Source organism: Nanchangia anserum (genome assembly GCF_015240065.1).
Taxonomy (GTDB): domain Bacteria; phylum Actinomycetota; class Actinomycetes; order Actinomycetales; family Actinomycetaceae; genus Nanchangia; species Nanchangia anserum.
Genome location: NZ_CP060506.1, coordinates 1,150,405 through 1,264,323, shown reverse-complemented (window position 1 = coordinate 1,264,323; position 113,919 = coordinate 1,150,405). Strand labels below are relative to the sequence as shown.

At 67.6% G+C, this 113,919-nt stretch carries 102 protein-coding genes, 3 tRNA genes and 11 pseudogenes (2 of these 116 cut by a window edge); 79 read left to right on the top strand and 37 right to left on the bottom strand.

Annotation, left to right across the window (positions count from 1 at the left end; all coding sequences use genetic code 11):
* The 6 genes from H8R18_RS05895 to H8R18_RS05870 form a co-directional block, all read left to right on the top strand.
* Positions 1-544 carry the end of a threonine/serine exporter family protein gene (locus H8R18_RS05895; protein WP_227712769.1) on the top strand. 1,043 nt of this gene lie to the left of the window's left edge, so only the last 544 of its 1,587 coding nucleotides appear in the window; its start codon lies beyond the left edge, outside the window; it ends in the stop codon at positions 542-544.
* Between the two features lie 109 nt (positions 545-653).
* Entirely contained in the window at positions 654-2,132 is a 1,479-nt protein-coding gene (locus tag H8R18_RS05890; protein ID WP_191071145.1) for an amino acid permease, read from the top strand.
* Between the two features lie 134 nt (positions 2,133-2,266).
* Positions 2,267-3,250, top strand: a complete 984-nt coding sequence (locus H8R18_RS05885; protein ID WP_191071144.1) for an ABC transporter permease — start codon at positions 2,267-2,269, stop codon at positions 3,248-3,250.
* Between the two features lie 12 nt (positions 3,251-3,262).
* The gene (locus H8R18_RS05880) at positions 3,263-4,210 is read left to right on the top strand and encodes an ABC transporter permease (protein ID WP_191071143.1); all 948 of its coding nucleotides are present in this window, start codon (positions 3,263-3,265) and stop codon (positions 4,208-4,210) included.
* A complete protein-coding gene (locus tag H8R18_RS05875) occupies positions 4,207-6,375 on the top strand; it encodes an ABC transporter ATP-binding protein (protein WP_191071142.1) in 2,169 nt (722 codons plus the stop codon). The genes H8R18_RS05880 and H8R18_RS05875 overlap by 4 nt, the downstream gene beginning before the upstream one ends.
* A gap of 106 nt (positions 6,376-6,481) precedes the next feature.
* Positions 6,482-8,182, top strand: a complete 1,701-nt coding sequence (locus H8R18_RS05870; RefSeq protein ID WP_227712768.1) for an ABC transporter family substrate-binding protein — start codon at positions 6,482-6,484, stop codon at positions 8,180-8,182.
* A gap of 63 nt (positions 8,183-8,245) precedes the next feature.
* Here the strand turns inward: H8R18_RS05870 and H8R18_RS05865 are convergent, their stop codons facing one another.
* Together H8R18_RS05865 and H8R18_RS05860 are read right to left on the bottom strand one after the other, a co-directional pair.
* A complete protein-coding gene (locus tag H8R18_RS05865; protein ID WP_191071140.1) occupies positions 8,246-8,845 on the bottom strand; it encodes a hypothetical protein in 600 nt (199 codons plus the stop codon).
* Positions 8,842-10,902, bottom strand: coding sequence for a M3 family metallopeptidase (locus H8R18_RS05860; protein ID WP_191071139.1), 2,061 nt, complete (start codon positions 10,900-10,902; stop codon positions 8,842-8,844). The genes H8R18_RS05865 and H8R18_RS05860 overlap by 4 nt, the downstream gene beginning before the upstream one ends.
* Positions 10,903-11,028: 126 nt before the next feature.
* Between H8R18_RS05860 and H8R18_RS05855 the strand changes: the two genes are divergently transcribed.
* From H8R18_RS05855 to H8R18_RS05845, 3 genes are read left to right on the top strand one after another with little or no spacing between them, the layout of a single operon-like run.
* Complete coding sequence (locus tag H8R18_RS05855) at positions 11,029-11,436, top strand: TOBE domain-containing protein (RefSeq protein ID WP_191071138.1); 408 nt, start codon at positions 11,029-11,031, stop codon at positions 11,434-11,436.
* Positions 11,433-12,194 carry a molybdate ABC transporter substrate-binding protein gene (modA, locus tag H8R18_RS05850; protein WP_191071137.1) on the top strand — a complete coding sequence of 254 codons (762 nt, stop codon included), beginning with the start codon at positions 11,433-11,435 and terminating at the stop codon, positions 12,192-12,194. Before H8R18_RS05855 ends, modA begins: the two co-directional genes overlap by 4 nt.
* Positions 12,191-13,747, top strand: a complete 1,557-nt coding sequence (locus H8R18_RS05845; protein WP_191071136.1) for an ABC transporter permease — start codon at positions 12,191-12,193, stop codon at positions 13,745-13,747. The genes modA and H8R18_RS05845 overlap by 4 nt, the downstream gene beginning before the upstream one ends.
* On the opposite strand, the gene moaC is transcribed toward H8R18_RS05845, so the two are convergent.
* Genes moaC through H8R18_RS05830 form a run of 3 tightly spaced genes read right to left on the bottom strand, consistent with a single transcriptional unit; the run spans position 13,686 to position 16,171 of the window.
* Entirely contained in the window at positions 13,686-14,129 is a 444-nt protein-coding gene (gene moaC / locus H8R18_RS05840; RefSeq protein ID WP_191071957.1) for a cyclic pyranopterin monophosphate synthase MoaC, read from the bottom strand. The genes H8R18_RS05845 and moaC overlap by 62 nt on opposite strands.
* A 48-nt stretch (positions 14,130-14,177) precedes the next feature.
* Positions 14,178-15,464 (bottom strand): molybdopterin molybdotransferase MoeA, encoded by a 1,287-nt coding sequence (locus H8R18_RS05835; RefSeq protein ID WP_191071135.1) that lies wholly within the window; start codon positions 15,462-15,464, stop codon positions 14,178-14,180.
* Complete coding sequence (locus H8R18_RS05830) at positions 15,461-16,171, bottom strand: HesA/MoeB/ThiF family protein (protein ID WP_191071134.1); 711 nt, start codon at positions 16,169-16,171, stop codon at positions 15,461-15,463. Before H8R18_RS05830 ends, H8R18_RS05835 begins: the two co-directional genes overlap by 4 nt.
* Before the next feature lie 27 nt (positions 16,172-16,198).
* Between H8R18_RS05830 and H8R18_RS05825 the strand changes: the two genes are divergently transcribed.
* A complete protein-coding gene (locus H8R18_RS05825; RefSeq protein ID WP_191071133.1) occupies positions 16,199-16,606 on the top strand; it encodes a molybdenum cofactor biosynthesis protein MoaE in 408 nt (135 codons plus the stop codon).
* Here H8R18_RS05825 and H8R18_RS05820 read toward each other — a convergent pair.
* A complete protein-coding gene (locus H8R18_RS05820; RefSeq protein WP_191071132.1) occupies positions 16,603-16,839 on the bottom strand; it encodes a MoaD/ThiS family protein in 237 nt (78 codons plus the stop codon). The two genes, H8R18_RS05825 and H8R18_RS05820, sit on opposite strands and share 4 nt — an antisense overlap.
* Before the next feature lies 1 nt (position 16,840).
* A complete protein-coding gene (gene moaA / locus H8R18_RS05815) occupies positions 16,841-17,818 on the bottom strand; it encodes a GTP 3',8-cyclase MoaA (RefSeq protein ID WP_191071131.1) in 978 nt (325 codons plus the stop codon).
* Between the two features lie 72 nt (positions 17,819-17,890).
* Between moaA and mobA the strand changes: the two genes are divergently transcribed.
* The 7 genes and pseudogenes from mobA (at position 17,891) to H8R18_RS05780 (ending at position 27,228) form a co-directional block, all read left to right on the top strand.
* Positions 17,891-18,511, top strand: coding sequence for a molybdenum cofactor guanylyltransferase (gene mobA / locus H8R18_RS05810; protein ID WP_191071130.1), 621 nt, complete (start codon positions 17,891-17,893; stop codon positions 18,509-18,511).
* Positions 18,512-18,683: 172 nt separating this feature from the next.
* Positions 18,684-19,997: a nitrate/nitrite transporter gene (locus H8R18_RS05805; RefSeq protein WP_191071129.1), complete on the top strand. Its 1,314-nt coding sequence runs from the start codon at positions 18,684-18,686 to the stop codon at positions 19,995-19,997.
* 15 nt (positions 19,998-20,012) lie between these two features.
* A pseudogene (locus H8R18_RS05800) lies at positions 20,013-23,694 on the top strand (nitrate reductase subunit alpha).
* On the top strand, positions 23,691-25,277 hold the full coding sequence (narH, locus tag H8R18_RS05795) for a nitrate reductase subunit beta (protein WP_191071127.1): 1,587 nt from the start codon (positions 23,691-23,693) through the stop codon (positions 25,275-25,277). Before H8R18_RS05800 ends, narH begins: the two are co-directional and overlap by 4 nt.
* Positions 25,274-25,891 (top strand): nitrate reductase molybdenum cofactor assembly chaperone, encoded by a 618-nt coding sequence (gene narJ / locus H8R18_RS05790; RefSeq protein ID WP_194189192.1) that lies wholly within the window; start codon positions 25,274-25,276, stop codon positions 25,889-25,891. Before narH ends, narJ begins: the two co-directional genes overlap by 4 nt.
* 2 nt (positions 25,892-25,893) lie before the next feature.
* Positions 25,894-26,684, top strand: a pseudogene (gene narI, locus H8R18_RS05785) (respiratory nitrate reductase subunit gamma).
* On the top strand, positions 26,671-27,228 hold the full coding sequence (locus H8R18_RS05780; RefSeq protein ID WP_191071124.1) for a molybdopterin-binding protein: 558 nt from the start codon (positions 26,671-26,673) through the stop codon (positions 27,226-27,228). The pseudogene narI and the gene H8R18_RS05780 overlap by 14 nt, the downstream one beginning before the upstream one ends.
* Before the next feature lie 59 nt (positions 27,229-27,287).
* Here the strand turns inward: H8R18_RS05780 and H8R18_RS05775 are convergent, their stop codons facing one another.
* Positions 27,288-28,865 carry an aminopeptidase P family protein gene (locus tag H8R18_RS05775; RefSeq protein WP_191071123.1) on the bottom strand — a complete coding sequence of 526 codons (1,578 nt, stop codon included), beginning with the start codon at positions 28,863-28,865 and terminating at the stop codon, positions 27,288-27,290.
* A gap of 91 nt (positions 28,866-28,956) precedes the next feature.
* On the opposite strand from H8R18_RS05775, the gene H8R18_RS05770 reads away from it, so the two are divergent.
* A complete protein-coding gene (locus H8R18_RS05770; RefSeq protein WP_191071122.1) occupies positions 28,957-29,820 on the top strand; it encodes a PHP domain-containing protein in 864 nt (287 codons plus the stop codon).
* Here H8R18_RS05770 and H8R18_RS05765 read toward each other — a convergent pair.
* On the bottom strand, positions 29,817-31,145 hold the full coding sequence (locus H8R18_RS05765; protein ID WP_191071121.1) for an APC family permease: 1,329 nt from the start codon (positions 31,143-31,145) through the stop codon (positions 29,817-29,819). The genes H8R18_RS05770 and H8R18_RS05765 overlap by 4 nt on opposite strands.
* Before the next feature lie 136 nt (positions 31,146-31,281).
* On the opposite strand from H8R18_RS05765, the gene H8R18_RS05760 reads away from it, so the two are divergent.
* Positions 31,282-32,847 (top strand): UDP-N-acetylmuramoyl-L-alanyl-D-glutamate--2,6-diaminopimelate ligase, encoded by a 1,566-nt coding sequence (locus H8R18_RS05760; RefSeq protein WP_191071120.1) that lies wholly within the window; start codon positions 31,282-31,284, stop codon positions 32,845-32,847.
* A gap of 6 nt (positions 32,848-32,853) precedes the next feature.
* Here the strand turns inward: H8R18_RS05760 and H8R18_RS05755 are convergent, their stop codons facing one another.
* Complete coding sequence (locus H8R18_RS05755) at positions 32,854-33,492, bottom strand: GNAT family N-acetyltransferase (protein ID WP_191071119.1); 639 nt, start codon at positions 33,490-33,492, stop codon at positions 32,854-32,856.
* 18 nt (positions 33,493-33,510) lie between these two features.
* Positions 33,511-33,584, bottom strand: a tRNA-Ile gene (locus H8R18_RS05750).
* 104 nt (positions 33,585-33,688) lie between these two features.
* Here H8R18_RS05750 and H8R18_RS05745 point away from each other — a divergent pair.
* Both H8R18_RS05745 and H8R18_RS05740 read left to right on the top strand, forming a co-directional pair.
* The gene (locus tag H8R18_RS05745; protein ID WP_191071118.1) at positions 33,689-34,189 is read left to right on the top strand and encodes a hypothetical protein; all 501 of its coding nucleotides are present in this window, start codon (positions 33,689-33,691) and stop codon (positions 34,187-34,189) included.
* An 86-nt stretch (positions 34,190-34,275) separates the two neighbouring features.
* Positions 34,276-34,350: transfer RNA gene (locus H8R18_RS05740), tRNA-Asn, on the top strand.
* A gap of 56 nt (positions 34,351-34,406) precedes the next feature.
* On the opposite strand, the gene H8R18_RS05735 is transcribed toward H8R18_RS05740, so the two are convergent.
* The gene (locus H8R18_RS05735; protein ID WP_191071117.1) at positions 34,407-35,459 is read right to left on the bottom strand and encodes a hypothetical protein; all 1,053 of its coding nucleotides are present in this window, start codon (positions 35,457-35,459) and stop codon (positions 34,407-34,409) included.
* A gap of 111 nt (positions 35,460-35,570) precedes the next feature.
* Here H8R18_RS05735 and H8R18_RS05730 point away from each other — a divergent pair, with 111 nt between their 5' ends.
* The 8 genes and pseudogenes from H8R18_RS05730 (at position 35,571) to H8R18_RS05695 (ending at position 42,919) form a co-directional block, all read left to right on the top strand.
* Positions 35,571-35,966, top strand: a complete 396-nt coding sequence (locus tag H8R18_RS05730; protein WP_194189191.1) for a ribosome maturation factor RimP — start codon at positions 35,571-35,573, stop codon at positions 35,964-35,966.
* Between the two features lie 23 nt (positions 35,967-35,989).
* Positions 35,990-36,973 carry a transcription termination factor NusA gene (gene nusA, locus H8R18_RS05725; RefSeq protein WP_191071115.1) on the top strand — a complete coding sequence of 328 codons (984 nt, stop codon included), beginning with the start codon at positions 35,990-35,992 and terminating at the stop codon, positions 36,971-36,973.
* Between the two features lie 71 nt (positions 36,974-37,044).
* Complete coding sequence (locus tag H8R18_RS05720; RefSeq protein WP_191071114.1) at positions 37,045-37,440, top strand: YlxR family protein; 396 nt, start codon at positions 37,045-37,047, stop codon at positions 37,438-37,440.
* A 57-nt stretch (positions 37,441-37,497) separates the two neighbouring features.
* On the top strand, positions 37,498-40,350 hold the full coding sequence (infB, locus tag H8R18_RS05715; protein ID WP_191071113.1) for a translation initiation factor IF-2: 2,853 nt from the start codon (positions 37,498-37,500) through the stop codon (positions 40,348-40,350).
* A 69-nt stretch (positions 40,351-40,419) separates the two neighbouring features.
* Positions 40,420-40,881 carry a 30S ribosome-binding factor RbfA gene (gene rbfA, locus H8R18_RS05710; protein ID WP_191071112.1) on the top strand — a complete coding sequence of 154 codons (462 nt, stop codon included), beginning with the start codon at positions 40,420-40,422 and terminating at the stop codon, positions 40,879-40,881.
* Complete coding sequence (gene truB, locus H8R18_RS05705) at positions 40,878-41,609, top strand: tRNA pseudouridine(55) synthase TruB (RefSeq protein ID WP_194189190.1); 732 nt, start codon at positions 40,878-40,880, stop codon at positions 41,607-41,609. The genes rbfA and truB overlap by 4 nt, the downstream gene beginning before the upstream one ends.
* Positions 41,537-42,082, top strand: coding sequence for a hypothetical protein (locus H8R18_RS09985; RefSeq protein WP_227712902.1), 546 nt, complete (start codon positions 41,537-41,539; stop codon positions 42,080-42,082). Before truB ends, H8R18_RS09985 begins: the two co-directional genes overlap by 73 nt.
* Positions 41,968-42,919 (top strand): annotated as a pseudogene (locus H8R18_RS05695) (bifunctional riboflavin kinase/FAD synthetase). Before H8R18_RS09985 ends, H8R18_RS05695 begins: the two are co-directional and overlap by 115 nt.
* Here the strand turns inward: H8R18_RS05695 and H8R18_RS05690 are convergent.
* The 6 genes from H8R18_RS05690 to H8R18_RS05665 form a co-directional block, all read right to left on the bottom strand.
* Entirely contained in the window at positions 42,916-43,185 is a 270-nt protein-coding gene (locus tag H8R18_RS05690; protein ID WP_194189188.1) for a hypothetical protein, read from the bottom strand. The pseudogene H8R18_RS05695 and the gene H8R18_RS05690 overlap by 4 nt on opposite strands.
* Before the next feature lie 373 nt (positions 43,186-43,558).
* On the bottom strand, positions 43,559-44,113 hold the full coding sequence (locus tag H8R18_RS05685) for an MFS transporter (protein WP_194189187.1): 555 nt from the start codon (positions 44,111-44,113) through the stop codon (positions 43,559-43,561).
* 89 nt (positions 44,114-44,202) lie between these two features.
* Complete coding sequence (gene rsgA / locus H8R18_RS05680; protein WP_191071108.1) at positions 44,203-45,261, bottom strand: ribosome small subunit-dependent GTPase A; 1,059 nt, start codon at positions 45,259-45,261, stop codon at positions 44,203-44,205.
* A gap of 8 nt (positions 45,262-45,269) precedes the next feature.
* Positions 45,270-46,025 carry an ABC transporter gene (locus H8R18_RS05675; protein ID WP_191071107.1) on the bottom strand — a complete coding sequence of 252 codons (756 nt, stop codon included), beginning with the start codon at positions 46,023-46,025 and terminating at the stop codon, positions 45,270-45,272.
* On the bottom strand, positions 46,025-46,780 hold the full coding sequence (locus H8R18_RS05670; RefSeq protein ID WP_227712766.1) for an ABC transporter permease: 756 nt from the start codon (positions 46,778-46,780) through the stop codon (positions 46,025-46,027). The genes H8R18_RS05675 and H8R18_RS05670 overlap by 1 nt, the downstream gene beginning before the upstream one ends.
* Positions 46,777-47,745: an ABC transporter ATP-binding protein gene (locus H8R18_RS05665; RefSeq protein WP_191071106.1), complete on the bottom strand. Its 969-nt coding sequence runs from the start codon at positions 47,743-47,745 to the stop codon at positions 46,777-46,779. Before H8R18_RS05665 ends, H8R18_RS05670 begins: the two co-directional genes overlap by 4 nt.
* 149 nt (positions 47,746-47,894) lie before the next feature.
* On the opposite strand from H8R18_RS05665, the gene H8R18_RS05660 reads away from it, so the two are divergent.
* Positions 47,895-48,491 (top strand): DapH/DapD/GlmU-related protein, encoded by a 597-nt coding sequence (locus tag H8R18_RS05660; RefSeq protein ID WP_191071105.1) that lies wholly within the window; start codon positions 47,895-47,897, stop codon positions 48,489-48,491.
* Here H8R18_RS05660 and H8R18_RS05655 read toward each other — a convergent pair.
* Complete coding sequence (locus H8R18_RS05655; protein ID WP_191071104.1) at positions 48,488-49,510, bottom strand: zinc-binding dehydrogenase; 1,023 nt, start codon at positions 49,508-49,510, stop codon at positions 48,488-48,490. The two genes, H8R18_RS05660 and H8R18_RS05655, sit on opposite strands and share 4 nt — an antisense overlap.
* A 23-nt stretch (positions 49,511-49,533) precedes the next feature.
* On the bottom strand, positions 49,534-50,259 hold the full coding sequence (locus H8R18_RS05650; protein ID WP_223875094.1) for a cupin domain-containing carboxymuconolactone decarboxylase family protein: 726 nt from the start codon (positions 50,257-50,259) through the stop codon (positions 49,534-49,536).
* Between the two features lie 89 nt (positions 50,260-50,348).
* On the opposite strand from H8R18_RS05650, the gene H8R18_RS09980 reads away from it, so the two are divergent.
* The gene (locus H8R18_RS09980; RefSeq protein WP_191071103.1) at positions 50,349-50,798 is read left to right on the top strand and encodes a MerR family transcriptional regulator; all 450 of its coding nucleotides are present in this window, start codon (positions 50,349-50,351) and stop codon (positions 50,796-50,798) included.
* Between the two features lie 18 nt (positions 50,799-50,816).
* Here H8R18_RS09980 and H8R18_RS05640 read toward each other — a convergent pair whose 3' ends face one another.
* The 3 genes from H8R18_RS05640 to proC form a co-directional block, all read right to left on the bottom strand.
* Positions 50,817-52,709, bottom strand: a complete 1,893-nt coding sequence (locus H8R18_RS05640; protein ID WP_191071102.1) for an AMP-dependent synthetase/ligase — start codon at positions 52,707-52,709, stop codon at positions 50,817-50,819.
* Between the two features lie 25 nt (positions 52,710-52,734).
* The gene (gene valS, locus H8R18_RS05635) at positions 52,735-55,422 is read right to left on the bottom strand and encodes a valine--tRNA ligase (protein WP_194189186.1); all 2,688 of its coding nucleotides are present in this window, start codon (positions 55,420-55,422) and stop codon (positions 52,735-52,737) included.
* 85 nt (positions 55,423-55,507) lie between these two features.
* Positions 55,508-56,338, bottom strand: coding sequence for a pyrroline-5-carboxylate reductase (gene proC, locus H8R18_RS05630; RefSeq protein ID WP_191071100.1), 831 nt, complete (start codon positions 56,336-56,338; stop codon positions 55,508-55,510).
* Between the two features lie 133 nt (positions 56,339-56,471).
* Here proC and H8R18_RS05625 point away from each other — a divergent pair, with 133 nt between their 5' ends.
* Positions 56,472-57,242, top strand: a complete 771-nt coding sequence (locus H8R18_RS05625) for an SDR family oxidoreductase (protein ID WP_191071099.1) — start codon at positions 56,472-56,474, stop codon at positions 57,240-57,242.
* Positions 57,243-57,499: 257 nt separating this feature from the next.
* Positions 57,500-60,729: pseudogene (gene ileS / locus H8R18_RS05620) on the top strand (isoleucine--tRNA ligase).
* A gap of 86 nt (positions 60,730-60,815) precedes the next feature.
* Here ileS and H8R18_RS05615 read toward each other — a convergent pair.
* From H8R18_RS05615 to tpx, 7 genes are all read right to left on the bottom strand, one after another.
* Positions 60,816-62,549 carry a hypothetical protein gene (locus tag H8R18_RS05615; RefSeq protein WP_191071097.1) on the bottom strand — a complete coding sequence of 578 codons (1,734 nt, stop codon included), beginning with the start codon at positions 62,547-62,549 and terminating at the stop codon, positions 60,816-60,818.
* A gap of 10 nt (positions 62,550-62,559) precedes the next feature.
* Positions 62,560-63,606 (bottom strand): LacI family DNA-binding transcriptional regulator, encoded by a 1,047-nt coding sequence (locus H8R18_RS05610; RefSeq protein ID WP_191071096.1) that lies wholly within the window; start codon positions 63,604-63,606, stop codon positions 62,560-62,562.
* On the bottom strand, positions 63,570-64,259 hold the full coding sequence (locus tag H8R18_RS05605) for a YesL family protein (protein WP_191071095.1): 690 nt from the start codon (positions 64,257-64,259) through the stop codon (positions 63,570-63,572). Before H8R18_RS05605 ends, H8R18_RS05610 begins: the two co-directional genes overlap by 37 nt.
* Positions 64,256-65,161, bottom strand: coding sequence for a carbohydrate ABC transporter permease (locus H8R18_RS05600; RefSeq protein WP_191071094.1), 906 nt, complete (start codon positions 65,159-65,161; stop codon positions 64,256-64,258). Before H8R18_RS05600 ends, H8R18_RS05605 begins: the two co-directional genes overlap by 4 nt.
* A 9-nt stretch (positions 65,162-65,170) precedes the next feature.
* Positions 65,171-66,103, bottom strand: coding sequence for an ABC transporter permease (locus H8R18_RS05595; protein ID WP_191071093.1), 933 nt, complete (start codon positions 66,101-66,103; stop codon positions 65,171-65,173).
* Positions 66,103-67,710, bottom strand: a complete 1,608-nt coding sequence (locus H8R18_RS05590) for an extracellular solute-binding protein (protein WP_191071092.1) — start codon at positions 67,708-67,710, stop codon at positions 66,103-66,105. The genes H8R18_RS05595 and H8R18_RS05590 overlap by 1 nt, the downstream gene beginning before the upstream one ends.
* A gap of 158 nt (positions 67,711-67,868) precedes the next feature.
* The gene (gene tpx, locus H8R18_RS05585) at positions 67,869-68,366 is read right to left on the bottom strand and encodes a thiol peroxidase (RefSeq protein ID WP_191071091.1); all 498 of its coding nucleotides are present in this window, start codon (positions 68,364-68,366) and stop codon (positions 67,869-67,871) included.
* Positions 68,367-68,503: 137 nt separating this feature from the next.
* Here tpx and H8R18_RS05580 point away from each other — a divergent pair, with 137 nt between their 5' ends.
* From H8R18_RS05580 to H8R18_RS05540, 9 genes and pseudogenes are all read left to right on the top strand, one after another.
* The gene (locus H8R18_RS05580) at positions 68,504-70,117 is read left to right on the top strand and encodes a bifunctional folylpolyglutamate synthase/dihydrofolate synthase (RefSeq protein WP_191071090.1); all 1,614 of its coding nucleotides are present in this window, start codon (positions 68,504-68,506) and stop codon (positions 70,115-70,117) included.
* Entirely contained in the window at positions 70,114-70,638 is a 525-nt protein-coding gene (locus H8R18_RS05575; RefSeq protein ID WP_191071089.1) for an RNase H family protein, read from the top strand. The genes H8R18_RS05580 and H8R18_RS05575 overlap by 4 nt, the downstream gene beginning before the upstream one ends.
* A 91-nt stretch (positions 70,639-70,729) precedes the next feature.
* Complete coding sequence (locus H8R18_RS05570; protein ID WP_191071088.1) at positions 70,730-71,434, top strand: HPr family phosphocarrier protein; 705 nt, start codon at positions 70,730-70,732, stop codon at positions 71,432-71,434.
* Between the two features lie 13 nt (positions 71,435-71,447).
* Positions 71,448-71,897, top strand: a complete 450-nt coding sequence (gene ndk, locus H8R18_RS05565; RefSeq protein ID WP_191071087.1) for a nucleoside-diphosphate kinase — start codon at positions 71,448-71,450, stop codon at positions 71,895-71,897.
* Between the two features lie 21 nt (positions 71,898-71,918).
* Positions 71,919-75,433 (top strand): annotated as a pseudogene (gene smc, locus H8R18_RS09975) (chromosome segregation protein SMC); the annotation flags it as partial.
* A gap of 63 nt (positions 75,434-75,496) precedes the next feature.
* The gene (locus H8R18_RS05555) at positions 75,497-75,850 is read left to right on the top strand and encodes a hypothetical protein (RefSeq protein WP_191071085.1); all 354 of its coding nucleotides are present in this window, start codon (positions 75,497-75,499) and stop codon (positions 75,848-75,850) included.
* 54 nt (positions 75,851-75,904) lie between these two features.
* Entirely contained in the window at positions 75,905-77,110 is a 1,206-nt protein-coding gene (gene ftsY / locus H8R18_RS05550; protein WP_191071084.1) for a signal recognition particle-docking protein FtsY, read from the top strand.
* 33 nt (positions 77,111-77,143) lie between these two features.
* Positions 77,144-78,708, top strand: a pseudogene (ffh, locus tag H8R18_RS05545) (signal recognition particle protein).
* A 1-nt stretch (position 78,709) separates the two neighbouring features.
* Positions 78,710-79,819 (top strand): amidohydrolase family protein, encoded by a 1,110-nt coding sequence (locus tag H8R18_RS05540; RefSeq protein ID WP_191071082.1) that lies wholly within the window; start codon positions 78,710-78,712, stop codon positions 79,817-79,819.
* A 19-nt stretch (positions 79,820-79,838) separates the two neighbouring features.
* On the opposite strand, the gene H8R18_RS05535 is transcribed toward H8R18_RS05540, so the two are convergent.
* Positions 79,839-80,705 (bottom strand): inositol monophosphatase family protein, encoded by an 867-nt coding sequence (locus H8R18_RS05535; protein ID WP_191071081.1) that lies wholly within the window; start codon positions 80,703-80,705, stop codon positions 79,839-79,841.
* 209 nt (positions 80,706-80,914) lie between these two features.
* Here H8R18_RS05535 and rpsP point away from each other — a divergent pair, with 209 nt between their 5' ends.
* The 13 genes and pseudogenes from rpsP to H8R18_RS05470 all read left to right on the top strand — a co-directional run bounded on the left by rpsP (position 80,915) and on the right by H8R18_RS05470 (position 90,663).
* Positions 80,915-81,376, top strand: coding sequence for a 30S ribosomal protein S16 (gene rpsP / locus H8R18_RS05530; RefSeq protein WP_191071080.1), 462 nt, complete (start codon positions 80,915-80,917; stop codon positions 81,374-81,376).
* Positions 81,377-81,616 carry an RNA-binding protein gene (locus tag H8R18_RS05525; protein ID WP_191071079.1) on the top strand — a complete coding sequence of 80 codons (240 nt, stop codon included), beginning with the start codon at positions 81,377-81,379 and terminating at the stop codon, positions 81,614-81,616.
* 82 nt (positions 81,617-81,698) lie between these two features.
* Positions 81,699-82,364 (top strand): HAD family hydrolase, encoded by a 666-nt coding sequence (locus H8R18_RS05520; protein WP_191071078.1) that lies wholly within the window; start codon positions 81,699-81,701, stop codon positions 82,362-82,364.
* Positions 82,361-82,870: a ribosome maturation factor RimM gene (gene rimM, locus H8R18_RS05515; protein ID WP_191071077.1), complete on the top strand. Its 510-nt coding sequence runs from the start codon at positions 82,361-82,363 to the stop codon at positions 82,868-82,870. Before H8R18_RS05520 ends, rimM begins: the two co-directional genes overlap by 4 nt.
* Complete coding sequence (gene trmD / locus H8R18_RS05510) at positions 82,870-84,294, top strand: tRNA (guanosine(37)-N1)-methyltransferase TrmD (RefSeq protein ID WP_191071076.1); 1,425 nt, start codon at positions 82,870-82,872, stop codon at positions 84,292-84,294. The genes rimM and trmD overlap by 1 nt, the downstream gene beginning before the upstream one ends.
* Before the next feature lie 76 nt (positions 84,295-84,370).
* A complete protein-coding gene (gene rplS / locus H8R18_RS05505; protein ID WP_191071075.1) occupies positions 84,371-84,724 on the top strand; it encodes a 50S ribosomal protein L19 in 354 nt (117 codons plus the stop codon).
* Between the two features lie 72 nt (positions 84,725-84,796).
* Positions 84,797-85,543 carry a signal peptidase I gene (gene lepB, locus H8R18_RS05500; protein WP_191071074.1) on the top strand — a complete coding sequence of 249 codons (747 nt, stop codon included), beginning with the start codon at positions 84,797-84,799 and terminating at the stop codon, positions 85,541-85,543.
* Positions 85,540-86,226: a ribonuclease HII gene (locus H8R18_RS05495; protein WP_191071073.1), complete on the top strand. Its 687-nt coding sequence runs from the start codon at positions 85,540-85,542 to the stop codon at positions 86,224-86,226. The genes lepB and H8R18_RS05495 overlap by 4 nt, the downstream gene beginning before the upstream one ends.
* A 3-nt stretch (positions 86,227-86,229) precedes the next feature.
* Positions 86,230-86,529 carry a DUF2469 domain-containing protein gene (locus H8R18_RS05490; protein WP_191071072.1) on the top strand — a complete coding sequence of 100 codons (300 nt, stop codon included), beginning with the start codon at positions 86,230-86,232 and terminating at the stop codon, positions 86,527-86,529.
* Positions 86,530-86,626: 97 nt separating this feature from the next.
* A pseudogene (locus H8R18_RS05485) lies at positions 86,627-86,854 on the top strand (YraN family protein); the annotation flags it as partial.
* Positions 86,855-87,008: 154 nt separating this feature from the next.
* Positions 87,009-88,556: a YifB family Mg chelatase-like AAA ATPase gene (locus H8R18_RS05480; RefSeq protein WP_191071070.1), complete on the top strand. Its 1,548-nt coding sequence runs from the start codon at positions 87,009-87,011 to the stop codon at positions 88,554-88,556.
* A complete protein-coding gene (dprA, locus tag H8R18_RS05475; protein ID WP_191071069.1) occupies positions 88,543-89,736 on the top strand; it encodes a DNA-processing protein DprA in 1,194 nt (397 codons plus the stop codon). Before H8R18_RS05480 ends, dprA begins: the two co-directional genes overlap by 14 nt.
* Before the next feature lie 3 nt (positions 89,737-89,739).
* Positions 89,740-90,663, top strand: a complete 924-nt coding sequence (locus tag H8R18_RS05470) for a tyrosine recombinase XerC (protein WP_276529463.1) — start codon at positions 89,740-89,742, stop codon at positions 90,661-90,663.
* Here H8R18_RS05470 and H8R18_RS05465 read toward each other — a convergent pair.
* Positions 90,660-91,217, bottom strand: a complete 558-nt coding sequence (locus tag H8R18_RS05465; protein ID WP_223875093.1) for a murein hydrolase activator EnvC family protein — start codon at positions 91,215-91,217, stop codon at positions 90,660-90,662. The genes H8R18_RS05470 and H8R18_RS05465 overlap by 4 nt on opposite strands.
* Before the next feature lie 294 nt (positions 91,218-91,511).
* Between H8R18_RS05465 and rpsB the strand changes: the two genes are divergently transcribed.
* The 4 genes from rpsB to frr all read left to right on the top strand — a co-directional run bounded on the left by rpsB (position 91,512) and on the right by frr (position 94,613).
* Entirely contained in the window at positions 91,512-92,351 is an 840-nt protein-coding gene (gene rpsB, locus H8R18_RS05460; RefSeq protein WP_191071068.1) for a 30S ribosomal protein S2, read from the top strand.
* A gap of 29 nt (positions 92,352-92,380) precedes the next feature.
* Complete coding sequence (gene tsf, locus H8R18_RS05455) at positions 92,381-93,223, top strand: translation elongation factor Ts (RefSeq protein ID WP_191071067.1); 843 nt, start codon at positions 92,381-92,383, stop codon at positions 93,221-93,223.
* 94 nt (positions 93,224-93,317) lie between these two features.
* A complete protein-coding gene (gene pyrH / locus H8R18_RS05450) occupies positions 93,318-94,052 on the top strand; it encodes a UMP kinase (RefSeq protein ID WP_191071066.1) in 735 nt (244 codons plus the stop codon).
* Positions 94,053-94,055: 3 nt separating this feature from the next.
* On the top strand, positions 94,056-94,613 hold the full coding sequence (gene frr, locus H8R18_RS05445) for a ribosome recycling factor (RefSeq protein ID WP_191071065.1): 558 nt from the start codon (positions 94,056-94,058) through the stop codon (positions 94,611-94,613).
* Positions 94,614-94,628: 15 nt separating this feature from the next.
* Here frr and H8R18_RS09780 read toward each other — a convergent pair whose 3' ends face one another.
* Positions 94,629-94,769 carry a hypothetical protein gene (locus tag H8R18_RS09780; protein WP_338089189.1) on the bottom strand — a complete coding sequence of 47 codons (141 nt, stop codon included), beginning with the start codon at positions 94,767-94,769 and terminating at the stop codon, positions 94,629-94,631.
* 185 nt (positions 94,770-94,954) lie between these two features.
* On the opposite strand from H8R18_RS09780, the gene H8R18_RS09775 reads away from it, so the two are divergent.
* The 8 genes and pseudogenes from H8R18_RS09775 to def all read left to right on the top strand — a co-directional run bounded on the left by H8R18_RS09775 (position 94,955) and on the right by def (position 103,312).
* Positions 94,955-95,515, top strand: coding sequence for a phosphatidate cytidylyltransferase (locus H8R18_RS09775; RefSeq protein ID WP_338089188.1), 561 nt, complete (start codon positions 94,955-94,957; stop codon positions 95,513-95,515).
* A gap of 3 nt (positions 95,516-95,518) precedes the next feature.
* The gene (gene rlmN / locus H8R18_RS05435; protein WP_191071064.1) at positions 95,519-96,706 is read left to right on the top strand and encodes a dual-specificity RNA methyltransferase RlmN; all 1,188 of its coding nucleotides are present in this window, start codon (positions 95,519-95,521) and stop codon (positions 96,704-96,706) included.
* Positions 96,703-97,257, top strand: coding sequence for a DivIVA domain-containing protein (locus H8R18_RS05430; protein ID WP_191071063.1), 555 nt, complete (start codon positions 96,703-96,705; stop codon positions 97,255-97,257). The genes rlmN and H8R18_RS05430 overlap by 4 nt, the downstream gene beginning before the upstream one ends.
* Positions 97,254-98,456, top strand: coding sequence for a 1-deoxy-D-xylulose-5-phosphate reductoisomerase (gene dxr / locus H8R18_RS05425; protein WP_191071062.1), 1,203 nt, complete (start codon positions 97,254-97,256; stop codon positions 98,454-98,456). Before H8R18_RS05430 ends, dxr begins: the two co-directional genes overlap by 4 nt.
* Before the next feature lie 3 nt (positions 98,457-98,459).
* Positions 98,460-99,764 (top strand): M50 family metallopeptidase, encoded by a 1,305-nt coding sequence (locus tag H8R18_RS05420; RefSeq protein ID WP_191071061.1) that lies wholly within the window; start codon positions 98,460-98,462, stop codon positions 99,762-99,764.
* Between the two features lie 63 nt (positions 99,765-99,827).
* Complete coding sequence (gene ispG / locus H8R18_RS05415; RefSeq protein WP_191071951.1) at positions 99,828-100,976, top strand: flavodoxin-dependent (E)-4-hydroxy-3-methylbut-2-enyl-diphosphate synthase; 1,149 nt, start codon at positions 99,828-99,830, stop codon at positions 100,974-100,976.
* Positions 100,977-101,023: 47 nt separating this feature from the next.
* Positions 101,024-102,815 (top strand): annotated as a pseudogene (locus H8R18_RS05410) (proline--tRNA ligase).
* A 3-nt stretch (positions 102,816-102,818) separates the two neighbouring features.
* Positions 102,819-103,312 (top strand): annotated as a pseudogene (gene def, locus H8R18_RS05405) (peptide deformylase).
* 30 nt (positions 103,313-103,342) lie between these two features.
* Here the strand turns inward: def and H8R18_RS05400 are convergent.
* Complete coding sequence (locus H8R18_RS05400; protein WP_191071058.1) at positions 103,343-104,245, bottom strand: hypothetical protein; 903 nt, start codon at positions 104,243-104,245, stop codon at positions 103,343-103,345.
* Between the two features lie 77 nt (positions 104,246-104,322).
* On the opposite strand from H8R18_RS05400, the gene H8R18_RS05395 reads away from it, so the two are divergent.
* The 3 genes from H8R18_RS05395 (at position 104,323) to H8R18_RS09970 (ending at position 106,103) form a co-directional block, all read left to right on the top strand.
* Positions 104,323-104,481 (top strand): hypothetical protein, encoded by a 159-nt coding sequence (locus H8R18_RS05395; RefSeq protein WP_191071057.1) that lies wholly within the window; start codon positions 104,323-104,325, stop codon positions 104,479-104,481.
* A gap of 265 nt (positions 104,482-104,746) precedes the next feature.
* Entirely contained in the window at positions 104,747-105,280 is a 534-nt protein-coding gene (locus H8R18_RS05390; RefSeq protein WP_223875092.1) for an ArsR/SmtB family transcription factor, read from the top strand.
* Between the two features lie 442 nt (positions 105,281-105,722).
* Positions 105,723-106,103, top strand: coding sequence for a M23 family metallopeptidase (locus H8R18_RS09970; RefSeq protein ID WP_191071056.1), 381 nt, complete (start codon positions 105,723-105,725; stop codon positions 106,101-106,103).
* Between the two features lie 61 nt (positions 106,104-106,164).
* On the opposite strand, the gene H8R18_RS10065 is transcribed toward H8R18_RS09970, so the two are convergent.
* Positions 106,165-106,293, bottom strand: a complete 129-nt coding sequence (locus tag H8R18_RS10065) for a hypothetical protein (RefSeq protein ID WP_476703740.1) — start codon at positions 106,291-106,293, stop codon at positions 106,165-106,167.
* Positions 106,294-106,309: 16 nt separating this feature from the next.
* On the opposite strand from H8R18_RS10065, the gene H8R18_RS10060 reads away from it, so the two are divergent.
* Complete coding sequence (locus tag H8R18_RS10060) at positions 106,310-106,588, top strand: hypothetical protein (RefSeq protein ID WP_227712763.1); 279 nt, start codon at positions 106,310-106,312, stop codon at positions 106,586-106,588.
* A gap of 378 nt (positions 106,589-106,966) precedes the next feature.
* Positions 106,967-107,149, top strand: a pseudogene (locus H8R18_RS09240) (hypothetical protein); the annotation flags it as partial.
* A gap of 232 nt (positions 107,150-107,381) precedes the next feature.
* Here H8R18_RS09240 and H8R18_RS05370 read toward each other — a convergent pair.
* Positions 107,382-108,296: an Abi family protein gene (locus H8R18_RS05370; protein WP_223875090.1), complete on the bottom strand. Its 915-nt coding sequence runs from the start codon at positions 108,294-108,296 to the stop codon at positions 107,382-107,384.
* Positions 108,297-108,630: 334 nt separating this feature from the next.
* On the opposite strand from H8R18_RS05370, the gene H8R18_RS05365 reads away from it, so the two are divergent.
* Entirely contained in the window at positions 108,631-109,128 is a 498-nt protein-coding gene (locus tag H8R18_RS05365; protein ID WP_191071054.1) for a DUF3145 domain-containing protein, read from the top strand.
* Complete coding sequence (locus H8R18_RS05360) at positions 109,128-109,451, top strand: hypothetical protein (RefSeq protein ID WP_191071053.1); 324 nt, start codon at positions 109,128-109,130, stop codon at positions 109,449-109,451. Before H8R18_RS05365 ends, H8R18_RS05360 begins: the two co-directional genes overlap by 1 nt.
* A gap of 104 nt (positions 109,452-109,555) precedes the next feature.
* Here H8R18_RS05360 and aceE read toward each other — a convergent pair.
* Positions 109,556-112,305, bottom strand: a pseudogene (gene aceE / locus H8R18_RS05355) (pyruvate dehydrogenase (acetyl-transferring), homodimeric type).
* Positions 112,306-112,483: 178 nt separating this feature from the next.
* On the opposite strand from aceE, the gene H8R18_RS05350 reads away from it, so the two are divergent.
* From H8R18_RS05350 to H8R18_RS05335, 5 genes are all read left to right on the top strand, one after another.
* Positions 112,484-112,915, top strand: a complete 432-nt coding sequence (locus tag H8R18_RS05350; protein WP_191071051.1) for a DUF3052 domain-containing protein — start codon at positions 112,484-112,486, stop codon at positions 112,913-112,915.
* 9 nt (positions 112,916-112,924) lie between these two features.
* Positions 112,925-112,997: transfer RNA gene (locus tag H8R18_RS05345), tRNA-Val, on the top strand.
* A gap of 39 nt (positions 112,998-113,036) precedes the next feature.
* Positions 113,037-113,570 (top strand): Nif3-like dinuclear metal center hexameric protein, encoded by a 534-nt coding sequence (locus H8R18_RS09770; RefSeq protein WP_338089187.1) that lies wholly within the window; start codon positions 113,037-113,039, stop codon positions 113,568-113,570.
* Positions 113,554-113,886 (top strand): Nif3-like dinuclear metal center hexameric protein, encoded by a 333-nt coding sequence (locus tag H8R18_RS09765; RefSeq protein ID WP_338089186.1) that lies wholly within the window; start codon positions 113,554-113,556, stop codon positions 113,884-113,886. The genes H8R18_RS09770 and H8R18_RS09765 overlap by 17 nt, the downstream gene beginning before the upstream one ends.
* Positions 113,886-113,919, top strand: partial view of a zinc ribbon domain-containing protein gene (locus tag H8R18_RS05335; RefSeq protein ID WP_191071049.1) — the 5' end (the start) only. The gene runs 701 nt beyond the window's last position; the window shows 34 of its 735 coding nt (coding positions 1-34); it begins with the start codon at positions 113,886-113,888; its stop codon lies off the right edge, out of view. Before H8R18_RS09765 ends, H8R18_RS05335 begins: the two co-directional genes overlap by 1 nt.

Sequence of the window (113,919 nt, the reverse complement as noted above, 5' to 3'; positions counted from 1 at the left end):
CAACTGGGTCGTCGACCCGCCCGAATCGGCCCCGATCGACAATCCGTGGTTGTTCCTCGTGCGCATGGTGTGCTCCTTCGTCGCGGCCTTCGGCTTCGCCATGCTGTTCAACTCCGAGGTCAAGCTGTGCTTCTGGGCCGCGCTCATCTGCGCGATCGTCAACCCCATTCGCTTCTTCGTCGTTGAGGAGGGCATGCTGTGGCAGTTTGCCGTCGGCGTCGAGGCCCTGCTCATCGGCCTGGCCGCCGACGCGATCTCGCGGATCTCGGGATTCCGCTATTCGCGGGTGTCGCTGTCGGTGCCGGCTTCGGTCATCATGATTCCGGGCGTGCCGCTCTACGCCGCACTGACCCACATGAATCAGGGCGCCTACACCCAGGCCATCAGCTCGCTCGTCGAGGTGCTCCTCGTCGTGCTCGCCATCGGCATCGGGCTCGCGATCGCGCGTATGCTCACCGATCCCGGCTGGCGCACCGAGGCGGGGCTGCGCCGCGCCGTCAACCTCGAGCAGGTCGACGCGCCCGCCGAGTTCTTCATGCGCTAGCACATCCCGCTTGGCGAGGGGCCGTGGTGATCGCCGCGGCCCCTCACTCGTCGTTAGGGGGCGGCGGGCGCGGTAGCATGAGCCGATACGTTCGACAGAAAGGCCGGCGATGAGCGACACGACGAACACTCAGCTCCAGCGCTCGCTACAGGCGCGCCACCTCAACATGATCGCCATCGGCGGCGCGATCGGCACCGGCCTGTTCGTCGCCTCGGGCCAGACGATCTCGACGGCCGGCCCGGGCGGGGCGCTGGCCGCCTATGCCCTCATCGGCGTCATGGTGTTTCTCCTCATGCAGTCGCTGGGCGAAATGACGACGTACATGCCCGTGGCCGGCTCGTTCGAGGAATACGGCACGCGGTTCATCTCGGCGTCCTTCGGCTTCGCGCTGGGGTGGAACTACTGGTACAACTGGGCGATCACCGTGGCCGCCGAACTCGCGGCGGCCGCCCTGGTCATGCGCTACTGGCTGCCCGACGTGCCCGGGTGGGTGTGGTCGGCGCTGTTCTTGGCGATCCTGTTCGCGATCAACGCGCTGTCGGCGCGTGCCTATGGCGAGGGTGAATTCTGGTTCGCCTCGATCAAGGTGCTCACCGTCCTCGTCTTCCTCGTCCTCGGCGTCCTCGTCATCGTCGGCATCATCCGCTCCTCGGGCGAGGCCATCAGCTACGACCCATCGGCTCCCTTCGCGAACTGGATGCGCGGAGACGCCCCGTTCGTCAACGGTCTCTTCGGGATGGTCTCGGTGTTTATGGTCGCCGGATTCTCGTTCCAAGGCACCGAGCTGGTCGGCGTCGCGGCGGGGGAGGCCCACGATCCCGAGAAGGCCCTGCCGCGCGCCATCCGGACGATCTTCTGGCGAATCCTGCTGTTCTACATCGGCGCCATCGTCGTCATCGGCTTCCTCATTCCCTACACCTCGCCCGAGCTGCTCAACCCGAACGAGGACGTCTCGGTCTCGCCGTTCACGCTCGTGCTGAAGAACGCCGGAATTCTGGCTGCCGCGTCGGTGATGAACGCCGTCATCTTGACCTCGGTGCTCTCGGCCGGTAACTCCGGCCTCTACGCCTCCACCCGCATGCTCTACGCCCTGGCGAAGTCGGGCAAGGCTCCAGCGATGTTCGCGCGCACGAACAAGCACGGGGTGCCGATGCGCGCCCTCATTGCGACGACGGTCATCGGCGCGGCGTGCTTCCTGTCCTCGCTCGTCGGCGACGGCGCCGCCTACACGTGGCTGGTCTCGGCCTCGGGTCTGGCGGGCTTCATCACGTGGATCGGCATCGCGTGGTCGCACTATCGGTTCCGCCGCGCGTTCATCGCCCAGGGCCGCGACATCGCCGAGCTGCCCTATCGGGCCTCGTTCTATCCGGCCGGGCCGATCATCGCCATCATCATGTGCATGATCGTCATCGTTGGCCAGGCCCAGGGATTCATCACCGGCGAGGACACGAACCCGCTCGCGTTGCTGTCGTCCTTCATCGGGCTGCCGCTCTTTATCGCCGTGTGGGCAGGCCACAAACTCGTCACGAAGTCCCCGCGTGTGGACGCCCGCCACGCCGATCTCAGCCGCCACCGCGACGACGCCTGAGCCCGTGGAAAGGTGAAGATCACGCGTGCGACCAGGCGTGGGATCGGGTCAGAACGTGAGATCACGCGCGCGCGTGAAACGGACGTGCCTTAGAGTATGCACAATAACTAACCCATCTGCGGGAGGACCAGCGCATGCTCGTCTACCTGATTCGCCGGCTGCTGAACTATTGCATCCTGCTCATCATCGCCATCACGCTCGCCTACGTCATCGCGTCGGTGGCACTCAACCCGTTGGCGATCTTCGACTGGACAAATCCCAGCATCGATCGCGCGTCGGTTCTGCGAACCCTGTCCAACTACAACATCAATCCCGAGGACCCGGTGTTTACCCGGTTCGCCAACTGGTTGGGCAACATCGTCACCTCGTGGGATTGGGGGAAGACGCCGAAGGGTGCCTCGATTAACGAGGAAGTCTCGGTCCGCATTTGGGTGTCGATTCGCCTCATCATCATCGGTACCTTCCTCGGCATGGCTGGCGGCGTGGCGCTGGGCGCGTGGAGCGCCGTGCGCAAGGGCACGCTCACCGATAAGTCGATCTCGGTGCTGGCCCTCATCTTCATCTCGACCCCGCCGATGGTGTTGGCCGTCGTCCTCCAGATTCTCGCGGTGAAGTTCAACCTGGCGACGAACACGAACTTCTTCGAGTTCATCGGCGAGACGGGCAACATGGGATCGTATCCCGGTGCCGCCCTCGTCGACCGCCTCCAGCACCTGCTGCTGCCGACATTGTCGTTGTCGCTCATGAACATCGCGACGTACTCGCGCTACCAGCGCAACCTCATGTTGGACACGCTGGGTGCCGACTACGTGCGCACCGCGCGCGCGAAGGGTCTGCGCAAGGGCAAGGCCGTCTCTAAGCACGCCCTGCGCAACGCGATGATTCCCATGGTCACGTACTTCGCGTTCGCGGTCGCCACCGTCTTCCTGGGCGCGGCCATCACCGAGCAGCTGTTTGGCTGGCACGGACTCGGCGTGTACGGCGTTCAGTCGATCACTGGCCAAGACATCAACGGCACGGTGTGTGTCGTCGCGTTCTCGGGCGTGTGCGTCCTCGCCGGCGCCCTGCTCTCGGACATCCTTGTCGCTGCCGTCGACCCGCGCGTGCGCACGAACTAGGAGGGAAAGCCCATGCCTGCTTTGACGACTCCCGCCGAAACGCCCATGCCCGACGACGCGCCGCTGGACAACATCACCTCGGCTCAGTCGACGACGTCGCTCACCCGCACGCAGCTGGTGCTGCGACGCACCTTCCGCACGACGGGTGCCAAGGTCGGCACGGTCGGCCTCCTCCTCATCGTCGCCTTCGCCATCTTTGGACCGCTCATTAGCCCGTGGTCGTATTCGGACGTCGACAACGCGTCGTTCATGATGCCGCCCTCGGCCGAGCACTGGTTGGGGACGACCCAGGGTGGGCGTGACATCTTCGCGATGGCGGTCGAGGGGCTGCGCAAGTCCCTGCTCATCGGTTTCTGCGTCGCCGCCTTGCAGACGTTCCTCGCCGCGGTGATCGGGGCCTCGGCCGCCTACTTCGGCAACGCGGTCTCGAAGGTCATCTTGTGGATCATCGACCTGCTGCTCGTCATCCCGTCCTTCCTCATGATCGCCATCATCACCCAGCGCGCGGGCTCGGCGAAGGGCTCGGTGCCCGTCTTCATCCTGCTGCTGGCCGCGTTCGGGTGGATGCTGTCGGCCCGCGTCGTGCGCGCCATGACGTCCTCGGTGGCCTCGCTCGACTACGTCAATGCCGCCCGCTTCATGTCGGTGCCCTCGCGTGCGATCATCTTCCGCCACATCCTGCCCAACATCTCGTCCTACCTCATCATCGACTTCACCCTGGGGCTGGCCGCGGCCGTCCTGTCCGAGACGTCGCTGTCGTTCTTCGGTTTTGGTGTCCAGCCCCCGCAGACGTCGCTGGGCACGATGATCTCGGAAGGCTCGAAGATGGCGACGACCTTCCCGTGGGTGTTCCTCGCCCCGGCGGTGCTCCTCGTCCTGACCCTGCTGTTCGTCAACTTCGTTGGTGACGCCGTGCGCGACGCCCTCGATCCCTCGTCTAATGCTGGAGGCCAGGCATGACCAGCTCAACCGTCAAGAAGCTGTCGGATTCGGATCCGGTGCCCACCGCGAGTGCGGGGATCCCGGCACTCGAGATCACCGACCTCAACGTCCGCTTCCCCTCCGAGGACGGCGTCGTCCACGCCGTGCGCGGGGTCTCGCTGTCGGTGAACTCGGGCGAGGTCCTCGGCATCGTCGGCGAATCGGGATCGGGCAAGTCCGTGACCTCGATGTCCGTCATGGGCCTGCACGACGCCTCGGCCCGCCTCAGCGGGTCCATTCGCCTCCACGGCACCGAGCTGCTGGGACGCTCGGACCGGTGGATGTCGAAGGTGCGCGGCAAGAAGCTCGCCATGGTGTTCCAGGACCCGCTCTCGGCGCTGAACCCCGTGTTCACCATCGGCGACCAGATCATCGAGGCGCTCCAGATCCACGACCGCAAGCTGAGCGATAGTGCCGCGCGTGAACGCGCCCTCGAGCTGCTCACGGCCGTCGGCATCCCCAACCCGGACGTGCGCATCAAGAACTTCCCGCACGAGTTCTCGGGCGGCATGCGCCAGCGCGTCATGATCGCCATGGCGATCGCGAACAACCCCGACGTCATCATCGCCGACGAACCGACGACGGCCCTCGACGTGACGATTCAGGCCCAGATCCTCGACCTGCTGCGCTACGCCCAGCGCGAGACCGGGGCCGCGGTCATCATCATCACCCACGACCTCGGCGTCGTCGCGGGCCTGGCCGACAAAGTCGCCGTCATGTACGCCGGACGCATCGTCGAGTCGGGCACGGTCGAAGACATCTTCTACCGCCCCGCGATGCCCTACACGATCGGGCTGCTGGGCTCACTGCCGCGCCCCGACGTCGACACGGACGAACCGCTGGCCACGGTCGAGGGCAACCCGCCGTCGCTGCTCAACCTGCCGGGCGGGTGCCCGTTCGCGCCGCGCTGCCCACTGGCGGGGGATGAGTGCCGCGAGGCCGAGCCGGCACTCGAGCGGCTCGCCGCGGGTGACGCCAGCAGCGAGGGGGGCAGCCAGGCCTTTGGCGCGCCCTCGCGCCGCGGGCACCGGGCCGCGTGCATCCACGCCCAGGACATCCTCGCCAACAAGCGCACGTACGCCGACATCTATCCGCTGCCCGAATCAGTCGCCCATCGCAGGCGTCGCGATGAGGACGCTGAGCCGATCCTCGAGCTCACGGAACTGACGAAGACGTACCCGCTCATGAAGGGGGCCGTCTTCAAGCGCCGCGTCGGGACGGTTCACGCCGTCAACCGCATCGACCTACAAATCCGCCCCGGCGAGACGCTGGGTCTCGTTGGCGAATCCGGGTGCGGCAAGACGACGACGCTCATGTCGATCCTCGGCCTCACTGCCCCTGAGCACGGCCGCGTCGTCGTCTTCGGTCGCGACACGGCGAGCCTGAATCGGCGCGGGCGCAAGGAGGTTCGCAAGAATCTCCAGGTCGTCTTCCAAGATCCGATGGCCTCGCTGGATCCGCGCATGCCCATCTCGGACATTCTGACCGAGCCCCTCATCTACAACGGGTATTCGAAGGCGCAGGCGAAGAAGCGCGTCGGTGACCTCATGGAACTCGTCGGTCTGGAGCCCTCCCACGCCAACCGCTATCCCCGCCATTTCTCGGGCGGGCAGAAGCAGCGCATCGGGATCGCTCGCGCGCTCGCGCTGGAGCCGAAGCTCCTCGTCCTCGACGAGCCGGTCTCGGCCCTTGACGTCTCCATTCAGGCCGGCGTCCTCAACCTGCTCGAGCGCCTGCAAGTCGAGCTGGGGCTGTCCTACCTGTTCGTGGCCCACGACCTGTCGGTGATCCGCCACATCGCCGACCGCGTCGCCGTCATGTACCTGGGGCGCATCGTCGAGATCGGCGACGTGACGAGCGTCTACGATCACCCGCGCCACCCCTACACCCAGGCGCTGCTATCGGCCATTCCCGTTCCCGATCCCGAGAAGGAACGCTCGCGCGAGCGCATCCTCCTGCACGGGGACCTGCCCTCGCCGGCGAACCTGCCGACGGGATGCCCGTTCCGCACGCGCTGCCCGCTGCGCCCGAGCCTGTCCGAGGCCGATCAGCGCCGCTGCGACGGCGAGGAACCGGTGTTGACCGCTCAGGGCGGTGACCACGACGCGGCCTGTCATTTTGCCCGATCTCTACAGGTCTTTTAACGGCCTATGTAAGATCGTCTACAAGCGATGGATGACCCGGGTGCCACGTCCATCTCGCAAATGGGTCTCGGCCCAGGCACCCACCCCACACACAAGGAGGAAGACAGTGCGATTGAAGAGGATTAGCGCTGCTTGCGCCGCCCTCACCGTCTCGGCTGCCCTGGCACTCACCGGCTGCTCCGGCGACAGCAAGGGGTCCGGTTCGGGCGGTAACGGTGGCTCCGATCAGGCCAAGACCACCGACATCAATCCCCAGGACCGCGACAAGCTCAAGCAGGGGGGGACGTTACGCGTCGCCATCACCCAGCTGCCGACCAACTGGAACATCCTGGCGGTCGACGGTAACCAGGTCGATAACTCCGACATCTTCTATTGGACCGGAGTCAACACCCTCGAGTCCAACGACAAGGGTGAGGTGTCGCCGAACAAGAACTACCTGACCGGGTGGGACGTCGAAGAGGCCAAGGATGGCCAGCCGCAGAAGGTGACGCTGCACATCAACCCCAAGGCGAAGTGGAACATGGGGCGCCAGATCGACTGGCAGGACTACCAGTCGCTGTGGAAGGCCTGCAACGGCGAGAACAAGGCGTTCACGCCGGCCTCGACCGACGGCTTTGACAAGATCACCTCGATCGAGAAGGGCGAGACCGACCAGGACGTCGTCATCACCTACAAGTCGACTCAGCCGGACTGGCAGGCGCCCATCTCGCAGCTGTACCCGCGCGAGATGACCTCGGATCCCAACATGTTCAACTCGGGCATGACCGAGCCGAACAACGACTACCTGGCCGGCCCCTTCATCTTCGACAAGATCGACAAGGCCCAGCGCGTGGCGACGATCGTGCCGAACCCCAAGTGGTGGGGCGACAAGCCGATGCTCGACTCCGTGTCGTTCCGTGAACTCGAGGACTCCGCGTCCTCGCAGGCGTTCGCGAACTCCGAGATCGACGTCGCCACCTTCATCAACTCCGATGGCTACAACCAGGCGAAGAACCGCGCGGACGGTGAGATCCGCGCCGCCGGCTCGCTGCAGTGGCGCCACGTCACCATCAACTCGCAGGCCCGCAACCTCGGCGACGAGAAGGTCCGCCAGGCGATCACCCGCGGCATCAACCGCGAAGCGGTTGCCAAGTCCGACCTCGCCGGCCTGCCGGTCGCGAACACGCCCGAGCAGGTCATGCTCGGCAACCACTTCTTCATGCCCGGCCAGGAGGGCTACGCCGACAACGGCGAGAAGTGGAGCTACGACGCCGAGGCCGCCGGCAAGCTGCTGGACGAGGCCGGGTGGAAGCTGCCCGAGGGCAAGAAGATCCGCGAGAAGGACGGCCAGCCGCTGAGCATCGACTACATGATGCTCAAGGACGTTCCCACCTCGGAAAACGAAGGCAAGCTCATTCAGGCCGACCTGGCGAAGATCGGCATCGACGTCAAGATGGTCACGAAGGCCCAGGACGAGTTCCCGAAGTTCCTCATCGACGGTGACTTCGGTCTGACGACGTTCACGTGGCAGGGCACGATCTTCCCGATGAATAACATTGGCCAGATCTACGGTTCCGACTCTGAGTCCAACTACGCGCGGCTCAACAACACGAAGCTCGACGAGCTGCGTGACCAGGCCGACGCCGAGATGGATCACGCCAAGCGCGTGGACCTGACCAATGAGATCGACGCGATGATCTGGGAAGAGGGACACACCATCCCGCTGTACCGGCGCATCGGCTACGTCGGGGTTCCCAAGAATCTGGCGAACTACGGCTCGTTCGGTCTGGAGAGCATTGTTCCCGAAAATGTCGGCTACGTGAAGTAGTCAGACACACTGAGACGGGGCGGCCTCACGCATGTGGGGCCGCCCCGTTTGTGTCTGATCGCGCTAGATGAGGACAGTGAGGGCGACGTAGCAGGCGACGACGGCAACGACGCCGATGGTGCGGACGTTGGGGCGGGTGACGACGCCGGTCGTGGCGGAGTTGTCGCGCGGTCCCGCGGCCAGCACGTCGTCGCGGTAGTCCTCGATGACGCGTGCGCCCTGAGCAGGGTCGGCGCTCAGCCGCAGGGGATCGGCCTCGTAGTCGCGGTAGCTCGGGGCGGCCTCGCCGATGCGGGTCGGGCGCGGCCCCAGACCGATCCACAGCGCGGACGGGGTGGGGCAGGCGCTGACCGCGATGTCTTTGTGCGGCATGTGGATGCGCAGGCCGAAGCGGCGCGAGCACCCGCGCACGTCTTGCCACGCGACGTCGTGGATCAGCCAGGCGTTGACGATGCGCAGCCGCTCGCGCGTGAGTTCCGCCCGCGACGACGCCCACAACAGCCAGCAGGCGGTGACGAGGAGAACCGGCAGGGCCGGTTCGCGCCACCATTTCTGCCACGGATACGACGCGGCTTCCCACCCCAGCAGGATGATGACGGCAACGGCGAGGACTCCGACGCCGACGCGCCCGCCTAGGCGACGTAGGACGACGCGGTCCTTCACGATCGGGTGCCCTCAAGGCCGCGCCGGTGTGCGACGGCGGCGGGGTCGGGGTCACGCCCGGTGACCGAGCGGTAGGCGGCCAGGGGATCGTCGGAGTGGCCCGGGGCGAGCACGCCGTGGCGCAGCGCCTCGCCGACGGCCCGGTTGAGCCCCTGATCGATGCCGGCCGAAGGTCCCTCGCTGATCCAGTTCTCCATGTCGGCAACCATGAGTTCGGCCCACATGTAGGACCAGTAGGCGGCCGCGTAGCCGCCACCAAACGTGTGGGCGAAGTAGGTCGTCGCGTAGCGCGGCGGAATAAGCGGGTGGGCGACGCCGCACCGCTCGGCTGCGGCCGCCTCGAACTCCTCGACCCCGGCGGCGTCGGGCAGCTCGCTGGCGGAGTGAGAATGCCAGTCGAGGTCGATGAGGGCCGAGGCGAGATACTCCAACGTGGCGAAGCCCTGACCGAAGGTGCGCGAGGCCGTGATCTCGTCGACGACCTCGCGCGGGGCCGGCAGCCCCGTCTCGTGGTGGCGCAGGAAGCGGGCGAGCACCTGCGGGTGGTAGGCCCACATCTCGTTGAGTTGGGAGGGGAATTCGACGAAGTCGCGCGGGACGGACGTGCCCGCGTGCGAGGGGTAGCGAGAGGCGGCAAACAGCCCGTGGAGGGCGTGGCCGAACTCGTGGAAGCACGTGATGACGTCGTCCCAGCTGAGCAGCGCCGGCTCGCCGGGGGCCGGCTTCGTGAAGTTGCACGTATTGGCGACGACCGGCAGGTCGCCGGTGAGCCCGTTGGCACCGACGAGCTCGTGCATCCACGCCCCGCCGGCCTTGTGCTCGGACGTGAAATAGTCGCCGAGGAACAGGCCCAGCAGCGAACCGTCCTCGTTGTGAACCTCCCACGCGCGCACGTCCTCGCTCCACGCGCGAATGTCGGGGCGAGGGGTGAACGTGATGCCGTACAGGCGCGTGGCTGCGTAGAAGACGCCGTCAACGATGACGCGCTCGAGGTCGAGGTAGGGCCTCAGGTCCTCGGAGGAGAAGGTAAACGTCTTTGCGCGCAGTTTCTCTTCAAAGTAGGTCCAGTCGCCGGCGGCCAGGCGGTAGTCCTCGCCTTCCTCGGCGCGCGCGAGCTCGGCCAGGCGTTCCTCCTCACCGGCCACGGCCCGCTGGGTGCGCCGGGCGAGGTCGCGCAGCATGTCGCGCACGGCATCGGCGGAGGGGGCGACGGCATCGTCGACGGCGTAGTCGGCAAAGGAGTCGAACCCGAGCAGCCGCGCCCGCTCGTCGCGCAGCGTGACGAGCTCGGCGACGAGGCCGCGCGTGTCGACGTCGCCGCTGCCATTCGCGCGCGCGAGGCTGGCGCGCATGAGGCCGTGGCGGTGCGTGGGCGAGGCCAGGGACGCCAGCAGGGGATGGGACGTGTAGTTCGTGAGTGGCACCCGCACCTCGCCGTCGACGAGCGTCGCACCCGCGGCCGCCAGCTCGGGGGTGAGGGCATCGACGCCGGTCATGCGGTAGGCGCCGGCGGTGCGCGCGTCCACACAGGCCTTGCCGAACGCCTGCTCGATGGCGCCGATGCGCTGATCGATGTCGTGGAGGCGCTCGTGGGCGGCGGCGTCGAGGTCGATACCTTCGCGCCGGAAGGACGCCAGGTAGTCGTCGAGGACGAAGGCAGCCTCGGGATCGCGCTCGGCGTCGACGCTCTCGCGCAGGGCGAGCAGTCGGCGATAGAGGCCGCGGTGGGTCGCGAACGCGTGCGCGTGGTCGACGGCATCGGCCGTGATGTCGGCCTCGGCGCGGTCCCACTCCTCGCCGCCGACGGCCGAAACGAGGGTGAAGAAGACCGCCTCGGCCCGCTCGAGTTCCGCCCCGGCCAGCTCCAGGGCGTCGAGGGTGTTGGCGAGCGTCGGCGCCTCGGGCGAGGCGGCGATCTCGTCCCAGCGGGTGCGCTCGAGGCGCATTCCTTCGCGCAGGGCCTCCAGACACAGCTGTGGCGTTGCGCCATCGAAATCGGGCATCGAGACGGGCAGGGACGAGGGAGCCAGCAGGTCGGCGGCACACGTGAGCGTCATGGTGCCAGTCTAAGCGGGCCGCCACGACGGCAACAGTCGCGCCGGCGCCGGCGTAAGCGTGCAGGGGAGAGACGCAGGAGCGGCGAAAAATGCAAGAATTATCCGAAGATGCGTTAGCGTGGCGCCATGCCCTCACACAAAGTCTCGACGCTCGCCCGTCTCCTTTCCGTCTCGACCGACACCGTGCGTCGCTGGATCGACGACGGACACATCGAGCTCGACCCCACCGTGCCCGGCCCCCAACACGTCGACGGTGCCTCCGTCGTGCGGTTCCTCACGGAGAGGCCCGAGCTGCACGCGGGCTCGCTCGGGCGCCAAAGCCACTCGATGCGCAACCACATGCCCGGCCTCGTCATCGACATCGTCTCCGACACCGTCATGAGTCAGGTCGTCCTCCAGTGCGGGCCATTTCGCATCGTGTCCCTGGTATCGACCGAGGCCGTCACCGAGCTGGGCCTGTCCGTTGGCTCGGTCGCGATTGCCCAGGTCAAGGCGACGAACGTGTCGCTGGCCGTGTCCCCGTCGCGCGCATGAGAAGCCGAGTGGTGCGCGCGCTCGCCGCGCTCGCGTGCGTCGCCGGCCTCGCCGCCTGCCAGTCCCAGGGCAGCGAGAGCGCGAATGAGCGAGACGCACGCGTCATCGTCTTTGCCGCGGCGAGCCTGAGCGAAGCCTTTCCCGACCTCTCCGACACGCTGGTCGACGCCGACGTCGCGTACAACTTCGACGGGTCTTCGGGACTGCTCGACCAGCTGGCAGGCGGTGCCCGCGCAGACGTCCTCGCGACGGCCGACGAGGCGACGATGACGCGGGCCATCGACGCCGGCATCGTCACCGAGGCCCACCCATATGCAACCAACCAGCTCGTCCTCGCCGTCCCCGCGGGCAACCCCGCGGGCATCACCGGCCTCGACTCCTCCCTCGACGGCGCCGCGCTCGTCATCTGCGCCGCCGACGTCCCCTGTGGCGCCGCGACGCAGCGGCTCGCCCAGGCTCGCGGCGTGACTCTTAAGCCCGTCTCGGAGGAGCAGCGCGTCAGCGACGTGCGCGGCAAAGTCGCCTCGGGCGAGGCCGACGCCGGCATCATCTACGCCACCGACGCCCGCGCCGACACCGAACACATCGACGTCGTCGACATCGGGGAGGACGCGGCCGGCGTCAACACGTACATGATCGGCGTCACCGCTGACGCGCGACACCCGCAGGCCGCGCGGGCCTTCGTCGCCGCGGTCAGGTCCGAGGTAGGTCAGCGGCTGCTGCGCGAGCGCTACGGCTTCGGGGCACCCCCGCAATGACGACCGCGACAAAGCCGCCCGCGGCGGCTTACGCTCCCGCCGCGGTGGCGCTGGCCTTCCTCCTCGTCCCGTTCCTCGCCCTGGCCTGGCGCATCGACTGGCCGCAGCTGCCCGCGCTGGTGGCCGCCCCGGCCAGCCGCGACGCCCTGTGGCTGTCGGTGTGGACGTGCACGGTCTCGACGCTCATCTGCCTCATCTTTGGCGTCCCGCTCGCCCTCATCCTCGCCCGCTCGCGCACGGGAGCGGCTAGCCACGTCGTCCGCGTCCTCGTCACCGTTCCCATGGTGCTTCCCCCGGTCGTCGCCGGCGTCGCCCTTCTCATCACGTGGGGCCGGCGCGGTCTGCTCGGTCGCCACCTCGAGGTGTGGGGAATCGAGATCGGCTTCACCACCCTGGCCGTCATCCTCGCCCAGGTCTTCGTCGCGTTGCCCTTCGCTGTCACCTCGCTCGAGGCCGCCCTGCGCGCCCGCGGCTTCGCCCTCGAGGCCGCCGCCGCCCGCCTCGGTGCTTCACCCATCCGCATCGCCGCGACGATCACGGCGCCGCTTGCGGCACCGGCCATCGCCACCGCAGCCGCGCTCGCCTTCGCCCGCTGCCTCGGCGAATTCGGGGCCACGATCGCGTTCGCCGGCTCGCTCCAGGGCGTCACCCGCACCCTGCCGCTCGAGATCTACCTCCAACGCGAAACCGACACCGATCGCGCCCTGGCACTGGCGGCCGTCCTCATTGCTCTCGCGGTCGTTCTCGTCGGCGGCACCCAGTGGGCGAGCGCGCGGTGGTATCGCCGGCTCACGGAGGGGGGAGAGCCCGCCGACGAGCGCGCCGGCGAGGCAGCAGAGGTGCCCGTGCGGGGCGGCGAGGCGGGACCGCCCGTGCGGGTGCGCGCCGTCGTCCCCGAGCGCGGGGTGAGCATCGACGTCGAGTTTCCCGCAGCCCGGACCACGGCTGTCATCGGTCCGAACGGCGCCGGCAAATCGACGCTCCTCCACGTCGCCGCCGGCGAGGTGGAGGGGGAACTGCGCGGGCGCGTCGCCGTCCTCGACCAGCATCCCGCCCTGTTCCCGCACATGAGCGTCCTCGACAACGTCGCGTTTGCCCGACGCGTGCGTGGGGACGCGCCCGAGGCGGCGCGGGGCAGGGCCGAGGAGGAGCTGGCGCGGCTCGGGATCGCCCACCTGCGGCATCGCCGCCCGGCGACGCTCTCGGGCGGGCAGGCCCAACGCGTCGCCCTGGCGCGTGCCCTCGTCACCGACCCGGTGGTGGCGCTCCTCGACGAGCCGACCGCGGCGCTCGATGCTGACGCCGCCGCCGATTTTCGCACCCTCGTCGCGCGGCGCCTGGCCGGGGCCACTGTCGTCTTCGTCACCCACGATCTCGCCGACGTCGCCGAGCTCGACGCCCACGTCGTCGCCCTGCGCGAGGGCGAGCTGGCGTGGGAGGGGGAGTGGGACGACCTCGCCGAGTCGGCCGACCCGATCGTTCGGCGTCAGCTCACGCGTTATGCGCTGTCTCACGCCGCCACTCGCCGCTGCGGCCCCCGGCCTTGTAGGTGATGCGGGCATCGCTCAGGCTGACACCGCGGTCGACACCCTTGACCATGTCGACGAGTGCGAGCGCGGCCACGGTGACGGCCGTGAGGGCCTCCATCTCGATACCCGTCCGATCCGCCGTCTTGACCCGGGAGGTGATGCGCACGCCCGCATCCATCAGCTCGAGGTCGACCGCGCAGAAATGCACGCCGATCGGGTGGGCCAGCGGCAGCAGCTCCGGCGTGCGCTTCGCCCCGGCGATGCCGGCGATCCGGGCGACGGCGAGCGCGTCGCCCTTCGGCACGCCGTCGTCGCGCAGCGCCGCCATGATCGGGGCGGAGCAGGCGACGATGGCCTCGGCGTGGGCCTCGCGGATGGTCGGGGTCTTCGCCGTCACGTCGACCATGCGGGCGTGGCCGGCCGAATCCAGGTGAGTAAGTTCCACGGGAGCCTCCTATACGACGATGACGTCAATGATGGACCAGGCCGCGACGTCGGTGACGTCTTCGGCGATGACGGCCAGCCCCGTCGCCTCGTGCAAAGAGGCGACGAAGTGCGAACGCGATCCCAGGCGGTGTGTCGGGCGCGCGATCGGCGTGTTGCCGGCCTGGCGGGGCCAGGTGACGTGAACGGGCACGAACTGGCGCTTTCCGGCGGGACTGCGCCACCCCGACGACGTCGTCGCGGCCACCGTGACCGCCTGCGCCGCATCGCCGCGCCCGGTCAGCGCCGCCAGCACGGGGCGGACGAAGACGTGGAACGAGACGAAGACCGAGACGGGATTTCCCGGCAGCGCGCACAGCAGCGCCGAGTTGTCGCCCGCACGCACCCGCCCGAAGCCCTGCGGCTTCCCCGGTTGCATGGCGACCTGATTGAAGCGCAGGTCGATGGTGTCGGCGGCAGCTTTGACGACGTCGTAGGCGCCCGCGCTCACCCCGCCCGAGGTGACGATGAGGTCGACGTCGGCGCACATGCGCGCGAGGGTGGCCGCGAACTCCTCGGCGTCGTCGCCGCTGTGGGTGACGGTCACTACGTCGGCGTCGGCACGTTCGAGCAAGGCTCGCAGCAGCACCGAGTTCGAGTCGGGGATTTGCGCGAGGTCGAGGTCGTTACCCGCGCTCACGAGTTCGTCGCCCGTCGAGACGACGCCCACGCGCACGCGCGGGCGCACCTTCAGGCGGGCATAGCCGACCGAGGCCGCCGACGATAACGCGGCCGGGCTGAGTATCTCGCCGCGGCGGATGATGACGTCGCCGACGCGGCAGTCTTCCCCCGCGTGGCGCACGTTCGCGCCGGCACGGGGCACGCGCAGGATCGTCACCTCGTCTGGCAGGGCGACGATGCCGGCGGGGGTCGTCGTGTCTTCGACCTTGACGACGGTGTCGGCGCCCTCGGGCACGCGTGCGCCCGTCATGATGCGCCACGCCTGACCCGGCTCGCAGCGGTAGACCGCATTGTCACCAGCGGCGATGTCGCCCGCAACCGGCAGGGTGATTGGCGTAGTCGGCTCGCTGGAATCGGCACCGGGGACGGCCTCGGTGGCGGGATCGAGGTCGCCCAGGTCCGCGGCCCGCAGCGCGAAGCCGTCCATCGCCGAGTTGGTGAAAGGCGGGACCGCATGGCGGGCGACGACGTCGTCGGCGAGGACGCAGCCGAGCGCATCGGCGACGTCGACCTCAACGGGCTCGAGCGCGGTGATCCCGGCCAGCAGGTCGGCAACGTAGGCTTCAACGGGAATCATGCGTGCTCCTTCGGCATAAACGCGACGACATTCCACTTTCCCGCCGCCGCATCAACGATGAGGAGGCGCCCGATGAGCGGGGTACCGGCACCTGTGATGAGTTTGACGACCTCGGTCGCCATGAGCGATCCGGCCTGCCCACACACCCCGCCGAGCACGCCCACGGTGCGCGAGGACGGCGTCGAGCCCGGCGGCGGGGGATCGGGGTAGAGGTGGCGCAGGGTGCGCCCCTGGGCAAAGACCGAGACCTGGAACGACATCCCGACGAGGGTCCCCCACACGTGGGGGATCTCGAGGGTGGTGCAGCAGTCGCTGAGCAGGTATTTCGACGAAAACGAATCCGTCGCGTCGACGACGACGTCGTAGCCGCGCGCGACGTCGCCCGCGTTATCCAGTGTCATGCCCGGCTCGACGCGCACGGCGATCTGCGAATTGAGCGCGCGCACCGTGCGCGCCGCCGAGACCGATTTGGCCTCGCCCAGGCGCGATTCGGGGTGGATAACCTGGCGCTGGAGATTCGACGGTTCCAGCCGATCGGGATCGGAAATCCCGATGGTGCCGACGCCGGCGGCGGCCAGGTAGGCGAGCACCGGGGAGCCCAGTCCTCCCGCGCCGACGACGAGGACGCGCGCGACGCGCAGCCGGGCGATTCCAGCCTCACCAATTCCGTCGACGCGTGCCGTCATCACGTCTCGCTGAGCGACCATCACTGTCCTCTCTTACCATGTGACCTTATGCCCCGCATCACCACCGGCATCACCGATGAGCCTCTGCCCGACCCCGATGAGCTCGCGCCCGAATGCGGCGCGCGCGTCGAGTTTCGCGGCGTCGTCCGCCGCCTCGACGAGGGCCGCGACGTCACCCACATTGTCTACGACGCGCACCCCGATGCCGCCGACTTCTTGGCCGAGGTCGTCGCGAACGCCGTCGGCGACGCCGAGGTCACCGACGTAACGGTGCTCCACCGCATCGGCCACCTGGCGATCGGTGATGTGGCCCTGCTCGTCGTCGTCGACGCGCCCCACCGCGGCCCCGCCTTCGCGCTGGCACCGGCGCTGGTCGACGCCCTCAAGGCCGGGGTGCCCATCTGGAAGGACCAGCACTTCGCCGACGGCACGCACGCGTGGTCGGCACTGCCCTAGCCGCCGGCGAAGGGCGGCAGGACGTCGATGATCGCGGCTGCTCCCGCCGGGGTTGTGGCATCGACGCGCTCGCCGTCGCGCAGGTACGACGAGACCTCGAGGACGCCCAGGAGCTCGGGCGTCGCCTCGCGCGCCGCGGCTTGCGCGACCGTGAGACCCGGGGCCGGGGTGACCTCGCGGCGGTCGAGGCCCGCGGCCTGCGCGGCACCGGCGAAATAGCGGACGGTGATCATCTCAACCTCCAATAGCGGACAGGGAATAGGCGCGCCCCGGCGTCGGCAGCCACGGATGTCCCGCGGGCTTGTTCCACGTCGCCTCGCGCCACAGCCGCTTCACCTCGTCGTCCCTGCCCGCGCGCAGCGCCTCGGACACGTCGACGTGGAGGGGCGAAAATAGGCACGGGTAGACGCGCCCGGTTGCCGAGACGCGGGTGCGCGAGCACGAGTGGCAAAACGGTGACGACATCGAGGCGATGATCCCGACCGTGCCGCCGGGAACATCGTAGGTCCTCGCCGGGGCATGGGGATCGTCGCCCGCTCGCGGGCTCAGATCCACATGGGCCGACAATGCGGACAAGATCTCGTCGCCGGTGGGGCCGGGTGTCTCTGCCAGCGGCCCGAACGGCATGAGCTCGATGGCCCGCCACTGCCAGCCGCGCGCGAGACAGTAGTCAACGAGGGAGGGGATTTCGGCGAGGCTGGTCGAGTCGACGATGACGGTGTTGACCTTGACGGGACCGAGCGATGAGGCAGCGACGGCGTCGAGGCCGGCCATGACGTCAGCGAGGCGGCGACGTCGACTCAGCGCGGCGAACCGGTCGGGATCGAGCGTGTCGAGCGAGATGTTGATCCGCCCCAGCCCGGCGGCGAGGAGGTCGTCGAGGCGCGAATCCAGGCCGATGGCGTTCGTCGTCAGCGCGATGCGACGCGGGAGCCCGGCGCGGTCGAACTCGGCGGCGGCCGCGGCGATGAGATCAGCCAGGTCGGGGCGCAGCAGCGGCTCGCCCCCGGTGAAGCGGACGTCGTGAATTCCCACCTCTAAGCCGATGCTCACGAGGCGAGCGACGTCGTCGGCGCGCAGCAGATCCGAGCGTGCGGCCCACGAGCGGGCGTCCTCGGGCAGGCAGTAGGCGCAGCGCAGATTGCAGCGGTCGGTCACGGAAATGCGCAGATCGCGCGCCGTTCTGCCAGACTGATCGACGAGGGCGTCCATCCCACCTCCTCACGTGCGCTACACAGCCTAGCGGCGCCGCGGTAGGTACGCGCGAGCGCAGAAAGGACTCCGATGCACGAGCACGCGATCATCCTCGCCGGGGGCAGCGGCGAACGCCTGGGCGGCGTCGACAAGGCGGCAATCCGCTACCGCGACCACAGGCTCCTCGATCGCCTCCTCGCCGCGTTGAGTGGGATCGATACCGTCGTCGTCGCCCCGCCCCACGTTGACGTTCCCGCGGGCGTGCGGTGGACGCTCGAGGAGCCGCCGGGTGGGGGACCGGCCGCCGGCATCGTCTGGGGCCTGGCCGCGGCGGGTCTCCTCGACGACCCGGTCGGGTGCGTCGGCGTCTTCAGCGTCGATTCCCCGATCGCCCCCGACATCGCCGCAGACCTCTTCGCCGTTGCCCGCTCACACCCTCACGTCGGCGCCGTCGCGTGTTCACCGTCGGGTCAGCGCCACCACCTGCTCGCCGTCTACCCCGCGCCCGCCCTCGTCGCCGCCGTGCGCGCTCTCGCCGCGCAGCACCCGCCGGCGACCCCGTGGTACGCGGGCGTGCGCGACCTCGCGGCACGCCGGTTGACCTCGGGTATCGCCGTCGAGGAGGTCGGCTACAGCGACGCCGACATGCGCGACATCGACACCCCGGCCGATGCTGCCGCCTGGGGTGCGCACGTGCCCGAGTCCTATTAGGCAATGCGGGAGTGAGATAAAGGTCCTAGAAGCCGGTCGAGACGTTCGACCCAGCGCGACAAAAAGTCCCGATAAATGGCGCATGTGCGACAGGGGGAGCGGTAGTGAGCACGCATGCGGGGGCAGCCATAGCCTGAGCGAAGAATGTTGTTCCTCGCTACTCGGAGTGGTTATGGCTGTCACCCAACGCAAGGGAACCCTCGTCAATTGGGATCCCGAAAACCCTGACACGTGGTCGGCAACACTCGCCTGGAAAACCCTGGCGATCTCGACCTATTCGCTGACCCTCGCGTTTTGCGTGTGGTTCCTCGTCTCGGCGCTCGCCCCACGCCTCAACGACGTCGGCTTCGACCTGACGAAGGGGCAGCTGTACTGGCTGACGTCGATGCCCGGCCTTTCCTGCGGCTTCTTGCGACTGATCTACATGTTCATGCCGGCGACGATCGGCACCCGCAAGCTCGTCGGGATCTCGTCGCTGCTCTACATCATTCCCATGCTCGGGTGGTTCTTCGCCGTCCAAAACCCCGACACCCCCTACTGGTGGCTGCTGTGCCTGGCGTTCCTGTGCGGCATCGGCGGCGGCTCGTTCTCGGGCTACATGCCCTCGACGGGCTTCTTCTTCCCCAAGCGGCTCTCGGGCACGGCACTGGGCATCCAGGCGGGCATCGGTAACCTCGGCATGTCGATCATCCAGTTGGCCAGCCCGCTGCTCATGGGCTTCGGATTGTTGGGAATGACGTGGGTGGCCCCGGCGCGCGTCGAGGGCGGCGACCTCTACATCGTCAATCCCGCAATCTTCTTCATCCCGTGGTGCCTGCTCGCGGCCGTGCTCGCCTTCACCCAGCTCAAGGACGTTCCCGTCAAGGCCTCGGTGCGCGAGCAGCTCGACATCTTCTCCAACCCCGACACGTGGCTCATGACGCTCATGTACGTCATGACCTTCGGGACGTTCTCGGGATTCGCCGCCCAGTTCGGCCTCATGATTAACAACAATTTCGGCGAGTCCTCGCCCCTCAAGCTCGCCGTCGCCGGGGCCTCCTACGCGTTCTTGGCCCCGCTCATCGGCTCGCTCGTGCGCGTCGCGTGGGGACCACTGTGCGATAAGTACACCGGCGGGCTGTGGACGTTCGTCTCGGGCGTCGGCCAGGCCGTCTGCTTCGCGATCGCCGGCTACTTCACCCTGGCCCCAGAGGGCATGGGAGCATTCTGGGGCTTCCTCGTGGCGATGCTCGCGATGTTCTTCTTCACGGGGCTGGGCAACGCCGGCACCTTCAAGCAGATGCCGATGATTATGCCCAAGCGCCAGGCCGGCGGTGCCATCGGCTTCACCGCCGCGGTCGCCTCGTTCGGGCCGTTCTTCGTCGGAATTGCCCTCTCATCGATGTCGGCGACGGCGTGGCTGTGGTGCTGCGCGGCGTTCTGCGTCGTCGGGTCGTGTGTGTGTTGGTTCTGCTACGCGCGCCCGGGCGCGCCCGCACGCGGATAAGGAAAGGAAGGGACGATGGGACTGTATTCCTTCGGCGCAGCGTTGCGCCGCGCGAGCGCGTCCGAGGACGCCCGGGCGATGTTCGCCACGGGCGGGCGTGACGCCGACGCGTTCTACCGTCAACGGTGGAGCTTCGACAAGGTCGTCCGCTCGACCCACGGGGTCAACTGCACGGGCTCGTGCTCGTGGAAGGTCTATGTCAAGGACGGGATTATCGTCTGGGAAACCCAGGAGACGGATTACCCGACGACGGGGCCCGACCTGCCCGAATACGAGCCGCGCGGGTGCCCGCGAGGCGCGGCGTTTAGCTGGTACGAGTATTCACCCACGCGCGTGCGCTACCCCTACGTGCGCACCCAGCTGCTCGAGGCGTGGCGCGAGGCCAAGAAGATCCACCCCGATCCCGTCGAGGCCTGGCAAGCCATCCAGGCCGACCCGCAGAAGCGCGCGTCCTACGTGAGCGCTCGCGGGCGCGGGGGCATGGTGCGGGCCTCGTGGGAGGAAGCCACCGAGATCGTCGCCGCGGCCAACGTCGCGACGATCAAGGAATACGGCCCCGACCGCATCGCCGGATTCTCGGTGATCCCCGCGATGTCGATGGTCTCCTACGGCGCCGGGGCCCGCTTCATCGAGCTCATGGGCGGGGTCATGCTGTCGTTCTACGACTGGTACGCCGACCTGCCCGTCGCTTCGCCGCAGGTCTTCGGCGATCAGACGGATGTTCCCGAGGCCGGCGACTGGTACAACGCCGACTACCTCATCATGTGGGGCTCGAACGTGCCGCTCACGCGCACGCCCGATGCCCACTTCATGACCGAGGCACGCTACCACGGTCAGAAGGTCGTCGCCGTCAGCCCCGACTTCGCCGACAACACGAAGTTCGCCGACGAGTGGGTGCGCCCGCACCCGGGCACCGACGGCGCCGTGGCCTTCGCTATGGGCCACGTCATCCTCAGCGAATTCCACGTTGGTAAGCGCGAGGAGTTCTTCCTCGACTACATGCGCCGCTACACGGATTCGCCGTTCCTCATCGAGCTCGAGCGCGGCGACGAGGGCCTCGTGCCCGGCAAGTTCGTCACGGCCGCCGATGTTCCCACCGCTACCGGCGATCAGCCGAATCCGTCATTCCGTCCCGTCGTCATGGAGGCGAACGGGCGCGTCGTCGACCCGGGTGGCACGCTGGCCGATCGTTACGGCGAGGCCGGCGCGGGCAAGTGGAACCTCACCCTCGACGGCGTCGATCCCGTCCTGTCCCTCATGGACACCGCTGAGTGGTCGAGCACGGAGGTGTGCCTGCCCCGTTTCGACCTGCCCGCGGGCGAGGGAACCGGGGCGTCGGTCGGCGCAGGGATTATCCGCCGCGGCGTGCCCGTGCGCCGGGTCGGCGACAAGCTCGTGACGACGGTCTACGACCTCGTCCTCGCCAATTACGGCGTCAAGCGCGACGGGCTGGCGGGGGAGTGGCCGGAGTCCTACGAGGACGCCTCCCAGCCGGGGACGCCTGCGTGGGCCGAAGAGCACTCGGGTGTTCCCGCCGCCCAGACCGCGCGGATCGGTCGCGAGTTCGCCCGTTCCTCGATCGATTCGGGCGGGCGCTCGATGATCATCATGGGGGCCGGCGTCAACCACTACTTCCACGCCGACACCATCTACCGGACCTTCCTCGCGTTGACGACGTTCTGCGCGACCCAGGGGAAGAACGGCGGCGGCTGGGCCCACTACGTCGGGCAGGAGAAGCTGCGCCCGCAGACGGGCTGGGCACAGTACGCCTTCGCCCTCGACTGGCATCGTCCCGCGCGGCAGATGATCTCGACGGGATTTTGGTACCTGCTCACCGATCAGTGGCGCTACGACCGCGTCAACGTCGAGCACATGATCTCGCCTCTGGCGCAATCGTCCGGGCGGCGCGAGGCCCCGGTGGATTCGCTCGTCGAGGCCAGCCAGCGCGGGTGGATGCCGAGCTATCCGACGTTCGACCGGTCGAATCTTGACCTGGCCGAGACGGCGCACGCGCAGGGGAAGTCCGCCGCTGACTACATCGCCGGCGAGCTCGAGGCCGGTCGCCTGGCCTTCGCCTGCACCGACCCGGACAATCCCCGCAACTTCCCGCGCGTGCTGTTCAACTGGCGCACGAACCTGCTGGGATCCTCGGCGAAGGGCACCGAGTTCTTCTTGCGCCACATGCTCGGCGTCGACTCCGATGTCTCGGCCGAGAGCTGGCGCCCGAGGAGCGCCCGGCCTCGATGACGTGGCGCGAGGAAGGGGCGCGCGGCAAGCTCGACCTCATGGTGTGCGCGGACTTCCGCAACACCTCGACGACGCTGCACTCCGACATCGTGTTGCCGGCGGCGACGTGGTAGAGAAGCACGACCTGTCGAGCACCGACATGCACCCTTACATCCACTCGTTCAACGAGGCAGTCGCCCCGCCGTGGGAGGCGCGCACGGATTTCGACCTGTTCAAGGACCTGGCGATCCTCGTGTCGCGGATGGGGAAGAAGCACCTGGGCGTGCGCCGCGACGTCGTCGCCGTTCCGCTCGGGCACGACACCCCCGACGAGCTGACGATGGCGCACGGGCGCGTGCCGGCGCGCTCCGAATGCGGCTGGGTTCCCGGCGTGACGATGCCGAAGCTCGTTGAGGTCGAGCGCGACTATTCGCGCATCGCCGAGAAATACGTCACCCTCGGCCCGCTGAGCGCGGGAGCCGGGATGGTGACGAAGGGCGTCACCTACACGCCCGACGAGGAGGTGGCCGCCCTGGCCAGGGCCAATGGCACGCTGCCGACGGCAACGGGGCAACGCCCGGCGCTGGACACGGCGATCAAGGCGGCCGACGCCATCCTCGCGCTGTCGGGGACGTCGAACGGTCGCCTCGCGCACCAGGGCTTCACGGAGGTCGAGAAGCGCACCGGGACGGCGATGGCGCACCATGCGGCCGGCAGCGTCGACAAGCGGATCACTTTTGCCGACACCGTCGTCCAACCCCAGGGCGTCATCACCTCGCCCGAGTGGTCGGGATCCGAGCACGGGGGCCGGCGTTACTCGGCGTTCGCCATCAACATCGAGACGATGAAGCCATTCCATACCCTGACGGGGCGGATGCACTACTACCTCGATCACGACTGGCTCCAGCGTATGGGCGAGTCGATGCCGATCTATCGTCCGCCCCTCGACATGCATCACATGGTGGGTGAGCCGGCTCCGGGGCAGCTCGGGCGCGGCGGCGAGGCGCAGGCCGAAGTCGCCGTGCGCTACCTGACCCCGCACAACAAGTGGGCGATTCACTCCCAGTACTACGACAACCTCCACATGCTCACACTTGGTCGCGGCGGCCAGACCGTGTGGATGTCGATTGAGGATGCCGAGAAGATCGGGGTGAGGGACAACGACTGGATCGAGGCCTACAACCGCAACGGCGTCGTGGCCGCCCGCGCCATCGTCTCCCACCGCATCCCCGAGGGCACGGTGTTCATGCACCACGCCCAAGATCGCCAGATCGCCACGCCGCTGACCGAGACGACGGGGCGGCGCGGCGGAACCCACAACTCGCTCACCCGGATTTTGCTCAAGCCCTCGCACATGGCCGGAGGGTACGGGCAGTTCACGTACGCCTTTAACTACGTGGGTCCCACCGGTTGCCAGCGCGACGAAGTGACGATGATTCGCCGCCGCACGAAGGAGGTCGACTTCTCATGAAGGTCATGGCACAAATCGCGATGGTGATGAATCTCGACAAGTGCATCGGCTGCCACACGTGCTCGGTCACGTGCAAGCAGGCCTGGACGAACCGCGAGGGCACCGAGTACATGTGGTTCAACAACGTCGAGACCCGCCCGGGCGTCGGCTACCCGCGCACGTGGGAGGACCAGGAGAAGTGGCAGGGCGGGTGGACCCGCACGGCCTCGGGCAAGCTCAAGCCGCGCGCCGGTGGCAAGCTCAAGAAGCTCGCGACGATCTTCTCCAATCCCAACATGCCCGGGGTCGAGGACTACTACGAACCGTGGACGTACGAGTACGACAAGCTGCTCTCGGCCCCGCGCGACCAGCGGGTCTTGCCGGTGGCCCGGGCGAAGTCCCAGCTCACGGGTAAGCACATGGACACGATCTCGTGGGGACCGAACTGGGACGACGACCTGGGCGGGTCGGCCGAGACGCTGTCGCAGGATCCCGTCGCCGCGCAGGTCGGGTTGAAGATCAAGACGAGCATCGAATCCTCGTTCATGTTCTACCTGCCGCGCATCTGCAACCACTGCTTGAACCCGACGTGCGTCGCGTCGTGCCCGTCGGGCGCGATGTACAAGCGCACCGAGGACGGCATCGTCCTCGTCGATCAGGACAAGTGCCGCGGCTGGCGCATGTGCGTGTCGGGATGCCCGTACAAGAAGGTCTACTTCAACCACGCGACGGGCAAGGCGGAAAAGTGCACGCTGTGCTACCCGCGCCTCGAGGTCGGCCAGCCGACCGTGTGCTCCGAGACGTGCGTTGGGCGGCTGCGCTACCTCGGCGTCCTGCTCTACGATGCCGACCGCGTGGGCGAGGCTGCGGCGACCGAGAATCCGCAGGATCTCTACGAGGCCCAGCGCGACATCATGCTCGATCCCTTTGACCCCGAGGTCATGGAGGCCGCGCGGGCCTCGGGCGTGCCCGACGCCTGGGTGCGCGCCGCCCAGCAATCGCCCGTGTACGCGCTCATCCACACCTACGGCGTGGCGCTGCCGCTGCATCCCGAGTACCGCACGTTGCCGATGGTGTGGTACGTCCCGCCGCTGTCGCCCCTCGTCGAGGAGATCACCGCTGCGGGTGGCGACGGTGAGGACCACCGGATCCTCTTCACCGCGGTGTCGCAGATGCGCATTCCGCTCGAGTACCTGGCGGGGCTGCTCAGCGCCGGCGACGAGGCGCTGGTCGAGCGAGTCCTGCGCCGGCTGTGCGCCATGCGCTCGCACATGAGGGCGATTCGCCTCGAGCAGGCGCCCGATCCCGAGATCGCCCGGGCCGTCGGCATGCGCGGGGACCAGCTGGAGGAGATGTACCGGCTGCTCGCCATCGCGAAGTACGACGATCGCTACGTCATTCCCACCGCCCAGACGATGCTGCCGCGCGGCATCGCCGAACTCGAGGGCCACGAAGAGGCCGCCGAGGCCCTGGGGATCGGCGCGCCCTCGGGATGCTCGATCTCGTTCGAGGCCCTGCGCGGCTCGCGTGAGCGGGCGGAATCTCCGCTCATTCCGCAGGGCACGGGGCGGGTCAACCTCCTCGACCCGGAGGTGAGACCGTGAGCGACATCGACCGCGTCTTTGACGCCCACATGGCGCTCGGCCTGGCCCTGGACTACCCGGGCGGGGACTGGGAGAAGGTCGTCGAGGCGATCGGCGAGGCCGACCTCGTCGGCAACGTTCGCGCCCATGTCGATCGCTTCCTCGAGGTTGCGACCGCGTGGGGACCGCAACGCCTGCGCGAACACTACGTCCGCGTCTTCGACAACAAGCGCCGGTGCAGCCTGTACGTCACGTACTTCGACATGGGGGACACGCGCCGGCGCGGCGCGGCCCTCACGACGTGCGCCGACCTGTATCGCGCCGTCGGGTTTGCCCCGCCAGACCACGAGCTTCCCGACTACCTGCCGCTGTTGCTCCAACTGTCGGCACGTTCGCGCGACGTCCTCGTCAGCGAGGTGCTGGGGGCAATGCTGCCGGGCATCGAGGTCGTCCGGCGGGCGCTGGAGGAGGCCGAGGCCAGCCCGTACGTTCACCTCCTTGATGCCGTGCGCGCGACGCTGCCGAGTCTCACCGAGGACCAGCGTGAGCGTGTGAGGACCCTGATCGGTCAGGGGCCGCCGAGCGAATTGGTGGGCCTGTCCGATTCCCCCCTGCCCCTGTTTGCGAAAGGATAGCCATGAGTGCCGACATGTTGATGTGGGTGGGCCTGCCGTACGCCAGCTTCGCGGCGCTCGTCGTCGGGTTGATCTGGCGGTGGCGAACCGACCAGTTCGGGTGGACGTCGCGATCGTCGCAGTGGAACGAACGCGCGATCCTGCGCTGGTCTTCCCCGCTGTTCCACCTCGGGATTATCTTCGTCTTTCTCGGCCACGTCGCCGGAATGCTCGTGCCGAAGGGCCTCACCGAGGCCGTGGGCGTCAGCGAACACCTGTACCACCTGGGAGCCGTCACCGGCGGCGGGATCGCCGGTGTCATGACGATCGTCGGCCTCATCGGCCTGCTCTATCGGCGCTTCGTCACGCGCTCGATCCTGCTGCGCACGACGACGAGCGACATCGTCATGTACGTCTCCTCATCATCCCCATCGTCTTGGGGATGGGGGCGACCCTCATGAACCAGGTGTTCGGGCAGCCGGGCGGCTACGACTACCGCGAGACCATCGGCCCGTGGATCCGCTCGGTCATCCTCCTCCACCCCCAGCCCGGGCTCATGGCCGAGGTGCCGCTGTCGTTCCAGCTCCACATCATCGCGGCGATGATCCTCTTCGCCGTGCTGCCGTGGACGCGCCTCGTTCACATCGTCTCGGCGCCCGTGGCCTACCCGACGCGCCCCGACATCATCTACCGCTCGCGCACGGCCGGGACGCTGAGCGCCACCGACGGACCTCGCCGCGACTACTCGCGGGGCTGGCAGCCCGTGCGTCACCAGTCCGAGGCCAGTGAGGACGTTCCCTATGTCGGCGCCTGAGACTCGTCCCTCGCGCCCGCCGATGTCGCGGGGCCGGCTCGTTCCGCTCGACCGCGACGTTCCCGGTGCCGTCATCACGGTGTCGACGCGGTGCTCGCTGGGCGAGGCCGAGGACCGCTCGGGTCCGCGCGCGGTCGCCATCCTCGCCGAGCATCGGATCGTCTGCCCGCCCCCGCTCGTGGTTCCCGACGACGTTGCGGCCATTCGCGCGGCCATCGCCGAGGAGATCGCGGCCGGGGCGCGCCTCGTCGTGACGACGGGAGGAACCGGGGTGACCCCGGGCGACGTGACCCCCGAGGCGTGCGAGCCGCTGATCGATCAGCGCTGCCACGCCATCGAGACTCAGGTGCTGCTGCGCGGCCTCGACAACACGCCGTTGGCGGCGCTGTCGCGCGGCTACGTCGGCATCACCCACGAGGGCAACGCGCGGGGCGTCGTCATCGCCAATGCGCCGGGATCGCGCGGGGGAGTGGCGGATACGCTCGCCGTGCTCGCCCCGTTGTTTCCGCACCTGCTCGAGCAGCTGGACAACAGCGACCACTAGTGTGAGACGACCGCGGCCCGCCACCTGGTGGAGGTGGCGGGCCGCGCGTGTCACGTGAGCTACCGGGACTGGACCTCGGCGATCCAGGCCTCGACGTCGGCGACGGTGCGGGGAATGTCCTCGCTCATGCGCCGGGCCGTGCCGTCGGCGTCAATGACGATGTCGTCCTCGATGCGCACGCCCATGCCCCGGAAACGCTCGGGCAGCAGTTCGTCGTCGGCGTGGAAGTACAGGCCCGGCTCGATGGTGAAGCACATCCCGGGTTTGAGCTCGGCGTCGAGGTAGAGCTCGCGCGCGGCCTGGGCGCAGTCGTGCACGTCAAGCCCGAGGTGATGCGAGACCCCGTGGGGCATCCACCGGCGGAACTGCTGACCCTCCTCGCTCAGCGCCTCCTCGGCACTGCACGGCAGCACGCCCCAGCGGTCGAGGTGGCGCACGAGCACGGCGACGGCGGCGTCGTGGACGTCGCGGAACTTCGCGCCCGGCTCACTGGCCTTGGCCAGGCCGGCCTCACACGCCTCGAGCACCGCTTCGTAGACCTCGCGCTGGTCGTCGGTGAAGGTGCCGTCGACCGGCAGGGTGCGGGTGATGTCGGCGGTGTAGAGCGAGTCGGCCTCGACCCCGGCGTCGACGAGAACGAGGTCGCCGGGGTGAACCTCGCCGTCGTTGTCGATCCAGTGCAGGGTGTTGGCGTGGTTGCCCGACGCGGCGATCGTGTCGTACCCCAGGCCGTTGCCGTCCTCGCGGGCGCGCGCCCCGAAGGCCCCCTCGATGACGCGTTCGCCGCGGTGGTGGCCGAGGGCACGCGGCAGCGAGGCGATGATCTCCTCGAAGCCGGTCTTGGTGATGGCAATGGCGTGCTCGAGTTCGCCGACCTCGTAGGCGTCTTTGATGAGGCGGATCGTCGAGGCGCGCTCCTCCAGGGCCTCGTCCTCGGCGCGCGCGTCCTCGCCGGTGGCGAGCCCCGCCTGGGTGCGCACCTCGTCGACCATGGCCTGCACGTGAGCATCGACGTTGCGGATGACCCGCAGCCCGAGCTGGCCGGCGTCCTTGGCCAACTGGTCGGGGAGCTGGGCGATGTCGGCGACCTCGAGGCCCGTTGCCGCCTCCATGTCCTCCAGCGTGTAGCGCGGGCCGACCCAGAACTCGCCGTAGCGCGAATCGGCGTAGAACTCCTCGGACGTGCGCGGGGCCTGCGGCTTGAAGAACAGCACGCCGCGATGCGTCTCCTCGCCCTCGCGCCGGCGTCCTTGCAACGTAGAACCGTCCGCATCCGTCAGCGGCTCGAGGACGAGGACCGCGTCCGGCTCGAGTTCCCCGCCCAGGCCCGTGAGGTGGGCGAATGCCGAGTGGGCGCGGAAGCGGTAGTCGGTGTCGTTGGAGCGGACCTTGTAGGTGCCGGCCGGGATGACGAGGCGTTGACCAAGGAACGGTTCGCCGAGGACGTGGTGGCGCTGTGCCAGGTGAGGCGCCGCGCCAGACGTCGCCGGGCGCTCGGTCGCGCGCGGTGCCCAGCCGGTGCCGACGAAGTCGCGGAATGCCTGCGATCCCGCTCGGCGCGAGCGGTTATTGACACGGTCGGACAGGGGCTGGTCGTCGCGTCCCGTCTTGCCGGAGAGCGAAATGTCGTTCGACATGGTGAGCCTTTCCTCGACACTGCTACCTTCCCCACACTAACGCAGCCAGCCGCGCCTGCACCGGCTGGGCGGGCACACCTAGGCTGGGGGAATGAGCATCCCGAGGATTGACCCGCACGCGCATACACGCTGCTCCGACGGCACAGACAGCCCGCGCGAGCTCATGGCGGCGGCGCGCGCGGCGGGATTGAGCGTTGTCGGCATCACCGACCACGACACGACCGCGGGGTGGGACGAGGCCGCGGCCGCCGTCGACGAGGTCGGGGTCGGGTTGCTGCGGGGCGCCGAGGTGTCGTGTTCGTGGCGCGGCATCACCGTGCACATGCTGTCCTACCTGCACGATCCCGCCCACCGGGCGCTGCGCGACCTCTACGCCGATATCCACGCGGCCAGGCAGCGGCGCATCACCGAGATGGTGTCCCGGATCAGCCGCGACTATCCCATCGACCTCGACGACGTCACCCGCCAGGCGGGGCCCGGGGTGGCGATCGGGCGTCCCCATATCGCCGATGCCCTCATCGAGGCGGGCTGCTTCCGCCATCGCAACGAGGTGTTCGCGCGCGTGCTCGCCGTCTCCTCGCCCTACTACGTTCGCTACGACGCCCCCGATGCCCGCGACGTCATCCGCGCCATCCGCGACGCCGGCGGCGTCCCCGTCCTCGCGCATCCGCGCCCGCTGAACCGCCAGCGTCGGGTCATCCCCGGCGACGAGATCGGGCGGTGGGCGCGAGCGGGCCTGTTCGGCGTCGAGGTTGACCACCCCGATCACACCGCCGAATGGCGCGTCGCAGTATCAACGATCGCGCGTCGCTACGGCCTCGTCGAGACGGGATCGTCGGACTACCACGGGCGCGGCAAGACGACGCGGCTCGGCGACAACCTGACGGCACCGAGCGCGCTCGAGCGCATCGTTGCCGAGGGCTGCCTGCCGCTGCTGACCCCGGCGCTCCGCTAGGCCCGCCGCAGCCAGCGCGTGAGAACGATCACGATGCCGATGAGCGCCCACGCGCCGGCGATCGCCAGGGCCAGGCTCGAGGCGTCGACGAGCAGAGCGAGCACGATGACGATGCCGAGGACGGGCACGATCGCCGCCTTCACGCCCTCGCCGCGTTGGAACGCGTAGTAGCGGATGGCCGCGACGTGGAGGAACAGGAAGGCGGTTAACGCGCCGACGGTGACCATCGAGGAGAGGATTTCCAGCCCGTCCGCGCGCAGCGCCGCCAGGGTCGAGACGACGAGGGTGACGCCGGCTGTGGCCAGCGTGGCGTTGCGGGGCACGCCGTCGTGGCCATCAATGCGGCCGAGTGCGGCCGGGGCGTCGCCGTCGCGTCCCATGGCGAACAGCAACCGGGCGGCAGCCGCCTGGGCGACGAGGGCCGAGAAGACGGGGCCGATCGCACGCATGAACGTGATCGGGTACGACAACCACCCGCCGATCTCGGTGCGCAACATGTCGTAGAACGCCGTGCCCTGAGCGGCCGGATCGGCGGCGAGCTCGGCGGGGGTCAGCGGCATGATGAGCGAGGCCAGGTAGGTCTGGGCGACAAAGAGCGCCGCGGCGACGATGAGGCACACCCGCAGGGCGCGCCCGGTTTGGCGGGTCGACCCCGTCGTCTCCTCGGCAAACGAGGCGATCGCGTCGAAGCCGAGAAAGGCCAGCGCCGCGACCGTGCCGGCGCCAAGCAGTGCCGAGACGTCGAAGCCTGCGACACCGGTGAGGGGAGACAGCCAGTCGCGGCTCGGCCCATCGCTCGCGAGGACGCCGATGGCCCCGGCGGCAAAGCCGACGAGCTCGAGGACGCCGATGCCGAGCATGACCATCCCGACGCGCGCGGCCAGCTTGACCCCGGCGAGGTTGAGAATCGTGATGAGGCCGACCCCAACGAGCGTGAACACCCATACGGGGATGGCTGGGGCCAGCGCGTGGGCGGCGATCCCCATGAACAGCACCGCCATCGCCGGAATGAAGATGTAGTCGAGGCTGAGCATCCAGCCCGCGAGGAAGGCCGGACGCTGCCCGAGTGCCGCCTCGGCGTAGGCGTAGACCGAGCCGGCCCGCGGTACGGCGTGCGACATGCGCGCGTACGAATAGGCCGTCGCGCCCATTGCCGCGGCGGCAAGCAGGAAGACGACGGGCGTGATGCCACCGGAGCGGGCGTCGAGGACCCCGAACGTGCCCATGGGGGCGGTGATACCGATAAACAGCATCCCGTAGACGACGAGGTCGATGAGGGAGAGATTTCGGCGCAATGTCGGTTGCGCGGCGCGTGGTGCGGTCATGGCCCCTAATTGTGTTGTGGCGAAAACAATCCGGCGCGTCTATCCGCTATGAGAGAACACCGCCGGGCGGGGTACCCGATAGCGTCGTCGTGGGCCGGGCACGGGGTAGGCGGCCGTGCTCACCTAGACTGGGCCCATGAGCGTGACCCTGTCCGACCTGCGTCCCCGCGAGAACGCCGGGACGAGCGTGAGTGAGATTGCCGACCTCGTGGGCGCGACCTGCGAGCGCGCCGCCCAGGTGAGCGGCGTCAGCGTCGACTCGAATGACATTGCCCCCGGCGACCTCTTTATCGCCGTGCCCGGCGCGGCCACGCATGGCGCGTCCTTTGCCCGCCTGGCGGTGGAGCGGGGCGCGGTGGCCGTCCTCACCGATGCCGCCGGGGCGCGCCAGGTGTGCCGCGAGTGTCCGGACGTGCCCGTCATCGTCGTCGACGATCCCCGCCACGTCGAGGGCGAGGTCGCGGCTCGGGTCTACGGTGATCCGTCGGCCGCGATGCCGGTGCTCGGGGTGACGGGGACAAATGGGAAGACGACGACTGCCTACCTCCTCCACGCGATCATCCAGGGGCAGGGTGTGCCCGCGCTGTTGCAGGGTACGGGCGTGCAAAAGGTCGGCGATGACTCCGTCTACACCGTGCGCACGACGGCCGAGGCGCCGGTGCTCCATCGCCTCATGGCGCTTGCGCGCGAGCGGGGTCTAGCCGGGGCGGTTCTGGAGATCTCGGCGCACGCGGTCAGCCTCGAGCGGATCAACGCCATTCATTTCGACGCGGTGGGATTCACCAACCTCCAGCACGATCATCTCGACTACTACGGCGACATGGAGCACTACTACCGGGCGAAGGCCGGGCTCTTCGCCCCCGAGCACGCCCGCGTCGGCGTGGTGTGCGTCGACGACGAGTGGGGTCGTCGCCTCGCCGGCGAGGCCGAGATTCCCGTCGTCACGGTCTCAACGGCGGGCGAAGACGCCGACTGGCAGGTCGCTGACGCCCGCGTCGATTCGCGCACCGGGGGAACTTGCTTCACCCTGCGCGGAGAGGGCAGCGACTGGGGCTTGAGCTGCCCCCTGCCCGGTGACGTCAACGTCCAAAACAGCGCCGTCGCCGCCCTCGTCGCCCGCCAGGCCGGGATCGATCCCGACCAGATTGCCCGCGCACTCGCCGGTGCTCCGCAGGTGCCGGGGAGGATGGAAGCGATTGGCTCCGACTCACCCGATGACCCGCTCGTCATCGTCGACTACGCCCACACACCCGAGGCACTGGACGCCGTGCTGGAGACCGCGCGGGGATTGAGCTCCGGCAAGCTCCACGTCGTCTTCGGCACCGACGGGGACCGCGACGCGACGAAGCGCCCCGACGTCGGGCGCGCGGCGGCGCGCGGCGCCGACGTGTTGTGGGTGACGGACGAAAATCCGCGCACGGAACCGGCCCACGTCATGCGCTCCCAGCTGCTCGAGGGGATCTGCGACGAGCGTCCGAGCCTCGAGGGTGTCACCGTCGTCGAAACGTCGCGCCGCGACGCCATCCGCGAGGCGATCATGGCGGCCGCAGCCGACGACACCGTCATCATCACGGGAAAGGGCGCCGAGGCCTACCAGGAGATCAACTACTGTTTCCACCCGTTCTCGGACCAGGCCGTCGCCCGCGAGTGCCTGGAGGGGCGGGCACATCGACGCGCACTCACGGCGAGGCTCGATCAGTAGTCGGCGCTAGGAGAGCCCCACGTAGTTGGTGAACTCGGCCAGTCCCTCGTAGGTGACGGGATCGGTCGGGCGGATGAACGTGTCGGGAGTCACGACGAAGCGCACATCGGTGACGTAGCCGTCGTCACCCGCGATCCGCTCGGTGCCGTCGGCGACATAGCCGCACTTTTCGCTCACGCGCCGCGACGCGAGGTTCTCGACGTGTGCGGCCGAACGCATCTCGTCGAGTCCCAGGATGTCGAACGCGAAGGCGAGGATCATCTGGCGCATTCGCGTGCCGATCCCGCGACCGTGGAACTCTCGGGCCAGCCACGAGCCGGTTTCCGCGCTGCGGGTGCGCAGGGCGTGCGCGCCGATGATGTCTTGCAGACCGACGATCTCGCCGTCGTCGATGACGGCGAACGTCAGCGTGCACGTGGGCCGGCACGACTCGGCCATCTGCGTGTACCAGTAGGTGACGGCTTCGTGGTCGGGGCGCAGGTGCCACGGGGTGAGGAACGGCAGGGGGACCTCGGGCGAGGCGATGCCGCGCGCCTTGAGGTCGAGCAGCGCCGGGATGTCGGACTCGCGCAGGACGCGCAGCTGCGTGCTCGCACAGCTGATGAGCAGTCGATGCGGCGGCAGGATCGCGGGAGGCGTCGTCATGAGTGCAGGATATCGCTGTGCCCCCTGTCGGGCTCGAACCGACGACCCACGGATTATGAGTCCGCTGCTCTAACCGACTGAGCTAAGGGGGCGCGTCTACTGTACCCACCGCCTCCACGGCTTTCCACCACGCGCGTGGGCGGCACCGCGTCGCCGCCGCTCGCCGTTCACCTGGGCGTGCCGTAGCCTGAGAGACATGTGGAAGGCGAAGAGCCAGGTGCCCGAATCGGTCCGCCCGCACGTTGCACCGGGGGAGAAGGTGCTCGCCCTCGCCACCGTCCGCGACGGCGGTTACCTGCTCGCCTCGCGCACCCACCTCACCCACGTCGATGACGGCGGCGTCCTCATGCGCGAGGCCTGGTGCGTGTTCTCCGCGTTGACGTGGGACGAGGACAGCGGGCTGGCGACCCTGAGCCATATCGACCCGGCGGCCCCGCCCCTCGTCATCGCCCTCGAGCCGGCACCCAGCCTCGACTTCCTCACCGTCGTGCGCGAGGGGATGGACCGCGCACGCGTCTTCTACGCCACGTCCGAGCTGTCAAACGGCACCCAGGTCAGCTGCTGGGTGCTGCGCGATTCGCGCGGAGAGCTGTTCACGCTCACCACCGCGAGTGGGGCGATTCCGCCAATGGAGCGCGGCGAGGTCGATCGACTCGAGGCGCGCACCCGTGAGAGCGTCGGCCTCGATCCCGCCTAACGCGGCGCCCGCGTGTGCGTCTCGTCACGATCGCGGCGGCCGATTAGGTGCCTCGCGAAACGGCTGCTAATGTTTTCACGTCGCCATCCCGCGTAGCTCAATGGCAGAGCATCCGACTGTTAATCGGACGGTTGTTGGTTCGAGTCCAACCGCGGGAGCCATCATCCCGGCAGGTGCCGGGATTTTTTATTGCCCTGACACGCCGACGACAGTGCGTCTAATGGTCGTCGTCGCGCGGCAACACGCTCGCCGGCGTCGTCACGGTCAGCCCGGGCAGCGCCGAATCCTCCACGCCCCATGACCGCGCCACCTGCGAGGCCGCCGCGGTGGCGACGACGACGCGCTCGCGAATGGCCGGGCGATCGGTCGCCTCGATCAGCCGGTATTGGGCGGCGAGCGCCGCCGAGACGGCCTCGTGCGCGCGCGCCGCGGGGTCCGACAGGTCCAGGCGGCCGTACTCGAGCTGACGCGTGTCGGGCGCGCCCTCGTCGACGAGAACGTCAATTTCGTATGCCAGCTGATCCGCGAGGGCGATCGCCTGCTGCTTGTCGGCGCTCGACAGGCGCGACGCCGCCTGCTCGAGGTCATAGCGCGCCGAATCGAGCTCGGCAACCGATTCACCCAGCGCCTTCGCCTCGCTCGCCGACGGCGTCGCCGCCTCGCTCTCGGCGGGTTCCATCGTCTGGCGTTCCTGCGCACTCGGGGCGCGGTACTTTCCCGTGTCCTCGTCAAGGACGAGCGGAGACGAGGCAGTGATCGTCTCGGCACCGGGCATGGCGATGCCGAGCGCCTGCGCGAGACGCAGGGCCTCCTGACGCCGCGCCGCCGCAGCCGACACGAGGAGCTTGGCCAGGCCGCGATCCTCGACGACCGTCGCATCGGTGCCCGCTTGCGACGCGCACGTGACCAGGCGCGTCACCGCCGCCTGCGCGGTCGCCGGAGCCTCACGTGTAGGCGGGGCAGCGGGAACCTCGGAGCCGGCCTCGCTCGGGAACGTCCACGGCTGACCGAACGCCTGCAGTCGCTGCGTGGCTCGCGCGGCGACGTCGGCAATCGGCGCCGCGGCGTCGGCGGGAATCTCGCCCGGATGCGCGAGGACGTCGGCGACCTGCTGGTCGCACACCGCGGCCTGGTAGCGCGCGACGTCCGAACTCGATAACTCGCGAAACGGCGACGCCTGGGAATCGATCCGCAGCTGGCACCCCGTCGTGGCGGCAGCCACGGCCAGGGCGGTCACGGTCAGGGCACTCAGGCGCGTCAGCGAGATCATCCCCTCGATCTTGCCACGGGTAGCATGAAGAAAACGACTAGACGTTAGGACAGCGCACGTGAGCACACCCGATCCCCAGATCGCGCAGGCCCTCGAGCCGGCCGTGAGCGAATGCGGACTCGTCATCGAGACCGTCCGCACCAAGCGCGCCGGCCGCTACACGACTCGAGGTCGTCGTACCTGCCCGACGGCCCCGGCGGCATCGACGACATCCAGCTCGCCGAGGCCACCCGGGCGATCTCGGCCACCGTCGACGAGATCGACCCGATCGCCGGGACCTACACCCTCGAGGTGACGACGCCCGGGATTGAGCGCCCCCTCGAGACCCCGCGCCACTTCCGGCGCGCCCAGGGGCACCTGGCCGAGATTGCGCTCGCGGACGGGACCACACTTCGCGGTAGAATCGCTGACGTTGCCGACGCGACCGTGAGCGTCGACACCGACGAGGGCGCCCGCGAGGTCGCTTTCGCCGACATCGCCAGCGCGCGCATGGCGATCGAGTGGTAGGACACGCTGGGAAGGGGAGTGGCATGGAAATCGATATGGCCGCACTGCGGATGGTCGAGGCCGAGAGGGGCATCTCGCTAGAGACGCTCGTTGACGCCATCGAAGACGCGCTGCTCAAGGCCTACCATAACGCTCCCGGCGCCATTGCGAACGCTCGCGTCGAGATCGATCGGCGCACCGGCAAGGCCCGCGTCATGGCCAGCGAGGTCGACGATGAGGGCAACGTCATCGGCGAATTCGACGACACCCCGTCGGGATTCGGCAACATCGCGACGTCGACGGCGCGCTCGATCATCGTCCAGCGCCTGCGCGAGGCCGAGGACGCCCAGGTGCTCGGGTCCTTCCGCGACAAGCAGGGCACCGTCGTCTCGGGAATCGTCCAGCAGGGGCGCGACCCGCGCGTCGTCCTCGTCGACCTCGGCGACTTCGAGGCGATCATTCCCGAGGGCGAGCAGGTCCCGGGCGAGACCTACAAGCACGGCCAGTGGGTGCGCGCCTACGTCGTCAAGGTGCTGCGCACCGACCGTGGCGTGCGCATCGAACTGTCCCGGCGCCACCCCGAACTCGTGCGCGGACTCTTTGCCCGCGAGGTTCCCGAGATCGGCAGCGGCGACGTGACGATCGAGTCCGTGGCCCGCGAGGCCGGTTACCGGACGAAGATCGCCGTGCGCGCCAAGCGGCAGGGGGCCAACGCCAAGGGCGCGTGCATCGGTCCCATGGGGCAGCGCGTGCGGGCCGTCATGAACGAGCTGGGCGGGGAAAAGATCGACATCATCGAGTACTCCGAGGACATGGCGCAGTTCGTCGCCAACGCCCTATCTCCGGCGCGTGTGTCTTCGGTCACCATGGAGCCGGGCGAGCATCCGATCGCCAAGGCGGTCGTTCCCGACTTCCAGCTCTCGCTCGCCATCGGCAAGGAGGGGCAGAACGCCCGGCTTGCCGCGCGTTTGACCGGCTGCAAGATCGACATTCGCTCCGACAAGGTCGCCGACGGGATCGAGGACTAGCGCGATCGGCGGTCTGCGCGTTTGCGAGCGTGGGCTTTCTCGCGTGGGAAAACGCTGATAGGGCGGGTAGAATGAGCAACACATGCGCATCCACACGCGCGCAACGCACCGGCGATGACGCTTCGGCATTCCCGGTGCGTACGTGTGTCGGGTGTCGCCAGCAGGCGCCCAGCTCCACGCTGGTGCGACTGCGTGTCACGCACGATGGCGCGCTCACCTTTGGTGATCGCGTCGCCACCGGACGCGGGGCGTGGATCCACCCGGATCCGGCCTGCATCCGGCGAGCCGCCAAGCGCGGGGCGTTTGCCCGGGCGTTTCGGCGCTCGATCGCGTGTGACGCAGCAGGGCTCATAGCCGATATGGGCCTGGACGTAGCGCAGACGGCGTGCTCCGAAATCCCCGGAGAGGCCGCAGACAGTGAAAGCGGGTTGGAAGCTGATGGGCACCCGATGAGTTCCCAGCGATGAGCTGCCAGATGATGTAAACCGCCTGCCCTGTTCGGGGTGGGCTCGAACAGGAGAGTTGTGGCTAAACAGCGTGTGCACGAGCTCGCGAAGGAGCTCGGAACCACATCGAAGAATCTTCTCGCCGTCCTCAAGGACCAGGGCGAGTTCGTCAAGAGTGCGTCCTCGACGATCGAGGCGCCCGTCGCGCGTCGGATGCGCGAACACTTTGCCCAGGCGGCGAAGGAATCCGCTCCCGGTGACGCCGCCGACAAGGTGGGCAAGTCGACTAAGGCGGCACCTAAGCCGCAGGCGGGTTCCGCCAAGCCGCAAGCCCCCAAGCCCGGCCCGAAGAAGCCGGCCGCCCAGACGGCAAAGCCGGCGGCCCCCGCTGCCGATACCGGCGCGAAGCCGGCCGCTCCCTCGTCGGTGAAGCCTGCCCAGGCACCCACGCCTGGCCCGGCAAACCAGTCCGCTGACAAGCCGGCTGCCTCGTCCGAGGCCAAGCCGCAGGCCCCGCGCCCGAGCTCGGCGAAGCCGGGTCCGAAGCCCGGCCCGCGTCAGGCGCGCCCGGGGAACAACCCGTTTGCCTCATCGCAGGGGATGCCTCGTCCCGGTGGCACGGGCGGCCCAAAGCCGGGTCCGCGCGGCCCGCGTCCGGGCAATAACCCGTTTGCCTCATCGCAGGGGATGCCTCGTCCCGGTGGTACAGGCGGCCCGCGTCCGCCGCGTGGACGCGGTGGCAACGCCGGCCAGAGTGCCGGTGCCGGCCGTGGTCGCGGCGGCGCCTCGCAGCGTTCGGGGCAGCAGCGTCAGGGTGGGGCGACGCGTCGCCCCACGACGGCGACGCCGAACATGATGCCCGCGCATTCCTCGCTGGCCTCGCAGCGTCCCGGCACCTCGCAGGACCAGCGTTCGGGCAACCGCTCCGGTGGCCCGGGGCGCGGTCGTCCTGGCGGCGGTCCCGCGGGTGGCGGTCTGCGCGGTCGCGGCGGTGGCCGCGGCTCGACGCAGGGTGCGTTCGGTCGCGGTGGCCCGAACCGGGGCAAGAAGCGCAAGTCGAAGCGCGCGAAGCGCCGTGAATTCGAGCAGTCGGCACCGACGATCGGCGGCGTCCGCGTTCCTCGCGGCGACGGCAACACCGAACTGCGGCTGCGCTCGGGTTCGTCGCTCGCCGACATGGCCGACCGCCTGAACTGCAACCCGGCGGCCCTCATCACCGTGCTCATGCAGCTGGGCGAAATGGCTACGGCCAACCAGTCCCTCGATGAGGACACGCTGGCGACGGTCGGTGCCGAGCTCGGTTACACCGTCCAGATCGTCTCGCCCGAGGACGAGGATCGCGAGCTGCTGGAGTCCTTCGACATCGACCTCGAGGCCGAAGAGGCCTCCGACGAGGAGAACCTCCAGCCGCGCCCGCCGGTCGTCACCGTCATGGGCCACGTCGACCACGGTAAGACGAAGCTGCTGGACGCGATCCGTCACACCGACGTCGTCGAGTCCGAGTCGGGTGGCATCACCCAGCACATCGGCGCCTACCAGGTGACGACGGAGCTCGACGGCAACGAGCGCCCGATCACCTTCATCGACACCCCCGGTCACGAGGCCTTCACGGCCATGCGTGCGCGCGGTGCCGAGGTCACGGACATCGCCATCCTCGTTGTCGCCGCCGACGACGGCGTCATGCCGCAAACGGTTGAGGCCATCAACCACGCGCAGGCCGCCGACGTGCCGATCGTCGTCGCCGTCAACAAGATCGATAAGCCCGAGGCGAATCCCGAGAAGATTCGCGCTCAGCTGACCGAATACGGCCTGGTCGCCGAGGAATACGGCGGCGACGTCATGTTCGTCGACGTCTCGGCGAAGCAGCGTCAGGGAATCGCCAGCCTGCTCGAGGCCGTCCTGCTGACGGCCGACGCGGCGCTGGAGCTCACGGCCAACCCCGACGCGGACGCCCGCGGTGTCGCCGTCGAAGCGAACCTCGACAAGGGTCGCGGTGCCGTCGCCTCGATGCTCGTTCAGCGCGGCACGATGCGCGTCGGTGATGCGATCGTCGTCGGCACCTCGCACGGGCGCGTGCGCGCGATGTTTGACGAGCACGGCCGCGAGGTCGCCGAGGCCACGCCGTCGCGTCCCGTCCAGGTGCTCGGTCTCACCCAGGTTCCGCGCGCCGGCGACAGCTTCCTCGTCGCGCCGGACGACCGCACGGCCCGCCAGATCGCCGATAAGCGCGAGGCGGCCGAGCGCGCCGCACTGCTGGCCAAGCGTCGCAAGCGCATCAGCCTGGAGGACTTCGACCAGGCCCTCAAGGAAGGCAAGGTCGAGACCCTCAACCTCATCATCAAGGGCGACGTCTCCGGTTCCGTCGAGGCGCTGGAAGACTCCCTGCTCAAGATCGATGTCGGCGAGGAAGTCCAGCTGCGGATCATCCACCGCGGCGTCGGTGCGATCACGCAGAACGACGTCAACCTGGCGACCGTCGACAACGCGGTCATCATCGGGTTCAATGTCCGCCCGGCTCAGCGCGTGGCCGAAATGGCCGACCGCGAGGGCGTGGACATGCACTTCTACTCGGTGATCTACCAGGCGATTGAGGACGTCGAGAACGCCATGAAGGGCATGCTCAAGCCGATCTACGAGGAAGTCACCCTCGGTTCGGCCGAGATCCTTCAGGTCTTCAAGTCCTCGAAGTTCGGCAACATCGCCGGCTGCATCATCCGCTCCGGCACGATCCGCCGCGGCAGCAAGGCACGCCTCATTCGCGACGGCGTCGTCGTCCACGACAATCTCGAGATCGCCTCGCTGCGACGTGAGAAGGACGACGTCACCGAGGTCCGCGAGGGCTACGAGTGCGGTATCAGCCTCGGCGAGCGCGACATCGCCGTCGGCGACACGATCGAGACGTGGGAGATGCGCGAAAAGCCGCGCAACTAACGGTCTGAGATAGCGGCGGCGTCGCACTCGATGCGGGTGCGGCGCCGCCGAGTCCCCAAGGAGGAACTCATGGCTGACGAGGCACGCCAGCGCAAGGTCGCCGATCGGATCCAGCAGACCGTCGCCCGGCTGCTTGAGCGACGCATTAAGGATCCGCGCATCGGTTTCTGCACGATCACCGACGTTCGCGTCACCGGTGATCTCCAGCACGCGACGATCTTTTACACGGTTTATGGCACCGACGGCGAGCGTCGCCGTACCCAGCAGGCCCTGAACTCGGCAAAGGGGCTCATTCGCTCCGAGATCGGCAAGGCCCTGGGCATTCGGCTGACCCCGAGTATCGAATTCGTTCACGACGCCCTGCCCGAACAGGCCGCCTCGTTCGAGGAAACCCTCGCGAAGGCGCGCGCCCGCGATGCCGAGCTGGCGGAGGCCGCTAAGGATGCATCGTATGCCGGCGACGCCGACCCGTACGTCCACAAGGACGACGATGAGGACGACGACGCGAGCGATCACGAGGACCGCGTGTGAGCGACCTGCTCAGCCCGGACTATGCGCCTTCGGGCACTGAGGCGAGCCTCGCGCGTCCGACCGTCCCGTTTCCGGCGGACGATTCCGGCTTCGTCGTCGTCGATAAACCGCTCGGGTTGACCTCGCAGCAGGTCGTCAGCCGCTTGCGGCGCATCTTCGGGCTCAAGAAGATCGGTCACACGGGCACGCTCGACCCAGCCGCATCGGGAATTCTCGTGTGCGCGCTCGGACGGGCAACTCGGCTCATCTCGGTTGTCCAGGGCGCGCCCAAGAGCTACCGCGGGCGCGTGGTCTTCGGCGTCACGACTTCGACCGAGGACGCACAGGGCGAGGTCACCTCGAGCATGGGCGCGAGTCTCGATGACGTCCGTGACAGGCTCGGCGAGGCCCTGGAACAGTGGCGGGGCGAGGTGGATCAGCGTCCCAGTTCGGTGAGCGCGATCAAAGTCCAGGGGCGACGCGCCTACGCCCGCGTGCGGGCCGGAGAAGACGTGACGCTGCCGCCGCGGCGCATAACTATCAGCGCGCTCGATGTCGTGGACGGGCCGTGGCCGTCCCGGCGTGACGGCGTGGACGTCGTCGAGTGCGACATCGCCGTCACGTGCTCGGCGGGCACCTACATCCGCGCTGCGCTCGCTCGCGACTCGGCGACGAGATCGGCTGCGGTGCCCACCTCAGCGCGCTGCGACGCACGACGGCCGCATGCTTCGACATCGGCGACGCGATGACGATCGACGCGATCGCCGCCGATGTGTCTCGCCACGGCGTTACCGAAGCACCCTGCGTGCGTGCTACCGGGCAGGTCCTCGCCGGACTCGTGCCGTCGGTGAGATCAGCGAGGAGCAGCGCGACGCGGTGGCGCTTGGGCGCGCCCTCACGATCGATCCCGGCGACATCGACCGTCCCGCAGGCGCGGCTGACGGGGCCGAGATCGCCCTCATCGACCGCGACGATCGGGTTGCCGCGTTGGCCAGGTGCGCCGAGGATGGCTCGGGGATGCAGCTCAAACCGCACGTCGTGTTGGCCACGGCGAGAAAGCGTTAACGCGTGGATATCTGGAAGTCACTCACACAGGTTCCCGGCGAGATGGCGTCGGTGGCGACGATCGGCATCTTCGACGGCGTCCACCTCGGCCATCGCCGTATTCTCACCCGGGTGGTCGAGCGCGCCGAGGCGCTGGGCGTGCGCGCAATCGCCCTGACCTTCGATCCGCACCCGGCCACGCTGCACGCTCCCGAGGCGGGGATCGACCTCATCATGCCGCTGCCGATCGCCTCAACGCCCTGGCGGCGCTGGGCATCGATGCGACGCTCGTCGAGTCCTACACGTGGCACCTCGCCGGCATGAGCGCCGAGGACTTCGTGCGAACGTATTTTGTCGAGGGGCTGGGCGCGCGCGTCGTCGTCGTCGGGCGCGACCCCGCTTCGGCCGCGACAACGAGGGCGACCTTCAGACCCTGAAACAGCTCGGGGAGCGCTACGGCTTCGCGGTGGACGTCGTCAATGACGTCCACGAGACCGAGGCCGACCGGCGCTACTCGTCGACGTGGGTGCGTCAGCTGCTCGCGCGCGGCGACGTCGAGGCGGCCGCCCGCATCCTCGGTCACCCCTACCGCCTGCGCGGCGATGTCGTGCACGGCTACGCCCGCGGGCGCACCCTCGGATTTCCCACGGCTAACCTGTGCGCCGGCGAGGTCGGGATGGTGCCGGCCGACGGCGTCTACGCCGGCTGGCTGATCGTTCCCGTCGCGGGAACCCGCGCCGTCGCTGCGCTGCCAAGCGCGATCAGCGTTGGCACGAACCCGCAATTCTCGGGGACCCAGCGCGCGGTCGAGGCCCACGTGCTAGGGCGTACGGACCTCAACCTCTACGGCACCAGCGTGGCCATTGACTTTGTTAAACGCCTGCGCGGCATGGTTACGCTCGATTCCGTCGAGGCCCTACAGGACCAGATGGACGACGACCTGCGGGCCAGCGCCGACGTGTTGGGGGTGCCGCCGGCTGGGCGCGTGGATCCGAGCGCGGTCACCGCACGCTAACGGGGCCCTTGACGGCCCTCAGCCGCGGTGAGTGAGGATGCCCGCGCACCGCCCAGTTCGATGATGCCCCCGAGGACCATGATGGCCCAGATGGGAATGTGGTCGGCGAGCGGGCTGAAGATGGCGATCCCCAGGGGCAAGAAGGCGCCGTTGAGCATAACGACGATCGACATGAGCTTGCCCAGGTGTTGAGGGGCGCATGTGCGCTGCAACAAGGTGATGGCCGGGGCATTGAGGTAGGGAATGACCACGCCCAACAGCCCCATGACCGCCGTGAAAATGACGAAGGTCGGGGCAAGCGCTAACAGAATGAAGGCAAGTCCTATGACGGCGATGGCGTAGGCGATTGTCGAGATTTCGCGACGCAGCCCCGGCCACAGGGCAACGAGACCACCGCCGAGGGCGGCGCCAATTCCGTAGAAGGTTTCAACAACGGAAAGGCGCCACGTTTCCGCACCGAATTCCGGGCAACGTGAAGGTTAGCGAGGAAAGCCGGCGCTGAGATCGCGGTCATACTCACGGCGAAGAACACGAGGAGCGGGCTGTAAAAGTCGTGCCTCCTGATGTAGCGCAGTCCCACCCGGAACTCGTGGTTCCACGTGCCGATGTTCTCGCGGTTGTCACCATAGGCGGGGACCTTCACGAAGAACCAAACAGTGTGATACCGATGATCGCCGTTGCGATGTCGATGAGAAACACCATGTGAAGGGGCATGAGAGCAAGCGCGACACCACCCAGGGCCGGACCGAGAATATTCGACAGCGCCTGCACGGAGCCGGACAGCCCGTTGACGCGCATGAGGTGGTCCTCGGGGACGAATCCGGGCAGCAGGGATGTAACGGCGGGAGACTGGAAGGCCGTGGCACAACTGCGGATAGCCAGGACCACGCACATGAGGGTCAGCGAGCGATGGCCGAGGACAAAGGCGACGAAGATCCCCGCCGTGGCGACGGCGACCGCGGCGTCGGCGGCGACAGTGATGACCCGACGGTTATAGCGATCCGCCCATACCCCGGCGAGCGGCGAGACGATGACGAGCGGCAGGAAGGCGGCGACCGAAGCGAGCGCGATAGCTGAACCCGACGTGGTCACGAGGGTGATATGCCAGATCATCGCCGACTGGACGATGGAGGATCCCAACAAGGAAATGGCCTGCGAGGTCAACAAGAAGGCCACATGACGCTTCCAGATCATTATTCACCTCACTTCCGTCATGTTGCGGTACACGGTAACAGAGGCAGTTTCGACGCATGGCTGTCACCGTGCATAGGGCGGGTGCGGAATCAGCGGCGGCGCCCTTTTCGGGCCATGGCGTCGCGGCGGCCGCGGGTATTGTTCTTGCTCGCCTGGCGTTGCTCGGCACGGTGGAGACGGGCGTCGGCGCGCACGATCTGGCGCTGTGCCTCGGCGCGCATCCGGCGGTAGCGGTCGAGCTCGGCGGCGTCGAGATCTCCGAGGTCGACCGCCTCTCGAATGGCGCAACCGGGTTCCGCATCATGGGTGCAGTCGGCGAAGCGGCACCCACGGGCCAGATCGGTGATGGCCGCGAACGTCTCGTCGATGGCGTCGGCATCTGGCGTGGCCGCTAGCGCCCGGATGCCGGGGGTATCGAGGATGATGCCGTGCGGCGTCGCGACGAGCTGTCGCCGCGTCGTCGTATGGCGCCCCTTGCCGTCGCCCTCGCGCACCGCAGCCGTCGCCAACGACAGCCCGAGCAGCGCGTTCGTCAGCGTGGTCTTGCCCGCGCCCGAGCGTCCCACGAGCACCAGCGTGTCATGGGGAGTGATTGCCTCGCGCAGCGGCGTCAGCGAGGACTCCTCGGCGTTACTGACGGCAAACGCCCGATCGACGAGGTAGTCGACGCGTTCGAGGACCTCGCGTGCGTCAGCGGCATCGACGAGGTCCGCCTTCGTGAGGACGAGCCAGGGCGAGATCCCGGCGGCATGGGCGAGGGCGACAAACCGCTCGATCCTGCCGATACTCGGGGAGGGCCGCAAGGGCTCGACGATGACGAGCGCGTCGATGTTCGCCGCGATCGGCTGCATGAGCGAGGAGCGCGACACCCCGGCGCGCTCCAGGTAGGTCACTCGTGGCAGAACTGTCGCGATGGCACCTTCGGCATCCAGGCCTGCCCAATCGCCGACGACCGGCGGCCACTGCTCGAGGGCACGCGCCGGATGGGGATAGGACAGGTTGAACGTGGTGGTCTCGCCGCTATCGGCGACGATGCACTCGCCGCCGCCGCGATGAATCGCGCTGATCCGTGCGGCGCGCAGGGGAGTCTTGGCCTCCATCTCGGCGACGGCGAGGTATCCCTGCCACCGCGGTGACCATCCGAGCATGGCTCCTCCTAGAGGGTGTCGAAACGGCGGCCGCTGCGCAGCGCGCGAGCGGCTCGTTGGGTGAACGCGATCCCGATGCCGGCGTAAACGAGCGCGCACGCGAGATCGCGCAGCAGGCCCGGGGCAGAGAATTCGGCGACCGAGGAGGCGAGTCCGGATCCGGGAACGACCGTGGCGATGACGCGTACCCACGCCGGACATAGGTCCACGGGCACGATCACTCCCGAGAAGACGGGAACGAAGGATCCGAGGATCGTCGCACCCAGATAGGGATCGGGCAGCGAGACCCCGATTCCGGCGGCGCCTATGCCCATCGCGATCCCGACGATGACGACGACGGGGACGAGGGCACACACGCGAAGCAACATGGCGGTGTCGCTGGAGAACAACGCGACCGCGCCGATGCTGGTCGCACCGGTGACCAGCGACAACAGGGTCGGCATGGTTGCGCGCGAGAGCCAATAGGCGACATCGATGCGCCGGTACTGGTGCACGACCAGGTAGATGCCAAGCGTGCGGTCGGCGGCGATCGCGGCGACGATGCCCGAGGCGATGGACAGGCTCCACGCGACGAGCGCGGCGGCGTAGCCCGTACGCGCCAAATCGGGAGCGGCGACGTCTGATCCCATGAGGATCGCGAAGGCGATGTCAAGGAGCGGCAGAACGATGAGCGTGACGAGTGCCGTGCCAAGTGTTGCAAAAGCGATCGACGAGGACCACGACACCCGCACGCCCGAGCGAAACCGGCGATAGGCCGCCCCCATCAGATCACCTCCAGCGTCCCGGCGCGGGTAGCCAGTCGGATTGCGCGCTTGGCTCCCAGCCACGACAGAACACTCCACGCCGCCACGGAAAGCGGCCATGCCCACAGACTCACCGTCGAGATCGGCCCGAGTGAGAGCAGCTCAAACGGTAGGCGCAGCGGCAGCAGCGCACTGGTGATGCCGACCCAACCCGGAGCGCTCGAGGTGAACAGGATGCCCGAGGCGAGAAAGACGGGGACGAGGACCAGGCCCTCGTAGCTGATGGCGTTCGGGGTGAGGACGAACAGGGTCGCTACGGCGAAACTCAAGCTCACGCAGCCAATGAACAGGGCGACGACGCCGGCGGCGATGCGCGCCCAGCCGACGGCATCGGTCGTCGTGAAGGAGACGCTGCCCGCGCACAGCGCCCACGTCACCCACGCCAGAGGGAACGCGCCGAGGCCGCACGTGGCCGCGGAGGCGACGAGCGCGGCGAGGACGCGCAGCGCTCCGACGGGAGCGAGGACGAGATAGACGAGGGTGCCGCGATAGCGCTGGAAGCCGACGATGCCCGCGGCAGTCGTCGCGACCGACCACATGCCGATGACCCCGCCGCGAACCCAGCCTTGCGTCGGGGTGATGGCGCCCCAGGCAGAAAAGGCGAAGAATTGCACGAGCGTCGCCGAGATCGTCGCCATGACCATGAGCTGCACGAAATACGGCACCGACAGGAACTGACGCAAGAAGAAGAGTCCCAGACGTACCTGGCGGATCACCGCGACAGCCTTTCTGCCAGGGCCAGATAGGCCTCCTCCAGCGAGGCGGGCCGTGTCACGAGGTCGGTGGGCGTGACGTCGCCGAGCACCTGGGACAGTGTGTGTGAACAGTCGTCCCGCGACAGTGAGCGGGGCCAATACACGCTCAGCGCCCACCGTCCCGATTGAGGACGCCTCTTGACGGTGAAATGTTCGCCGAGGCGCTCCACACATGTCTGGGCGAGGCCGCTGGCGCGCGCGGGCAGGCTAAAGGACGTCGTCAACCCGATGCCGGCGAACGCTGCGATGTCGGCAACGTTGCCCCGGGTCACAATGCGTCCCGCCCCGATCACTGAGATGACGTCGGCGAGTTCCTCGACCTCCGGCATCGAGTGGGATGTCAGCAGCACGCCGATGCCCGAGGCGGCAAACTCCCGAATGACGTCGCGCACGCGCAAGGCGATGTCGGGATCGAGACCCGTGGTCGGTTCGTCGAGCAGCAGGAGTTCGGGCTGCGTCAGGGCTGCCCGGGCCAGGTGGAGTCGCTGGGTCATGCCGCGTGAGAACTCCTGGACGCGAACGTCCGCGCTATCGGCCAGATCGACCAGGGCGAGAGCACGGTCAATAGCCGCTCGACGCTCGCGCCCGCTCACCCCTTGCAGATCGGCAAAGAATCCGAGGTTATCGCGGGCGCTCGCGCGCCCGTAAAAGCCGAGCTCGCCGCCGAGAACGAGACCGAGATGGCGACGGGCCCGGTGGGGCTGGCGAACGGCGTCAATGCCTGCGACGCTCACTGATCCAGACGTCGGCTCGAGCAACGTCGCGCACATGCGCACCGTCGTCGTCTTCCCGGCACCATTGGGGCCGAGGAGGGCGTGAATATGTCCGGGCTCGACGCGCAGCGACACGTCATCGACGGCGACAAAGGCGGATTTGCCAAATTCGCGGCGCAGCGCGTGGGCAACGAGGGCGGTAGGGGATGTCATCGCCGGTGAGTATACGTCCGGGGGGGAACCTCGGTGGACGTGTTCACAACGGTGAGGGTTGACCTCGAGTGAGGTTCACCTCTTAGCCTCAACGTCGTTAGCAGGCGGGGATCGCCTCACGACCGAGCACGAATCGAACGGAGTTTCCGGTGACACTAGATGATTTTCGCGATCTCATGGCCCGTGGCGTCGCACTGACGCCCGACTCGGAGGCCACAGCGTTCATGCATGCTCGCGCCGAACGCTCGCGCGAGGTTACGCAGTACATCAACACGCGAGAACTCGACCAACCGAGCATCCGCGCCGAGCTTTCTCAGCTGCTCGGCGAGCCCATCGACGAGTCCGTGACCATCCTGCCGCGCATCACGATCGACGGCGGCGTCAACCTCCACTTCGGACGGTCGATCTTTGTCAACGCCGGCTGCTCGTTCCAAGACCAAGGTGGCGTGTGGATCGGTGACGGGACTTTCATCGGCCACAATGCCGTCTTTGCGACCCTTAACCACGACGAAGACCCCGACCATCGCGCCACGCTGCACCCGGCACCCATCGTTGTTGAGGCGAATGTGTGGATCGGATCGCAGGCGAGCATTCTCGCCGGCGTGCGTATCGGCGAGGGCGCGATCGTCGGGGCAGGCTCCGTCGTCACGCGCGACGTTGCCCCGCGCTCGATCGTCGCAGGCGTGCCGGCACGCTATATCCGCGACGTCCGCTCGCGCGAGGCAACGTCGGTGAGGGAGGGCTAGGGACGCAGCAGCACCTTCACGGCCTCGCGCTGATCCATCGCCCGATAGGCCTCGGGAGCCTCGTCCAGTGACAGCTCGCGATCGAACACGCGTCCCGGCGTGATCTGGTCGCTGAGGATCCGCTCGATGAGATCGGGCAGGTAACGGCGCACAGGGGCCGGACCGCCGTGAAGGTGGAGGAGCGAGAAGAACAGGTCGATGCCGGGGATCTCGACGCCGTGCGAGACGCCGACGTAGCCGACCTTGCCGCCAGGGCGAGTCGAGGCGATGGCCTGCATCATCGACTCCTGAGTCCCCACGGCCTCGACGGTGCCGTGGGCACCCAGGCCGTCGGTAAGTTCGCGAATCCGCTCGGCCGCATCATCGCCGCGCTCCTCGATGACGTCGGTCGCGCCGAATTCGCGGGCCAACGCCTGCCGCTGCGGGTGGCGCGAGGAAATGATGATCCGCTCGGCACCCATCTCGCGGGCACCGAGAACACCCATGAGGCCGACCGCCCCGTCGCCGACGACGGCGATCGTCTTGCCCGCCGCTGCGCCCGCGGCGTCCGCGGCAAACCAGCCCGTGCCCAGCACGTCGGAGGCGGCCAGCAGCGACGGAATGTAGGCATCGTCCGGTTTGCCTGGCAGGGCGACGAGAGTGCCGTCGGCGAAGGGAATGCGCGCGTATTCGGCCTGGGTGCCGATGCCGCCGTGCACGAAGGACGCGTGGCGGCACCGCGACTGATACCCGGCGCGGCAGATCTCACACTCGCCGCACGAGATGACGAACGAGCCGACAACGTAATCGCCGACCGTGAGGGTACTCACCTCGGCCCCGACCTCGACGACGTGGCCGACGTACTCGTGGCCCATGCGGAGGTTCTCGGCGTCCTCGAGGCCGCGATACGGCCACAGGTCAGAGCCGCACACACAGGCGGCATCGATACGAATGGTGGCATCGGTGGGCGCCTCGATCTGCGGATCGGGTACCTCGGTCACGACGGGGTTGCCCGCGCCGCGCATAATGACTGCTCGCATGTCGGTGTCTTCCTCGTAGCTCGTTATTTCCAGATATCCGCGGCCAGGCGAAATGCCGCCCATGCCTTCGGCCATCCGACGTAGAACGCCGCATGGGTGATGATTTCCGCGATCTCGTCGCGTCCGACCCCGTTGTCGCGGGCAGTGCTCAGGTGGTACGCCAGGGAGGAGTCGGTGATCCCGGAGGCGATGAGCGAACACACGGTGACGACGGAGCGATCGCGCGCGCCAAGTTCGGCGCGCCGGGCCCAGACCCGCCCGAACAACACGTCGTCGTTGAGCTCGGCAAACAGGGGAGCGAAGTCGCCCAGCTGGTCGCGCCCGGCGCTCACCGGGGCCAGCGGGGTGCCCTCAAGTTGGGCGTGAGCGTCCTGGTAGGTGGCGTCGTCGACGGCGTCACCCCACTCGGCGGCGTTGCCCTCGTCGTTGTTGAGGGTGATCGCGATGTGGGTCAGCGACGAATGAGCGGCCGCCCCGTGCCAGTGGTTGACGCCGGCGCCGATCGTGATGCTCATGCCCGGACGCAGAACGACGGCGGGGGAGCCGGCCTCCTGATAGAAGCCGACGCCATCGGTGACGATGAGCGTCTGCGAGACCGGATGGGTGTGCCAGTTGTTGCGGCACCCGGGCGAAAAGACGACCGTCGCGGCCGCAAATTGCTCCGTTTGCGTTTCCATGCGCAGGCGGGCGCTTCCCGTGAAATAGCGGGTGTCGGCGTCGACCCAGCCCTCATCTGAGCGTGTCATCATCTGTTCTCCTCGTTCTCGTCGCGTTGACGACGTACGCTGTCAACGGTAAAAGTTGAAGCGAGGTTGAAGGCAAGTGGAGGAGGCCACTCATGGATCACGCCATCGGCTACGTCGCCCAGGCGACGGGATTGACGGCATCGACGCTGCGCTACTACGAGAAAGAAGGCCTCGTCTCGCCGGCTCGCACACCCGCCGGGGCGCGCCGCTACAGCGACGAGGACATCGAGTGGCTGCGGTTCATCGACCACATGCGCTCAACGGGAATGAGCATCGCTGACCTCTCTCGTTACGTGAGCCTGCGGCGGGGAAAGGTCCCCGGGGCCGAACAGGAGCTGCTCGCGATCATGCGCCGCCACGAGCAGCACCTGCGCGACAAACTCGCGCACTACCAGACGAATCTCGGCCTCGTTCAGTACAAGATCCGCATGTACGAATCAGAGCTAGCAGACGCCGACGTCGACCTCTACGACCTCTACCGCCGCCGCTGTGGGCAGGGAAACCAGTCGGGGGAGGGCCGGTGTGGCGGCACTGTCGAGTAGTGGGCGCACGCGGCGACGCTACTCGTCGTCGTCCTCCAGGCTGGTGCCGTAGAGGGCGTCGATCTCGTCGGCAAAACGCTCGAGGACGACCTTCCGCTTGACCTTCATCGACGGGGTGAGCAGGCCGTTCTCCTCGGTGAATTCCGTCGAGAGAACCCGGATCTTGCGGATCGACTCGGCGCGCGAGACCGCCTTGTTTGCCCGCTCGACGGCGCGCTCCAACGCCGCGATGACCTCGGGATGGTTGACCGCCGCCGGGATGTCCATCGCCGGCAACTTGTGATTGGCCAGCCACATGGGCACCATGTCGCGGTCAAGCGTGATGAGCGCGCCGATGAAGGGGCGGCGATCGCCGACGACGACAACCTGCGAAATGAGGGGATGCCCGCGCAACGAATCCTCAAGCGTCTCGGGGGCGACGTTCTTGCCGCCCGCCGTGACAATGATTTCTTTCATGCGCCCGGTGATGTAGGTGTAGCCCTGGGCATCCATGCGCCCGGCGTCGCCCGTTTTGAACCAGCCATCGGACGTGAACGTCGCGGCCGTCGCCTCGGGATTGCCGTAGTAGCCACGGGTGATGAACGGTCCCTTGAGCTGGATCTCGCCCTCGGACGAAATGCGCGCCTGCCCGCCGTAGACGGGGCGACCGACCGAGCCGATGCGCGGTGCCGTGGCCGTATTGACCATGAAGGGGCCGAGCGTCTCCGTCAGCCCGTAGCCCTCAAGCACGGTGAGGCCGGCGCCGCGATAGAAATGCCCGAGGCGCCGCCCCAGCGGGCCGCCTCCCGAGATGACGTAGTCGCAGTTGCCGCCAAGCAGCGCGTGAATCTTGGACAGGACGATTGTCGAATAGAACTGGTGCGCCGCCCGCAGTCGCCGCGATGGCCCCTCGGCAGTATCCAGAGCCCGGGAGTAGGCGATCGCCGTTTTGGCAGCCGCGCGGAACATCCGCAGCTTCACGCCCGACCCGGCCATGGCCTCGGCTGAGTTATAGATCTTCTCGAGCACGCGCGGCACGACGAGGACGTAGGTCGGGCGGAAGGAGGCGACGTCGGCGAGCAGGTTCGACGTGTCCGGGACGTGCCCCAAGACGCCCGGGCCGGCCAGCGTGTACCACGTGACGAAGCGGGCGAGCACGTGGGCGAGGGGAAGGAACATGAGCGCGCGAACCTTGCGGGTGTTCGTCACCGCGCCCATGTATTCCAGGCCGTTGAGTGCGAGCTCGACGCCGTTGCCGTGTGTGATCTCGACGCCCTTGGGCCTGCCCGTCGTCCCCGAGGTGTAGACGATCGAGGCCAGCGTCGACATGTTGACCTCGGCATAGCGCGCGTCGTAGTCGGCCTGCTTGATGCCGTCGCCGGCCTCGACGATGTCGACCATCGCGCCCGTGGTCAGGCACATGACCGGGCACTCGACGCCGAGCTCGCGCACGAGCGCCCCCAGCAGGTCGGCCGATTGGCGCGCCTGGGAGACGATGAGCTTGAGCTGGGCATCCTCGATGATCCACCGGATCTGCGCCGCCGAGTCGGTCTCGTAGATGGGCACGACGACGACGCCGATCGACAGCGCCGCCATGTCGAGCAGCGTCCAGTCGTACGAGGTCGGCGCGAGGATTCCCAGCCGGTCGCCGTGCCCGAGGCCCAGCCCGATGAGGCCGCGCGCGACGGCGGCGATCTCCTCGGCGTAGGCACGGGCGCTGATCGGACGCCACACGTCACCGAGCGAACTCTTCTTCTCGACGACGATCTGCTTGGGATCGGCCTGGACGCGGCGGTAAAACAGCCACGGAATCGACATCCACTCCTCGGTGGCGACGCGGCGGGGAAGACCGAACTCGCGCAGTCCCTCACCCGTGGCGTCGGGAACCGTGTGCGCGTCGGCCGGGGGATCACCGAGCGTTTCGTCGACCATGTCAGACCTCTCTGTGGGCGGGGAACTACTTCTTTTTGCGCTTAGCCGGAGGCTCGCCCAACGTGACATCGGACGTGGCCATCGGCTCGTCATCGGCCAGGTCTTCGCTGAGCGTGAACGTTCCCGAAACCTTGGCCGCGGCGACGAGGTCGGCGTGGGCGGCACGCACGTCCGCGGCGGCAGTGGGCGAGACGTGCAGGGTCACGGCCTCGATCGGGGTGCGCATCGACACCTTGGCCTCGGACTTGATCTTGCGCAGCACCGACAGCGCCTGGCCCGCGTTCGCCAGTAGGTCGGCGTCCCCGCCGAGGTCGCGGAAAGACGCGGCATCGGGCCATGCGGCGCGGTGGATCGAGCCGTCGCGATACCAGCTCCACACCTCCTCGGCGGCGTAGGGCAGGTAGGGGGCGAGCAGCCTCGTGACGGTGTCGACGACGATGGCCAGGGTCGTGCGCGCGGAGGCGACGAGACCGGCCTCGATGGTGCCGGCGAAGTTGTTCGCGCGGTCCTTGACGAGCTCGAGGTAGTCGTCGCAGAACGTCCAGAAGAAGCTCTCGGTCAGCTCGAGCGCGCGCGTGTGGTCGAAACGCTCAAGGGCGGCCGTCGCCGCATCCACGACCTCCGTCAGCGCGGCGAGCACCGAACGATCGAGCGGCTCGGTGACGGCTCGGGGATCCAGCGACAGCGGCTCGTCGCCCCCGCCCATCGCGAGGGCGAATTTCGAGGCGTTGAGGAGCTTCATCGCCAGGCGGCGACCGATCTTCATCTGCTGTTCCTCGAACGCCGTGTCCGTGCCGAGCCGCGCGGCGGCCGCCCAGTAGCGCACGGCGTCCGCCCCATGGGTCTCGAGCAGCCCCATCGGGGTGACGACGTTGCCCTTTGACTTCGACATCTTCTTGCGATCCGGGTCGAGGATCCACCCCGAAATCGTCGCGTGGCGCCACGGCAGGGCGTCAAACTCCAGGTGAGCACGCACGAGGGTCGAGAACAGCCACGTGCGGATGATGTCTTGGCCCTGCGGGCGGATGTCCATCGGGTAGACGTTGGCAAACAGCTGCTCATCGCGCAGCCAGCCCGAGACGATCTGCGGAGTGAGCGAGGACGTCGCCCAGGTGTCCATGATGTCCTTTTCGCCCGCAAAACCGCCGGGGACGTCACGCTGGTCGGGGGTGAAGCCTTCGGGGACGTCGACCGTGGGGTCGATGGGCAACTGATCGAGAGACGGGGTGAGGACGGCGTCGTAATTGACCTCGCCCGCCTCGTCGACGCGGTACCACACGGGAATGGGCACGCCGAAGAAGCGCTGGCGCGAAATAAGCCAGTCGGAGTTCAGCCCGCCCACCCAGTTCGCGTAGCGCACCTTCATGAAGTCGGGGTGGAAGGACAGCTCGTCGCCGCGATCGAGCAGCTCCTCGCGCAGGGGCTTCGCGGCGCCGTCGCGGGTGTAGTCGGTGCCGCCGTTGCGGATGTACCACTGGCGGCTCATGACGATTTCCAGCGGCTTGTTGCCCTTTTCAAAGAAGTTCGTCTGGCGCATCGTCGGCTTGGGCTCGCCGATCATCTCACCCGAGGCCGCGAGCGCCTCGACGATGACCTTGCGTGCGCCGAAGGTGGTCTTGCCGGCCGTGGCGGCATAGAGGTCGCGACCGTCCGCGTCCGTGATCCACTCGGGGGTCTCGGCGAGGATGCGCCCGTCGTGACCAAGGATGACGCGGGTATCCAATTCCAGCTCGCGCCACCATGCGACGTCGGTGACGTCACCGAACGTACAGCACATGGCGATGCCGGCGCCCTTGTCCATTTCGGCGGCCGGGTGGGCGAGGACGGGGACCTCAACGTTGAAGCCGGGCGAGGTGACCGTCGTGCCGAAGAGGTGCTGATAGCGCTCGTCGTCGGGGTGGGCGACGAGGCAGCAGCAGGCGGCCAGCAGCTCGGGGCGGGTCGTCTCGATGACGACGTCACCCTCGCCGTCTATGCGGTGGAAGGCGAAGGCGTGGTAGTCGCCGGGGTATTCGCGAGACTCGACCTCGGCCTGGGCGACGGCGGTCTGGAAGGTGACGTCCCACAGCCCGGGGGCGGCCTGTTGGTAGGCCTCGCCACGTTCGAGGTTGCGCAGGAAGGCCCACTGGGTGACCCTCTGGGTGTCCTTGCCGATCGTCTGGTACGAGTGCGACCAATCGACCGAGAGGCCGAGACGGCGCCACAGCGCCTCGAACTGCTTTTCGTCCTCGACCGTCAGCTGCTCGCACAGCTCGATGAAGTTGCGTCGCGACACCGGCACCTGGTCGGCCGCCTTGACCGACTTCGCGTCGCCGTGGTGCGGCGGCTCGAAGTCGGGGTCGTAGGGCAGGGACGGATCGCAGCGGACCCCGTAGTAGTTCTGGGCGCGCCGCTCGGTCGGCAACCCGTTGTCGTCCCACCCCATCGGGTAGAAGACGTTCTTGCCGCGCATGCGCTGGTAGCGGGCGAGGATGTCGGTGTGGGTGTAGGAGAACACGTGGCCGACGTGGAGCGATCCCGAGGCCGTCGGCAGGGGAGTGTCGATCGAGAACACCTCGGCGCGCGTCGTATCCGGATCAAACGCGTAGACCTGACGGTTCTCCCACACCTGCTGCCAGCGGTCTTCCAGGCCGTCGGGGCTGACGCGGTCGGGGACCTTCGGCGCTGCAACGGTGAGAGCCTGCTGGTCGCCGGCGTGCTCAGGGGTCGTCATCGGGTGTCCTCCCAGTGGGTTCCAGGTCTGTGGTGGCTAGGCTATCGAACGCGCACGCGCACGCCCAAGTAGGCAGCTGGTGCTCTCAGTCTGCGCCAAGCGCGCGGTCGCGCTCAGCAGCGGCCGCGACGGCGGCGTGGGCGGCCTCGCGCATCCCGCGGTCTTCCAGCGCGAGAAGTCCGGCGACTGTCGTCCCACCGGGCGAACACACCTGGTCAACGAGCGTGGCGGCAGGGGCCGGGCCATCGCCCAGCGACGCCAGCAGGTCGGCCGTGCCGCGCATCGCCTGCGTGATCGCCGCCATCGCCTGCGCCTTGGTCAGCCCCTGGGCGACACCGGCCTGAGCGAAGGCATCCGCGATCGCGGCGAGCCACGCCGGCGAGCAGCCCCCAAGCGCCGAATACGCGCTAAAGAGATCCTCGTCGAGGACGAGCACCTCGCCGATCGCCTCAAAGACCGCACTCACGCTCGAGCGCTGGTCCTCCGTCGCGTCGTCGGGGAACGCGATGGCCGTCATCGCCTGTCCCACGCGGGCGGCGACGTTGGGCATGACGCGTACGGCCACGCCCTTTCCGCCCAGCGCCTCGGCGAGGCGCTCGCGGGCGAAACCCGCGGCAACCGAGACGACGCTCATTCCGTCACGGGCGTCGCCGGCGGCGCCCGCGTAGTCGCGGGCAACTTTGGCGATGAGGTGAGGCTTCACGGCGAGGACGACGACGTCGCCCTCGCCAAGGTCGCGGGCAAAATCCTCGAGGCTTTCGGCGGGGTGGGCGCCGATCTCGTCGGCGAGGCGGCTCGCGACCTCGGTCGAGGCGTCGAAGAGGCTGAGATCGCCGGCCTCGACGAGACCGCCCTCGCGGATCCCCGCCGCGATCGCTCCGCCCATGTTGCCGCACCCGATAATTCCGACGCGCATGTGTCTCCCCGTCCCGCTCGCGGATATATGTCGCGTCCAGCCTATGCCGCGACGCCGCAATCCTCTCGCTCTCGCCGCTGCTGCGCCGGTGAATCCGGTGACGGCGCGCACTTAGCGATCTATCGTTGGCATCATGACGTGCTACCCGCCCCCTCGTGAGAACTGCCGCATCGTCGTGACCGGAGCCTCATCCGGAATCGGGGAGGCGACGTGTCGGCTGCTGCGGGACAACGGCTGGCAGGTCGTCGCCGTTGCTCGCCGACGCGAGCGGTTGGAGCGCCTGAGCGCGGAGATCGGCTGCGAGTACGAGGTATGCGACGTCACCGATGCCGACGCCGTGGACGCGATGGCGCAGCGAGTGTTCGAGCGGGGAGCGGTGAGCGGCGTCGTCATCAACGCCGGCGGCGCCCACGGTGCCGATCCCGTCGCCGCGGGGAAGGCCGAGGACTGGGAGTGGATGTACCGCGTCAACGTCGCGGGTGCCCTCGCCACGACGCAGGCGTTCCTGCCACATCTGCGTGCCAACGGCGGCGACCTCCTCTACCTGACATCGACGGCTGCCCACGAGACCTACCCGGGCGGGGCCGGCTACACGGCCGCCAAGCACGCCGAAGCAATGATTCCCGAGACGATGCGCCTCGAGCTCGTCGGCGAACCCGTCCGCATCTTCCAGGTGTGCCCGGGAATGGTCAAGACCGAGGAGTTCTCGCTCAACCGCCTGGGGGACCGCGAGCGCGCCGAGGCCGTCTACGCCGGCGTCGAGGATCCGCTCGTGGCCGCCGACATCGCCGACGTCATCGGCTACTGCCTCTCGCGTCCGCCCCACGTCGTCCTCGACCGCATCGACGTGCGCCCGCGCGCACAGGCCACGACGATGGTCGTGGCGCGCTCGCCGCGCCCCTGACCGCCCAGCGGGCACAATTGATCCCGGCCCGGTTGGCCACTACAGTGGCACCGAAGGTGCATGATCCGGCCGGGGAAACCCGGGTATCACCGGGGAGCCGCGGGAAGAACGGGCCAGACCTCAGTAGAACCCGCCGGGTACGCCCGTGACAGCGACAAATGAAGCGGCGCGCGTTGGCGCGCAAGCGAGGTGGTACCGCGTCAGGTTCTCCGGGCGTCCTCGTGAGGTAGGTTATGCATCACGAAGGAAGCAGCGAGATGACAGGTTCGCACTATCCGCGCCACCGCGACGAGGCCGTCGAGGCCTCTCCGGTATTCCCCGATCGCGAGCGCGACACCCTGGCCTATTGGGAATCCGACGGCACGTTCCAGGCCTCGATTGACGCCCGCGACGCCGGCGAGGCCGGGGCGAACGAATACGTCTTCTACGACGGCCCGCCCTTTGCCAACGGCCTGCCCCACTACGGGCACCTGCTCACCGGCTACGTCAAGGACATCGTCGCGCGCTACCAGACCCAGCGCGGCAAGCGCGTGGAGCGCCGTTTCGGGTGGGACACCCACGGGCTGCCCGCCGAGCTCGAGGCCGAACGCATCCTCGGGATCACCGATAAGTCCGAGATCGAGGGCGGCGTCGGGATCGCGAAGTTCAACGAGACGTGCCGCTCCTCCGTGCTCACCTACACGAAAGAGTGGCAGGACTACGTGACCCGGCAGGCGCGCTGGGTCGACTTCGACAACGACTACAAGACGATGGACCTGCCCTACATGGAGTCCGTCATCTGGGCGTTTAAGACCCTCTACGACAAGGGCCTGGCCTACGAGGGCTACCGGGTGCTGCCGTATTGCTGGAACGACCAGACGCCGTTGTCGAACCACGAGCTGCGCATGGACGACGACGTCTATCAGGATCGCTCCGACCAAACCGTCTCGGTCGCCGTGCGCATGGAAAGCGGCGATATGGCCGTCATCTGGACGACGACGCCGTGGACGTTGCCCTCGAACCTCGCCATCGCCGTGGGTCCCGACATCGACTACGTCCGCGTCGAGGTGGGTGCCGATGGTGCCGAGTGGCTCCAGGGCGAGACCCTCATCTTCGCCAAGGACCTCGTCGAGGCTTACGCCAAGGAACTGGGCGAGCAGCGCCGCATCGTCGGCGAGTGTAAGGGCTCAGAGCTGCTCGGGCAGCGCTACTACCCGATGTTCACCTACTTCGCCGACCGCGACGCGAGCGAGGCCCCTGGCCCGAATGCGTGGACGATCATCCCCGGCGACTTCGTCACAACCGAAGACGGCACCGGCCTCGTCCACATCGCCCCGGCGTTTGGTGAAGACGACATGGCGATCTGCCTGGAGGCCGGGATCGAGGCGGTCGTCCCGTCGACGACGCCGGCTGCTTCACGCGCGAGGTCTCGGACTACGCCGGCACCCAGGTCTTCGACGCGAACAAGCAGGTCATCCGCGACATGCGCAACTGGGCCGGCCCCTTCGAGCGCGTCGACGAGGCGCGCCGGTGCAAGCTCGTGCGCACCGAGTCCTACACGCACTCCTATCCGCACTGCTGGCGCTGCCGCAAGCCCCTCATCTACAAGGCGGTGTCCTCCTGGTTCGTCAAGGTCACGGCATTCCGCGACCGGATGGTGGAGCTGAACCAGCAGATCGAATGGGTCCCCAGCTACATCAAGGACGGCATCTTCGGCAAGTGGCTCGAAGGCGCGCGCGACTGGTCGATCTCGCGCAACCGCTACTGGGGCAGCCCCATCCCTGTGTGGAAGTCGGATAACCCCGAGTACCCGCGCATCGACGTCTACGGCTCGATCGCCGAGCTCGAACGCGACTTCGGCGTGGAGGTCACCGACCTGCACCGCCCGGCGATCGACGACCTCGTCCGGCCCAACCCCGACGACCCGACGGGGCGCTCGATGATGCGGCGCATCCCCGACGTCCTCGACTGCTGGTTCGACTCCGGGTCGATGCCCTACGCCCAGGTGCACTATCCCTTTGAAAACACCGAGTGGTTCGAGAACCACTACCCGGGCGACTTCATCGTCGAATACATCGGCCAGACCCGCGGCTGGTTCTACACCCTGCACGTCCTGGCCACGGCGCTGTTCGACCGCCCCGCCTTCACCAGCTGCATCTCGCACGGCATCGTGCTCGGCGACGACGGGCGCAAGATGAGCAAGTCGCTGCGCAACTACCCCGACGTCTCGGGCGTGTTCGACACCTACGGCTCCGACGCCATGCGCTGGTTCCTCATGTCGAGCCCAATCGTGCGCGGCGGCAACCTCATCGTCACCGAGAAGGGCATCCGCGACACCGTTCGCCACGTCATCTTGCCGCTGTGGAACGTCTACTACTTCTTCACCCTCTACGCCAACGCGTGCAACGGCGGCGAGGGCTACCAGGCGAAGCTGCTCGACGTGGACGATCGCGAGGCTCTCGCGGGCCTCGACGTCATGGACCGCTACCTGCTGGCCCGCACGAAGGGCCTCATCGATGGCGTGGCCGAAGCGCTCGACGCGATGGACATCCCCGGAGCGTGCGCGCTCGTCAGCGACCACATCGATCTGCTGACGAACTGGTACGTGCGCACGACACGCGATCGGTTCTGGAACGAGGACGCTCGCGCCTACGACACGCTCTACACCGCGCTCGAGGCCTTCCTGCGTGCCATCGCCCCGCTGCTGCCGCTGCTGAGCGAGGAAATGTGGCGTGGGCTGACGGGGGAGCGCTCGGTTCACCTGAGCGACTATCCGGTGTGGTCCGATGCGGTCGCCGATGCCGACCTCGTGGCGGCGATGGACGAGGCGCGCGCCGTCGTCTCGTCGACACATTCTCTGCGCAAGGCCCACTCTCTGCGGGTGCGCCAGCCGCTGCGCACCCTGACGGTCGTGACCGAGCACCCACAGGCGCTCGCCCCGTTCGGCGACCTCATCGCCGGCGAGGTCAACGTCAAGAACGTCGCCCTCGACGAGGTGACGACATCGGGATTCCAGCTGCGGCGCGACCTCAAGCTCAACCCCAAGGCGTTTGCCCCGGCGGTGCGCAAAGCCACGTCCCAGCTGTTCAAGGCCCAAAAGGCCGGCGAATGGGAAGAGACCGAGACCGGGGTGCGTTTCCCCGGGGTCGAGGTCGAGGGCGCCCCCGTCGAGCTCGACGGCGACGCGATCGAGCTGACGACGTCCGTGGCCGCGGCCGAGGGACAGGTCGCGAGCGTGCTGGCCTCGGGCACCTTCGTCGTCCTCGACACGACGCTAGATGCCGAGCTCGAGGCCGAGGGGTACGCCCGCGACCTCGTGCGCAAGATTCAGGACGAACGCAAGAAGGCCGGCCTCCACGTCGCCGACCGGATCGCGCTCAACCTGATGGTGCCTGGCGACGTCATCGCCGGCGTGCGCGAGCACAGCGACATGATCGCCCACGAGACGCTGGCCACCTCGGTGAACATCGAGGAAGGCGACGAATCCATCACCGTCGCCAAGGCCTGACACAAGACGGGCGGGGCCGCTCCCGTGAGAGCGGCCCCGCCCGTCTTATCTGCGTATCGGTCGCGATGCGCGGGCGAATAGCTACCTCACGATCGCGGTGATTCCGCAGCCCTCCTCAGGTCGAATAGCTCCCACGAGACACCGGGGGCAGCGTCAACGCGCACGCGTGCCGTCTCGGCGCGGTCGTCACCCAGGCAGCTGAACGTCGCCTCGCCGTCGTTGATAAACACTTCGACAACGCCGCGATCGTAGAACGCCTCGACGCGGTGGATCCGATCGAGCTCCACGCGACACGGCGTCGCGTTGGGACGCGCCAACTCGACGACGCCACCGACGATGCGCAGCACGGGAACGTCGTCCGCCTCGCTGAAGGCGACGGTGACGGGGGCAGCCTCGTCGTCGAAGCTCATGCGAAGGGCATAGGCGTTCGCGCACGCCTGCCCGGCGGGCACGGCCTCGCGCATGAGCGCGCGGATCTCTCGCGCGGGCACCATCCCCAAGCCGCGATCGGTGACGACGAGCTCGCGCGGCAGCGACAGCACGCCCTGGTTGAGGTGATCGAGGGTGCCGCGGCGGTAACACCAGTCGGCGAGCCATCCCCACGCGAGGATGCGATCGTCTTCGACGAGCGTTTGGACGGCGTAGAAGCTATCGCCCTCGTCGATCCACCCGGCGCGAGTCTCCGGGCCATCGAGGTCGTACCAGCGCACGGGCTGGAAGGCCCCGCTCGGGCGGCGATAGTGCATGATCCCGCCCACGGCGAAGCGCCGGCCAGACACGGTGAGGACGTCGGGACACTCGATGGTCGACGATTCCGAGATGCCCGCGTCGGCAACGACGACGCCCTCGGGACTCCACCCCTCGCTCCACTCGCGTTCATCGTCGTGGAGGTACGACACGATCGCCGGCAGTCGATTGGGATCGGGTTCGCCGCCCGGGTCGTGGTGGGGGAGCGCGGCCAGCGTGAACACGCCGTCACCAGGCGTGCGCGAGGTGGCCTCGGTGGGGCACTCGCGGTCGACGTGGGTGGCGAGGATCATGTGAACGCCCACCTCGTCAACGACGAGCTTGGGGTCGCGCCAGTCGCGCCCGACCGCGTCGTCGCGGGTGAGCGCTGTGACCTCGGGGCCGGGCAGGATCCCATCCGTGGTTTGCAGGACCGTTTGGATCTCGACCAGGGAGTCGGGATCCGCGCCGTTTTGAACATGGCGAGTCAGCGCGACGAGCAGGGTCTCGGCGTCATCGCCCGAGCACGGGCGTCCCGCGGCGTCTAGGGGCAGCGCCGATCCCGAGAAGGCACCCCCGCTGAGGGCGGTGTCCTCGAGCAGCTCGGGTTGAGGCTCGAGGAAAATTGGCAGGTGGCGCCAGTGAACGAGGTCGTCGGAGACCGCGTGCCCCCAGTGCATGGAATCCCAGTGCGCGGCGTAGGGCGTGTACTGGTAAAAGACGTGATAGACGCCGCGGAACTTCGACAAACCGTTCGGGTCGTTGAGCCACCCCGTTGGCGGCGTGATGTGAACGAAGGCGTGTCCCACCGCGGGGGCGGGCGCGACGACGGTGACGCCCTCGGCGAGAACGCGATGGCTGTCCCACGTGTAGGCCAGCGCGATGCGTGCGCCGCTCACGTCGAGGCGATCAGCGCCGTCGGGGCACGCCAGCCGCAGCAGGCCGCGACGTGCACCCAGGCGCAGCGCGGCCGAGTCGACGTATGTATCGCCACTGAACAGATTCACCTCGACGGCGTCGTCGCCGATGCGCTCGAGGCAGACGTCGACGCGAGTGAAAGCAGCGGAGGCGGGCAGAGTCAAAGAAATCGCCATAAATATCGTGTTATTTCGTCAGAATGCAGCTGGCACCGTCGACCGGCTCGCCGGGGGCAAGCAGGGCATGGCTCAGCGCGCAAGCGGGCAAATCGGTCAGGGAGGGATCGTCAAGGTCGAGGGAATTCCCCAGCAGCGAGGTAATGAGTTTCGTACAGCCCCAGTATCCCATTTGATAGTGGGGAAGCGCGATCGAGGAAAGATTCGGGTAGAGCACCTGTTGGAGCATCTCGGTGCGGTCGACCGAGATGACCGCGAGGTCATGCCCAATCACGCGCTCGGCAGCGGTCGATGCCTGATAGACCATCGCCGCGCGCAAGTCGTTAAAGCAGAACACGCCGTCGACGTCGCTTTTCAATGCCTCGACGAGGGGACCTCGCGCGTGCGAGATGCTCTCGGCGATTTCGAGCACGCGTACCTCCACGTCGGCTGTCGTGCCGCGGATCTCAGCGAAAAAGCCGTCGAGGCGAGCGGCCCGGGCGACGATGGGGGCGGGCGTGGACACGTAGAGGATGCGTCGGGCACCGGCTCGCAGCAGCTCGCGAGCCCCCAGGCGCCCGATCGCCTTCTCGTCCGGCGAAACGCTCGGGGTCGACTGAGTGGGACTGGTGGCGTCGACGATGACGGTCGGCAGGGTTTCCAAGCGAGAGGGCAGGGCAAGGGGCCGGTTAAACATCGAGGCGTAGAGGTAGCCATCGACGCGGTAGGAGGCGAGGGCATCGAGGTGGTGAGCCTCGACATCCGGATCGTCGCCGGTATTGACCGTCAGCAGCGTGTAGCCGTAGCGCCGGGCCGCGTCCTGGGCGCCGAGCAGGATCTGGCCCCCGCGCGCGCCCGTCGCGATGACGTCCGAGATGAATCCGAGGATCCGGGTCTCTTGCAGGCGCAGTCCGCGGGCCAGCGCATTGGAACGGTACCCCATGCGGGCAGCCGCCTGGCGTATGTCGGCGGCGACCTCGGGGCGCACGCGCCCCGAACTCTTCCCCGTCAGCACGCGCGAGACAGTGGCTACCGAGACACCTACGTCGTCTGCGACGTCGCGCAGGGTGACCCGCATGGCGCATCCTCCTCGTCGGGGTGATCGGGCTGGGTGCCGGGAAGCTTGGCCCACACCCACCGAATGTGGGTGAGGGCGACGAGAACCGGCGTGATGCCGAACGCGATCACGAGTGCCGGAAGCTTGATAACCAGCGCCGACCATACGGCAATGATGACGAGGCTGGCCAGTGTGACCAGCGGGCGGGCACACACCATGAGGACGGCCGTGCGGATGAGCGGTCCCGCCCCCAGATGCATGTGGGCGCTGAGGAAGACGAGGTTCACCCACGCGAGGGTGAGCACGATGATGAGCAGAAGGAGGACGCCCGCGCAGGCGTAGGCGAGCAGCCCACGCCCGACGACGTTCGTCACTCGATACTCGATCGCGAGACCGAGGAGAATCACCGTGCTCACCCAACCGCGGACGTTCGCCCCGATGAGGCCCTCACGCCAGAACCGCCAAAACGTCGCGGGCAGGTCACGAACCCGCAGCGGCGCACCGCGAAGGCGCTCGTAGCGAGTCACCCGGACGATGGCCTCGAGGGCCGGGAAGACGCCGAAGACGATCAACCCGGCACACGAGGTCGCCACCGCGAGGACGTGACAGACGACCAGCCGGCAGATGAGGCGGCACAGGGCCTCGTAACTCAGGGCGAAACGGGCGAGACTCATCCCTTCACGGCCCCCAGCATGACGCCCTTATCGAAGTAGCGCTGCAAGAACGGGTAGGCCACCAGCAGCGGCACCGTCGAGACGATGATGATGCCGAACTTCATCTGGTCGGCCGCCCGTTGCGCGTCGGCCACACCAATCGACGTCGTCGCGGTGTTCTGGTTGACGAGCAACAGCTGCTGGAGGATGTTTTGCAGCGGCAGCTTGGAGTCGTCGGTGATGTAGACAAGGCCGGTCATGAAGTCGTTCCAGTGGCCGACGAAGTAGTACAGGCCGATGACGGCGAGGATCGCGGAGGACAGCGGCAGCACCACCTTGAAGAAGAACCCGAAGTAGGACAGGCCGTCGATGCGCGCGGCATCGAAGAGCTCCGAGGGAATCGAGGTCTCGAAGAACGAGCGGGCAACGATGACGTTGTACACCGAGACGGCACCGGGCAGGATGAACACCCACATCGAGTTGAGCAGTCCCAGCTGCGAGTACAACAGGTAGGACGGGATCAGGCCGCCCGAGAAGAACATCGTGAAGGCGAACAGGAACAGGATGAGGCGGCGGGCCTTGAACTCGGCGCGCGAGAGGGCGAATGCCGCCGGGATCGTCACGATCATGTTCAGTGCCGTTCCCAGCACCGAATACAGGATCGTGTTGCGGTAACCCTGCCAGATCCGCGGTTCGTCGAAGATGCGCGAATACCCCTCAAACGTCGGCATCTTCGGCAGCAGCCTCACCTGCCCGGACGCGACCGCGTTGGGATCGGAGATTGAGGAGATGACGATGAACCACAGGGGATAGAGGACCGCGATGACGACCAGGCACAAAATGACCCCGATCGCCAGCGTGATGACCAGGTCACCACCGCGTTGGCGCTTCAAATCAGCATAGAAAGCAGAAAGACGTGTCATGGTCGTGTCCTAGAAGATCGAGGAGCCGGACGCCTTCTTCGAGATGGCGTTAGCGGCGATGAGGAAGCAGAAGTTGACGACCGTGTTAAACAACCCGATCGCGGTGGAGTACGAGAACTGCGAACCCAAAATACCGATCTTGAACGTGTAGGTTGCGATAACCTCCGTCGCCGGCAGGTTAAGGGCATTTTGCATGAGGTAGATCTTGTCGAAGCCAACGGCCAAGACCGAACCCATCGTCATGATGAGCAAGATGACACACGTCGGCATGATCGCGGGGATGTCAACGTGGCGAATGATCTTGAGTCGTCCGGCCCCATCCAGCTTGGCCGCCTCGTAGAGCGACGTGTCGACCGAGGACAGCGCCGCGAGGTAGATGATCGCGTTCCACCCGACGTGTTGCCACACCTCACTGATCCAGTAGATATGGGTGATCGCCGTTGGTGACCCCATGAGCGAGGCGTCTCCACCGAGGAATCCCAACAGTCCCGAACCCGGGGCAAGGAAGATGTTGAGCATCGAGACGATGACGACGACGGAAATGAAGTGCGGCATGTAGGTGACGGTTTGGATGAACCCCTTCAGGCGCTTCGACGCCACCTGGTTAATGAGCAGGGCGAGGATGATCGGGAAGAAGAATCCCATGACGAGGGTCCACAAACTGATGCGGACCGTGTTGATCATGATCTCGCTGAAAAGGGGAGAGGAGAAGAAGTTCGAGAAATAGGTGAACCCCATCCACTCACCACCGGTGATGCCCTTAATTGGGTCGAACTTCTTGAACGCCAGCTGAATACCCCACATGGGGACATAGGCGAAGAGGCCGACGAAACACAGGGCCGGGGCGACGAGCACCCACAGCTGCCAGTAGTCGCGGAAGTGCGACGACAGGCGCGACTTCTTGGCGGGCGCGAGGGAGGGCGTCATTGCTTGGGTGCTCATCACTGATCACTCACCTTGTCGTAGAGACGCTGCCAAATCTCGATGTTTGTCTTCAGGCCGAGGGAGGGCTCGGACACCTTTTCGACGTAGGTGTCCCACTCCTTCTCGATTCCGCCCGACTGCACCCACTTGGCGAGCATGTTGTTGACGTAGTTGAAAATCGCCGTGTTGTTGTTCGACAGCTGGTCGGTCTCATCCGAGCTGGGCCGGACGTAGATCGGCACGACGTCGCGGACGGGATCGACGTTGGCGATCGCTGCGTCGTAGGCCGAGTTCGCCTCGGTCACGTAGTCGGCGTTCGTGTCGTTGACGATGGTGACGGAGTCGGGAATGTAACCGCCGAAACGGTCCTGGAGGGCGATCGAGCGGGTGTCGGTGTACTTGGCGTAGGCCTTGGCCTTGTCGATCGTGTACGTACCCTTGCCGTCGGTCGTGACGAAGGTGGGAATCGACCCGAAGTAGCCGGCGACCGAGAGGTCGGGCGAATACATGGCGTTGACGATCGCCAACACCGCGTCCATGTTCGGGGTATCCGCACGTACCGTCACCGCGTAGGCGTATTCGGTCGCGTCCTGGGAGTAGTCCCACTTGAGCTTGGAGTCGGGATCGCTCGCGTGCTGCTTGAGCGGGGGAACGGCGACATACTGCTTGCCGAGGGCGCCGTATTCGGAGTCCGTCGACCATCCGAACGACACGCCCGTCAGAGCCGTCTTGCCGTCCCCGATCGTCTGGGAGGCGTATTGGGAGCCGTCGCGGGTGAAGGTGTCCTTGGGGATGAGTCCCTTGTCGACGAGGCCGTGGAGGAAGGTCAGCACGTCACGAAGCTCGGTGCTGGTCAGGTAGGACTTGACCGTGCCGTTGTCGACGTACATGCCCTGGCTCGACGCCGAGGGGCCCATGTACGACGTCGTAATGCCCGTGGAGTTGAGCAGGACGAGCGGCGACCACAGCCCGAAGCCGACGTCGTGGATGTTCATGGGGACCTCGTCGGCCTTGCCGTTGCCGTTGGGATCCTTGGTCTTAAACGCCTCCAGCGTCGACTCGAGCTCGTCCCACGTCGTCGGCATGGGCAGCCCGAGCTTGTCGAGCCACGTCTTGTTGATGAACATGTGGGTCGCCGAAACGCGGTAGCCCTTACCGCGATCGGAGGGCAGGTTGCGGATGACGCCGTCTTGGCGCGCCATCTTCGCCGCCACCGGGCGCTCCTCGAGGAAGCGCTTGACGTTCGGCATCTTGTCGAGTTCCTTGCCGAGGTCGGCAAACCGCGAGAAGTAGCGAGAGACGTCGGCGGGATCGTAGAGGGTGAGGCCGATATCGGGGAAGTCGTTGGCGGCCATCGACGCGGCCTTTTGCTGATCCCACGCCGTGTCGAGGATCTCCTGCCACTTGATGTGGCAGTTGCAGGCCTTCTCCAGCGAGGCCGAGTAGGTCGTCTTCGCCATGGGAACGTCGATCGCGTTGCGGCGAACCTTGATGGTGACGATGGGGCGCCCGTCCTCGGCGACGGTTTCGTCGGCAGAGGTGCCGCAGGCCGTGCAGACGAGGGCGCTGACCGCGGCTATTGCGCATGCCGCGCGAGTGAGGAAATGTCGTGGAGACAGGTGCATGAGATACCTCCGTTGGTAATGGGGCAAAAGGTCTCGCGACACAGGTCACGCTAGCAGGGCAATCGTTTGCCTGTTTGTGTTGGACGCCACATCTAGTGGTGTGGGGTAGACAAAGCCCCCGCGACGCTACCTTCGCGGGGGCTTTATGTGGAGGTCGACTAGGAGAGGGCGGCCAGCGCCGCGTCGTAGTCGGGCTCCTCGGTGATCTCCTCGACCTGCTGGGTGTAGACGATGCGACCCTCGGCGTCAGCGACGATGACGCAACGCGACAACAACCCGGCCAGCGGCCCGTCCTGCATCGTGACTCCCAGGCTCTCACCGATGTCGGAGCGGAACGCCGAGGTCGCGCGGACATTCTCGATGCCCTCGGCCCCGCAGAAGCGCGCCAGGGCGAAGGGAAGGTCCTTCGAGATACACAGCACCGTCGTGTTCTCGAGCGCGGCAGCGGCCTCGTTGAAGTGGCGAACGCTCGCCGCACACACGTCGGTGTCGACGGAGGGGAAGATGTTGAGGACCAGGCGACGACCGCGGAAGTCGGCCAGGGAGACTTCGGCCAGCTCGGTGTCGACGAGCGTGGCAGAAGGCAGATCGGAGCCGAGGGCGGGAAGGGTGCCGCAGGTGTGGACGGGATTACCGGTAAACGTGATCTCACTCATGGACCAAGCCTAGGCCAGGCACTCGCGCGCCGCGCGCCGACGCGAAGTGGCTTCCGCGCGGCTGTGTCGTCGCATGCGCGGGGGGCGGACTGGGTCGGCGACAGCCTAGACTGGCGCTGATTTACGAAAGGACTGCGATGGCTTCAGGTAGTGACCCCGAACTGGCCCCCTATCTCGAGGCGGCTGATACGCCCGATGCGCCCGACACGCTGCCCATCGTCGAGGCAACTCCCGAGGCGTCGGGCGAACGTGGGGCCGTGAGTGCCCTCGTCGAGGCCTCGCTCATCGGCGGACCCCTGGGAGCCGACGTCGTGCGTGAGGTGAGCCGAGACGAGCGGGTTGCGAAGGCCGACGAGGACGACGTCTTCGCCCAGGCGGCCGAACGCGCCGTCGCCGAGGAGCGGGTCAACCGCATTTTCGCCTCGCTCATGGAGCGTGCCCCCGAACACCGGATCAGCCCGACGCGCGAACGCATTGAACGGGTGCTGGAGTGGATGGGCGATCCTCAACTGGCCTACACGACGGTTCACGTGGCCGGCACCAACGGCAAGACGACGACGGCGCGCATGATCGAGTCCATCGTGCGGGCCTCCGGGCAGCGCACGGGGCTGTTTACTTCCCCGCACCTGCACAGCCCGCGCGAGCGGATCTGCCTGGATGGTGCCCCGATTTCGGCCCCGGGATTCGTCGACGCCTGGCAGGATGTCGAGGCGTTCATCGACCTCGTCGACCGCGAGTCGCGCGAGTGCGAGCGCGGGCGACTGTCCTTCTTTGAATGCCTGACCGCCATGGCCTTCCAGGCCTTCGCCGATGCCCCGGTGGCCGTCGGCGTCATCGAGGTCGGCATGGGCGGCACGTGGGACTGCACGAACGTCCTCGATTCGGCCGTGCAGGTCATCACGCCGATTGCGCGCGATCACGAGGCGTGGTTGGGGCACACGATCGCCGAGATCGCCCGCAACAAGGCGGGGATCATCCGCCCCGGCGGCATCGTCATCTCGGGTCGTCAAGTGCCCGAGGCGCTCGCTGTCCTCGAGGAGGTCGCGGCGGCCCAGGGGGCGCAGCTGCGAGTGCTCGGGCGCGATTTTGACGTCGTCGCCCACGAAAAGGCGGTTGGCGGCTCGCTTATCAGCGTGCGCACCCCCGCCGCGCTCTACGAAGACATCTACGTCCCGGTGCTTGGCGAGTACCAGGGCGATAACGCCGCGTGTGCGCTCGCCGCGGCCGAGGTCCTGTGGTCGGGGCAGCCGCTTGAGGCGGCGCTCGCCGAGCGCGGCCTGGCGAGCGTGACGTCGCCGGGACGCGCCGAGATCGTGCGCACGTCCCCGATGGTGATGGTCGACTCCGCGCACAACCCCCACGGGGCCGCGGCGTTGCGCTCCCTCATCGAAACCGACTTCTCCCTCACGCACGTCGTCGGCGTTTTCGCCGGCATGGCCGACAAAAACACCGAGGGCGTGCTAGCCGAGATGGAGCCGCTGCTCGACAGCCTCGTCGTGACGACGCTCGATACCGAGCGTGCCCTCGACGTCGAGGCGGCCCGCGCGATAGCGATCGACGTGTTTGGCCCCGACCGGGTCATCGCCGCGGCAACGCCGGCCGAGGCGCTGGATCTGGCGGCGGCCGAGACCGATGCGTCGGGCGACCCGACGGCGTCGGTCGGGATCGTGTGCTTCGGCTCAGTCATTCTCGCCGGCGACGTGCGTGCCCTGTGCGGGCGCGCAGACGTTGACGGGCAGGTGGGAGCATGAGCATCGTCGCCGCGGCAGACGGATCGTCCCTGCGCAATCCCGGGCCCAGCGGATGGGCGTGGTACGTCGACGACGAGCACTGGGACGCGGGCGGGTTCGCAACGGGAACGAACAATATCGGCGAGCTGACGGCTGTCGCCGAGCTGCTCGCCGCGACCGCCCACCTCGACGAGGACCTCCTCATCCTGTGTGACTCGCGCTACGTCATCGACTCGTTGACATCGTGGCTGCCGGGGTGGAAGCGACGTGGTTGGCGCAAGGCCGACGGCAAGCCGGTGAAGAACGCGGAGCTCATGAAGCGCCTCGACGAGCTGATGGCGGGGCGGCGCCTGCGCTTCGAATGGGTGCGCGGCCACGCCGGACACCCCCTCAACGAACGCGTCGACGACCTCGCGCGTGCGCAGGCGCGCGCCTGGGATCTCGGTCAGCCGATCCCCGGCGGCCCCGGCTGGGCGGGAAAGCGCGGAGCGGACACGGGCGCTGAGACCGATGACTCCGAGGCGCCCGACGCCCTCTTCTAGGCACACCACGGCGGGGCGCACCGGGAGGCGGCCACGCGAGCGCGCGCGTGGGATACGCTGAGGGGCGTCGCTAACAGAAAGGCAGGCACGCGTGCCCACCCAATCCGTCGGATTCGTCATCGCCTCGGTGTCCGAGACGCTCGCGCGCGGCGTGTGCGAGGTCGTCTCGCCGATGGCCCCCGATGTCGTCGTGCGCCCGTGCAGCTGCCACGACGAGGGACTCGCGCGCGCCATCGAGCTGCTCGCCGACGCCTGTTCCGCGGTCGCCTCCGAGATCGGGACGGGTGCCCACATCGTCATCCTCGCCGACTTCGGGCCGACCAAGCTCGCCGCCCACCAACTCATCACGCAGTGGGGAGACGGCAACGTCACCCTCGGCCGCGGCCCCCTGGTGGAGGGTGCGCGCGCCGGCGCGATCGCGGCTGCCCAGGGCGGCGATGCCGCCACCGTCGTGCACGCGATCGCGGCCGCCGCCGAGTCGGTGAGCGCGACGGACGTCCCTACGCCGGGAACCTCAGCGCCCGAGGACGACCCCTACGCCCCGCGCATCGTCACCGTCGTCGACGCGGAGGGCCTGAAAGCCCGTCCCGCCGCCATGCTCGCCCGCCTCGCCTCCGACTTCGACGCAACGATCAGCGTCAATGGTGCCGACGCTACGAGTGTGCTCGCCCTCATGGGGCTCAAGGTCGGCTGCGGCGACGAAATCCGCATCGACGCCGACGGTCCCGAAGCGCGCATGGCATTGGAGGCCCTCGCGGATGCTGTTGGTGCCGGCCTGACACGCACGAATAACTAACCTAAGGAGAACCATGACGCGCTCCGCGCTCGACCCGAACACCGAGCACACGCTCATCCTCATCAAGCCCGATGCCTACCGCCGCGGCCTCGTGGGCGAAATCCTCGCCCGTTGCGAGCGCAAGGGGTACGTCATCAGCGCGCTCAGCGTCGTCGAGGCCACGCCTGACCAGCTCGAGGCACACTACGCCGAACACGTCGCGAAGCACTTCTACGCCGACCTCGCTCGCTACATGATGTCGTCGCCGCTCGTCGCCGCCGTCATCACGGGGGAGCAGGTCGTCGCCGGGGTGCGCTGCCTGACCGGGGGCACGCAGCCCACTCAGGCCGATCCCGGGACGATTCGCGGCGATTACGGGCGCGACTGGGGATCGGGAACGGTCGAAAACGTCATCCACGCCTCGGATTCGCCGGCCTCGGCCGAGCGCGAGATCGCCATCTGGTTCCCCGAGCTGGTCCGCTAGGCACGGCGCGGGGACACACGTATGCATCTGAAGTCGCTGTCGCTGCGCGGCTTCAAGTCGTTCGCTACGCCGACGACGCTCGCCCTGGAACCGGGGATCATCTGCGTCGTCGGCCCCAACGGCTCGGGCAAGTCCAACATCGTCGATGCGCTGGCCTGGGTCATGGGCGAGCAGGGGGCCAAGACCCTGCGCGGGGCGAACATGGCCGACGTCATTTTTGCCGGAACGCCCGGGCGGCCCGCGCTCGGGCGCGCCGAGGTGCGCCTGTCGATCGACAACTCGTCTGGGGACCTGCCGATCGACTACACCGAAGTGACGATCTCGCGCACGCTGTTTCGACAGGGCGGATCCGAATACGCCATCAATGGCACGCCCGTGCGCCTGCTCGACGTTCAGGAGCTGCTCTCGGACACGGGCATGGGGCGCTCGATGCACGTCATCGTCGGTCAGGGGCAGCTCGATCAGGTGCTGCGCGCGGACGCGCTGGAACGGCGCGCCTTCATCGAGGAGGCGGCCGGCGTCCTCAAGCACCGCCGACGCAAGGAACGGGCACTGCGCAAGCTCGAGACGTTGGCCGAGAAGCTCGAGCGCCTCGAGGACGTCACGCGCGAGATCGGACGTCAGCTGGGCCCCCTGGCCCGCCAGGCCAAGATCGCCTCGAAGGCCCAAATCATCCAGGCGCGCGAACGCGACCTGCGGGCGCGACTCCTCGCCGACGACGTCGTCACCCAGCGCGCGGGATTGGACACCCGGCAGGAATCGGCCGACGCCATCAACGCCGAGCGCGCACAGCTGGGCGAGACCATCGCACGCGACGAGCAGGCGCTGCGTGCGCTCGAGGCCGACCACGGCGATGACGAGGCCCAGCGAGTCGCCGGCGAGCAGTGGCGTGCTCTCACGAGCCTGGCCGAATCGCTGACGTCGCTGGCGACGATCGCCGGCGAGAGGGCGCGCCAGCTGAGCGTCGAGGTGCCGCCACCCGGTGGGGCGAGCCTCGACGAGCGCGACGAGGCGATCGCGCGCTTGCGCGCCGATGTCGCCGAGATCCGTGAGCAGGCCGAGGCGGCCCGCGAGCACGTGAGAAATGCCGAGACCGCCGCTCGCGACGCCGGCGCGGCCGAACATGCCGCCGACGCTCGGTTGGCCGAGGCGCGCCAGGCGGCCCAGGCAGCTCAGTCGCGTCGGCAGGCCTTGGCAGGCGCGGCCACGAGCGCGGCCTCGCGTGCCGAGGCGGCGGCAGAGACCGTCGAGAATGCCGCGCGCGCCTCCCTGGCGCGCACGCGAGCCGCGGATGCCGGTGCCCAGCTGGGTGAGGACGACTCGGTGGCAGACACCGAGGCCTGGACGGAACAGGCCGCCTACGACGAGGCGGCGGCAGCGGCGCAGCGGGCCGCACAGCGCCGCGACGACGCCCGCGCACGCCTTGCCGAAGCCACGCAGTCCGAGGCCACGTGGGCCTCGCGGCGCGATGCACTCGCCCTGTTGCTGCGCCCGGCGGAGGCAACGGGTGCCCTGCTCGGAGCCGGCCTCGACGGGCTGCGCGGGGTGTTGGCTCCGACGCTTACCGTCGCGCCCGGATGGGAGGATGCGCTGGGGCACGCGCTGGGCGACCTCGTCTCGGCGGTGATCGCCGAGGACGATGCCGCGGGCGAGGAGGCGCTCGAGCACGCGCGACGTCACGATCTTGGCCGCGTGTGCCTCGTCTACGCCGACTCCGCCACCGAGCCCCCCCGCGAGGCGACCTCGGTGGCGCGGGGGAGTGGGCGCGCGATCTCGTCACCTCCGCTGAACCCGGGGTGACGCGGGCGCTCGCACACATCCTCGACGGCATCGCGTTGGCCCACACGCTTAGCGAGGCGCGGATTGTCGCCGAGTGCGAGGGCGTGCGCGCGGTGTGGACCGACCGCGGCGAGTGGCTGCGCCCGGGGGCCGCAGGCGGCGGTAGCGCCGAGGCAACGACGCGTCTAGCTATCCAGGCCGAATGCGACGAAGCGACCGAGCGCGCGGAGCAAGCCGGTGCGGCCCGCGAAGCGGCGCAGGCGAGTCTCGACGACGCCGAGCGGGCCTGCGGTCGGGCCGAGGCCGAGGCCCAGGCGGCGCTCGAGCGTCTGCGCGAGGCCGACGCTGCGCGTGCCCTCCAGGCCCAGGCTCGGGCGCGGGCAAGCGCTCAGGCGGCGTCGGCCGCCGCCGAAGCCGAGCGGGCCGAGGCGGCGTGGCAGCGCGCTCGAGACGACGCCGAGGAACGTGCCCGCGCCGCGCGCGAGGCCCAGGAACGCCTCGACGACTTCGACGCGAGTACCGTCGATATCGACGTGGCCGAGCACGACGAGACAGCCCGGCGCGCCCGCGAGCAGGCCCGCACCGCGCGCGAGAGCCTCACCGAGGCGCGCCTGCGCCAGGGCGCGTGCGAGGAACGCCTGCGCCAGGGCGAAACCCGGCTGGCCCAGGCACTCGCCGACCGCGATCACTACGCGCGCCGCCAACGCCAGGTGGCGGCCGAGAACGAGCGGCGTGCCCGCCAGCATCGCCTTGCCGCGCACGTGTGCGACCAGGCGCGCCGCGCGGGAGAGCGGGCGCAGGCCGCGCGGGAAGAGGCCGGGGACCGCCAGCGCCTCGCCGAGGAGGCCCGCAGGGCATCGTCGGACAAGATCATCGAGGCGCGCCGCGCGCTCGACGCCGCTCGCGCACGCCTCACCGAGCTGACCGACGCCCTGCACCGCGACGAGGTCGCCGCCGCCCAGTTCTCGCTGCGACTGGACCAGCTGGCCGAGCAGGCGCGCGAGGATCTCGCGATCGACCTCGATACCCTCGTTGCCGACTTCGGTCCCCACACTCTGCTCGCCGACCCCGATGACCCCGACGCCCCCGGCATCGCCTTCGTGCGTGCCGACGTCGAGAAAAACCTCAAGCGCGCACAGCGTGACCTCAAGGCCCTGGGTAAGGTCAATCCGCTGGCGTTGGAACAGCACAAGGCGCTGGAGGAACGCTACCGGTTCATGACCGAGCAGCTCGGCGACGTCAAGGCCTCGCGCGCCGATCTGCTGCGGGTCATCGCCGAAGTCGACGATCAGGTCGAACAGGCCTTCGCCTCGGCATACGCCGACACCGCGCGGGCGTTCGGCGAGGTCTTCGACACCCTGTTCCCCGGCGGCGAGGGCCGCCTCGTCCTCACCGATCCCGACAACATGCTGGCGACCGGGGTCGACCTCGAGGTGCGCCCGGCCGGCAAGAAGGTCAAGCGGCTATCGCTGCTCTCGGGCGGGGAACGCTCGCTGGCAGCGCTGGCCTACCTGTTCGCCATCTTCAAGGCCCGCCCCAGCCCCTTCTACATCCTCGACGAGGTCGAGGCCGCGCTCGATGACGCCAACCTGTCGCGAATGCTCGGTGTCTTCGCCCAGTTGCGCGAGGTCTCCCAGCTCATCGTCATCACCCACCAGAAGCGGACGATGGAGGTCGCCAACGCGCTGTACGGGGTGACGATGAAGGACGGGGTGAGCACCGTCGTCTCCCAGCGCCTCGCGGCTACGAAACGGTAACAAAGCCGCCATCTCGCGTGGCGCAGCTGGCCGAGGCGGGCGCGGTCGTGGAAAGCTAGGACCGTGACTGAGTCCCTCATCGTTGTTGTCATCGCCCTGGTGGTGACGGTCGGGTGCGCGCTGGCCATCGTGGTCAGTTTCGTGCGCACGCGCCGACCCGATGAGGGCACGCGCGAATGGGTGCGCGAGGCCACGCAGGCGTGGAAGCGCGAGGAACTGAACCGCTCCGGCACAGACACCTCTGATCTCACGATCGACGACCTGCTCAACGCAACATCGCCTGGCGATGCCACCGACATCGAGGGGCTGAGCGACGCCCTCGGCGGCGACGAGTCCCAGCCTGTGCTGCCCTCCTACGCGCCCCAGCGGCCGCGCTCGCGACGTGGGGAACAGGCACGCGACGAGCGCGATTCCTAGCCGTTTACGGCCCGGACGTGACCACTGGGGCCGCAGTAGGCAACAATAGGGATCATGAACGACCTCATCACCACTCTGGGCAACTCTGACGTCGCCCTCACCCTGACGACTGTTGGCGTCACCGTCATCGGTGGCCTCGTTGCCCTGCTGGGCGGCCTGAGGGGCCGAGACGACGACGAGACGACGCCGCAGGCTCCGTCCACTCCCGCCGGTCCCGGCGTCGAGGCGGAACCGGGCGATGAGGGCGATGCCGCCGAGGTAGTGCGCGAACCGGAACCCGCACCCGTCGCCGAAGAGGTGGCACCCGAGCCGGCGCTCGATCGGCCCGAGCCGGTTCTCACCCGCATGCAGCGGCTGCGCTCGCGGCTGGCGACGTCGGGCGCGTTCGGACAGAGGCTCCTCAGCGTCTTCGGCCGCGGCGACTTGAGCGTCGAGGACTGGGAGGAGATCGAGGACACCCTCCTCATGGCCGACGTCGGCGTCGAGGCCACCGACGAAATCATGGAGGAGCTGCGCACGCAGGCGAAGGTGCTCGGCACCGGCAACGTCGAGGCGATCCGCGAGGTGCTGCGCGCGAAGCTGCTCGAACTGGTTAACCCCGATATGGACCGCACCCTCGCGCTTGAGGGTGCGGACGCCCCGGGCGTCGTCCTCGTCGTCGGCGTCAACGGTACGGGCAAGACGACGACCATCGGCAAGCTCGCGCGCATCCTCGTTGCCGAGGGTCGCAGCGTCCTCCTCGGCGCGGCCGACACGTTCCGCGCCGCGGCCGCCGAACAGCTGTCGACGTGGGGTGAGCGCGTCGGCGTCGATGTCGTGCGTTCCGATCGCGAGGGTGCCGACCCCGCCTCGGTCGCCTACGACGCCGTCGAGCAGGGAAGCGCGCGCGGCGTCGACGTCGTCGTCGTCGATACGGCCGGGCGCCTGCAAAACAAGCGCGATCTCATGGACGAGCTCGGCAAGGTCAAGCGCGTCATCGAGAAGAAGGCACCGGTCACCGAGACCCTGCTCGTCATGGACGCAACGACCGGCCAAAACGGCATGAGCCAGGCCCGCCTGTTCGCCGAGGTCGTCGATATCACCGGTATCGTGTTGACGAAGCTCGACGGGTCGGCCAAGGGCGGCATCGTCATTTCCGTCCAGCGCGAACTCGGCGTGCCCGTCAAGCTCGTCGGCCTCGGCGAGGGAGCCGACGACCTGGCGCCGTTCGACGCGGCCGGTTTCGTCGACGAACTGCTGTCGTCCCCGGCCTCGCGCTAGGCTCGTTTTTCTTACTGGTAGTGGAGGAACCCGTTGTTTAACACGCTGTCCGATCGCCTCTCCGCCTCGTTCAAGCGCCTGCGCGGCAAGGGCGTGCTCACCGAGCACGACGTCGACGAGACCGTCTCCGATATTCGCCGCGCTCTGCTCGATGCCGACGTCGCCCTGCCGGTCGTGCGCTCCTTCACCAAGCAGGTGCGCGAAAAGGCCTACGGCGCGGCGCGTTCGGAGGCCCTCAACCCCGGCCAGCAGGTCGTCAAGATCGTCAACGATGAGCTCATCGAGATTCTCGGTGGGGCCGAGCGCGAGCTCAACTTCGCGACCAAGGGCCCGACGGTCATGATGCTCGCGGGCCTGCAAGGTGCCGGTAAGACGACGCTGGCGGGCAAGCTCGGTCAGTGGCTGCGGACCGAACACGACAAGCGGGTCCTCCTTGTCGCGGCCGACCTTCAGCGCCCCAACGCCGTCACCCAGCTCCAGGTCGTCGGCGAGCGTGCGGGCGTGGATGTGTGGGCGCCCGAACCGGGCAACGGCATCGGCGATCCTGTCGAGGTCGCACGTACGGGACGCGATCACGCGATCACCAACGGCTACGGCGTCGTCATCGTCGATACGGCCGGCCGCCTCGGCGTGGATACCGAGATGATGGAGCAGGCTCGGGCCATCCGCGAGGCAATCGACCCCCACGAGGTCCTGTTTGTCCTCGATGCCATGGTCGGCCAGGACGCTGTCCAGACGTCGGTCGCCTTCCGCGACGGCGTCGGCTTCACCGGCGTCGTGTTGTCGAAGCTCGACGGCGACGCCCGCGGTGGCGCCGCGCTGTCGGTGCGCGGCGTGACGGGCGCGCCCGTTCTCTTCGCCTCCACGGGCGAGGGGCTGGGCGACTTCGAGCGCTTCCACCCCGACCGGATGGCGTCGCGGATCCTCGACATGGGCGACATCCTCACCCTCATCGAGACGGCCGAGAAGGCCTACACCGAGGACGAAGCCAAGGACCTACAGAGCAAGCTCGCCCAGGGCAAGTTCACCCTCGAGGACTTCCTCACCCAGCTCAATCAGATCCGCAAGATGGGGTCGATGAAGAAGCTGCTCGGCATGCTGCCGGGCGCGGGGCAGATGCGCGAGGCCCTCGACAACTTCGACGAATCCCAGATCACCCGCATCGAGGCCATCGTCCACTCGATGACGCCCGCCGAGCGCGCCGACCCCTCCATCCTCAACGGCTCGCGTCGCGCCCGCATCGCGCGAGGCTCGGGAACGACGGTGCAGGAGATCAACTCCCTCGTCAAGCGCTTCGAGGACGCCCGGCGCATGATGCAGTCGATGAGCCGCAACGGTGGCGCGCTGCCGAGTATGGGCGGGGGGGACTGCCCGGGTCGTCCAAGCACTCGGGGGCGCGCCAGGCCAAGCGCCAGGCCAAGAAGCGACGCAAGTTCGGCAATCCGGCCAAGCAGAAGCAGTGGGAGGCCGCGCAGGCGAAGAAGAAGCAGGCGGGCGCGTCGACTCCCGGTTCTGCGTTCGGCCTCGGCGAGTCCACGCCGGCGCCGACGATGGACGACCTGCCCGATGACGTGAAGAGGATGCTCGGGAGGATGTGACGTGGCGATCACCAGGCTGAGCGGAGCGATCCTGTGGCGCACCGAGTCCGGTGCGAAGCCACGCTGGATCCGCGAGGCCTGGATCGTCGGCTCACGCGTGAGCCTCATCCCGCCAGATGACCCACCGGATGACGTCGTCGAAGGCGTCGCCGTCCCGGGTCTCGTCGACGTCCACTGCCACCTGGGGTATGACTCGAGTGGCGTCACGTCGCGCGAGCGCACGATTCGCGACGCTGCGGCGGTCGCGCGCTCGGGCGTGCTGCTCGTGCGCGACGCGGGGATTCCCGAGCGTGCCAACGACTGCCTCATCGGCCGCGACGATGCCCCGGGGCTCATCCGCTGCGGCCGCCATCTCGCCCGTCCGAAGCGCTATATTCGCGGTCTGGGATTCGATCTCGCCGACGCGGACGACCTGGCGGCGGCCATGGCGGCCCAGGCGCGCGCGAGCGATGGGTGGGTGAAGATCGTCGGGGACTGGATCGACCGCGCTGGCGCAGATAAAGCCGACCTCGCGCCCCTGTGGAGCCTCGCCCAGCTGCGCGACGGAGTGCGCGCCGCTCACGATCACGGCGCGCGCGTGGCGGTCCACACGTTCTCCCACGCCGCGATTGACGACCTGCTCGAGGCCGGCGTCGACGACATCGAACACGGCAGCGGCCTCGATGCCACGCAGGCGCGCGCGTGCGCCGAGCGCGGCATTCCCGTGACGCCCACGCTGCTCCAGATCTCGCTGTTCGATCAGTTCGCCGCGGCGGCGGGCACGAAATATCCCATCTACCGCGACACCATGCGCGCCATGTGGAACGAGCGCGTCGACCATTTCCGCATGTTGCTCGACTGCGGCGTCCACCTGTTGCCGGGAACCGATTCCGGCGGTTACCAGGACCACGGCTCACTGCCGCGAGAGCTAGTGCTGTGGCGCGAGTGGGGTGCCGCCGATCGCGACATCCTCGCGTGGGCGACGTGGAGGGCGCGCGATTTCCTCGGTGCCGACGTGTTGAGCGAGGGAGCACCCGCCGACGTCGTCGTCTACCCGTCCTCTCCCGAGGACGACATCGCCGTTGTGGCCCACCCGGCGGCGGTGTGGCGGCGGGGACGTCGGCTCGTCTAACTCGTCTCGGGCACCTCGATCAGGCGGAGGCGGGCACAGGTCCCAACCAGGTGTCGCCCGCCTCGTCGAAGACCTCGCGCGCCGTCGCTGCATCCAACCCGGCCGCGGAGGCGACGAAGGCCGGGCTGAGGTGGGCGGGCCGCCCGGTCCCGCGGTCGTAGGTGTGGACGCGCCCGCCGCTGACGCGCACGAGGTGGAACCCCGCGGCGACGTCCCACGGCTGGACGAATGTCGCCGTGGCGACGCCGGCGAACCCGGCGGCAACGTGGGCGAGGTCGAGCGCACATGCCCCGGGGGAGCGCAGCGAGGCGTAGGCGTCGGCCAGCCGCGCGAGAGAATCCGCCAGGGCGTGGCGGCGGGTGGTATCGGGATCGCGGTGGGGGAAATACCCGGTGGCGAGAGCATCGATCTCGCGTGTGGGACCAGGTCGCCTCAGCGCACGCACGTGCCCGTGCGGGGTCGTGCGCCAGCCGGTGTGATCGTCGGCCCAGTAGCACTCGGTGGTAATCGGCTGGTGAACGCACGCGGCGACGACGCGGCCCGAGACCTCGGCGGCGATCGAGGTCGCCAGATAGGCGATGCCCGCGGCAAAATTAGCCGTCCCATCGATGGGATCGACGATCCAGCTCACCTCCTCGCAGCCGCTGCCGGCGAGCGAACGCGTCCCGCCTTCCTCGCCCAGGATGCGCGCACCCGGGGTGTGGCGGGCGAGATAGGCGCTGATGAGCGCCTCGGTCTCGCGGTCGTGGCGGGTCACAGGATCGTGAGCATCTGCCTTGGTCTCGACGTCGACGTCGGTGCGGAAGACCGAGGAAATGTAGCGGCCCGCCTCGATGGCGCACGCGTGGGCGATGTCGGCTAACACGGCGGGTGATGGCGTCGGCATGGCGCCATTGTCTCGCGAATGCGTGTGACTCGCCTCAAATCCGCGCAACTGGCACCGACGCGGGCGAATCTGGCACAATGGCCAACTGTACGCGGGCTGCCCGCCGCCCTCTCTGCGGTCAGTCCCGGTTCTGGGCACCCGATCAGGAGCCGTAACCCACCGGCTCGGAGGGGTACCCGCACCGATGAGAAACAGGAGAATCCACAAAAGTGGCAGTTCGCATTCGTTTGAAGCGCTTCGGCAAGATCCACTACCCCGTCTACCGTCTGGTGGTCGTTGACTCGCGCAAGAAGCGTGACGGTCGCGTTATCGAAGAGGTCGGGCAGTACAACCCGAACGAGCAGCCTTCGCTGATCAAGGTCCAGTCGGATCGGGTGCAGTACTGGCTGGGCGTCGGCGCCCAGCCCTCGGACGCGGTTCACCGCCTCCTCGTCCTCTCGGGCGACTGGGCGAAGTTCAAGGGCGCGAAGGATCAGGCCCCGCGGATCGCCTACAAGGATGCCGCCGCTGAGGCCGCCGCGAAGGAAGAGGCCGTCAAGGCCGCCGCCGCCGAGGCCGAGAAGCGCAAGGCCGCCGAGGCTGCGGCCAAGGAAGAGGCCGCGAAGGCCGCCGAGGCCGAAGCCGAAGCCGCTCCTGCCGACGACGAGGCTCCCGCGGCGGAGGAGGCCTAAATGCTCGCTGATGCCCTCGAACACCTCGTTGCCGGCATCGTCGACCACCCGGACGACGTCCGCGTCAACGAGCGGTCGCTGCGGCGCGGAAAGCTCCTCGAGGTTCACGTCAATCCGGCCGACCTCGGTCGCGTGATTGGCCGTTCCGGCAGGACGGCACGCGCCCTGCGCACGGTTATCGGGGCATTGTCGACACGCGGCCCCGTTCGCGTCGACGTCGTCGACACGGACCGCCGCTAACTAGACCGAACGGTTATTCAGGGCCGGATCTGCGTGAGTGCAGACCCGGCCCTGAATCGCGCCACGAGGAGGAGACCCGGTGATGATTCCCCCGACCGCCGCGCTGATCGACATGGACGGCACGCTCATCGACACGGAAACGGTGATCGTGCCGGTGCTCGAACAGGTCAGCGAGGAGATACTCGGAGAGCCGGTGACGCGCGAGCAGGCGCGCTCGTTCATTGGCCCGCCCCTGCACGAGACGATGGCGGACCTGGCGGGTCCCGGGCGTGACGACCTGGCCGCCGCACTCATGCGGCGCTACCGCGAGATCTACCAGGCCAAGCAGTTCGACATCGAGCTGTTCGACGGCGTCGCGGACATGCTGCGTGACCTCTCCGACGCCGGCGTCACCCTAGCCCTGGCGACGTCGAAGCCGGAAGATCGCGCGTTGACGCTTCTCGACCACTTAGGGCTGACCCCGCTGTTCACTCACGTGTGTGGCGCTCCGCCCGAGGACGGGCCGGGATCGGAGAAAGCGGCGGTCGTCGCCCGCGCCCTGCGCGCGTGCGGCCTGAGCTCGACTCCCGAGCGCGCCCTCATGCTCGGCGATCGCCGCTACGACGTTGAGGGGGCAGCGGCGTGCGGGGTCAACACCGTGCTCGCCCTGTGGGCTGGATTGGCCGACGCCGACGAACAGGCCCTAGCCTGGCGGCTGGCGAACACTCCGGCGCAGGCGCGTGCCATCATCTTGGGGGAGGACGAATGACGTCGACACAGCAGCTGGTCCAGGTCGGAGTCGTCGGCCCCGCGCGGGGACTGCGCGGGGAGGTCCTCGTGCGTCCCACGACCGACGAACCCGAGGCGCGCTTCGCTCCCGGTGCCATCGTCTCCACCGAAGACGGCGAGACGATCGAGGTCGTCTCGTCGCGCGAGATCTCCGGGCGCCTGTGCGTCTTCTTCGCCGGCTGGGACACGCGGGAGGCCGCCGAGGCACGTCGCGGCTGCCGCCTCTACGCTCCCGCGCGCGACGATGATGACGACGAGTACTACGCGTTCGAGCTGGCGGGGATGACGGCGCTGAGTCCCGATGGGCGCGAGCTCGGGACGATCAGCGGGATCCAGCAGGGGGCCTATCAGGATCTGCTCAACGTCGCCACGCCGGCCGGACCCGTGTTCGTTCCCTTCGTGCACGACCTCGTGCCGACGATCGATCGCGAGGCCGGCCACGTCGTCATCGACGCCCCGGACGGGCTGTTCGGCGAGGAGGCGTGATGGTCGCGCGCTTCGACGTCGTCACGATTTTTCCCGAGTTCTTCTCGGTTCTCGACGTGTCCCTGCTCGGCAAGGCCGGGCAGGCCGGCACGTTGGAGTTCGGCATCCACGATCTGCGCGAGTGGGCGAGCGGTAGGCATCGCAGCGTCGACGACACCCCCTACGGTGGCGGCGCCGGCATGGTCATGCGCGCCGACGTGTGGGGGCGCGCCCTTGATGACGTGATCGCCGCGCAGCCCTCGCCGTGCGTGGTTGCCGTGCCCACCCCGGCGGGCGAGCCGCTCACCCAGCGACGAGTCGCCGAGCTGGCGCAGCGCGAGGGACGCATCGTCGTCGCGTGTGGTCGCTACGAGGGCATCGATCGGCGCGTCATCGACCACTACGCTCAGCGCGATGACGTCGACGTGTGGGAGTTTTCGCTCGGCGACTACGTCCTCAACGGCGGCGAGGTCGCCGCGCTGGCCCTCATCGAAGCCGTCGGCCGCCTCGTCACCGGGGTCGTCGGCAACCCCGCCTCGCTCGTCGAGGAGTCCCATTCGGGCGCGGGGCTGCTGGAGTATCCCGCCTATACGCGCCCACCGAGCTGGCGCGGCCTCGACGTGCCCGGCGTTTTGCGCGAGGGCAACCACGCGAAGGTGGATCGGTGGCGGCGCGACGCGGCCCTGGCGATCTCGGCTGCGCGCCGGCCCGACGTCCTGTCCCGGCTTCTTGCCGACCTCGACCGCGACGACCGCGCCGCGCTGGCTCGCGCCGGTGTCGTCGTCGACGGCGACGAGCTGAGCCGGCTCGTCGTTCGCCCGGCGCATCCCGATGAGGCCGAGGCCGTGTCGGAATTGGCAATTCGCCTCTTCCCGGACGCGTGCCCGCCCGAGATCACGCCCGATCAGATTGCCCGCCACGTGGCCCACGAGCTCAGCCCCGCCGTCTTGCGCGCAGCCATCGACTCCGAGGTTGTCACCCTCGCCGAGGTGGAGGGCCGCCTCATCGGTTACGCCTACCTGGCCGCGCCGCCGGCTCCCTACGTCGGCGATTCGGTCACGCTCGATCACGGGAGTCCCACGACGGTTGCCTACCTGTCGAAGCTCTACGTCGATCCCACCTCGCGCGGTGGGGGCGTGGCCGTGGCCCTCCTCGAGGCGGCGCTGCGGGAGGGATGCCAGCGGTGGGGACTCACCCACGTGCTGCTGGGCACCAACACGGGCAATCGGCGCGCCCGCACGTTCTACCGGCGCACCGGTTTTCGCAAGAAGGCGACGCGCACCTACGACGTCGGCGGCGTCCTCAATCGCGATGTCGTCCTCGTGCGCGATCTCACAGCGCACCCGGTCCAGCCGGATCTGACGGGCTGGGGCGCGGCGTGGAATAATGACTCGGGCACTTCGTCGCCGCGTGACCTGCCACAGGGGGAGCGCACAGGCGAGTAGTGCCAGACAGCATGCCGGACTGAGGACCGGCCGATCGTTGGACGTGACCTGTGGCGCGGCCAACAGGGAGAACAAGATGAACACGATCGACACGATCAATGCCGCATCGCTGCGCGAGGACATCCCGCAGTTCCGCCCCGGTGACACCGTCAAGGTTCACGTGAAGGTTGTCGAAGGCAGCCGCTCGCGTATCCAGGTGTTCCAGGGTGTCGTCATCGCCCGCAAGGGCGGCAGTGGCGTCAATGCGGCGTTTACCGTTCGCAAGGTGTCGTTTGGTGTCGGTGTCGAGCGGACGTTCCCGCTGCACGCGCCGACGATCGACCACATTGAGGTCATCACCCGCGGTGATGTGCGCCGCGCCAAGCTCTACTACCTCCGCGACCGCCACGGCAAGGCCGCGAAGATCAAGGAGAAGCGCGACACCAAGTGATCCGTTTGCACTCAGGGGCCCGTCTCATGGCGGGCCCCTGTGCCTATCACGATCACGAGGGGAGTGGAGATCATGCGCAGCACAGGTGAACACGAGGGGGCCACGAAGCGCCGCGGCAGAGGTCGGCGCGAGCGCGGACCGGCGCGCGCGGGCGTTGTGACGACGCTGCGTGACATCGTCATGACCATCGTCGTCGCCATCATCATCTCCGCGCTGCTCAAGACGTTTCTCATTCAGAGCTTCGTCATCCCCTCCGAATCGATGCGCGACACCCTCGAGGTCCGCGACCGCATCCTCGTCTCCAAGCTCGTCCCGGCGCACTCCGCGCTCAACCGCGGTGACATCATCGTGTTTGAGGACCACGAGAATTGGCTGCCCGCCGAGCTGCGTCCCCAACCGACCTCGTCGCCCGTGCTACGTTTCCTCACCCTCGTCGGGCTGCGCCCCGACGACTCCTCCGGCTACCTCGCCAAGCGAGTCATCGGTCTGCCCGGCGACACCGTCGAATGCTGTGATTCGGCCGGCCGCGTAAGCGTCAACGGTCAGCCGATCGATGAGACCTACCTGCGCAGCGGAGTCGCCCCGTCCGAGACGACGTTTGCCGTCACCGTGCCCGAGGGCAAGCTGTGGGTCATGGGCGACAATCGGCCCTTCTCGCTGGACTCGCGAGCCCACCGCGACGAAGAGGGGCGTGGATTCATCGCGATCGACGACGTCGTGGGCCGCGCCTTCGTCATCGTGTGGCCGCTGGAGCGGTGGACCCGCCTGTCCCACACCGATGTCTTCGACCGCGTTCCCGACCCCGCGAGCCAGCAATGAGGGAGCCCACGCGCGATCTTGAGACATCGTTGCTGGCCACCTATCCGCTCATTGGCGGGATGGACGAGGTCGGTCGCGGCGCGCTCGCTGGTCCCGTCTGCGTCGGCGTCGCCGTCGTCGGTCCCGATCAGGGGGACGCTCCTGAGGGCCTGCGCGACTCCAAGCTGCTCACGCCGCGCCGACGCGAGCAACTGGCCCCGCATTGCGAGCGCTGGGTGAAGGACTGGGCCGTGGGCGAGGCCACGCCCGACGAGATCGATCGGTGGGGCATCATCGCCGCGCTGCGACTCGCCGGACGACGCGCGCTCACGCAGGTCAGTCTGCGCGGCAATGCCCCGGGAATCGTCATCGTCGACGGCAGCCACAACTGGTTGCGAGGCGGCGAGGCCGACCTGTTGGCTCCGCCCGATCATCCCGATAACGACGCCGATATCGTCGCACCGCCCCCGTCGATGGCACAGGTCAAGGCCGACCGCGACGTCTGCGTTGTTGCAGCCGCCTCGGTCATTGCTAAGGTGAGGCGGGATGCCGCGATGGTGGCCCTCGCCGATCCCGGCTACGACTGGGCACGTAACAAGGGGTATGCCTCGCCGGCCCATGTCGCCGGACTCACCGCGTTGGGTCCATCGCCTATGCATCGCCGATCGTGGCGCCTTCCCGGCGTCGACCAGTCAAAGGAGTGAGCCGTGAGCGAGGAACTCGATCGTTACGAGAACGACCTCGAGCTCGCGTTGTTTCGCGAGTACCGCGACGTCGTCACCCTGTTTCGCTACGTCATCGAGACGGATCGGCGCTTCTACCTGGCTAACCAGGTCGACGTTCAGGTGCATCACAACGGTGGCGATGTCTTTTTCGAGGTCAATCTCGTTGACGCGTGGGTGTGGGACATCTACCGGCCCTCGCGTTTCGTCCAGCGCGTTCGGGTCATCTCGTTTAAGGACATCAACGTCGAGGAGCTGCCCTCGACGGAATTGCCGATCACCTAAGTCGTCTCGTGTCCCCATTGCCCCATAGCGGGTGAGGGCACCGCGGTGGCGGTGCAGCTGTGGCAATTGGCGCCGGTGTGCGCGACATAGTGGCGCCATGATCATCGACGTCTCACATGACCTCTCCTCGCTCAGCACCGCCGAACTCGGAAAGCTGGGGGAGGACCTCGCTGCGCGCTATCTGCGCCGTGCCGGCTACGCCATCTTGTGCCGCAATTGGCGGGTGCGTTACGGCGAAATTGACATCGTTGCCGCCGTGGAGGGCGTCATCGTTGTCGTAGAGGTCAAGACGCGGCGCAGCACCTACGCCGGGGTGCCCGCGGCAGCAGTGACCGCCGCGAAGGCTCGGCGATTGCGTCAACTTGCGGGAGCCTGGATGGGGCAGAATTCCCCCGCTCGCGAGGACTTCGCATCGACGTCATCGCCCTCGAGGCGACGGGGCCGCGCTCGCTGCGCCTGGAGCACATCCGGAGCGCGGCATGAGCCGGTCCGTATCGACGCTGACGGTTGCGCCCACGGGCATCACGGGCGAACTCGTGCGGGTCGAGGCCCACCGCGCCGGCGGTCTCCCCAGTTTCCAGGTCGTCGGGTTACCGGATATGGCCTTGCGCGAATCAAAGCAGCGCGTGCGCGCGGCGATCGCATCAGCCGGGTTGGCGTGGGCCGAGCAGCGCTACACCGTCAACCTCTCGCCCGCCGACGTGCCCAAATCGGGATCGGGATACGATCTCGCGATCGCCGTGGCAATCCTCGCCACCCAGCAGGACCGCCCACTCGACATGATGGACGCGCGCGTCCACATCGGCGAGCTCGGACTCGACGGATCCGTGCGACCCGTGCGCGGCATCCTCCCCATGATCGCCGCCGCCCGCGACCACGGCATCCGCGAGGTCGTCGTGCCTCGTGCGTGCGTGGCCGAGGCGAAGCTCGTTGGCGGCGTCGCCGTCATCGGTGTCGACGACGTGGCCGATCTCGCCGGCCTCTACGACATCCCCGACGCCGTGCATGCTCCACGCGCCCAGGTCCTCACTTCTCCGGCGCGCAACGCCCCCGAGCCGCGTCGCCTCGACCTCGCCGACGTCCAGGGCCAGGTTCACGCCAAGCTCGGCCTCGAGGTCGCCGCGGCCGGCGGGCATCACGTGTTTTTCCTCGGTGAACCCGGCACGGGAAAGACCATGCTCGCCGAGCGCCTGCCGACGATCCTGCCCGATCTCGATGACGACGATGCCATCGCCGCGACCTCAATCCACTCGGTCGCCGGGACCCTGGGCAGCGTCGACGCGCTCATGCGTCGCCCGCCGTGGGTCGCCCCGCACCATTCGGCGACGATGGCGGCAATCGTCGGCGGCGGCTCAGGAATCGCCTCACCCGGAGCAATCTCCATGGCCCACGCCGGCGTGCTCTTCCTCGATGAGGCCCCGGAATTCGCGCCCAGCGTCCTCGATGCCCTTCGCCAACCGCTCGAGACGGGCACGATCCATCTACATCGCGCCCACGCCCAGACCAGCTACCCCGCGCGGTTCCAGCTCGTCATGGCCGCCAACCCGTGCCCGTGCGGAGCGGCCACAGGATCGGGGCGGTGCGTGTGCACGCCCTACCGCAAACTCCGCTACCTCCAGCGTCTCTCCGGCCCCCTCATGGACCGCATCGACATCACCTGCCTGGTCGACCGTCCAGGAGCCGCCGAGTTGACGGCGACGACTCGGCCCGAATCCTCGGCCATAGTCGCCGACCGGGTCGCCGCGGCCCGAGACCGCGCCCGCCACCGCTGGCGCGATCACGCGTGGTCAACCAACGCGCGCTGCCCCGGCGACTACTTCCGCAGCTGCGACCTCCTGGCGGCAGGGGAGCGTCGCCTCATTCACGCCATCCTCGCCGAGGGACGGCTGTCGCTGCGGGGAATCCACCGACTCCTGCGCGTCGCGCTGACGCTGGCCGACCTGGCCGGATCCGCGCGAATAGAGGCCGCCCACCTCTCGAGCGCCTACACCTTGAGAACGACGGAGAACCGCGATGAGTGCGCATGACGAGACGACCGCGACCACGACGATCCCCACGGACACGGATCGATTGGCGGCGGCTGCCTGGAGCCGCGTCGCCGAACCAACCGACGCGGCCGCCTGCGCCCTCATCGGTGTCCTCGGCCCTGCCCCGGCATGGCAGTGGCTCAGCGACGGTGCCGACCCCGCTGAACTCCTTCACGGCGACCTTGCCCAACCGGCGCGACGGGTCATCACCCAAGCCCGTGAACGCTGGCTTCCGCGGGTGGGCGATGCCACCCCCGAAGCCGATCTCGATCACATCATCCGGCTCGGCGGGGCCTACATCGTCCCCGGCGACCCCGAGTGGCCCGAGATTCTCACCGACTGTGCCGACGCGCCGTGGGGCCTGTGGGTGCGCGGGCAGCGCCAACGGTTGCGCGACCTCGGCGAGGACACCCTGGCCCTCGTCGGTGCCCGTGCCCCCACGCGCTACGGCATCAACGCCACCCACGCGATCACCGCGGAAGCCGCGCGCGCTGGCCACGGCATCATCTCGGGCGGTGCCTACGGCATCGACACCGCGGCGTTGCGAACGGCACTGGCCTACGACGTAGCCGTCGCCTCGGTGTTCGCCGGCGGCCTCGACCGGTGGTACCCCGCACACAACGCCTCCCTCTTCGACGGACTCATCGCCTCGGGCGTCGCTATTTCCGCCTACCCGCCGCGTTCGCGGCCCGCACGATGGCGCTTCCTCGATCGCAACTGGCTCATCGCGGCGCTCAGCGCGGGAACCGTCGTCGTCGAGGCGTCCGCCCGGTCAGGCGCGCTGAATACGGCGGCCCACGTGCGCGAGCTTGGCCGCCACGTGGGGGCCGTGCCCGGTCCCATCGATTCCGTCATGTCGCACGGGTGCCACACCCTGCTGCGCGAGGGCGCCCAGCTCATCACGTCGGGGCGTGACGCCTCCGAGATGATTCGTCCCCTGGGAGCCACCCGCCCGGCCCGTCTGCCCAAACGCCGGGGCTTGCTCGACGGACTCGATGCCCATGCCGCTCGCACGCTGGATGCCATGCCGGTGGCGAGCGCGGCATCGGTCAGCGCAATCGTGCGCGCCGCGGGGCTCTCCGCCAGCGACGTCATGGTCGCGCTTGCCCATCTCGAGCTTGCCGGACGCATTGCGCGCGAGGGCAGCATGTATCGGCGCGTCCCGACCCCTAAGGACTAGAAGATGGCTACTACACTGACACACACGATGACTCAACCGGTGCTCCTCATCGATCAGTTCCACGCCTACCTGGCGTCCGTGCGGGGACTCTCCGCGCATACCAGGCGTGCCTACCGCGGCGACATCGAAGCTTTTTTGCGCGGTGCCGGCGAAGACGATCTGGACCGCTACCTGAGCATCGACCACGCGCGCGCCTGGCTTGCCGACCTCGCTCGTCAGGGGGCCGCCCCGGCCTCGCTCGCGCGAAAGATGGCGTCTTTGCGAACGTTTGCCCAGTGGGCTGCCGAGCACGGCTACTGCGAGCGCGTTTTCACGGCTCGCCTGCGAAATCCTCGCGTCGAGGCTCCGCTACCGCGCGTCCTCACGATCGACGAAGCCCGCCAGCTCCTCGATCGCGCCGAAGAGGAGGCACGCGAGGGCGATCCGGTGGCCATGCGTGACGCCGCGTGCTTCACCCTCCTCTACGACTCGGGGATGCGGGTCTCGGAGCTGACGGCGCTGCCACTGTCGGGACTGGACACCTCGGCGCGCACGGCCCGCGTATTCGGCAAGGGGGCAAAGGAACGCGTTGTTCCCTATGGTCCCGTGAGTGCCGACGCCCTTGAGCGGTGGGTTGCGCGTGGACGCCCCGAGCTGGCGCGGCCAACCTCGCCCGACACGATTTTTCTCGGCATTCGCGGGGGCGCGCTGACGTCGAAGGTCGTGCGCGAAAACCTCCATCGCCTCGCCGCGCGCGCCGGGGTGCCAGATATCGCCCCGCACGGGTTGCGTCATTCCATGGCGACCCACATGGTCTCGGCCGGCGCCGACCTGCGGGTCGTTCAAGAGCTGCTTGGCCACTCGGCGTTGACGACGACCCAGCGCTACACGCACGTCGATGCCTCCCGGCTCCACGCTGTTTTTGCGCAGGCTCACCCCAGGGCCTAGTTCTCCCACGGTTTGAGGACGATCGGTCCCATGAGCAGGCGCAGGGGATTGAGATAGGTATCCCGTCCGCGTCGCGCGCCCAGGTGCAGGGCATCGGCATCGTGACCGGACAGCAGGGTGCCGATGGGCGCTCCGCGACGCACAACATCGCCCGCACTGACGAGGGGACGCACGGGTTGAAAAGTGGAGCGCACGCCGTCGGCATGGTCGATGGAGACGACGCTCGTGCCGGCGACCTCGCCGGCGTGGGCGATCGTGCCGTCCGCGGGCGCATACAGCGTCGTCCCGGGTGGAATCGCCAGATCGACGCCGCGATGCCCCGCCAGCCACCGCTTCGCCGGCGGGGCAAACCCGCGAACGACGGCGACGGGGTGACCACTCGGCCACAGCCATCGCTGGGTGGGTGCCAGCCGGCCAGACGTCGACACGGATGCTTCGGCCACGGGCGCGCTCGCGGGTGGCAGCGGCAGCGGGGCGGCCGCCGGCGAGAGCACCGAGGCTCCCAGGGCCAGCGATGCGCCGAGGATGGAGCTGAGCATGCGGTAGCCAGACATGCGCCCAGTGTCCGGGCCTGCTCGGTGCTCCGTCCCGAACATGCCACCGGCCCCACAGCCGGCGGACGTGATCGCCTCGTGGGGACACCCGACCTGCCGATTCCTCCTGGATCGCCCCATCGGTTATGCTAGGGCGAGCACCGGGGGCACCCGGTGACTTCGCGTGCGGTCACCATCGCGCATGGGGTAGTGAGCAACGGTCCCTTCGGGGTGTTCACTATCGCCGCACCAGGACAGATAGATAACCGAAATATCGGGGGAAGCCCCGCGCGTATATACGCGGAAAGGACACTCATGGCAGTCGTCACCATGTCGCAGCTGCTGAGCAACGGTGTGCACTTTGGCCACCAGACTCGCCGCTGGAACCCGAAGATGAAGCCGTACATCCTCACGGATCGCAACGGTATCTACATCATCGACCTGCAGCAGTCGCTCGAGGGGATCGATCGCGCCTACGACTTCGTCAAGCAGACCGTTCTGCGCGGCGGCTCGGTGCTGTTCGTCGGCACGAAGAAGCAGGCCCAGGACGTCGTCGAGACCCAGGCTCAGCGCGTCGGCATGCCCTACGTCTCCCACCGCTGGCTGGGCGGCATGCTCACGAACTTCAACACCGTCGCCAAGCGCCTGCAGCGCCTGAAGGAACTCGAGCAGATCGACTTCGACGACGTGGCCGGCTCGGGCCACACCAAGAAGGAACTGCTCATGATGCGCCGCGAGAAGGACAAGCTCGAGCGCACCCTCGGCGGTATCCGCGACATGGCCAAGGTGCCCTCGGCCGTGTGGGTTGTCGACACGACGAAGGAACAGCTTGCCGTCGCTGAGGCGCGCAAGCTCAACATCCCCGTCATCGCCATTCTCGACACGAACTGCGATCCCGAGCAGGTCGACTACGCGATCCCGGGCAACGACGACGCCATCCGCTCGGTCGAGCTGCTGACCCGCATCATCGCCGATGCCTGCGCCGACGGCCTCATCGCCCGCACCCAGAAGAAGGCCGACAAGGCTGGCTCCACCGGCGCCACAGAGGATGCCCCGCTGGCCGACTGGGAGCGCGAGCTGCTTGCCGGTAACGACGCTCAGGCACCGACCGAGGACGCCCCCGCCGAAAAGGCGGCCGAGGGCGAGCAGGCCTAAGTTCGCACGCGCGAAGGAAGAAGAAGCATATGGCTAACTACACGACCAAGGACATCAAGGAGCTGCGCGAGCTCACCGGCGCGGGCATGATGGACGTCAAGAAGGCCCTGGATGAGGCCGGTGGCGATCGCGACGAAGCCATCAAGATTATCCGTCTTGCCGGCCAGAAGTCGCTGGCCAAGCGTGAGGACCGTTCGGCCGCCGCGGGTCTCGTGGCCGCCGACATCACCGATACCGACGCCGGCCAGGTCGGCGTTCTCGTCGAGGTCAACTCCGAGACCGACTTCGTGGCGAAGAACGAGAAGTTCGTCGCCTTCGCCGACTCGGTTCTGGCCGCCGCGGTCTCGTCCGAGGCCTCGACGCTCGACGAGCTGATGGCCGCCACGACGCCCGAGGGCAAGACGGTCAAGGAAGCTGCCGACGAGATGGCCGCCCTGGTGGGCGAGAAGATCGTCGTCAACCGCATCGCGCGCATCAGCGGCGAAGCCGTCACGAAGTACCTGCACTACTCGAACAAGGACCTGCCGGCTCAGGCCGGTGTCCTCGTCGCCACCGACAAGGCCGGCGCTGAGGGTGCGCAGGACGTCGCGATGCACATCGCCGCGTACCAGCCGCAGTACCTCGATCGCGATGAGGTCCCCGCCGACGTCGTCGCCAAGGAACGCGATACCCTCGAGGAGCTCACCCGCTCCGAGGGCAAGCCCGAGAAGATTATCTCGCGTATCGTCGAGGGTCGCCTGGGCGCGTTCTACAAGGAGATCTGCCTCGTCGATCAGGACTTCGCCCGCGACCCGTCGATGACGGTGGGCGCGTTCATGAAGTCGACCGGCGGTAAGGTCACGGGCTTCGCCCGTTTCCACGTCGGCGCCTAAGCCGAACGAGGGTGGCCCCGGGTGTCGAGCCCGGGGCCACCTTTATGGCCGGTATAGTGACCCCGGAGATTGTGCCACGAGACAAGGAGCTCACATGACCTCAGCACCCGCGCGCCCCAGGCGCGTCATGCTCAAACTCTCGGGTGAAGTGTTCGGTGGTGGGGCTGTCGGTCTCGACCTGGACGTCATCGGCGACGTCGCGCGCCAAATCGCCGGAGCCGTTACCGAAGGGATCCAGGTTGCCGTCGTCGTCGGCGGTGGCAACTTCTTCCGTGGCGCCGAGCTCGAACAGGCCGGTCTCGACCGGGCACGCGCCGATTATATGGGCATGCTCGGCACCGTCATGAACTGCCTCGCGCTGCAAGACCTGCTCGAGCAGGCCGGTCTGACGGCGCGGGTCCAAACGGCGATCGAGATGGGGCAGGTTGCCGAGCCCTACATCCCGCTGAAGGCCATTCGCCACATGGAAAAGGGACGCGTCGTCGTCTTCGGTGCCGGGGCGGGCTTGCCGTTCTTCTCCACGGACACCGTCTCCGCCCAGCGCGCCCTCGAGACCCACTGCGACGAGCTGCTCGTCGGCAAGAACGGCGTCGACGGCGTCTACAGCGCCGACCCGAAGACAAATCCCGACGCCACGCGTTACGACCGCCTGACCTACGCCGACGCGTTGGCCCGTGGGCTCAAGGTCGTCGACTCGACGGCGTTTAGCTTGGCGATGGATAACAACTTGCCCATGCGTGTGTTTGGCATGAGTGGTGCCGGTAACGTCACGGCGGCCCTCATGGGTGAGACAATCGGAACATTGGTGACCACAACAACGAAGGAGTGAGTCGTGATCGACCTCGTCTTGGAAGAGACCACGCAGAAGATGGACAAGGCCGTTGAGCACTGCCGCGAGGAATTCGCCGCGATTCGCACCGGCCGCGCCAACCCGGCCCTGTTCACCGGAATCAACGTTGACTATTACGGCGCGCCGACGCCGCTCCAGCAGCTCGCCTCGATCACGATCCCCGAGGCTCGCACCGTTCTCATCTCGCCGTTCGACCGCTCGGCGACCTCCGACATCATCCGCGCCATTCAGGAATCCGATCTCGGCGTCAACCCCACCGACGACGGCAACGTCATCCGCGTGACGCTACCGGCGCTGACCGAGGAACGCCGCCGCGACTACGTCAAGATGGCCGGTCAGAAGGCCGAGGAGGGCCGCATCTCGGTGCGCGGTATTCGTCGGAAGGCCATGGACGAGCTCGGTCGCATCAAGAAGGACGGCGACGCGGGCGAGGACGAGGTCGAGCGCGCCGAGAAAGACGTCGACGCGGCCACGCGCCGCCACGTCGAGCAGATCGACGACATCCTTGAGGCCAAAGAGCGCGAGCTCATGGAGATCTAAGGCGATCGTGCCTACTCATACCGGGCGGTTGAGCGAGCGGGCCAGCAGGCTCGTCTCGCCGCCGCCAACACAAAACAAGGTGCCCCCGCCGGCAACGGGCCGGGCGGGGCGCAACCTGCCGTGGGCGATCGCGATCGGCGTCGCTCTCGGGTGCATCGCCGCAATTTTCGTCTTCCTGCCTCAACCGTTCTTTGTCGGTTTCGTCGCCGTCGTTATCGCGCTGGCCCTGTGGGAATTCGCGGGCGCGTGCGCGCGCGCCGACATCGCGGTTTGCGCTGCCCCCACTGTGGGTCGGTGCGCTCGGCATCCTCGTGTGTGCGTGGCAGCTCGGGTGCGAGGCGATGCTCGTCGCCTTGTTCCTCACCATCCTTGCCTCGGTGTTTTGGCGGCTCATGGACGGCGGGGGATTGCGCGCGCTGCGCGATGTCCTCGTCACCGCGTTCGCGGCGACCTATCTGCCCCTGCAAGCGGCGTTCGTCGTCCTCATGGAGGTCCGCGGGGGACCGTGGCCGATCATCCTCTTTATCCTCGGCACAATCAGCAACGACATCGGCGGCTACGTCGCCGGGGTGCTGCTCGGGCGTCATCCGATGGCCCCCAGCGTGTCGCCGTCGAAGTCGTGGGAGGGCTTCCTCGGCTCCCTCGTCATGTCGGTTCTCGTCGTTGCGGCGGGAATGCATCTGCTCGGCGGCCCCCTGTGGGTCGGCGTCTGCCTCGGCATTGTCTCGCCCATGCTGGCGACGATCGGCGATCTTGGCGAGTCCCTCATCAAGCGCGACATGGGGCTGAAAGACATGGGGACGCTGCTGCCCGGTCACGGCGGCATCATGGATCGCCTCGACTCCCTCGTCATGACGGTGCCCGCGTACTACATGGTGTTCTCGCTGGCACTAGGGTGGTGAGCCATGGCGAAACAGGTCTTGCCCACCGACCAGCCCCCCGAGGGCGCGACGCATCCCGACGCGAAACCGCGGCTGTCCTTTGCCCCGGCCCGGCGGGGTAAACCGCCGCGTCACCTCGCTGACCTGGATCTGTCGGAGCGCAAGGAGTGGGCGGGCGAGCTCGGCCTCAAGCCGTTTCGCGCTGACCAGGTGTCGCGCCACTACTTCGATCATTTCCTCACCGACGTCGACGCGATGAGTGACATCGCGCCATCCCAGCGCGATCAGGTACGCCAACTGCTGCCGAAGCTGACGACGGAGGTGCTCACCCAGCAGGCCGATCGGGGAATGACGCTGAAGACCCTGTGGTCGCTCTTCGACGGTGCCCGCGTCGAGTCCGTCCTCATGCGCTATCCCGAGCGCACGACGCTGTGTGTGTCCTCTCAGGCCGGGTGCGGGATGGCGTGCCCGTTTTGTGCGACCGGTCAGATGGGGTTGACGCGTAACCTCTCGGCGGCGGAAATCGTCGAGCAGGTCCGCGATGCCCACGCGAGGTGTCGCGACGGCGAGGTCGGTGGCGGACCGACGCGGTTGAGCAACATCGTCTTCATGGGCATGGGCGAACCGATGGCCAACTACAAGGCCATCATGACGGCGATCCGCCGATTCACGGCACCGTGTCCCGAAGGCTTCGGCATGTCGGCACGCTCGATCACGGTGTCGACCGTGGGCCTCGTCCCGGCGATCACCAAGCTCTCGCGCGAAGGACTGCCCGTTCGACTCGCCGTGTCGCTGCATGCCCCCGACGATCAGCTGCGCGACGACCTCATTCCCATCAATTCGCGGTGGAAGGTTGACGAACTCCTCGACGCCGCGCGCGCCTATTTCGAGGCGACGGGCCGGCGCGTGTCCATCGAGTACGCCCTCATTCGCGATATGAACGATCACGCGTGGCGCGCGAAACTCCTCGCCGACAAGCTCAACGAGCGCGGGCGCGGCTGGGCGCACGTCAATCCCATCCCGCTCAATCCCACGCCCGGATCGATCTGGACGGCGAGTTCGTCACGGGCGCAAAACGAATTTGTCGATACGCTGAGGGGCGAGGGAATCACGACGACGATACGCGACACGCGCGGCTCCGACATCGACGGGGCGTGTGGCCAGCTGGCCACGGCTGTGGCGAATCAGCGGAAGAAGGAGGCACGTGCATGAGCGCGACTCGGTCGTTCTCGTCAGCGGGGCGGTTTACGCGCGGGTATGACCCGGCCGAGGTGGACGAGTTCTTTCAGGCGGCGCGTGCCGCCTACGAGCGCGAACCCGGGGCCGAACCCCTTCGCGCCGCCGACGTCCGCCGTGCCGCGTTCCATCAGGTGCGCGGCGGATACGTGACCCAGGAGGTCGATCTCGCGCTCGATCGCCTCGAGACGGCCTTTGTGCGTCAAGAGCGTGCCGAGAACGTCGCCGCCAAGGGACAAAACGACTGGTTGGCCATGGTCGCCGATCGCGCGACGACGCTGTACGGGCGCCTGATCCGCCCCCGCGGTAAGCGATTCCGTCAGGCCAACGGTCGCGGCTACCGCATTAGCGAGGTCGACGACTTCCTCGATCGGCTGTCGACATTCTTTGAAGACGGTGGCGAGATGACGGCCGACGAGGTCCGCTACCAGACCTTCTCGTCTGCGCGCGGTAAAGATGCCTACGACGAGGGCGTTGTCGACGCCTTCCTCGCGCGGGCGATCGAAGTGCTGACCGCCGTCGAATGATGCGCGACGTCGTCATCGCCGGCTCGACCGGCTCGATCGGAACCCAGGCGCTCCAGGTCATCGATGACCACCCCGGCCACTTCCGCGTGCGCGGTCTTGCCTGCGGCGGTGGCTCGGTCGACAGCTTTGTCGCCCAGATTGTCCGTTATCGCCCAGATGCGGCGGCGGTTGCCGACGAGGCGGCTGCTCGGCGGGTCAGTGACACATTGGCGGACGCCGGGGTCGCCACCCAGGTTCTCGCGGGTGCCGACGGCGTCGTCGAGGCGTGCGGGAGCTTCCCGGATGCGTGCGTGCTCAACGGCATTACGGGGGCCGTCGGGCTGCGTGCGACGCTCGCCGCGCTGAAATCGGGTGCCACCCTCGCCCTGGCTAACAAGGAGTCGCTTGTCGCCGGCGGTTCCCTCGTCACCCGCGCCCAACAGCGTCCCGCCCAGGTCGTTCCCGTCGACTCCGAGCATTCGGCGATCGCCCAGGCGCTCGCCAGCGGGATCCACAACCGCGGCATGTGTGCGACGGCGACGACGGGGGAGTCGGAGCTGGCCCAGATCATCCTCACTGCCTCCGGAGGGCCGTTCCGCGGTAAGTCCCGTTCCGACCTGGCCGCTGTGACTCCCGAGCAGGCGCTCAATCATCCGACGTGGTCGATGGGACCGGTCGTGACGATCAACTCCTCGACGCTCGTCAACAAGGCCCTCGAACTCATCGAGGCCGTGCTCCTCTTCGACGTCGCTCCCGATCAGGTTCAGCCGGTGTGTCATCCCCAGTCGATCGTCCATTCGGCCGTGACGTGGCGAGACGGCGCGACGATCGCCCAGGCGAGTCCGCCCGATATGAAGCTGCCGATCGCGCTAGGGCTGACGTGGCCGCGCCGCCTCGACACCGTCTCTACGCCCCTGGACTTCACCCACGCTCAGTTGTGGGAGTTCGAGCCGATTGACGCCGACACATTCCCGGCGATCGAGATCGCGCGTGGCTGTGTCGCTGCCTCGGCAACTCACCCGGCCGTCTTCAACGCCGCTAACGAGGTCCTCGTCGACGCCTTCCTTGCTGGCAAGCTGCCCTACCTGGCGATCGTCGATACCCTCGGCGAGATCACGGCGGCCCACGACGGCATCGCCGAGCCGAGCCTCGACGACATCGAGGCCGTCCAAGAGTGGGCGCGCCTGCGGGCCGGCGAGGTCGTGAAAGGCCGAGGCTGATCCATGTCGTACGCGCTTGGCATCGTCGTCATGATTGTCGGGCTGATCGTCTCGGTCGCCCTGCACGAACTCGGTCACCTGCTCCCGGCCAAGCATTTCGGCGCGCGCGTCTCGCGCTACATGGTCGGCTTCGGGCCGACGCTGTGGTCGCGCACGTACCGCGGCACCGAATACGGCATCAAAGCGATTCTGCTCGGCGGTTTCGTCACGATTTTGGGCATGTACCGAAAGGCCAGCCCGGGCACCGTCGTCTATAAGGACTCGACCGGTAAACGCTACACCCAGGCCGAGGCAGACGCCCTCGACGCGGCCGAGATCGAGGCCCTCAAGCCGACGATGGCTCAGGACGCGCGTCTTAGTGCCCTCGAGGAGCTTGAGCAGTCGCGTACGCCCGGGGTCGCCTTCACAGAACTCGCGTGGTGGCGAAAGGCCATCGTCATGTTCGGTGGTCCCGTCGTCAACCTCGTCTTATCGGTCATCTGCTTGGGCGTCGCCATCGGCGGGATCGGCTACCAGCAGCCGACGACGACGCTCGCGCGGGTTGCGCCGTGCCTCACCGAGGCGACGACGTGCCCGGAGGCCGAACTCACCGGGCCTGCCCACGCGGCTGGTCTGCGCCCCGGGGACCGCGTCATTGCGTGGGCTGGGCACCCCACGCGTACGTGGGACGACGTGCGCGAGCAAATCGCCGCCAGTGGTGAGACGACGTCGCGCGTCGTCATCGAGCGTGACGGCACGCAGCTCGAGGTCACCGTGACGCCACGCCTCGTCGATGGCGCGCCGGTCGTCGGCGTGACGTCTGAGTTGGCACGTCACCGCGGCGGCGTTGGGGAGATCTCGTCGGCGGTGTCTCAGACATTCTGGGGCACGGCGGCAGTCGTCGTCCGCCTGCCTCAACAGGTGTGGGGGACCGTGCGCGATCTCGTGACGGGGCACGAGCGCGACCGGGCCTCGGTCATGAGCGTCGTCGGCGTGGCTCGGGTGTCGGGCGAAATCACGTCGGCGCCGGGCGCCGCGATCACGCTGGGCGACCGTGCAGCCTCGCTGCTGTCGCTTATGGGGTCGCTGAACATGGCGCTGTTCGTGTTCAACCTCATTCCGCTGTTGCCCCTTGACGGCGGTCACATCGTCGGAGCTCTCTATGAAGGCCTGCGCCGCGGCTGGGCGCGGGTGCGTGGTGTTTCCGATCCCGGTGCCGTCGACACCGCCCGCATGATGCCGCTCGTCATGGTCGTATGGGGTCTGCTCATCGTGATGACGCTCGTCCTCGTTGCCGCCGACATCGTCAATCCCGTACACCTGGGCTAGAAATCGCCACGTCGGCCGGTTCTGCGCCATACTGGGACCGTGAGTGACTCTGTTGATCTGGGGATGCCCGACGTCAAGACCGCGCCGTTCGCCCGCCGGCGCACCCGCAAAATTCGCGTAGGCGACCTGTGGGTCGGGGGCGACGCGCCGATTTCCGTTCAATCGATGTGCACGACGAAGACGACCGACATCGGCGCCACCCTTCAACAGATCGCGGAACTGACGGCGGCGGGCTGCGACATCGTCCGCGTCGCGTGCCCCAGTGCCGACGACGCCGAGGCTTTGGCCCCGATCGCGCGCAAGTCCACGATTCCCGTCATCGCCGATATCCACTTTCAGCCGCGTTACGTCTTCAAGGCCATCGAGGCCGGTTGCGCGGCCGTGCGCGTCAATCCCGGCAACATCCGCAAGTTCGACGACCAGATCGCCGACATCGTCAAGGCGGCGAAAGACCACGAAACGTCGCTACGCATCGGTGTCAACGCCGGCTCGCTGGACCCGCGCCTGCTGAAGAAGTACGGCAAGGCGACGCCCGAGGCCCTGGCCGAGTCGGCCGTGTGGGAGGCCTCGCTGTTCGAGGAACACGATTTCCACGACTTTAAGATCTCGGTGAAGCACCACGACCCCGTCGTCATGATTCGTGCCTACGAGTTGCTGGCCGAACGCGGGGATTGGCCGCTGCACCTCGGCGTGACCGAGGCCGGTCCGGCCTTCCAGGGCACGATCAAGTCGGCGACGGCCTTCGGCGCGCTGCTGCGCCAGGGGATTGGCGACACGATCCGCGTGTCGCTCTCGGCCGATCCGGTCGAGGAGGTCAAGGTCGGCATCGCGATCTTGCAGTCGCTGGGCCTGCGCGAGAAGACCCTCGAGATCGTCTCGTGCCCCAGCTGCGGGCGCGCCCAGGTGGACGTCTATACGCTGGCGAACTCGGTGACGGACGCCCTCAAAGACGCCATCACCGTGCCGTTGCGCGTCGCCGTCATGGGTTGCGTCGTCAACGGCCCCGGCGAGGCGCGCGAGGCCGATCTCGGCGTGGCCTCGGGCAACGGCAAGGGCCAGATCTTCATCAAGGGCAAGGTCATCAAGACCGTTCCCGAAGACGACATCGTGCCCACCCTCATCGAGGAAGCCCACGCACTCGCCGAACGCATGGGCCTGGAGGAGGGCACCGGCTCGCCAGACGTTCAGGCGTTTGCCCCCGGCGCCAAGTAAACGGTCCGCGCCCGGCCTCGCGCGCGTTCTGCATTAGAGTGGACACCGTGCTGAAGACGATGTCGACATATTTTGTCCGGACGCTGCGCGAGGACCCGGCCGACGCCGAGGTCGCCAGCCACAAGCTCCTGGTTCGCGCCGGCTACGTTCGCCGAGCTGCTCCGGGGATCTACACGTGGATGCCGCTGGGGCTGCGCACGCTGCGCAAGGTCGCCCAGGTCGTGCGCGAGGAGATGGACGCGATCGGCTGCGACGAGGTGGAGTTCCCCGCGCTGCTGCCAGCGGAGCCCTACCAGGCGACGAACCGTTGGGAGGAATACGGCGATAACCTGTTCCGCCTGAAGGATCGCCGTGACAACGACTACCTGCTCGCGCCCACGCACGAGGAGATGTTCACGCTCCTGGTCAAGGACCTGTACTCCTCGTACAAGGATCTGCCGAGCATGCTCTATCAGATTCAGACGAAGTACCGCGACGAAGCGCGCCCGCGCGCCGGGATCATCCGCGGCCGCGAGTTCTGCATGAAGGACGCCTACTCGTTCGACGTCGACGACGAGGGGCTGGATCGCTCCTACGAGCTGCAACGGCAGGCCTACCAGAAGATCTTCAGCCGGCTGGGGCTGCCCTTCGTCATCTGCCAGGCGATGTCCGGGGCGATGGGCGGCTCGCGCAGTGAGGAATTCCTGTTCCCGTGCGACATCGGCGAGGACACGTTCGTCGTCTCCGATGGCGGATATGCGGCCAATGCCGAGGCGGTGACGACGGTTGCGCCCGAGACCAAGCCGTACGACGACATCCCGGCCGCCGAGATGCGCTACACGCCTGATGCGCATACGATCGCCTCGCTCGTCGAGTACTCAAACGCGAACTTCCCGCGTGAGGACGGGCGTGAGTGGACGGCGGCGGACACGCTGAAGGCGTTCATGGTCGCGGCGATCCACCCCGACGGGCACCGCGAGGTCATCCTCGTCGGCGTCCCCGGCGATCGCGACGTCGACATGAAGCGCTTGGAGGCCTCGCTCGGACTCGAGGTCGAGATGGCGACCGAAGAGGACCTCAAGGCCTATCCGTCGATCGTTCCCGGCTTCACAGGGCCGACGTGCGCGGGCCCCGACCACCCCGATCGCGTCGTCGGTGAGGACGGCACGATCAGCGGCTCGCCGCGCTCGCTCGTGGACCCGCGCGTCGTCGAGGGCACCGAGTGGATTGCCGGCGCCGGCAAGGAAGGGCATCACCTCTACCACCTCGTCGCCGGGCGCGACTTCCGCGTCGACGGGACGATTGAAGCCGCCGAGATCGTCGACGGTGACCCGGCCCCCGACGGCTCGGGTCCGCTGCGCACGGCACGCGGCATCGAGATCGGCCACATCTTCCAGCTGGGCCGCAAGTACGCGAAGGCCCTCGACCTGAAGGTGCTCGACCAGAATGGCAAGAGCCAGGTCGTCACGATGGGCTCCTACGGCATCGGGGTCTCGCGCGTCATGGCGGCTCTCGCCGAGGCCAATCATGACGACAAGGGGCTGGCATGGCCCGTCAACATCGCGCCGTTCCACGTCTACGTTGCCTCGATGGGCAAGTCCGAGGAGGGGCTGAACGCGGCCCGAGCCATCGCCGAGGAGCTGTCCGAGCGCGGCGTTGATGTCCTGTTCGATGACCGCAAGAAAGTATCGGGGGGTGAAGTTTGCCGATGCCGAGCTGCTGGGGATGCCGTATGCGATCGTCGTTGGCCGTGGGCTGGCCGACGGGCTGGTCGAAGTGCGCGGTCGCCGCAGTGGCGACAAGCAGGACGTCGCCGTCGGTGACGTGGTCGAGCTCGTGGCCGGATACGTGGGGGAGTGAACCGTGGCTTATCGCGACATTCGCATCATTGGCGACCCGGTCCTGCGCACGGCGTGTGAACCGATCACCGAGATCGACGCCGCCGTCAAGCAGCTGGTGGAGGATCTGCTCGAGACCGTTGACGACGAGGGGGGCGTGCAGGACTGGCTGCCAACCAGATCGGAGTCAGTCTGCGGGCGTTTTCGTGGAACATTGATGGCGAGATCGACTACATCCTCAACCCCGTTCTCGTCGAGGTCAGCGAGGACGAGTATCAGGACGGCGACGAGGGGTGCCTGAGCGTGCCGGGACTGTTTTTCCCGACTGAGCGCGGGTGGTACGCGCGCGCCGAGGGCATCGACCTGGACGGCAAGAAGAAGATCGTTGAGGGCGAGGAGCTCATGGGGCGCTGCATTCAGCACGAGTGCGACCACCTCGACGGCCACCTCTACCTGGATCGGTTGAGCAAGAAGTACCGCAAGAAGGCGATGGCCGAGCTGCGCAAGCAAGGCCTGTAGGGCTTCGGAGTTCGACCCGGTCCGTGAGGGCTAGAGCGGCGGCGTGTTGCGGTGCCACACGAACCTGTCGGTGGGATACCCGACGAGAACCGCGAGGGGCCGGGCCGGATCGTGATCCTCGACCCCGGCCCGGTAGCGCGGGACCAGGGTGGTGCGGTCGCGATAGCGGTAGTCCTGGTAGGTCGGGATGAGGGCTTGCCCGTCGTCGGCCAGGTGGTCTCTCGCCCAGGTGCCGTAGAGGGCACGGGGACACGTGGGGGAGAGATTCTGGAAACGGTGCCAGGGCGAGGCAAGCCGGATCCCGGTTGTCGGCGGATCGGCCCAGTGCCCGGTGACCCACGTATCGGTTCCGGAGGTCACGAGGAAACCACAGGCAAGCGCGGCGTCACCCACGGCAAGCTCGCGTTGGGGTGTCGCCTCCGCATAGGGATCGTAGGGCGGATATGTGGAGGGAAACGGATCGTCGGGATGGCCGCAGAGAACAGCGACCGCGACGTCGTCGCGATCGAGGATGGCCTCGGCCTCAGGCGTCCACCGAGTGAGCGTCGTATGAGAGATGAGTGCGTCGTCTGTCTGCCGTGTGAAGCTGCCCGCGCAGGTAACCAAGCGCGGAAGATCCCAGTCCTGCTGCGAGGTATCCGGTGCGGTTGCCTCGACAACGTTGGCCGGTGGCACCGTAAACAGGTCGTGGGTGGGGGCCTCGTGGCACTCTCGTGCCCTGACGACCTGCCCGTCCCAGGTTCCGAGCACAGTGTAGCGGAGCCCGGGAACGACGTCTTCCCACAGGGTAGGGGAACCAACGGCGACGATATGCGGGACGGCTGCCGGAAACTCGGGCGGTTCAAAGCCATCGGTAAGGTGTGCCTCCCAGCCGCTGTGAGCAAGGAAACCGTCGACGCGGCATTCGTCGCCTACCTGTAGCGGCTTAAGCATGAACACCACAATAGCGGGCGCGGGGATAGTCTCGGGAAGCAGAAGGCCAGCCAAGGATCGTGCGGTAAACCTCCGCGATGAGCTCCCTCGAGGTGCTACGATCCGAAGCGACAGCCCTGCTGAGCGTCGGCCGCCTGCATGACGGCGCCATCGCGGATGTCTCCGAGGACGTTCGCACTGACACGAAGGATGAGACCGACGAGATGACCGCGCAACGCCTCCAGCTCACCTGGTAAGACACGGACAAGGCTCTCATTCCCCACCGAGACGGACAAGTACGGTTACACCTGGGTTGACCCCTCTGATCCGCGCTGCTGCGAGACCCGCACGCGGCAGAGATCAGCGTTGGCAAGTTGCTCACCAGCGGCGATTTTGAGTTCGTCATCCCGGAGTATCAATGTCTCGAGGTGACCGCCAGCGTAACGGTCCGTCGTTGCAGCAGCGGCCACACTCGCTCCAGTTCGATTTTACGGAAATCCGCAATATTGGTAACCTAGGTGCATGGTTGACCCGTTGGAGAGCTTGTCTGCAAAAATTGACGCCTTGGCTCGGCGTGTGGAAAAGCTAGAATCTGACCGCATAGAAGAACCACCCCAGGTTCGAGTGGGCGCGCTGGCTCAGAATCATGACGACAACATATGGGCGTTGGAGTGGTTAAAAGCACGATCCCAGGGCTCTGGTGCGGTCATGATAGTGGGCAACGTCGTTGCCCCAGAGGGCGCTGCAGCCTCCTGGCAGCAGGATGCAGACGTCGATGACCTTCTCGAATCGGACTGGTCACAAGCAGCCGAATGCCTGTCGGCCTTAGCCCATCCAGTGCGCCTTCGCATTCTCCAAGCGGTTATTCGCGGGCGAAGCACGGCTAAGGAACTCGCTGAGTTGGACGGCGTCGGCTCGGTTGGGCAGGTCTACCACCACCTGCGCGCACTCACTGCAGCCGGATGGCTCACGACCAAGGCGGGCGGCGCGCATCAAATACCCGCACCGCGACGGGTGCCGCTCCTCGTGGCGATTCTGGCAGGTGAACACCGATGAGATTCATTGCATCGCACAAGACGTGGTTCTTCCGACTGTTCGTCGTGGGGCTTGTGATTGCCCTTGCGTTCCCTGTTCACATGTCCCCGTTTGTGCTTGTCCTCTTAGTCGTGAACTTATTTCCGTCTCCCCGCGCGGACGGTGAGAGGCCACGATCAGTCGGCATACCGGTTCGCGGACGTTGGGTGGCACTGAATAGTCCTGGCACTCGCGTACCCAGCCACAGCGTGAGATCCCTCGGGCAAGCCTTCGCCATTGACCTGGTTCAGGCTCGCGAGAATGAGCCGCCTGTGAAACTCGGGTGGGGACTTCGACAAGCCCAGCCATCCGACTATCTAAGCTTCGGAGCAGACGTGGTGTGCGCCAAAACGGCGTCGTCGTGTCACTCGAGTCCAGACTCCGCGACCATGCAGCACGATCCACGTGGTCAGGAATCATCTACATGATGACGATCGAGGCAATATGCCGCGAGCTTGGCGGTTCACGCTTCGTGCTCGGCAACCACATCACCATCGACCACGGGGACGGTTCCTTCGCCGTGTATGCGCACCTCAAAGAAGGATCCCTCAACGTACAACTCGGTGAACAAGTAGAAGCAGGCACGGTAATCGCCTCCGTGGGGAATACGGGAAATACGAGTGAGCCACACTTGCACTTCCAGCTGATGGATAGAGCGAATCCATCAGCTGCTGCGGGCGTGCCGTTCCAGTGGCCCGACGCCGAGTTGACCACTAGTTTCGACGAACGATTTACTACACGGAAGGCAACGAACCGGGTACTTGAAGGCATCCCGGAGAATGGGCAGGTCTTTGTCAGCGAGTGACCTTCGCAGGGTTTGAAGTCGAAATCATTATGACCAAGACGATCCATCAGGAAGTAGAGAATCAGTCCTTGCGGTAGTACGAGCATTTGTACCCGTTGGCATCCAGCGGCAGTCCGTCTGCCCAGTCGGGTGAGGCGGCCATGAAGGCGCAGGCGTCGGCGACGGTGAAGCCAGAGGCTAGGGGATTCATCGATGACGATTTCGTCGTGGACGTGCATGACAATCTGGTGCCCGGCGTCTGCGACGAGTGTCATGGCGTGGGCGGGGAGGTCGCGGGCTGTGGCTTGGACGATGTTTTCGACGAGTTTCCCGCCGTAGATTTCCAGCCGGCCCCATTTTCGTCCGGTAGTGACACCGCTGTAGGTGATGGACGCGCCGCCCCACCTGTTCTCACCCAGCTGGGGCTTCACGTAGGCGAGCCGTCTGCCCGAGGGCAGTTCGATGAAGAGAATTCCGGACTCGACGCTGAAGACGAGGTTGCGTAGCCGGATCGCTTGGCGGGTGCTGATGGCATCGATCGCGGCCTGCTCGACGTCGGCCCAGAGCTGCACGATGTTGGGGTTCGTGGTCCGCCAGGCGTCCATGTTGGGGTTCAGTTCGTGTCCGGCCAGCCCCATGCGCAGGGCGCCCATGGCTTTCAATACTCCGACGGAGCTGTTGTAATCGCAGGCCAGCGTGGCGATCTTGCCTTTCTGACGTAGTTCGGTGTTGATGCCGTGTTTTTCGACTGGGACGCCGAACATGCGGCTCGCCGGGTCACCTCTGCCGGGGACGTGCTGCTGCGCAAAGAGATCATCGCCGCCCTAGGCAAGAAACTCCGGGCAGAGGATCGAGAAAGCGCCGAAGTCAACTCCGTCCACGTCGACGACGCCAAAGTGCAGGCCAAGCGCAAAGCCGCCGAAGCATTGGTGCGTCGTCTAGTTGCCGAGGACGCCTACGCCGGGCAGCACTGGGGCTATCTCATCGCCTACGAGCAGGACACCGCACGCGCGGATTCGTGGGAAGACCTGAAAGCTTTCGCCAACCCGGTCAGCAATGCCCTGTAAGTGCACGACAATCGGCACGTAGCGGGGATACGGGCGCCTCAGGAAGACGAGGAGGAGGAGTGCACCGAGCCAGCACGCACAGTTGAGCCAGCGAGCAGGCGGCAACCGTCGCGGAGACTCCGCTTGTCCGGGACTCCAGTCGCAGGCAGCATAGACGGAAACTCGGTTCGACGCCAGGGGAGCCTCCGAACCGTAACGCCGTTGGGTGCGGATGTCCCTTTGAGATAAGGGATTAACTGGAGGCGTTTCTCCAGACTGGGAGTTGCTGCCAGTCTGAGGGAAATCCCATCTCTTCGGGGTTGCGACCCGGCAACTGCAAGAATTCAGTATTGATGAGTTGACGGAGTTTGTGATGCCAGGACGTTCCTGGGGAAATTGTGTTGAGCATAAAGGCCATCACGAGCAGGGCTCCGTAGAGTTGATCGCTTTGGTGGCGTGGTAATGACGAGAGGTCTTCTATCGTGCTGAACGCGTTGCAGGAGGCTGGTGTCAGATGTCTGTTCCACACGCGTCCGTGATGCGCACAGGTGTTTCGAAGCACGGTGAGTTGTTCCAGCCAACCTGCCAGGGGATCTCGACGGTAGTACCTGCGCTTCTGCTTCGCAGTCAAACGCGTGGGGTCAACGATAAATCCGTAGCTTGTAGAGATGGAACGCTGGTCGTCAATGTGCAAGCCGTCGTAGAGCCGCGAGATGTCGGAGAAGTCGAGGACGTCTGCAAGTACCCAGAAGGGGTAGTCGTCGTAGTGGGCCGCGTAGTGAGCGATGGCTTGGTTACGTTTGCGGGCACGTTCAACTCTGCGATGAGCCGTGAGGAGCCATGACTTATGGTCAAAGTCGTCACGAAAAAGTGATGAGTCCCTATAGGCTAGCGCTCCCTTGGCGACGAGGAGCTCACCAATACGAGTTCGCATGGCTACCTCGATGCGCTCCATTCCGTCATGGATGTAGGTTCGTAACTTGCGATCGAACTCGTAGAGAGCGGCCACCTCAGAGAAGGTCGTTCCTGGGATGAATTCATCGAGACGCTTCGGTTGCCGTCGGTCATGTGGAGTCGGGAGGATGCGGTATGTGTACCAGTAACCGGAGAGCCGGTAATAGGAGACGCTCGAGAGCCATTGTCGAGCAAGGGGTTCATCGATGAGCATGCCTCGGGATTTTAGGATCTCGAGTTGTTGTGCGAGTGACGTCGGCTGCTTGACACTGCCCACGTGCTCACTTCCTCGACGTCGATAGAAATCCAGCCCGTCTGCGACCCGAGAGTCGTAGCGGGCTGAACGATTAAGGTCAGGTTACTACAGCTGAGTACAGGGTATGGCGGAACGGCATGTGGTGATGGTAACTATCGAGCATGGGTGCCACCGGTGGGATATGCTGCCTAGCCTGTCACGCGCGTCCGCGCTAAACTTGCCGTACACCGTTGTGTTCGCAGCGCCCACGAGGACGTAGGGGAAGACGATCCTCAACAGATGGGAGCGACTGATGAGCAGGGACTACACCCGCGGTGTCCTTTTCGTGCACTCATGCCCGCGCGCCCTGTGCCCTCACATCGAGTGGGCAGCCCAAACCGTCCTTGACCAGCGCCTGACGATGGAGTGGACACCCCAGCCCGCCCAGGCCGAGACCTTCCGCTCGGAGCTGTCGTGGGTGGGCCCCACGGGGTCGGGCGCGCGTCTGGCCTCTGCCCTGCGCGGATGGGAACACCTGCGCTACGAGGTTACGGAAGACGCCACGGCACAAACGGACGGCGGCCGATGGTCGTCGACGCCCGACCTCGGGATCTTCCACGCCCAAACCGACGTGCTCGGCAACGTCGTCATTCCCGAGGAACGCGTGCGCGCCGCACTGGAGAGCGACGACATCGACGAGATCCACCAGATCCTCGCCCTCGCGGTTGGCGCCGCGTGGGACGAGGAACTCGAGACGTTCCGCTACGCCGGCACGGGCGCACCCGTGCGCTGGCTCCACAAGGTCGGCTGATGGCGCTCGATCCCGAGCAGTTGGCGAAGCTCGCCGCGCTGACCGATAGCCAGATGAGCGAGGCGGGAAGCGGCGAATCTGCGCGCGAGGTCGACGACGCGCCGGCGTGGGAGGCCCTGTGCGAGGCGGTCACCGAGCACTGCACGTCGAGCACCGGCGAACTCACCCGGTCGCTGCGCCTCGTCGAGGACCTCGACATGGACACGCTGCTGCGCTACTGCGTCATCACCGCGTGTGAGCACCGGCTGAAGACCCGCGCGATCGACGCCGACGTCGACGCAGCGGTCACGCTTGGCGACCTCGCCGATGCCCTGACGCGGTAGGCACAACGCTCGCGCATACGACCGAGGCGGTGGACCCCCAACGGAGTCCACCGCCTCAATGTCTCCCGGTGGGGCGGGCGCGCACCCGCCCCACCATGTGTCGACTAGTTCTCGCCCGACGTGCCCGCGTTCGGGTTCGTCAGGTCGTACTTCTCGACGGCCTTGGCGATGTAGGACCGATCGATGCGTCCCATATCGGCCAGCGCTTGCAGCGTCTTGACCACCATCGAGTGCGAGTCGATGAGGAAGTGACGACGCGCGGCCGCGCGGGTGTCGGAGAATCCGAACCCGTCGGCCCCCAGCGTCAGGTAGTAGCCGGGGATCCACTGGCGGATCATGTCGGGAACCAGGTGGTCGTAGTCAGACGTCGCGATGAACGGACCCTCGAGGCCGGCCAGGCGATCCTGGACGAAGGAGGTGTGGTAGCCCTCCTCGGAGTTCAGCAGGTTCTTGCGGTCCGCGGCCAGGCCGTCGCGACGCAACTCGTGCCACGACGTCACGACCACACCTGGGCGTCGATACCCCAGTCGTTCCACAGCAGCTCGCGCGCCTCCAGCGCCCACGGCACGGCCACGCCCGACGCAAGCAGCTGGGCGACGGGGCGGCCCTCTTCGCCGCGAGGCTTGGCGATGCAGTGCATGCCCTTGAGGATGCCCTCGACATCGACGTCCTCGGGCTCTGCCGGCTGAACGATCGGCTCGTTGTAGACCGTCAGGTAGTACATGACGTCGCGGTCGCGCCCATCGGGCTCGCCGTACATGCGCTGCAAGCCGTCGCGCACGATGTGGCGGATCTCGTAGCCGTAGGCCGGGTCGTACTGGACGAAGGCGTCGTTCGTCGCCGCGATGATCGGGGAGTGGCCGTCGGCGTGCTGGAGGCCCTCGCCCGTCAGCGTCGTGCGCCCTGCCGTCGCGCCGATGACGAAGCCGCGCGCCAGCTGGTCGCCAGCCGCCCAGAACTGATCGCCCGTGCGCTGGAAACCGAACATCGAGTAGAAGAAGTAGAAGGGGATCATCGGCTCGTTGTGCGTCATGTACGACGTCCCCGCCACCTGCAATGCGGCGGCCGAACCGGCCTCGTTGATGCCGGTGTGCAGCAGCTGGCCCTTCTCGGACTCGGTGTAGTGGAGCATGAGGTCGTGGTCGACGGCCGTGTAGTTCATGCCCTGAGTGTTGAAGATCTTGTTCGACGGGAACATGGCGTCCATGCCGAACGTGCGCGCCTCGTCGGGAACGATCGGGACGATGCGGTGACCGATCTCCTTGTCGCGCAGCAGGTCCTTGAGCTGGCGAACGAGCGCCATCGTCGTCGCGACCTTCTGCTTGCCCGAGCCCTTGGCCAGCGCCCTATACGTCTTGTCACCGGGCAGCGTCAGCGCGCGGTCGTGCTCCTTCGGACGCGAGGGCAAGAAGCCGCCGAGCTGGGTGCGCTTCTCCATGAGGTAACGCATCGCCGGATCCGAATCGTCGGGGCGGTAGTAGGGCGGCATCTTCGGGTTGGCTTCCAGCTGCTCGTCCGAAATGGGGATCTGCAACACGTCGCGCAGGCCCTTGAGGTCTTCCAGCGTGAGCTTCTTCATCTGGTGGGTCGCGTTGCGCCCGGCGAAGTGCGTGCCCAGCATGTAGCCCTTGATCGTGTGGGCGAGGATGACGGTCGGGCGGCCCTTGTGCTCGGTCGCGGCCTTGTAGGCGGCGTAGACCTTGCGGTAGTCGTGGCCACCGCGGCGCAGGTTCCAGATCTCGTCGTCGCTCCAGTCCTCGACCATCTTGGCCGTGCGCGGGTCGCGACCGAAGAAGTGCTCGCGCACGTACGCCCCATCGTTGGCCTTAAAGGTCTGGTAGTCGCCGTCGAGGGTGTCGCCCATGAGATTCGCCAGCGCGTGATCGTGGTCCTGGGCCAGCAGCTTGTCCCAGCCGCGACCCCAAATGACCTTGATGACGTTCCAGCCGGCGCCGCGGAAGAAGGCCTCGAGCTCCTGAATGATCTGGCCGTTCCCGCGAACGGGGCCGTCAAGGCGCTGGAGGTTGCAGTTGACGACGAACGTGAGGTTGTCGAGCTTTTGCGAGGCCGCGAGCTGAAGCATGCCGCGCGACTCGGGCTCGTCCATTTCGCCGTCACCGAGGAACGCCCACGTGTGTTGACCAGATGTGTCGGTGATGCCGCGCAGGTGAAGGTACTTGTCAAACCACGCCTGATAGATGGCCTCGGCGGGGCCCAGACCCATCGACACGGTGGGGTATTCCCAGAACTCGGGCATGCGGCGCGGGTGGGGGTAGGAGGGCAGACCGTGCTCGGTCGAGACCTCCTGGCGGAAGCCGTCCATGTCCTCTTCGCTCAGGCGCCCCTCGAGGAAGGCGCGGGCGTAGATGCCCGGCGAGGCGTGTCCCTGGAAGAAGATGTGGTCGCCGCCCGAGGGGTGCGACTTGCCCTTGAAGAAGTGGTTGAAGCCCACCTCGTACAGCGTCGACACCGACGCGTAGGACGAGATGTGCCCGCCGACCTTGACGCCCTCGCGTTGGGCGCGCGTCACCTGGACGGCCGCGTTCCACCGAATCCAACGCCGGTACTGACGTTCCATGGCCTCGTCGCCGGGGAAGTGCGGTTCGTGTTCGGCCGAAATGGTGTTCGTGTACGGCGTCGTGAGGTTGGTCGGAACCGCCACGTTAGAGCGACCCGCGGCATCCAGCATGGAGACGAGAACGTGGCTGGCGCGGTCGCGCCCACGCTCGTCAATGAGCTGGTGCAACGAATCCAACCAGTCCTGAGTCTCCTCGGGGTCGGTGTCGGGACCGGTCTGGACGAGGCCGTTAACGAGCTTGTGATCCTTCGGGTCTTCACTCACGATGTAGTCCATCTCCTTGTAGGTAACGGCGGTGCATACACCACAAGATTGCGTGTGTCCTGGGCTTAAGGTCACCTTTAATCGCCCTAATCTTCCCACGAAGTGCCAGATGATGTCGACAGAGCGCGGCGGCAAAACGTGGATAGCGCGTCACTTTCGCCGTGTCGACTTCCTCGGGTAGGTTGGGGACGTGGTTGAGAGCGAAGAAAGGCAACACACCTCCGCGCCCGCCAAGTCGCTGGGTTTTGGCGCGGGCCAAATCATCCAGGAATTCGGGTGGGATAGCGACGTCGATGAGCCCCTCCGCCAGGCCGTGATGGATGACACAGGCGAAGATCTCGAAGATGAGGACTACACGTCGCTGTCCGATGGCGCGCTCGTGTGGTGGCGCGGCGATGACGGCGATAGCGACGATCTGGCCGACCTGTTTATGGATGCCATGGCCAACCTGGACGACGGTGGCGTCATTTGGGTTCTCACTCCGAAAGCGGGAATGCCCCACCACGTCGATACCCGTACTATTGAGCAGGCGGCCCACACCGCCGGCCTGCACGCGACCTCGACCGATGTCGTCGCGCCGCAGTGGGCGGGCACGCGCATCGTCTCGAAAGCCAAGCGCTAGCGGGGGATGGGGCTTGTAGCTCAGTTGGTAGAGCGCTGCGTTTACACCGCAGATGTCGTCGGTTCGAGTCCGGCCAAGCCCACCGTCGTCCCCGCAACCGGTGCCCAGGTAGGGTAAGGCCATGACATCCACGTATGCGCGCGCCCGCGTGGGCGACGTCGTCGCGCTCATTGACGACCTCTATCCACCCCAGCTGGCCGAGCCGTGGGACAGCGTCGGGTTGATCGTCGGTGACCCGGACGACCGCGTCGAGCGGGTGCTCGTCGCCCTCGATCCCGTGTGTGCCATCGGTGAGGAGGCCCGGAGCATCGGGGCGAACTTCGTCCTCACCCATCACCCGCTGTATTTGCGCCCGACGCACTCGGTGGCGACGACCCAGGCGAAGGGGCGTCTCGTCCATCAGCTCATCCGCTCCGGCTGCGCCCTCATGAACGCACACACGAATGCCGACGCTCAGACAGGCGGGGTCGCCGACATCCTCTCCGACATGGTGGGGATGAGCGAGAATCGGGTTCCCCTCGTTGCCAACGACGACGATGTGAGCGTCGGGATCGGGCGCGTCGGCGAGCTGCGTGAGCCGTGCTCGCTCGCCGAGTTCGCCGCCCGAGTCGCCCGGGTGCTGCCGTCGACCGGCGGGCGTGACGTGGAGCGGTGACCCGGATGCTGCCGTGCGCCGCGTTGCCGTGTCCCCGGGAGCCGGCGACTCGCTGCTGGGCGACGTGTGCGAGGCCGGTGTCGACGCCTATGTCACAGCCGACATGCGCCACCACCCGGCGTCGGAGCACCTCGAGGACGGCGGACCCGCGCTCGTCATCGGCAGCCACTACGCGACGGAGTCGCCGTGGGTGGCGATGGCTGCGAAGAGAATTAGCGAAGCGGCTCGCGAACGCGGCCTCAACCTGGACGTGTGCGCGTCCACCCGTGTGACGGAACCGTGGCACGGACATCTGTCGACGAAGGAGGAACAGTGATGAAGGCCCCCGTGGATGACCAGCGCGTTCTGC

Bases quoted from the DNA above. Each gene is read 5' to 3' on its own strand.
- H8R18_RS05495 (WP_191071073.1), top strand. From the start codon at position 85,540: ATGAGGGAGCCCACGCGCGATCTTGAGACATCGTTGCTGGCCACCTAT.
- H8R18_RS05615 (WP_191071097.1), bottom strand. From the start codon at position 62,549: ATGGCGATTTCTTTGACTCTGCCCGCCTCCGCTGCTTTCACTCGCGTC.
- H8R18_RS05535 (WP_191071081.1), bottom strand. From the start codon at position 80,705: ATGCCGACGCCATCACCCGCCGTGTTAGCCGACATCGCCCACGCGTGC.
- H8R18_RS05830 (WP_191071134.1), bottom strand. From the start codon at position 16,171: ATGGTCGCTCAGCGAGACGTGATGACGGCACGCGTCGACGGAATTGGT.
- H8R18_RS05825 (WP_191071133.1), top strand. From the start codon at position 16,199: ATGCCCCGCATCACCACCGGCATCACCGATGAGCCTCTGCCCGACCCC.
- H8R18_RS05605 (WP_191071095.1), bottom strand. From the start codon at position 64,259: ATGAGTCTCGCCCGTTTCGCCCTGAGTTACGAGGCCCTGTGCCGCCTC.
- H8R18_RS05780 (WP_191071124.1), top strand. From the start codon at position 26,671: ATGTCGGCGCCTGAGACTCGTCCCTCGCGCCCGCCGATGTCGCGGGGC.
- H8R18_RS05470 (WP_276529463.1), top strand. From the start codon at position 89,740: ATGGCTACTACACTGACACACACGATGACTCAACCGGTGCTCCTCATC.
- H8R18_RS05655 (WP_191071104.1), bottom strand. From the start codon at position 49,510: ATGCGAGCAGTCATTATGCGCGGCGCGGGCAACCCCGTCGTGACCGAG.
- tpx (WP_191071091.1), bottom strand. From the start codon at position 68,366: ATGAGTGAGATCACGTTTACCGGTAATCCCGTCCACACCTGCGGCACC.
- H8R18_RS09775 (WP_338089188.1), top strand. From the start codon at position 94,955: ATGCTCGTCGCCTTGTTCCTCACCATCCTTGCCTCGGTGTTTTGGCGG.
- H8R18_RS05880 (WP_191071143.1), top strand. From the start codon at position 3,263: ATGCCTGCTTTGACGACTCCCGCCGAAACGCCCATGCCCGACGACGCG.
- moaC (WP_191071957.1), bottom strand. From the start codon at position 14,129: ATGGTCGACGTGACGGCGAAGACCCCGACCATCCGCGAGGCCCACGCC.
- H8R18_RS05465 (WP_223875093.1), bottom strand. From the start codon at position 91,217: ATGTCTGGCTACCGCATGCTCAGCTCCATCCTCGGCGCATCGCTGGCC.
- H8R18_RS05640 (WP_191071102.1), bottom strand. From the start codon at position 52,709: ATGGTCGACGAAACGCTCGGTGATCCCCCGGCCGACGCGCACACGGTT.
- pyrH (WP_191071066.1), top strand. From the start codon at position 93,318: ATGACCTCAGCACCCGCGCGCCCCAGGCGCGTCATGCTCAAACTCTCG.
- rplS (WP_191071075.1), top strand. From the start codon at position 84,371: ATGAACACGATCGACACGATCAATGCCGCATCGCTGCGCGAGGACATC.
- H8R18_RS05520 (WP_191071078.1), top strand. From the start codon at position 81,699: ATGATTCCCCCGACCGCCGCGCTGATCGACATGGACGGCACGCTCATC.
- H8R18_RS09980 (WP_191071103.1), top strand. From the start codon at position 50,349: ATGGATCACGCCATCGGCTACGTCGCCCAGGCGACGGGATTGACGGCA.
- H8R18_RS05430 (WP_191071063.1), top strand. From the start codon at position 96,703: ATGAGCGCGACTCGGTCGTTCTCGTCAGCGGGGCGGTTTACGCGCGGG.
- H8R18_RS05360 (WP_191071053.1), top strand. From the start codon at position 109,128: ATGGCGCTCGATCCCGAGCAGTTGGCGAAGCTCGCCGCGCTGACCGAT.
- ftsY (WP_191071084.1), top strand. From the start codon at position 75,905: ATGAACGACCTCATCACCACTCTGGGCAACTCTGACGTCGCCCTCACC.
- H8R18_RS05625 (WP_191071099.1), top strand. From the start codon at position 56,472: ATGACGTGCTACCCGCCCCCTCGTGAGAACTGCCGCATCGTCGTGACC.
- H8R18_RS05365 (WP_191071054.1), top strand. From the start codon at position 108,631: ATGAGCAGGGACTACACCCGCGGTGTCCTTTTCGTGCACTCATGCCCG.
- H8R18_RS05420 (WP_191071061.1), top strand. From the start codon at position 98,460: ATGTCGTACGCGCTTGGCATCGTCGTCATGATTGTCGGGCTGATCGTC.
- H8R18_RS05735 (WP_191071117.1), bottom strand. From the start codon at position 35,459: ATGATCTCGCTGACGCGCCTGAGTGCCCTGACCGTGACCGCCCTGGCC.
- H8R18_RS05395 (WP_191071057.1), top strand. From the start codon at position 104,323: ATGAGCTCCCTCGAGGTGCTACGATCCGAAGCGACAGCCCTGCTGAGC.
- H8R18_RS05610 (WP_191071096.1), bottom strand. From the start codon at position 63,606: ATGCGGGTCACCCTGCGCGACGTCGCAGACGACGTAGGTGTCTCGGTA.
- H8R18_RS05690 (WP_194189188.1), bottom strand. From the start codon at position 43,185: ATGGGGCTGTTGGGCGTGGTCATTCCCTACCTCAATGCCCCGGCCATC.
- H8R18_RS05860 (WP_191071139.1), bottom strand. From the start codon at position 10,902: ATGACGCTCACGTGTGCCGCCGACCTGCTGGCTCCCTCGTCCCTGCCC.
- dxr (WP_191071062.1), top strand. From the start codon at position 97,254: ATGATGCGCGACGTCGTCATCGCCGGCTCGACCGGCTCGATCGGAACC.
- ndk (WP_191071087.1), top strand. From the start codon at position 71,448: ATGACGCGCTCCGCGCTCGACCCGAACACCGAGCACACGCTCATCCTC.
- H8R18_RS05720 (WP_191071114.1), top strand. From the start codon at position 37,045: ATGAGCAACACATGCGCATCCACACGCGCGCAACGCACCGGCGATGAC.
- H8R18_RS05875 (WP_191071142.1), top strand. From the start codon at position 4,207: ATGACCAGCTCAACCGTCAAGAAGCTGTCGGATTCGGATCCGGTGCCC.
- valS (WP_194189186.1), bottom strand. From the start codon at position 55,422: ATGACGACCCCTGAGCACGCCGGCGACCAGCAGGCTCTCACCGTTGCA.
- H8R18_RS10065 (WP_476703740.1), bottom strand. From the start codon at position 106,293: ATGAATCCCCTAGCCTCTGGCTTCACCGTCGCCGACGCCTGCGCCTTC.
- H8R18_RS05730 (WP_194189191.1), top strand. From the start codon at position 35,571: ATGCGGACTCGTCATCGAGACCGTCCGCACCAAGCGCGCCGGCCGCTA.
- nusA (WP_191071115.1), top strand. From the start codon at position 35,990: ATGGAAATCGATATGGCCGCACTGCGGATGGTCGAGGCCGAGAGGGGC.
- H8R18_RS05835 (WP_191071135.1), bottom strand. From the start codon at position 15,464: ATGATTCCCGTTGAAGCCTACGTTGCCGACCTGCTGGCCGGGATCACC.
- trmD (WP_191071076.1), top strand. From the start codon at position 82,870: ATGGTCGCGCGCTTCGACGTCGTCACGATTTTTCCCGAGTTCTTCTCG.
- lepB (WP_191071074.1), top strand. From the start codon at position 84,797: ATGCGCAGCACAGGTGAACACGAGGGGGCCACGAAGCGCCGCGGCAGA.
- H8R18_RS05575 (WP_191071089.1), top strand. From the start codon at position 70,114: ATGAGCATCGTCGCCGCGGCAGACGGATCGTCCCTGCGCAATCCCGGG.
- rsgA (WP_191071108.1), bottom strand. From the start codon at position 45,261: ATGCTCGGATGGTCACCGCGGTGGCAGGGATACCTCGCCGTCGCCGAG.
- H8R18_RS05525 (WP_191071079.1), top strand. From the start codon at position 81,377: ATGCTCGCTGATGCCCTCGAACACCTCGTTGCCGGCATCGTCGACCAC.
- dprA (WP_191071069.1), top strand. From the start codon at position 88,543: ATGAGTGCGCATGACGAGACGACCGCGACCACGACGATCCCCACGGAC.
- H8R18_RS05745 (WP_191071118.1), top strand. From the start codon at position 33,689: ATGTGGAAGGCGAAGAGCCAGGTGCCCGAATCGGTCCGCCCGCACGTT.
- narH (WP_191071127.1), top strand. From the start codon at position 23,691: ATGAAGGTCATGGCACAAATCGCGATGGTGATGAATCTCGACAAGTGC.
- H8R18_RS05370 (WP_223875090.1), bottom strand. From the start codon at position 108,296: ATGCTCATCGATGAACCCCTTGCTCGACAATGGCTCTCGAGCGTCTCC.
- H8R18_RS05765 (WP_191071121.1), bottom strand. From the start codon at position 31,145: ATGACCGCACCACGCGCCGCGCAACCGACATTGCGCCGAAATCTCTCC.
- H8R18_RS09970 (WP_191071056.1), top strand. From the start codon at position 105,723: ATGATGACGATCGAGGCAATATGCCGCGAGCTTGGCGGTTCACGCTTC.
- mobA (WP_191071130.1), top strand. From the start codon at position 17,891: ATGCACGAGCACGCGATCATCCTCGCCGGGGGCAGCGGCGAACGCCTG.
- rbfA (WP_191071112.1), top strand. From the start codon at position 40,420: ATGGCTGACGAGGCACGCCAGCGCAAGGTCGCCGATCGGATCCAGCAG.
- H8R18_RS05775 (WP_191071123.1), bottom strand. From the start codon at position 28,865: ATGTCGAACGACATTTCGCTCTCCGGCAAGACGGGACGCGACGACCAG.
- H8R18_RS05665 (WP_191071106.1), bottom strand. From the start codon at position 47,745: ATGACATCCCCTACCGCCCTCGTTGCCCACGCGCTGCGCCGCGAATTT.
- H8R18_RS05855 (WP_191071138.1), top strand. From the start codon at position 11,029: ATGCCCTCACACAAAGTCTCGACGCTCGCCCGTCTCCTTTCCGTCTCG.
- H8R18_RS05390 (WP_223875092.1), top strand. From the start codon at position 104,747: ATGGTTGACCCGTTGGAGAGCTTGTCTGCAAAAATTGACGCCTTGGCT.
- H8R18_RS05650 (WP_223875094.1), bottom strand. From the start codon at position 50,259: ATGATGACACGCTCAGATGAGGGCTGGGTCGACGCCGACACCCGCTAT.
- H8R18_RS05480 (WP_191071070.1), top strand. From the start codon at position 87,009: ATGAGCCGGTCCGTATCGACGCTGACGGTTGCGCCCACGGGCATCACG.
- moaA (WP_191071131.1), bottom strand. From the start codon at position 17,818: ATGGACGCCCTCGTCGATCAGTCTGGCAGAACGGCGCGCGATCTGCGC.
- H8R18_RS05675 (WP_191071107.1), bottom strand. From the start codon at position 46,025: ATGGGGGCGGCCTATCGCCGGTTTCGCTCGGGCGTGCGGGTGTCGTGG.
- H8R18_RS05600 (WP_191071094.1), bottom strand. From the start codon at position 65,161: ATGACACGTCTTTCTGCTTTCTATGCTGATTTGAAGCGCCAACGCGGT.
- H8R18_RS05890 (WP_191071145.1), top strand. From the start codon at position 654: ATGAGCGACACGACGAACACTCAGCTCCAGCGCTCGCTACAGGCGCGC.
- H8R18_RS09770 (WP_338089187.1), top strand. From the start codon at position 113,037: ATGACATCCACGTATGCGCGCGCCCGCGTGGGCGACGTCGTCGCGCTC.
- rlmN (WP_191071064.1), top strand. From the start codon at position 95,519: ATGGCGAAACAGGTCTTGCCCACCGACCAGCCCCCCGAGGGCGCGACG.
- H8R18_RS05770 (WP_191071122.1), top strand. From the start codon at position 28,957: ATGAGCATCCCGAGGATTGACCCGCACGCGCATACACGCTGCTCCGAC.
- H8R18_RS05755 (WP_191071119.1), bottom strand. From the start codon at position 33,492: ATGACGACGCCTCCCGCGATCCTGCCGCCGCATCGACTGCTCATCAGC.
- H8R18_RS05595 (WP_191071093.1), bottom strand. From the start codon at position 66,103: ATGAGCACCCAAGCAATGACGCCCTCCCTCGCGCCCGCCAAGAAGTCG.
- rpsB (WP_191071068.1), top strand. From the start codon at position 91,512: ATGGCAGTCGTCACCATGTCGCAGCTGCTGAGCAACGGTGTGCACTTT.
- H8R18_RS05885 (WP_191071144.1), top strand. From the start codon at position 2,267: ATGCTCGTCTACCTGATTCGCCGGCTGCTGAACTATTGCATCCTGCTC.
- H8R18_RS09780 (WP_338089189.1), bottom strand. From the start codon at position 94,769: ATGCACCCGAGAGCGACGCCGATCGCGATCGCCCACGGCAGGTTGCGC.
- modA (WP_191071137.1), top strand. From the start codon at position 11,433: ATGAGAAGCCGAGTGGTGCGCGCGCTCGCCGCGCTCGCGTGCGTCGCC.
- proC (WP_191071100.1), bottom strand. From the start codon at position 56,338: ATGCGCGTCGGAATTATCGGGTGCGGCAACATGGGCGGAGCGATCGCG.
- H8R18_RS05845 (WP_191071136.1), top strand. From the start codon at position 12,191: ATGACGACCGCGACAAAGCCGCCCGCGGCGGCTTACGCTCCCGCCGCG.
- H8R18_RS05820 (WP_191071132.1), bottom strand. From the start codon at position 16,839: ATGATCACCGTCCGCTATTTCGCCGGTGCCGCGCAGGCCGCGGGCCTC.
- H8R18_RS05580 (WP_191071090.1), top strand. From the start codon at position 68,504: ATGGCTTCAGGTAGTGACCCCGAACTGGCCCCCTATCTCGAGGCGGCT.
- tsf (WP_191071067.1), top strand. From the start codon at position 92,381: ATGGCTAACTACACGACCAAGGACATCAAGGAGCTGCGCGAGCTCACC.
- ispG (WP_191071951.1), top strand. From the start codon at position 99,828: ATGCCCGACGTCAAGACCGCGCCGTTCGCCCGCCGGCGCACCCGCAAA.
- H8R18_RS05400 (WP_191071058.1), bottom strand. From the start codon at position 104,245: ATGCTTAAGCCGCTACAGGTAGGCGACGAATGCCGCGTCGACGGTTTC.
- H8R18_RS05760 (WP_191071120.1), top strand. From the start codon at position 31,282: ATGAGCGTGACCCTGTCCGACCTGCGTCCCCGCGAGAACGCCGGGACG.
- H8R18_RS05805 (WP_191071129.1), top strand. From the start codon at position 18,684: ATGGCTGTCACCCAACGCAAGGGAACCCTCGTCAATTGGGATCCCGAA.
- H8R18_RS05685 (WP_194189187.1), bottom strand. From the start codon at position 44,113: ATGATCTGGAAGCGTCATGTGGCCTTCTTGTTGACCTCGCAGGCCATT.
- rimM (WP_191071077.1), top strand. From the start codon at position 82,361: ATGACGTCGACACAGCAGCTGGTCCAGGTCGGAGTCGTCGGCCCCGCG.
- H8R18_RS05590 (WP_191071092.1), bottom strand. From the start codon at position 67,710: ATGCACCTGTCTCCACGACATTTCCTCACTCGCGCGGCATGCGCAATA.